Genomic DNA, 115,343 nt, shown 5'->3' with positions numbered 1-115,343 from the left:
GCAGGCTATCCGCTTTTAATCCTTCCAGAAACAACTCCCCTGACCCGGCAACAGCCAGCAGGCTAAACCAATAGCTGGCTCCCGACCAATCACTTTCCACCGAGAAGGGGGTAGCTTGATATGACTGAGGTTCAATCTGGATTCGATTGCCTTCAAACGAGTAATCTACCCCAAAGGCCTTCATCAACTCCAACGTCATGGTGATGTAAGTCACTGATCCCACTTTCCCTGTCAGGTTCAGGATCAACCCTTGGGGAAGCAAGGGGGCGTTCATTAGCACAGCCGATATATACTGGCTGCTCACATCTCCCCGAATACTGATTTCAGTAGCTTTTTGCCCTTCAAAACCCTTTATTCGTAAAGGTGGATATCCTTCCTTCCCAAGGTATTCGATTTCAGCCCCGATTTCCCGCAAAGCATCCACCAGAATTCCAATGGGTCGCTCACACATTCTAGGGGTGCCTGTCAGGGTCTTTATCTTGCCGTTCAGCGCTGCATAGGCAGTTAAAAAGCGCATGGTGGTACCAGCATCCAACACATCGTATACTTCGGGATCCTCCTTTAGCAGGCGAATCATGGTCTGGGTATCCCTGGCCTCGGCCAGATTGGAAAGGCTGTTTTTCCCCTTTGTCAGGGCATCAATGATCAATACCCGGTTGCTTTCACTTTTGGATGACGGCAGGGGGATTCGGATTTTTCCGAAAGTGTTTTTTAAGGGGAGTTCTATCGTGTTCATTTATGAAATGCGGTCTGGTAGGAACAATTAAATAACCGGATACGAAATAGTTAATTGTCCAAACTATTGTAATACTCCAATGCTTCTATTACGGCTTCCTTTCCTACCACTATATTGAAGTCACAGGTACCGATTCGTTTTAATAAGGAAAAGTTTAATGATTCACCATCATTCTTTTTATCCTGAAAACAGCGCTTGATGATCGCATCAAAGTCTGCGTCTGCAATCGAAATTTTCCCATAAATTGCTAACAACTTCTGCTCTATGCTTTCCAGATCCGCCTGGGGCATGCGTAAAAATTTGTGAGAAAGAAATGCTTCTGTCAGCATGCCTATGGCGATGGCTTCGCCATGCAGCAGATGATAGGGCGAGTCCAGGTAATGGGATTCAACGGCATGACCAATGGTATGCCCAAAATTGAGAATTTTCCTGAGCCCATCCTCCTTGGGGTCCTTGTCCACTACCTCCCGTTTGATCCCAACGGACACGGAAATAATGTCTTTCCACTGCTGATTTTGCCAATTTTCAGTTTTCAGGCTTTGAAAGTAGTTTTCATTTCGAACCAGTCCGTGCTTGATCACTTCTGCATACCCCGAGCGCAATTCCGCCTCGGGCAGGGTTTCTAAAAACTGATCACTAATCAATACTCCTTCCGGTTGATTGAAAATACCGATGTGGTTTTTAAACCCGTTGAAATCTATGCCGAGTTTTCCTCCAACGCTGGCATCTACCTGCGAAAGAAGGGTGGTGGGGATATTGACAAATCGAATCCCTCTTTTATAGGTGCTGGCGCAGAAGCCACCCATATCACCGGCCACCCCTCCGCCAATATTGACTATTAGGGATTTACGGTCCAGATTCGTATCCGTCATCCATTGCCAGATACCCTGACAGCTGTCCAGATTTTTATGCTTCTCTCCCGCCTCAAACGCATACATGGAATGCGCGGGGAGTTCATCGGATAGAATAGGGTAACAGTGATTGATGGTATGGCTGTCCATGATCAACCCTAATTTGGAATATTTTTTGGTGCTTAGATAGCGCTGTAAATCCTGCGCAATGTTGGAAGAAAATATAATTGTTTCCAAGGCTGGTTTTTTTGGTAAAGATAAAAAATTAAACCCGTTTTATTTTTCAGAAATTTGTACATCAAGCTTGCAGGCTGATACGATTACTCCTATCGTGTTGCCTAGCTACTCTAAAAAAGCCGAATGCACCATTTTTCCTAAAATAAAACGGGTTTAATCACTAAACAGACTTTCCGGAAGGTTGTTGTTCCCTGAGTTTTTTCTCTTGCCGCTTTACCGATTCTTCGTGAATGCAATAAAGTAACTCCTTCATAAACTTCTCGCTCAGATTTTTGACCATTCCCTTCTGAGTCCTGGAATCCATCACTTGCTTCCAGCGATCTGACTGAAATACGGTCAGGTTATGCTCCCGTTTGTGAGCTCCTATCTGATCAATAATGGAAAAGCGTTCTGCCAACAAATCCAATAGCTGATCATCTAAATGATCAACCGCATTTCTCAGGTCCTGAAGCTTTTCGGAAGGATGTTCCATTTCAAGAGTATGCTTGAAATCAATCTGATCAAGAATTTCCCGCAGTTGACGAGGAGTGACCTGCTGCTTGGCATCACTCCAGGCATTGTCCGGATCGTGATGCGTTTCGATCATTAGCCCATCCAGGCCAAAGTTAATCGCTCGTTGTGAGGTTTCCAGGATTCCGGTTCTGTTTCCTACAATATGACTCGGGTCGTTGATTACCTGCATCCCTTTCCATAACCTTTTCAGGTGAATGGGCATCGACCAGTTGGGCTTATTACGAAACTTTTTGTCGTAAGCATCACTGAACCCCCGGTGGATCGCTGCCAGTTTGTTGACTCCCACAGCTTGTAGCCTTTCCAAGGCTCCTCTCCAAAGCTCCAGATCGGGATTCATGGGGTTTTTAACCATTACCGGAATGTCTACGCCTTTCAAGGCATCGGCGATTTCCTGTACGGCAAAGGGGTTAACGGTTGTTCTCGCACCAATCCAAAGGATATCAACACCATGTTTCAACGCAGACTCTACATGAGCGGCATTTCCTACTTCGGTGGTGATAGGAATATTGAGCTGATGACGAACAATTTCCATCCATTTCAACCCGTCTTCCCCGATACCTTCAAAACTTCCCGGTCTGGTTCTGGGTTTCCAAATCCCAGCCCGGAATACATCCGGAACAACGTTGGCTTCTTTCATGTCTACACAAACCTTTTCGATTTGTTCGGGAGTTTCTGCACTGCAGGGTCCGGCGATGATCAGGTGCTCCTTGTCCAGGCCCAGGCCCCAATCTTTCGTTTGTAAGTGATTTTCCATTTTTGATTTTTGGTTAATAAAAAAGCCCGACTCTCTCGAATCGGGCTTTAAGTTTGTTTATCTTTAGTTATATTTTTTCAAGACAATACGCAGCTCCGATTCGGCCTTGGGGTCGAAAGTAAAAGTAAAAAAAGCTAAAATAGGTAGCTGCAAATTTTTTCATGCGTCAAATGTAATCTTTCCCAATTTAAAAATCAAACAGTTATTCTTTTTTTTAACGCCAATAATTGAATTATACGCCACTATTTTCTTATCCCAAACTTTTGCCATCTTTTTTTCTGCGAAAGTTAGGATTGCGAACCAAAAACCTCCACCTCCCCGGCTCCCCTTATCAGCTGCCCTGCAAACCGGATCTAACATCCAACCATCAAAATCCTGTCCTGCTGGCAAACCCAGAAAACAAATCAACGCCCTATTTTTCATCTCGCATTATCTTGAGAAAAACCGCCAGCGGACTGGCTACCGAGGTAAGGTATACGGGGTTTTGTGAATAACCATCGGGGTTAAAACATTCGTAAGGGGCTCCAAAAGCAGCTCCCTTTCGGAAATCATTTTCCTTCAACTCAGCTATGTATTCAGTCAGCAGCTTCCTGGCAGCTTCCGGATTTACTTGATTAATGGCATGGGCCACCCAACCGACAGGAGTCCCCCAGTAAGCTCCGTTTTGGTACTGATTTTTGGGAGCCATCGATTTTTCCCATACCCTATCAGCATCAAAATCATGGCTGGTAAGGACATGCCGAATATTTCCCCGATAACTCAAGGTACCGTTTTCATAAGCCTTCGCCAAAGCACGGCAGGCAGTATCCCTGGCTTTCCCCTGTAAGAGTCCTTCATATACGGCAAGTGCGGTGCCCCAGACATCGGGCTGATTACTGCTCTCCGAAGAAGCTCTTAACAAGCCACTGGGATCCTGAAAAACCGCTGGAGCGGCCTCTTGAATGCTTTGTGCTATTTGGAGATAGTTGCCGCTCATTGCTTTATTCCCAATTCGGTCGAAAATATCCGCTAATTGCTTTGCAGCCCTGAATTTTAAAACAGAAGGATACAACAAATCTCCTGTAATTTGGATGGCATCTCTGAATCCAAAATCCACCCCTCGCAATGCCTCAGTACAGAAAACCAGGTGATTTTCCTCCCGGGCAGGAGATACATGAAAAGCCATAAGCAGGCGATCCATCAGGCTCTTGCCTTTAACTATTTCCTCAATTACGCCTACCTCGTTTTCGGTCTGGATCAGGTAATGAGCCATGTGAATGAAAAAGAAAGCATCTCCTAAAGGTGGCAGGATTCCCCATTCTTTGCTACCCTGCAATTCATAGCTGTAGGTACCCGGAAAATAGATCGGTAAACCGTCATCGATTCGGATATGGTCGGGTATGGAACCTAATGGGATCAAACTCCCCCCACTCGTTATCCAGCTCTGATCTGCCTGCGCTGCGGCGGTAAGGAAAAGCATGTGTCTTTGTTCCTCCGGGGAAATCATTCCCGTCTCCAAAGCCATGGCATAATCCCGGATCCAAAAAGAGGGATAGGCATCTCTACCTCCAGGGCGGATCAAGGTGCCTCCAGTTCCATTTGCCCCAAAATTATCTGACACTACCTGGTTGGGGTAAATTCTGGATTGTTCCAGCACATCCCTGGTCATTGCTGTTAAAAAATTCAGATCGGCTGCCGAAATAAGCGAACGATCTGGAGCGGACTGTGCCATTGTACCGACTGAAAATGATGGATACAGCAATACTATATGAATGAAAATCGTAGCCCAAATAAAACCCGAGGCAAACCATCGTTCCGCTTTCGTCTTGCTGCGGAAAAGTGTCGTATGATTTTCCTGCAAGCCCTTGGGCGTTTGTTCCAGATAGGTCGGGAGCAATCCGCAGGGTATTATTTGAAATGGATGTGTTGTCATCTTGATTCAGATCGCTTTATCAATATTTTTCAGTAGTAGGATTCCTTGTTCCACAAGTACTCCCTTTCTTCGGTCCATCTCTGACTAAATTTACGATGTCTTTGTCCGGGCTAAAGGATCCTTACAAATTAGGTCAATTATCTGATGAAAATAAAGCGGAAGTCTGAAAGGATTCGATGAATTTGAAAACACAAATCCCTGTTCCTAGCTGTTTTTTTGGTATCTTTGCCGCCTATTATGGAAAAAAAACCGGCCTTTTCTTTTGACAATCTGGAGACTGCCTTTGCGCACCTTTCAGACAAAGCACTGAAAAAAACGCGGAACTTGTTTCGATTGATGCATTATCCTGTTTTGGTGAAAACGGGTCTTTGGCTGAGCAAACTGGCCTTTACACTGGGCATGCCGGTGAAAGGGTTTATCAAAAAAATCGTATTTCATCAGTTTTGCGGTGGAGAGACCATTGCTTCCTGCCGACCGGTCATGGCATCGCTGGATAGGTTTGGAGTGAAGTCCGTACTGGACTACTCGATAGAAGGAAAAAAGGAGGAAGCAAAACTAATGGCAGTTGCTGAAGAAATCGAACGCACTATAGCGGAAGCCGAAAAAAACGCCCACCTTGCTTTTGCCGTTTTCAAGGTTTCGGGAATCGCCGATACGGAACTATTGCAAAAGGTACAGGAGCAAAAACAACTATCGGAAGCTGAGAAGCAATCCTTCCTTAGGGCCAGAGACAGGTTTATGAGCCTGTGCGATCAAGCTGCTCAACGAAAGGTAAGGCTATTGGTAGACGGGGAAGAAAGCTGGTTTCAGGAAATAATCGACCAGTGGGTACAGGATGCCATGAGAACCCACAACAAGGAAGGGGCCATCGTATTCAATACCTTCCAGATGTACCGTAAGGACATGTTGCGCAGGCTTAAAGACGCGCGACATGACGCGGTGGCCCAAGGATATTTCCTGGGTGTCAAACTGGTAAGGGGTGCCTACATGGAAAAAGAAAGGGCGAATGCCGAACACAGAGGGGAGGAGGATCCCATCCACCCGACCAAACAGGCCACGGACGAAGCGTACAATGAGGCACTTAAGTTTTGCATCGATAATAAACAACGAGTCTCCTTGGTCAGCGGTTCGCATAATGAATGGAGCAATGCTTTGCTGGCGGAATTGGTCGATTTACACGGACTTTCCCGATCCGATGAACGAATCTACTTCTCCCAACTGTACGGCATGAGCGATCCCATTTCCTTTAATTTGGCTAAAGCGGGCTTTAATGTGGTTAAATACCTGCCTTACGGCCCAATAAAAGAAGTGCTTCCCTACCTGTCCCGAAGAGTAGATGAAAATTCAGGAATCTCTGGGCAAGCCAGCAAGGAACTACAACGAATAAATCAAGAATTGCGCAGGCGAAAAAGCCTGCCCAAACTTCCAACAATAGCATAACCACCTTTACACACATGCAATTACTGAACGAACAGGAGATAGAACGAAGAAAAGACAGGGAGGCGTTATTACAGCTGGGCATCGACCCCTACCCTGCCCTTTCCTACCCCATCAATGCCAGCTCGGCTGATATTCATAAAAACTACGAAAACCGTAAAAACGACTATAAGAATATCAGCATCGCCGGAAGGCTCATGAGCAGGCGCATCATGGGATCGGCAAGTTTTGCAGAGATTCAGGATAGTTTCGGCAGGCTGCAGATTTATGTGCGAAGAGACGATATTTGTCCCGAGGAGGACAAAACCCTTTACAATACCGTGTTTAAAAAGCTATTAGGTATTGGAGATTTTATAGGCCTCAAAGGATTTATTTTCACCACGCAAACGGGGGAAATTTCCCTCCACGTTCAGGAATTTACCTTGTTGTCCAAATCCGTAAAACCGCTACCGGTAGTAAAAAGGGATGATGAAGGCAATGTGTACGATGGCTTCACCGATCCGGAACTCCGGTACCGGCAGCGCTATGTAGACCTGATCGTCAATCCGGAGGTAAAAGCTACGTTTTTCACACGGTCCAGGGTAATATCTTCTATGCGCAGGTTTTTTGATGACCATGGCTGGCTGGAAGTAGAAACGCCTATTCTTCAGCAAGTTCATGGTGGGGCGGCTGCCAAACCTTTTGACACCCACCATAATGCATTGGATATTCCCTTATTTCTGAGGATCGCCAACGAGCTTTACCTGAAGCGATTGATCGTAGGGGGCTTCGAAGGGGTATACGAAATAGGGAAAATGTTCCGGAACGAGGGCATGGACCGGACCCACAACCCGGAGTTTACGTCCATGGAAATCTACGTGGCCTACAAGGATTACGTATGGATGATGGAAATGGTGGAAGAACTCCTCGGGCAGATTGCTAAAAGTGTATTGGGCACCACGCAGGCAAAAGTCGGAGATCATGTCATTGAATTCGCCGGTCCCTACAAACGGCTTTCCATGTTCGAAGCCATCCAGGAATATACAGGCATAGATGTCAGTAGCATGGATGAGACCGGTTTACGAAAAGTCTGCGCTGACCTGGACGTTGAAGTGGATGACAGCATGGGGAAAGGAAAACTCATCGATGAGATTTTTGGGGGAAAAGTGGAAGATCACCTGATCCAGCCCACCTACATCACAGACTATCCGATAGAAATGACCCCATTGGCTAAAAAGCATCGGGATAAACCAGAGTTGGTGGAGCGTTTTGAGCTTTTTGTAAATGGAAAGGAAATCGCCAATGCCTATACCGAGCTGAATGACCCGATCGATCAGCGGGAGCGATTCGAAGAACAACTCAAACTGGCTGAAAGAGGTGATGACGAAGCCATGGCCATGGATGAAGATTTTCTCCGGTCATTGGAATACGGCATGCCTCCAACTTCAGGATTGGGGATAGGAATAGATAGGCTTTGCATGCTCCTGACGAATAAAAGCACCATACAGGAGGTTTTGTTTTTCCCTCAAATGAAACCTGAAAAGAAAGTGAAAGTCGCTACCGATGAGGACTTCATGAGGGTAGGAATTCCTGGGGAGCTGATTCCGGTCATTCGCGAATTGAACATTCATACCATGGAACAGCTCAGGGCACAAAACCCAAACAAGTTTTTTAACGATGTTTGCGGCAAACGAAAAAAACTAAAACTAAACGTATCAAACCCCACGAAAGAAGAAGTGGAAAACTGGATTAATGCAGAATAAGAAAAAGCCCGAAGTTTTGAAAACTCCGGGCTTTTTTTTATCTAAAAATCGACTTGCTGATTCAGTGAAACCCAAATTACCGTTCCCAAAAATTGGGAGGAACGATACCTAGCGACCGCAGGTACACATAGCCCTGACCCCGGTGATGGATTTCATTGTCTATAAAATAAAATAAGGTGCAATAGGCTTTGTCTTCGTATTGATCGAAAGCGATCACCTTTTCCTGAACTTCAGAACCCAAACTAAATCCTACGAAATGAAAGCCACCCTTTCAACACTAGCCCTTACCTTTCTTTTAACGCATTTTTCCCTCTCACAGGATTTATCGGTGCTGGTACTGACGGGTGGACATGGTTTTAATAGACCTGCCTTTTTCGAAATGATGGATGACCTGTCGGGGATTCGCTATACTGAAATGGCCCATCCTGAAGCCCGTGAATACTTTTTAGAGAGGCACCATGGGGAATTCGACGTGCTGGTGTTTTATGACATGATCCAGGACATTTCTCCAGAAGAGAAAAAAGGCTTTGAAAAATTGGTTAAAAAGGGTATTGGACTCGTTTTTCTTCACCACGCTATCGTCTCGTACCAGGATTGGGACTTCTATCGGGATATCCTGGGCGGACGCTATGTTGAAAATGACGGCGATCCAGCCATTCAATCCAATTACAAGCATGAGGTTGACTTTAAAGCCCGTATTGTAAACAGAAGGAACAACATCCTAAATGGGGTCAAGGATTTTGACATATATGACGAAATCTATGGTAATGTTTGGATTTCGGAAACCATTAACCCCTTGCTTTCCACCGAGCAACCGGGCAGCATGCCTATTTTAGCCTGGACCCAACAACCCTATCGTCACACCCGCTCCGTTTATATTCAGCCGGGGCACGGGCCGGAAGTCTTTTTCCATCCCATGTACCGAAAACTACTGGCACAAAGCATTTACTGGGCCTCCGGCAAATGAATGCCGAAAATAGAATGATCGGTTATTATCAAAAAAGGTGACCCAAGGGTAGGCTGCCATTATCCCTGGGTAGCCTACACCAATAATTTGCGACAATGTTCCAGGCAATTTTGCACTTCTTTCACTGCATCGGAACCTTCCGGAACCTGATACTCCAATTCAATGGTTGCGGGAAAACGAAACTTCTCATCCCTAATCAAATGTAACATTTCCCGAAGCGGAGTGTCCCCTTCTCCCCAGGGCAGGTTTCCCTTTCCATTAGCTGGCGTCTGCCGGTCTTTGGTATGCATGCTCAGGATTCGCTTGTGCTGTTTTTTGAGCAATTCCATGATATCCGTATGACCGGCGGCAATGTAGTGGCCGGCATCAAAATTCAATCCGTTCGCCGGGCTTTGGGCAAGCGCAGTATCCCAAAAATCAAAGGTTTGCTGTTCGTGCCCATGATATCCTACGGACATTCGGTGTGTTTCTCCCATCTTTCCTAACTTCTGGGTATGCGCATCATCGGAGGGATGTTCCAGCGTCACATGCGAAGCTCCCAGCGCTTTCGCAGCGTTCATTCCATAAGCGATTTCAGCGTCGGAATTCCCTTTTCCGAAGGCAGCAGGCTTAAACGCATAAATGCTGACACCAGCATCTTTATACATTTTCCTAAATTGCTCGAAGGCCTTAAAATCAGTCTTGGACCGCCAATCGGACACCAGTTTCCCATAAGCCTCCGATTCCTTTTGCAGTTCCGCCAATTCCTTGGTTTCATCCGTGCTTAACGTTTCGCCCCTGCGTTGCTTGCCCATAAGCTGGTAAAACTTCCTTCTGTCAATCGTGGACTCCGGCATGCCCGCAAAGCTCTCGGCGGGTCCACCCATGAGCTCAATGGCGTTGATCCCACTTTCGGTAACATAGTTAAGCGTAGCTTCTGCACTTTGATCAGCCATCGAACGAAACGAATAGGTAATACAACCAACCTGTACCCCGTTAATTTTTGAATTCGGCTTATTGTAATTCCTGATGATCGCCGGCGCACCCTGAAGCCAGGCTGGTGAAACACCTACTCCTACGATTCCTAGAGCAGTTTTGATTAAAAAGGATCTTCTGTTATTCATGGGTCTTTGTTTTTGAATTGATAAGATAGTTTCCCATAAGCAAAAAAGGAATTTTTTTTTGATTATTCTGAGCAATAGAAACGCCGGATCAATTAGACCTCAACTCCTTGCTCATTTGAAGAACGGACTCATTCAACTCCTGCAATTCACATTGTAAACTGGTAGGTTTTTGCAAGCAGCTGAGTATAGTTATCCATGGAAGCTTCTAGCGAAAATTTTCATTTTTTTTGCTTTTTGCGGACCTCGGCGAAAATCCCTTGCAAGGTTTCCCTGTTTGCTTCCAGATCCAGCCCAACCTGGGCTGCAAGGGCTTCCAAATCCGGTTCCTTCCCAGAGTTAAGGTCCGGCATGGCCAAGGCTAAAAATTGATTGATTTTATCCAATTCTTCCTCCGTTTGCGGATCTACCTCTTTTTCGAAAAGTAGTTCCAACGGTAGGAGCTCAATAGGCCTGTTCAGGATCTCTCTGGCTGCCGTCAGCATGGATGGACGTACGTAGATATCTGCGAAGTCCGCTACCTGTATACCCTGTTTTTGAAAAGCAGCGACCAATTTGGCATACCCCTTTTGAGTCATGGCTGTTACTTGCAGAAACTGCTCCTTGCTATCATAATAAGCAACGGCAAAATGGGGTTTATTTTCCCAATTTTTCAAACGCAACTGATAAACAGACTGGGCTCGATCCATTTCAAAATCATCATCGAGCTTATCCAGAACCAAATCCAATTCTTCGATCTCGGTAATTATTAATTCAAGTACTTCTCCGTCGTGTACCGTCAAGGGATAATTTGACCGGCAATATAACATCATGTAGGGGACCGGGTTTTTAGAAACATCGGCCATCAGTTCCTCATCGGAGGAAATGCGGCTATTTAATTCTGTAGCAAAGAAAAAAATATCATCCGTGGAAAAACTCCTATAAGCGGAGAGGGGACCAAAAGCCTGCCAACAGTACCCATTGTACCCGATCAGGTTAAACCAAGACACAACCTCTCCTTGTTTCAAAATGCGGGAAACACCGGTCGAATAAAGCAAATACTGCTCCCCGGTAAAAAGATCTTCCATGGTATAAAAATCGGTCTCCGGGCTTTCAATTATTCTAGAAAAACTAAATTTCCAGGGAGCGGCTGCTTGTTCTTCGAGCCACTTTCGGCCCTGCTCAGGTAGGCGGGCAAGGGCGGCATGTTTTAGATATTTATGGACCAGGCCTCCTTTTTTGAATACCCGGTGCATGATATACTGGGACTTAATCAAATTAACCCAGGCTTTGTCCATACCTTGAATGACATGACGGTACGTTCTCAATCTTTGATCTACTTCTTTCCCCAGTTTATCTTTATCTGCTGCATAATGCAGTAAGAAATCATCCAGTATTTCGGAAGTGAAATCAGAATTTGACTGACAGGCAGCTTTAATTGCGGCATCGTTTTTCATAGTCAGAAAGATAACAGATTCGAAAGATTTGGCCAAGGAATTTTTTAGGTGTAGCCGTTTTCGAATTGCCTACCTTCCCTATTACCAGGATTTAGCGGCAACCGAAAAAATAGAAAACACCTTCATTGAATGGGGTTTAGCCAAATAAATCTGAACTTAGGTATCTGTCTCCCCTGTCGCAGGTAATGCAAACAATCACTCCTTCCTCCAGTGTTCGAGATAACTTTATGGCGGCGTGTAGCGCTCCCCCACTACTCATCCCGGCAAGGATTCCTTCTTCCCGAGCCATTCGTCTGGTCATCTCAGTGGCTTGATCCTGACTCACATCGATCACCTGATCTACGCGGTCCGGTTCAAAAATTTTCGGTAAAAATTCAGGTGACCATCTCCGTATTCCAGGAATACTGGACCCATCTGTGGGTTGGGTACCCACGATCTGAATTTCCGGATTTTTTTCCTTAAGATACCTTGAGACTCCCATAATGGTGCCGGTAGTACCCATTGCGGAGACAAAATGGGTAATTTTCCCGTTCGTATCCTGATAGATTTCCGGACCGGTGGTTTGATAATGTGCCCGGTAATTGTCAGGGTTTGAAAATTGATTCAACATAAAAAACCCCTCCTTGGCTGCCATTTCTTCCGCTAAGGTCCGGGCATATTCAATGGTTTTCTCAGCAGGGGTAAGTATCAGTTCTGCCCCATAGGCCTTCATAGAAAGTATTCGCTCTTTTGTGGAATTATCCGGCATCACCAAGGTCATGTTTACCCCCAACAGGTTAGCTACCATGGCCAGAGCAATGCCTGTATTACCAGATGTGGCTTCGATGAGTTTGGAGCCGCTGCTGATTTCTCCCCGGTCCAGAGCGGCACGGATCATATAATAGGCAGCACGGTCCTTAACAGAACCGCCGGGGTTTTGCCCTTCAAGTTTACAGTAAATCGTTACCCCTGGATTTACCGGGATGTTTTCTAATTTTATTAATGGTGTGTTCCCGATTAACTCAAATAACTTCATAAATAGGATGTTCAGGCATCACTTTTTAATACATAAAAATCTGTAAGATTGGAAGCTCCGTCGTATATCTTAGTTTGGTAATAAATTTTACTTTTTGCGGGAATGCTTTTGGTAAGCCACACATTGCCCCCGACCACACTTCCTTTTCCGATGACCGTATCTCCCCCAAGGATAGTGGCCCCTGCATAAATAACCACATCGTCTTCGATGGTTGGGTGGCGCTTTTTGTCTGCGTCTTCCTTATTTACACTTAATGCGCCCAGGGTTACCCCCTGGTAGATCTTGACCCGATCGCCCACTAAGGTGGTTTCCCCAATGACAATACCAGTCGCATGGTCTATACAGAAAAACCTGCCAATTTTGGCTCCGGGATGTATGTCGACTCCGGTTTTGCCATGCGCATATTCGGTAATCATTCTTGGAATCAAAGCGATACCTAACCGATGTAGCAAGTGAGCAACTCGATAGGCAGCAATCGCATAAAAGCCAGGATAGCAGCGGATAATTTCTGTTTTGGACTTGGCTGCAGGGTCGCCCTCAAACATTGCTTGAAGGTCTTCATGTACCCTTTCAAACACTTCTCCCTCTAATCGATCAAAAAATAAGTCGGCAAGTTTTTCACCATCTCCACGGTGGAGTTCCACATTATTTTTCAGGATTTTTCGAAGTTGTACCTTCAAATCAAAAAATTTCGATTCCAGATTTCCCCTCTCCCGATAGACTTCATGAGCATGCTCTGGAAAAAGCATTCCCAGGATTTCATCAAAAAACCGGTTGATTACTTTGGGGGAGGGGCATTCCGGACAGTGGTTATGGGCTTGGTGTAAGCGGTCTATAAATGAATCCATGCTTCAGATAGCTTTAGAATACAAAACCCACTCTTATAACATATGGTTCATTATAAGGCGATCTTCTGTTGTCGTAGGTAAAATTATACAATAACATAAAGTTCATTCCTCCTCTATCTCCAAAAGGCGTAAAATAGCCTGCTCCTCCCATCAAACCGGGCACCCAGTCGCGGGTAATAAAAACTTCGTTAGTGTTGGGATTTACATTTTCGACTTCCACATTGAGTGCCTCGTATTCGGCATGCAGGAAAAATTTTGGGAGTACATTAAACCTGTTGAATATTCTACCTCCGTAAATATGGGCCTGCCCATTCTGATAAAACCGATTATTCAAATACTGATAGGTCACTCCCAGGCCCGCCGAATACCTGTCTGTTATCATCACGCCTGCCAGGGGAGAAACTTCAACGAAAGTAACGGTACCAAACTGTAGGCTTCCATTGCCCCCAAAATACATTCGTTCTTCCAAGGGTGGGTTGTCTTCAGGGTAGATAACGCGTTGTGCGAGAACGGTTCCTATCGTAGTTGGAGAAAAATAAGTCAGGCAAAAAATGACACCCAGTAATAACAAGCGTTTACTCTTCCACAATAACATAGAGGTCTTCTGTTTTCCGTTTCATCAAATAGCGCTCCCGAGCAAACTTTTCCAGCAGTTCGTAATTGCTCAGCAACGCTTCTCTTTCTGCCTGAATTTTTTCTTTCCGCTCCTGGTAATAGGCTTTTTGATCTTTCAAATCGCTAAGCTTGGAGCGTAACTTGAAATGGCTGATGATGTCATTGCTGTCAATCAAAACCATCCAGACAATGAATAAAACGGTAAAAACGAAGTAGAAGTTTTTGGTGTACTTAAGGTATTTCGCCATTGTCTCCCTGTATGTTTCCTCAAATATAGGAAAACTAATACCAACCTTCCAAAAACGGCTATTCGGTTAATCTTATTATTTGATAAATTCATAATCAATGGGTAACGCATCACCCATTTTCTGCCAGCTCCAATACCCTTCCAGATACAGGGAAAGTGGATTGGACTCCAGGCCGGTAGGATAGATCAAAACTGGGGCTGTTTGGCTCATTATTGAAATTGGATAAGGGGACTTCGGTGCTTGTCCCGGTACAAACGAATTGATGTATTCCCTGCTTACCTTCCCCTTGGTATAGGTGATTTCCAAAAAATCCTCAAACGCTAAGCTAACCTCTCCATCAATGACCTGGCTGTAATCGTTTTCCTTTAAAAGTACTGTATCTACTTTAGGGATTATTTTCGGGAGTGACTCTTTTTTTGCTATCAGCGAAAGAGAGTCTCGGAAAATGCTGAATGCTAAATCTTTGGTGATTTCCAATTGCTGTTTTGCCTCGAGTAGTACCCTTTCCGAAGGCCGATCCGGGTTGGGTACCTGTTTCATTTTTCTGACTTCAAAACCAGCCTCACTAGTAGTGCCGTCTCTGATACTTCGCTTAAAATGCAACCAGGAACCCTGGTAGACCGAAGCCCTGTTTCTTTCCCACCTCCGTTTTTTCATTCTTCCGCCTTCCATTTCCGTGTACCTGGGATAGCCAAGGTAATGGAATCTTTTCTTGTCGGTGTCCAATTCAAAGGAAGTCAACAGGTAATCGATGCGGTATCCCAGTTGGTGGTTTTCTATGGTTAGAAAATCAGTACTGTGAACTTTTAATACAGACTCGTCAAAGTCAATCACCAAAACCTCCGGATTGATGATTTTGCAGCTCAAGGCATACCTGCTATTCCCTAAAAAATGGTATTCAAAGATTCTTAAATTTTCATACCATTCGCTGCTTCTTTCGCCATCCACCTGTAACTCATTCAGGTCGATTGGCTTTTGGTCCATCTGAAAAACAAACCGGGGAAGATTGCCGGAGAAATTATCCGCAAAAACCAGGTTTTCATATCCTACTAAGGAAAGAACCAGTTCATGCTGTCCGGCAGCCATGCTGAGTTCAAATTGTCCCTCTTCATTGGCCACCGTACCTTCTGCCGTATTATTAACAAATACCGTAACAAAGGGCAGAGGTAACTTTGATTCCCTATCCACCACCCTTCCTTTTACGGTAATTTCTTGGGCCATTAAGGGCAAGGCCATCGGTAGTCCTGCCATAAATAACCCTAAAAAAAAGGTAGCAACCCGTTTCTTTATTCCCATACTGTAATAAACCTAAGTATTTGGGAATTAAAAACCAATAACTTTTTCAAAAACCCAAAAAGAAGCAATTCCACGGCAGGGAGGGTGAAGAAAAACAAATGCCTCTTTCGTAAAATAAAAAACCCTTTCAAAGCCAGGGCCTCAAAAGGGTTTTTTCTACGAATGGTATCTTAGACGATACCAACAAAAGGTCTTGCCTTAAAATTTCAACCCTGGATAATAGGCTGAATCACCAAGTTGTTCTTCAATTCTAAGCAACTGATTGTACTTCGCCATCCTGTCGGAACGGGAAGCCGAACCGGTCTTGATCTGTCCGGTATTCAATGCTACTGCCAGATCCGCAATGGTGGAGTCTTCCGTCTCTCCGGAACGGTGAGACATGACCGACTTGTACTTATTTCGGTGACACAAATCCACTGCATTGATCGTTTCGGTAAGCGATCCAATCTGGTTTACTTTTACAAGCAAGGCATTGGCAATATTCTCATCAATTCCTTTTTGCAGTCGTTCTACGTTGGTCACGAATAAATCATCTCCTACAATCTGAATTTTATCTCCTACGGCCTCGGTCATCATTTTCCAACCCTTCCAGTCATCCTCCTGCATGCCATCTTCTATGGATTTGATCGGATATTTATTTACCCATTCGGTCCAGTAGTTGGCCATTTGTTCGGAAGTCAGTTCATCACCGGTAGATTTTTTAAATACATACAATCCTTTTTCCTCGTCATAAAATTCAGAAGAGGCTGGGTCCATGGCTATGAACACATCTTCACCCGGACGGAAACCGGCTTTTTCGATGGCTTGCAATACCACTTCAATGGCCTCTACGTTATTCTTAAGATCCGGAGCAAAGCCCCCTTCATCACCCACATTGGTAGAGAGTCCTTTACTCTTCAGGACAGCCTTCAATTCATGAAAGATCTGTGCTCCCATCCTAAGAGACTCAGAGAACGTAGGAGCGCCGGCGGGCATCACCATAAATTCCTGAAAATCGATGCCATTATCTGCATGCGATCCACCGTTCAGAATGTTCATCATGGGTACGGGCAGCGTATTGGCATTAACGCCTCCGATATAGCGGTATAAAGGTTGTCCTGACTCCATGGCAGCCGCCTTTGCCACCGCAAGGGAAACCCCAAGAATGGCATTTGCTCCCAGTTTGGACTTATTTTTGGTGCCATCCAAGCTAAGCATGATCTGGTCAATTTGGTTTTGTTCAAAGACATCAAAACCAATTAATTCGGGAGCGATTACGTCGTTCACATTGGCAACGGCCTTAAGCACTCCTTTGCCCATGTATACACTTTTGTCCCCGTCTCTGAGCTCTACTGCTTCGTGTACTCCGGTAGATGCTCCACTGGGAACAGCCGCCCTACCAAAAGCACCGTTGTCAGTAAAAACATCTACTTCTACCGTGGGATTGCCCCGGGAATCTAAAATTTGTCTTGCGTGAATGGATTGTATCAATGTCATAACAAAATAAGGTTAATGATTTAGTTCTGAATTAGGGAAATAAATTGTTCAAATAAATACCGGGAATCGTGCGGTCCGGGAGCACTCTCCGGATGGTATTGTACAGAAAAAGCCCGTTTATTTTTCAACTTAATGCCGGCTACCGTTCCGTCATTTAGGTGCAAGTGGGTAATTTCAAGTTGATCGTTTTTGTCTATATCTTCCCGAGTCACCACAAAACCATGGTTCTGGGAGGTGATTTCACTCTTTCCGGTCAGCAGGTTTTTGATGGGATGGTTAAGCCCCCTATGCCCGTGATGCATTTTATAGGTGGAAATATCACAGGCTCTGGCCAAAATTTGGTGTCCCAGGCAAATTCCAAATAGGGGCTTATCCTGTTTCAGGATTTCCTTGGTGGTAGTGACCGCATACTCCATTACTGCCGGGTCTCCGGGCCCATTGGAAAGAAAATAAGCGTCCGGGTTCCAGGTTTCCATTTCGGAAAAAGTAGTCTTTGCTGGAAATACCTTGCAGTAAACCCCCCGATCGGCCAGGCATCGTAGAATGTTCCTTTTGATGCCATAATCCACACAAGCTACTCTAATAGGGGCGTTTTCATCTCCGTAAAAATAGGGTTCACTAGTGGAAACGGTCGAGGATAATTCCAACCCGTTCATATCAGGTACTTTGTCCAGTTCGGTCTTTAACTGATCCAGATCGTCAAATTCAGAACTAATAATGGCATTCATAGCTCCTTTGGATCGGATATGCCGCACTAGTTTCCGGGTATCCACATCTGCTATCCCGGTAATGCCATGCCTTTCCAGGTACTCCTGAAGGGACTCCGAGGCATCTAACCGGCTATAAATTTCGGAAAAATCATTGACGACAATCCCGGAAATCAAGGGACGCACCGACTGCTGATCCTCCTCCACCACCCCGTAATTTCCGATATGAGGCGTGGTATTGACGATGATTTGTCCGGTATAGGAAGGATCCGTATATATCTCCTGATACCCGGTCATTCCGGTATTGAAGCAGATCTCCCCCCCGTTGGTGCCATGGCTACCTACCAGGCTCCCCGTGAAGGCCGTTCCATCTGCTAAAAGAAGGGTGGCTTTTTTTCTGTTCATAGTTATTTTTGATAGGCAAATTTAAGAATTTTCTAAGTAGTAGAAAGCATTCAAAGAAAAGGATATAAAAAAAGGGATTGAACCTAACGGCCAATCCCTGATTTTATCTTTACAAAAGCGACATATCTTATTCAGACTTTTTATCGCCATCCTTTTTGTCGTCCTCTTTTTCTGCTGCGTCCTCTTGCTCAGTGGAGGCCTTCGGCTCTTCTGCGGAGTTCTCAGCAGTGGCATCGGAAGAATCGGATTCTTCATCTGCTGCTGTCTTGGGGCTTTCCTTCTTTTCTGCTTTATCGCTCTCCGCTTTTTCGGATGCCGGCACGTTACCAGTGGATTCTTCGGATTCAGTGCCTTTTCCAGAACCTCTTCTGCTTCTCCGTCTACCGGATTTTTTAGCAGGTTTATCGTCTTTCAACAACAATTCGTTGTAGTCTACCAGTTCGATGATACACATTTCCGCATTATCCCCCAGTCGATAACCGGTTTTGATAATTCGTGTGTATCCTCCAGGACGATTTCCTACTTTTTCTACCACCTCTCCAAAAAGAAGTTTAATCGCTTCTTTGTTTTTCAGGTAACCAAAAGCAACCCTGCGGTTGTGAGTGGTATCCATTTTGGCTTTGGTGATCAGGGGTTCTATGTATTTCCGCAGCTCCTTGGCTTTGGCAAGTGTGGTACTGATCCGCTTGTGTTCCAAGAGAGACTGCGCCATATTCGAAAGCATGGCCTTCCTATGCGAGGCGGTTCTACCTAGATGGTTAAATTTCTTACCGTGTCTCATTATTAATTATTCTTCATCAAGTTTATACTTAGACAGGTCCATGCCAAATGTCAGACCTTTTTCCTGAATCAATTGCTCCAATTCAGCCAGGGATTTTTTACCAAAATTGCGGAACTTCATCATATCTGAAATTTCCAGTTTCGCCAGGTCGCCAAGAGTTTTGACATCTGCTGCTTTCAGGCAATTAAAAGCCCGTACAGACAGGTCCAAATCACTCAGTGAAGTCTTCAGCAACTTCCGCATGTGAAGGTATTCTTCATCAATTGGCTCAATAGCACCACTTCCAGGGGCATCAATAACCATGGTTTGATCGGAAAACAACATGAAATGCTGAATCAAAATCTTAGCCGACTCCTGAAGTGCTTTCTCCGGGTGAATGGATCCATCCGTGGACACTTCCATTATGAGTTGCTCATAATCGGTCTTTTGTTCCACCCGGGTATTTTCAATCCGGTATTTTACATTTTTGATAGGCGTGAAAATCGCGTCTACTGAAATGGTGCCGTAAATTTGCTCCTTGGGCTTGGACTCTTCTGCGGGCAGGTATCCCCTACCTTTATCGACACTAAGCTCAATTTCAAGACTCTTGGAATCATCGAGGTGACAAATGACCAATTCAGGGTTCAACACCTCAAAAGAAGTGGTGAATTTAGCAATATCGCCAGCCGTAAAAACATCCTGATTTTTAACCTCTACCGTGATTTTATTATCAATGGCATCGTGGATCTTTTTAAACCTGACCTGCTTTAGATTAAGTATGATGTCAGTAACATCTTCTACCACTCCCTCTATGCTGGAAAACTCATGAACTACCCCTGGTAATTTGACAGCAGTAATGGCATACCCTTCCAGCGAAGACAAAAGAATCCTTCTTAGGGCATTGCCAATGGTTACCCCGTATCCTTTTTCAAGCGGTTTGAAGGTAAACAGACCATGAAAATCATCTGCTTTTTCCATTACCACTTTCTCTGGCATTTGAAATGCTAATATGGACATATCTTTAATTCTTTTTTTGGAATGTTAATGATTACTTAGAGTACAATTCAACGATCAGCTGCTCCTTGATGTTCTCCGGAATATCTTCCCTTAGTGGAATACTGACAAATTTCCCGCTGAGGGATCCATTATCCCATTCCAACCAGCTATACCTGGTCGTTCCTCTTCCTCTAAGGCTTTCGGTAATCGCTTCCAACGATTTAGATTTCTCCCTGACAGACACCACGTCTCCGGGTTTCAATAAAAATGATGGAATATTTACCAAGTTACCATTAACAAGGATGTGCTTATGGGATACCAATTGACGAGCACCTCTTCTGGTGGGAGCTATTCCCAAACGGTAAACGGTATTATCCAATCGGGCTTCCAAAAGTTGGAGGAGATTTTCACCGGTTACTCCTTTTTTTCTGGAGGCAATATTAAACATGCGTGCAAATTGCCTCTCCAATATACCATAAATGTATTTGGCTTTTTGCTTCTCCATCAACTGAATGGCAAATTCGGACTGCTTCTTTCTTCTTCCTCTTCCGTGCATTCCGGGAGGATAGTTTTTCTTCTGAAGCACTTTGCTTTGTCCTTCAATGGGCTCGCCAAATTTTCTGGCAATTTTTGCTTTTGGACCTCTATATCTAGCCATGCGTATTTTTTCTTTAAATTAAACTCTTCTGCGTTTTGGAGGACGACAACCATTGTGTGGCAATGGAGTCACATCGGTAATGGTAGTCACATCCAACCCCACGTTTTGCAAGGTTCTAATGGCAGATTCCCTGCCCGCTCCCGGACCCTTTACAAATACCTCAATCTTTCTCAAACCAAGATCGTAGGCGACCTGTCCGCAGTTTTGAGCAGCCATTTGAGCCGCATAAGGCGTATTCTTCTTAGAACCTCTGAATCCCATTTTACCAGCAGATGCCCAGGAAATCACCTGTCCTGAATTATTGGTAATGGAAATGATAATATTATTAAACGAAGCTTTGATATGGGCCTGACCCACTGCTTCTACTTTAACAACCCGCTTTTTAGCTTTGGTCTTTTCGTTTCTTTTCTGAGCCATAATCTATGTCAGGATTTATTTAGTCGCTTTCTTCTTGTTGGCAACAGTTTTTCTCTTACCTTTTCTGGTCCTGGCGTTGTTCTTGGTTTTTTGTCCACGGACGGGTAATCCTTTCCGGTGACGCAAGCCCCTGTAACAACCAATGTCCATCAACCGCTTAATACTTAACTGCACTTCAGATTTAAGTACACCTTCTGTCTTGTACTCCTCAGCAATAATATTCCTGATGGCAGTAGATTCGTCATCATCCCACTCCCCTGCTTTCTTATCTAAAGAAATGCCAGCTTTGATAAGGATGGCCCTTGCTGTACTCCTGCCGATACCAAATATATAGGTAAGGCCTATTTCGCCACGTTTATTGTCGGGTATATCGACACCTGCAATTCTAGCCATAGTAATTAACCTTGTCTTTGTTTAAACTTTGGATTCTTCTTGTTGATCACATAAAGCTTCCCGTTTCTGCGGATTACTTTACAGTCAACGCTCCTTTTTTTAATCGATGCTTTAACTTTCATATCACTAATTATTTTCTTTAAATTCTACTCCCAACGGAAACCATTCCGCTACCTTACTTATAACGGTAAACAATCCGTCCTTTAGAAAGATCATAAGGCGACATCTCCAATTTCACTTTGTCCCCGGGTAAAATTTTGATGTAATTCATTCGCATTTTACCGGAAATATGTGCAATTAATTGATGTCCATTTTCAAGCTCCACCTTAAACATCGCATTGGACAATGCTTCAACGATGGTGCCGTCCTGTTCTATTGATGCCTGCTTAGCCATAGTTAACTTTTAAAATTTTCTTTTATGTACCTATGTGTGGTCAATATCTCTGTTTTATCCTCAAAAATGGCTACCGTATGCTCATAATGAGCCGATGGTTTCCGATCCGCTGTCCGGATGGTCCAGCCATCCCTTTCTTGAACTACATTGCGCGTACCCAGATTTACCATGGGCTCAATTGCAATCACCATTCCTTCTCGCAGCTTGGGCCCGCTGCCCCGTTTTCCCCAGTTCGGTACTTCGGGAGCCTCGTGTAGTTGTCGACCCAATCCATGACCTACCAACTCTCTTACTACGGTATACCCTTTGGCTTCGACAAATTTTTGAATGGAATTGCCTATATCACCTACACGCTTACCAAAAACAGCGTTTTCTATCCCCTGATAGAGGGATTCTTCAGTAGCTTTTAAAAGGGCTTGAATTTTTGGGGAGACTTCACCAACAGGGTAAGTATAAGCGGAATCGCTATGAAAACCTTGGTGAAAGACTCCACAATCTATCGAGATTATATCGCCATCTTTCAATTGATACTGACTAGGAAATCCATGAACTACTACTTCATTCACAGAAATACACAGGGAAGAAGGAAATCCATTGTATCCTTTAAAGGAAGGAACTCCATCATGATCCCGTATAAACTCCTCAGCAATTTTATCTAAAAAAGAGGTCTTTACCCCTTCTTTTACATGTCTGGCAACTTCGCCGTGGGCTTTTCCCAGGATCTGTGCACTTTCTTTGATAATTTCAATTTCTTCTTCAGACTTGTACTGTATCATCGTTAAGCCACAGCGAAACTGGAAGGGTCATTTTTCATATTTCCACTTTTCATCATCCCCTCGTAATGCCTCATCAACAAATAACTCTCAATCTGACGAAGTGTATCCAAAATAACCCCTACCATGATCAACAAGGATGTTCCCCCATAAAACTGAGCAAACTCTCCACTTACACCGGCAATAATCGCGAAGGCAGGCATGATCGCTACCAACGCTAATAATATGGAGCCGGGAAGCGTAATCCTTGAAATGATATTATCTATAAATTCAGAAGTAGGCGCACCAGGCTTGATACCGGGTACAAATCCACCGTTCCTTTTCATATCTTCAGCTATCTGTTCCGGATTGACGGTGATGGCTGTGTAGAAAAAGGTGAACAAAATGATCATCAAGGCAAACACCAGGTTATACTGCCAGGAAGTGAAATCACTAAAAGTGGTTCCAATATAAGCAGCGATATCACTGTTTTCAGCCCAAATCTGAGCGATCAATGCAGGCAAAAACATCAGGGATTGTGCAAAGATTATCGGCATCACTCCGGAGGCGTTTACCTTAATCGGAATGTACTGCCGTTGTCCGCCGTACACCTTTCCTCCGACTACCTGCTTGGCGTATTGCACGGGTATTCTCCTAACAGCTTCTGTCAGGGCAACTACCCCTACTACCACAAAGAATAAGATCACGGCCTCCAAGATCAGCAATAGAATACCGCCACCGCCTTTGGATAAACTCTCAGAAATAATGGCTCCTGGTAAGGCTGAAATAATACCAATCATAATCAACATGGAGATACCATTTCCAATACCCTTTTCGGTAATTTTTTCACCGATCCACATACAAAACATGGTGCCGGATGTCAACAGAATCAATCCGGAAGTCATGAAAAGCGTCTTATTGATAACAATGGCCTCATCAGGAATAGTGGCTGTAATATAACCGATACCTTGGGCAAAGGTGATTACAATGGTCAACACCCGGGTAATTTGATTAATTCGTTTGCGACCAGATTCCCCTTCTTTCTGTAGTTTCTGAAAATAAGGTACACCAACAGTCAACAATTGTAGTACAATTGAGGCAGATATATAGGGCATTATACCCAAGCCAAATATGGAAGCCCTACTGAAAGAACCACCCAAAAAGGTATCAATCAATCCGAAAATACCCGTGGCCGCTTCTCCAAGAAGGCTCGGATCCACGCCAGGAAGGACTACAAAGGACCCAATCCTGAACACAATAAGCAAGCCTACGGTATTCAGGATTCTGATTCTTAAATCCTCTATCGAAAAGATGTTCTTTACTGTTGTAATAAACTTTTTCATGAATTAAATCTTATTAACAGATCCTCCGGCCTTTTCAATCGCAGCAATTGCCGAGGCAGAGAAACTGTGGGCACTTACGTTAATTTTGGAAGTAAGTTCGCCCCTTCCGAGGACTTTTACAAGATCTTTTTTAGAAACCAGTCCATTTTGGTGCAGCAAATCAAAATCAATGCTGTCCACATTTAGATTGGTCACCAGTTCCTGTAGGGTATCCAGGTTGATCGCCTGGTACTCCACCCGGTTATGACTCGTAAAACCGAATTTAGGAACCCTTCGTTGCAGGGGCATTTGACCGCCTTCAAAACCCAATTTGGATTTGTAGCCAGACCTGGACTTGGCACCTTTATGCCCTCTTGTAGACGTACCGCCTCTACCGGATCCCTGACCTCGGCCAATCCTTTTCCGGGACTTAATGGAACCCTCAGCTGGTTTTAATGTATGTAATTTCATTTTGAATTTATTTTCGAATGGTCTAACAAACGGAAAGCCGCAACCACCATTGATTAAACGTCCTGTACCTTTACTAAATGGCTTACTTTACTTATCATCCCCTGAAGCTGCGGGGTATTTTCCTTTTCCACAGTCTTGTTGATTTTTCCTAATCCAAGGGCCGTAATGGTGGCCTTTTGGTTTTTAGGTCGCTTGATGATACTTCTGATCTGGGTAATTTTGATCTTAGCCATGTGATTATCCATTAAATACTTTCGATAATTTTACTCTTCTCTGCTGAGACACAGCTATGGCATCTCTCAAGTGGACCAATGCGTCAATGGTGGCTTTAACCACATTATGCGGATTTGAAGAACCTTTCGATTTCGCCAGAATATCCGTATATCCTGCGCTTTCCAAAACGGCACGCATGGCTCCCCCTGCTAACACACCGGTACCAGGAGCTGCTGGCTTTACCAACACCAAACCGCCACCATATTTCCCTAACTGCTCGTGCGGAATCGTTCCCTTGAGCATGGGAACCTTAATCAGGTTTTTCTTAGCATCTTCGATTCCTTTAGTAATGGCATCTGTTACTTCGTTTGCCTTTCCTAATCCAAATCCAACAACACCTTTACCGTCACCAACAACCACGATTGCTGAGAAAGAAAATCTACGACCTCCTTTAACTACTTTCGCGACCCGGTTAATAGCAACGACTTTTTCGCTTAACTCTGTATCTGTAGCCCGAATGGGTTTTTTACTAATTTGGGACATAATGATTAAAATTTAAGGCCTCCTTCTCTGGCTCCTTCGGCCAAAGCTTTTACATTTCCATGGTAAAGGTATCCGCTTCTGTCGAAAACTACTTCATTATGGCCATTACCTACGGCTTTTTCAGCGAGCTTTTTTCCTACTTCTTTCGAAACAGACACGTTTACATTTTTGCTGGAACCCAGTTCTTTAGAGGAAGCTGCTGCAAGGGTTTGACCTTTTAAATCGTCAATCAATTGTGCATAAATCCCTGTATTACTTTTGAACACAGAAAGTCTGGGTCGGGCATCGGTACCGGAAATCTTCCTTCGAATACCTTTTTTTATTCTTAGTCTTCTGATTTTTTTCTTGAAAGCCATCGTTTAATTATTTTTTAGCAGCAGTTTTACCAGCTTTACGTCTAACATACTCGCCTACAAATCGTACCCCTTTGCCTTTAAATGGCTCTACTCTACGTAAAGATTTGATTTTTGCAGCAACCTGACCAATCAACTCCTTATCTATACCTTCCAGTGAGATTGAGGGGTTTTTTCCTTTGGGGGTTTCTGTTTTGATAGCTATTTCCTGTGGGACCATTAAAAAGATATTATGGGAGTAGCCCAGGGAAAGTTCAAGAACCTGACCTTGGTTAGTGGCCTTATAACCCACACCTACCAGCTCTAACTCTTTCTTATATCCTTCATTTACACCAATGACCATATTGTTCACCAGCGAACGGAAAAGTCCGTGCAATGATTTGTGCCGTTTCGAATCGGTAGGTCTTTCCAGAACCACCTGATTGTCGGCTACTTTTACTGAAATATCAGGATTAACTTCCTGAACCAGTGTACCTTTGGGACCTTTAACAGTTACCTGATTGTGATCAGAAACGTCTACAGTCACACCCGCGGGTATATTTATCGGTTTTTTACCTATTCTAGACATATCTATGCATTAATAAACGTAACAAAGCACTTCTCCACCCACTCCTTCGACGCGGGCTTCTTTGTCAGTCATTACTCCTCTGGAGGTGGATAAAATGGCAATTCCCAATCCATTAATTACTCTTGGAAGGGAATCTTTACTTACATATTTTCTTAAACCAGGCTTGCTAATTCGAGAAAGGTTAACGATCGCATTTTCTTTGGTTTGAGGATTGTATTTCAAGGCAATCTTGATGGTACCCTGAGGACCCTCCTCCACAAACTTATAATTCTGGATGTAACCCTTATCAAAAAGAACTTTTGTCAGTTCTTTCTTCATATTAGAAGCAGGCATTTCTACTATCCGGTGAGAGGCCTTGATGGCATTTCTCAACCTGGTGAGATAATCAGCTATTGGATCAGTCATATTTGTATTAGTCTAACTGCAAAACCCGAACGGGCCTGCAAAGTTACACAATGAAATTTAGAATAAAAACTATTATATAATTTTTACCAGCTAGACTTGGTCACTCCCGGGATTTTACCTGCTGAAGCCATTTCTCTGAAAGTCACCCGATTAATACCGAATTTCCTCATGTACCCTTTAGGGCGGCCTGTAAGCTTGCACCGGTTATGAAGTCGAACTGGAGAAGCATTTTTTGGAAGCTTATCCAATGCTTCATAATCGCCGGCAGCTTTAAGTTCAGCGCGCTTTTTGGCATATTTTGCCACCAAGCGCTCTCTTTTTCGTTCGCGGGCTTTGATCGATTCTCTTGCCATGTTTATTCTTCTTTATTTTTATTAACGAAAGGCATCCCAAGGGATTTCAACAAAGCGTACGCTTCTTCATCGCTGTTCGTACTGGTAACCAACGTGATATCCATTCCGGAAATCCGATTTACCTTTTCTATACTGATCTCAGGAAAGATTATTTGCTCGGTTACGCCCAGGGTGTAATTACCACGGCCATCAAATCCCTTGTCAGAGATTCCTTTAAAATCCCGAACCCTAGGAAGCGCAATACTTACCAGACGATCCAGAAATTCAAACATGCGGTCACCTCTCAAGGTCACTTTTGCTCCAATAGGCATCCCATCCCTTAACTTAAAGTTGGAAATTGAAACCTTCGCCTTTGTCGCTACTGCACGTTGACCGGTGATTAACGAAAGCTCTTCCACTCCCTGATCAACCAGTTTCTTATCAGCCACAGCGGCACCGATTCCTTTGTTCAAAACAATTTTGACCAATTTAGGAACCTGCATCACACTTGAAAACTGAAACTTATCCTTAAGATCCGATGTGATTTCACTATCGAATTTTTCTTTTAATCTAGGTTTAGCCATTGATCACCTCCCCGGTTTTCTTAGAGTACCTTACTAATTTTCCGTCTTCATTTCTCTTTCTCCCAATTCGGGTAGCATCTCCCGATTTGGGATCCACTAGTTGCAAATTGCTAATGTGGATAGGTGCTTCTTTCTTTTCAATACCGCCCTGAGGAGTGTTTGCGGTTGGCTTGATATGTTTGGTTACCATATTCAATCCTTCCACTATAGCTCTTCTTTTGGTCTGATCGACAGAAAGGATTTTACCTTTTTTGCCCTTTTCATCTCCGGAGAGTACCAATACGGTATCCCCTGATTTGATGTGCAATTTGGGTTGTTTATTGAATTTTCTTTCCATTTTTACAATACTTCGGGGGCCAAAGATACAATTTTCATAAACTGCTTTTCCCTGAGTTCCCGGGCTACAGGGCCGAAAATACGGGTCCCCCTGGGTTCATCATTGTTATTGAGAAGCACGGCAGCATTATCTTCAAATCGGATATAAGACCCGTCTTTTCTTCGGACTTCTTTTCGTGTCCTTACAATTACCGCTCTGGAAACGGTGCCTTTTTTCATGTTACTGGACGATAGGGCTGATTTTACAGTCACCACAACCTTGTCTCCAATAGAGGCGTACCTTCTTTTGGTTCCTCCCAATACGCGAATGACAAGCACTTCTTTAGCACCTGAATTATCCGCTACACTTAATCTGGATTCCTGTTGTATCATGATTTATAAAGCCCTTTCAATTATTTCGACCAATCTCCATCGTTTATTTTTACTCAGCGGACGCGTTTCGCTGATTTTAACCAGGTCTCCCGGATTGCAATCATTGTTTTCGTCATGAGCTGTGAATTTGGTGGTTTTACCAACAAATTTACCGTACATAGGATGTTTTACTCTCCTCTCCACAGCTACAGTGATGGATTTATCCATTTTGTTGCTAACCACCTTACCTATTCTTTCCTTGCGTAGGTTTCTTTCTATAGTAGCCATTTTGTTTCTTATTTAGCTAGTTGTTTGGCTCGTAAAAAAGTATTCAATCTTGCGACCAAACGCCTAGATTCTCTGATTCTATTAGGATTCTCTATCGGAGAAATGGCATGAGCAAAACGTAGTTTTGTCAGGTTCTCCTTTTCTGCGGTAATCCGCTCCGTGATTTCGCTCTCTGTAAGAGCATTGATTTCAGAATTTTTCATCGTCTTATGATCCAGCGTAATCTCTTCTTACCACAAATTTCGTGCTTACCGGTAGCTTTTGTTGGGCTAATCTTAAGGCCTCCTCGGCCACCGCCATCGGAACTCCGGTTGCTTCAAAAAGGATCGTCCCGGGACGGATTACTGCCACCCAGTATTCGGGAGCTCCTTTACCTTTACCCATCCGCACCTCTGCAGGCTTCTTGGTGATGGGCTTATCTGGAAAAATTCGAATCCAAACCTGTCCTTCCCGCTTCATAGCACGTGTCATCGCTATACGGGCAGCTTCTATTTGTCTCGAAGTGATCCATCCAGGCTCAAGGGATTTGATGCCGAAATTGCCAAAAGCCAACGTATGACCTCTCTGGGCAATCCCTTTGATCCTCCCTTTATGCATTTTTCTAAATTTCGTTCTTCTTGGCTGTAACATGATTGCTCAGTTAAAGATGTTTAGTTATTTCTTTTTCTTCTCTTCGGGCCACCCTCTCTTCTTCTCCTGTTTCCTGCAGGCGCATTGCCTTTAGGATCGTTGCCCGTGCTTAGGTTAGGGGAAAGATCTCTCTTTCCATACACTTCACCTTTGAAGATCCATACTTTAATTCCGATTTTACCATATACGGTTTGTGCCTCTGAAATAGCATAATCTACATCTGCCCGAATGGTGTGAAGGGGAATTCTACCTTCTTTATACATCTCTGACCTGGCCATCTCAGCACCACCCAATCTTCCGGAAAGCTTTACTTTAATCCCTTCTGCACCTACCCTCATGGTAGCGGCTATGGATTGTTTCATTGCCCTACGGAACGAAATTCTGGCTTCCAACTGCTGGGCAATGGACTCTCCCACCAATTTAGCATCCAGTTCCGGTCGCTTGATCTCAAAAATATTGATCTGAACATCCTTGTTGGTAAGCTTCTTAAGCTCCTCTCGCAACTTGTCTACTTCAGATCCGCCTTTACCAATAACCACCCCAGGTCGGGCAGTCTGTATCGTCAGCGTAATTCTCTTAAGGGTGCGCTCGATAATTACCTTTGAAATTCCTCCTTTTGGAATTCTCGCAAAAACGTAATTCCTGATACTCTGGTCTTCGAAAAGCTTATCGGCGAAATCACGTCCACCATACCAGTTAGAGTCCCACCCCTTAATGATACCAAGCCTTAAACCAATTGGGTTAACTTTTTGTCCCATATTTTAGTCTTCATTTTCATTTGATTCAACAATATCAGCGGTAACGTCTCCTTCGTAGGAGTCTACTATTAGCGTTACATGATTTGATCTTTTACGGATTCTATGGGCCCTACCCTGAGGAGCAGGTCGTAGCCTTTTCAGCATTCTGCCGCTATCTACTGCGATGGTTTTTACGTACAGCTCTGCGTCTTCCAGTTTCTCATCCGGGTTTTTTGCCTGCCAGTTCGCAATCGCTGACAATAAGAGCTTTTCCAATCGTATGGCACCGTGGTTAGGTGTAAACTTGAGGATACTCAATGCCTGACCTACTTTTTTTCCCCGGACCAAATCCGCTACCAAACGCATTTTTCTGGGAGAGGTAGGAACATTATTTAATTTTGCTATTGCTTCCATGATTATCTCTTTCCTTTATCTTTTTTGGCAATGTGTCCACGGAAATTTCTGGTAGGTGCAAACTCTCCCAGTTTGTGCCCAACCATATTGTCAGTCACGAACACGGGGATAAACTTGTTTCCATTATGCACGGCAAAGGTATGCCCTACAAAATCCGGAGATATCATGGAACGCCTTGACCAGGTTTTGATCACTGACTTCTTCCCGGAATCGTTCATGACATCCACCTTTTTTGCCAAATGATGCTCTATATATGGGCCTTTTTTTAATGAACGTGCCATGTTTATTTAGATCTTCTGCTAATGATAAATTTATTAGAATATTTTTTGTCCGAACGGGTCTTTTTACCCTTCGCCAATAAGCCGGTTCTCGAACGAGGGTGCCCTCCTGAAGATCGGCCTTCACCACCACCCATAGGGTGATCAACGGGGTTCATCGCCACACCTCTGGTTCGGGGTCTTCTGCCCAACCATCGCTTTCGACCTGCTTTTCCAAGCACCACGTTCATGTGATCTCCATTAGAAACAGTGCCAATGGTAGCCTTGCAGCTCGCGAGCACCATTCTCATTTCACCAGAAGGAAGTTTTACTGTGACGTATTTTCCTTCTCTGGCCAATAACTGCGCATAACCACCCGCACTTCGGGCCATAGCACCACCTCTACCAGGCTTCAATTCAATATTATGAATAATCGTACCCAATGGAATATCCTTCATAAATAAAGTATTACCCACTTCCGGGCTGGCCTTCTCGCCACATAAAACAGTCTGTCCTACCTCAAGGCCTTCGGGTGCCAGCATGTATGCTTTCGCTCCGTCAGCGTAGAATAACAAAGCAATCCTTGCGGTTCTGTTTGGGTCGTACTCAATACTCTTGACCACTGCAGGGATGTCTTCCTTCGTTCTCTTGAAGTCTACAACTCTTAGTTTTCTTTTATGTCCACCTCCCAGGTATCTGGAAGTCATTTTACCAGTATGATTTCTCCCACCGGACTTCTTTAAAGGAGCCAAAAGACTCTTTTCCGGTGTGGATTTGGTAATCTCATCAAAAGAAGGAGCTACTCTAAATCGGGTACCGGGGGTTACAGGTTTTAATTTCTTAACTGCCATTGCTTTGATTCAATTAAATTTCTCCGTAAAAATCAATGATTTCACCTTCTGCCACCTGCACGATTGCCTTCTTGAATGTATTGGTATATCCGGAAACAATCTTAGCTTTTGTATACCGGGTCTTTTTCTTGGCAGCATAGCGCATTGTCCGCACATCCACTACCTTGACCCCGTATATTTTTTCAACAGCAGCCTTGATCTGTGGCTTCTTTGCAGTTTTTTCTACAACAAAACCATAGACACCACGCTCGTTCATGGCCGAGATCTTTTCTGTAATCAAAGGTCTTTTTAATATATCCATGATTTTACTTCGATAAAAGGGTTTCTAATTTACTCACTGCACCTTCACAAAGAACCAGACTATCAGCGTCCAGCAACTCATACGTGTTCAATTCATTCACCATCCGGACTTTGGTTTTTTGCAAATTCCGAGCAGACAAATAAAGGTTTTTGTTATTTTCCGCTACGACCAGAAGTGTTTTCTTATCCGATAAGGATAGGTTGGCAAGCAGCTTAATATATTCCTTGGTTCTCGGTGCATCAAAAACCAGGTCTTCGCAAATTACCAGTCCGTTTTCTTTCGCTTTATAGGAAAGGGCAGACTTTCTGGCTACTTGCTTCAGTTTTTTATTCAGCTTAAAAGAGTAATCTCTGGGTCTCGGTCCGAATACCCTACCCCCTCCCCTGAAAATGGGAGATTTGATAGATCCGGCACGGGCACCGCCTGTACCTTTTTGCTTCTTGATTTTCTTAGTAGAACCAGTGATTTCAGCTCGTTCCTTTGATTTATGCGTTCCCTGTCTCTTATTGGCCAAGTATTGCTTGACATCCAGGTATATGGCATGATCGTTAGGCTCCAGAGCGAAAACATCCTCCGAAAGCGTTATTTTCCTTCCGGTATCTTCACCGGTTTGTTTTAATATTGTTAATTCCATCTTCTTACTTCTCTAGAATCACAAAAGAATTTTTGGCTCCCGGTATGGACCCACTTACTAACAGCAGGTTTTTTTCAGGATAAATTTTAAGTACTTTCAAATTGAGTACTTTGACCCTGTTTCCTCCGGTTCTTCCGGCCATTCGCATGCCCTTAAAAACCCTGGAGGGCCAGGAACAGGCACCTATGGAGCCGGGGTGTCTTTGCCGGTTATGCTGTCCGTGAGTAGCTCCACCCACACCGCCAAAGCCGTGTCGCTTTACCACCCCCTGAAAACCTTTTCCTTTGGAAGTTCCGATGGCATCCACAAAGTCTCCTTCTATAAAAACCTGATCGGATATCACGGTTTTACCCATGTCCACCTGGCCTTCGAATTCCACTCTGAAATCCCTGAATTCAACAACTTTCTGTTTTGGCGTGGTGCCAGCCTTCTTAAAGTGGCCAATCAATGGTTTGGGCGTATTCTTCTCTTTACGCTCCCCATATGCCAATTGTACAGCGTTGTACCCGTCTGATTCAACATTTTTTACTTGCGTTACTACGCAAGGACCAGCTTCTATTAACGTGCATGCGACATTACGTCCATCGGCACTAAAAATACTAGTCATTCCGATTTTCTTACCTATTATTCCAGACATCTTTGGATATATAATATACGATGATACACAAGCATTTACACACCTGTGCCCTTTTAAAGGATTGCAAAGTTAGTAATTTAATTTCAGCTTGCAAACCGCAACCTGAATATTTTCAAACAATTAGCTACTACTAGCCCTGTTTACAAGAGAATATTTTCCGTCGATCAACATCATAGCAAATCTAACGAACCGAAAAAAGCCCGTACCATCTTTGGTACGGGCTTTCATATCGTATGCTCCGAGAAGGTCAAACCTTGATCTCTACATCCACTCCACTAGGAAGTTCAATTTTCATCAAGGCATCAACGGTTTTAGAACTATTGGAATAAATATCCACAAGTCTCTTATACGTGCAAAGCTGAAATTGCTCTCTGGCCTTTTTATTCACGTGCGGAGATTTCAATACGGTGAATTTCTCTTTCTTGGTAGGAAGGGGAATGGGCCCTACCACCACGGCACCCGTAGATTTGACAGCTTTGACGATTTTCTCCGATGACTTATCCACCAGACTGTGATCGTATGACTTTAACTTTATTCTGATTTTCTGATTCATTTTAGATAAATTTATGCCTTCTCTCCTTTTACTTTAGCAATAATGCCCTCAGCAATGTTATTTGGAACGGGATCATAATGTGAAAAGGTAAGCGAAGCAGAAGCCCTTCCTGAGGAGATGGTCCTTAGATCAGTAACATATCCAAATAATTCGGATAATGGAACAGAAGCCTTAATTACCGTGGCTGCACCTTTGGTATCCATTCCTTTCATAAGCCCCCTTCTACGGTTAAGATCACCGGTAACAGGTCCTGTGTATTCATCAGGGGATACTACTTCCACTGCCATAATGGGCTCCAATAATTGAGGCTTACATTTTTTGGCAGCTTCCTTGAAACCAATTCTGGCAGCCATTTCAAAAGAAATAGCATCCGAATCCACATCGTGGAAAGAACCGTGGAACAAGCGTACTTTCATAGCCTCTATCGGATAACCAGCTAACGGACCGTTTTTCATCGCATCCGCAAATCCTTTTTGAATAGCAGGAATAAATTCTTTCGGAATCACCCCACCAACGATGCCATTGACAAAATCCAAACCAGGTTTAATTTCATTGGTCTCTGGTTCCGGCTCTCTTGGCCCCATTTCAAAGACGATATCGGCAAATTTACCTTTACCACCTGTCTGCTTTTTATAAACTTCCTTATGCTCTACGCTAGTAAACAAGGCTTCCTTATAGGCTACCTGAGGAGCACCCTGATTGATCTCTACTTTGAATTCCCGCTTCAAGCGGTCAATGATGATCTCCAGGTGAAGTTCTCCCATTCCACGAAGAATTACCTGACCCGTTTCGTGGTCGGTATTTACATGCAAGGTGGGGTCCTCTTCTACCAATTTGGAAATGGCCATACCCAATTTATCCACATCGGCTTGTGTTTTGGCTTCAATGGCGTATCCGATTACCGGCTCAGGGAATGTCATCTCCTCCAGGACCACCTTATGCTTCTCGTCACATAGGGTATCTCCGGTCTTAATGTCTTTAAAACCCACACCGGCACAGATGTCTCCTGCTTCAACCCTATCAATCGGATTTTGCTTATTGGAGTGCATTTGTAGCAGTCTGGATATCCGTTCCTTTTTATCTGTTCTGGTGTTGAACACATAGGATCCGGCTTCCAGTTTGCCCGAATACACCCTCATAAAAGCCAACCGGCCTACGAAAGGATCTGTGGCAATCTTAAATGCCAACGCAGCAAAATGATCATCACTGTCAGGATGCCTCAGTACGGCTTCTTCAGTATCAGGATCCGTTCCTTTTACCGCTGGCAAGTCCAACGGACAAGGCAAGTAAGCAATGACCGCATCCAACAAGGCCTGTACTCCTTTATTTTTAAAAGCAGAACCACAAAGTACAGGGGAGAAATCCATATTGATCACCGCTTTTCGAATGGCAGCCATCATTTCTTCCTTGGTGATGGAGTTTTCATCCTCAAAGAATTTTTCCATCAATGCCTCATCATAGGAAGCCACTTGCTCTACCAGACTCTGTCTGTATTCCGCAACGGTTTCCTTTAGATCTTCCGGAACATCGATCACTTTATAAGTCATGCCCTGGTCTTCCTCATTCCAAACAACAGCCTGGTTCGTAATCAGATCGACCACACCTTTAAAGGTATCTTCAGCTCCTATAGGGATTTGAAGTGGAACCGGATTGGCACCTAGTTTTTCTTTTATTTCAGCAACCGCATTAAAAAAATCTGCTCCTGCCCGGTCCATTTTATTGACAAAGCAAATTCTTGGAACATGGTACTTGTCAGCTTGTCTCCAAACGGTCTCCGATTGGGGTTCTACACCCGATACGGCACAGAACAAGGCCACCGCCCCATCCAATACGCGAAGCGAACGTTCTACTTCTACCGTGAAATCCACGTGACCGGGCGTGTCAATCAGGTTGATCTGATAATCTTTGGTATCATCATTGGCCAATCCCTGGATCGTGGGGTACTTCCACTTGGTAGTGGTAGCCGCAGAGGTAATGGTAATGCCTCTCTCTTGCTCTTGCTCCATCCAGTCCATGGTAGCCGCTCCATCATGTACTTCACCGATCTTATGAGATAGCCCGGTGTAATACAAAATACGCTCGGAAGTGGTCGTCTTTCCGGCGTCAATGTGAGCCATGATACCAATGTTTCTTAAATATTTTAAGTCTTTTTTAGCCATTATCTATTAAAATCTAAAATGCGAGAATGCTTTATTGGCCTCTGCCATCCTGTGCGTATCGTCTTTTTTCTTGACTGCGGCTCCTTCACCTTTAGATGCTGAAATGACTTCTCCAGCCAATCGATCCATCATCGTCTTTTCTCCTCTTTTTCTTGCAAAGGTGATCATCCACTTGATTCCCAGGGATATTTTTCGCTCTGGTCTTACTTCCAAAGGTACCTGGAAAGTAGCTCCACCAACCCTACGACTCTTCACTTCTACAGCTGGAGTAATATTGTTAAGCGCCTTTTTCCAAACCTCAAGACCATTCTCACCTACTTTCTCTTCTACTTTTTCTATGGCATCGTAGAAGATCCTGTAAGCAATACTTTTCTTACCGTCTACCATCAAACAATTGACAAACCTGGTGACCAAAGTGTCATTGAATTTGGGATCAGGAAGAATATACCTCTTTTTTGGTTTCGCTTTTCTCATTTTATGCTATCATTTTTTAATTACTTTTTGGCGGCCTTTGGTCGCTTCGCTCCGTATTTGGAACGCCCTTGTTTACGGTCTTTCACTCCTGCAGTATCCAAAGCACCACGGATGATGTGATATCGCACCCCTGGCAGATCTTTAACCCTTCCTCCTCTGATCAGTACAATGGAGTGTTCTTGAAGGTTATGTCCTTCTCCGGGGATGTAGGCATTGACTTCCTTACCGTTGGTCAATCTAACCCTGGCCACTTTTCTCATGGCAGAATTAGGCTTCTTTGGCGTGGTGGTGTACACCCTTGTGCACACGCCCCTCCGTTGAGGGCAGGCATCCAAAGCTCTTGACTTGGATTTGCTCTCAAGAGTGGTTCTACCTTTTCTAACTAGCTGTTGTATAGTAGGCATTAATAGATAAATTAATTATTCTGCTTTTAAACTTATAAATTTCGGATTGCAAAGGTAACCAAATCAATAAAACAAACAAAATTAAGGAGTTATATTTTAACCCACTCCGACCAGCCCTTTTTCGGACGACTCCCAGGGGATAAACCAGAACCCGCTTCTAAGCTTCTCCTGCTGTACCACCAAAATTCAGTGGGAATTTAGGAGCCTCGTTTCCCCCTTGAATTTTACCAAAGGCTTTTTCGTACTTTTCAATGTTATCCTTCAAAGCCAATAGCAGGCGTTTGGCATGATCCGGGGTCATGATGATCCTGGATTTAACCTTGGCCTTCGGAATACCCGGCATCAGCCGGATAAAATCCACTACAAACTCCGAATTAGAATGGGCAATCATCGCCAGATTGGAGTAAATCCCCTCTGCTACTTCATCACTCAACTCCACATTGATCTGCTGTTGCTCTTTATCAGGTGTCTTATCGTCTTCCATAGGTGTTTGGTACCCGGTTTAGAAATAAAAAAAGGCCTGCCGTCTGGTGCAGGCCTTTTTACGCTGTACTTTCTATTTTACTTAATGGTCTCCCGAACCTTCTTGCTGCTGCTCTCTTTTTCAGCCACTAGCATTTCGTATTCTTCCTTGGATCCCACGATCAAATTATTAAATTTCCGCTGTCCGGTACCTGCTGGTATCAAGTGACCAACGATCACGTTTTCTTTTAAGCCCAACAGCTCGTCTCGCTTTCCTCGGATTGCTGCTTCACTCAAGACTTTGGTAGTCTCCTGGAAGGAAGCGGCGGAAATAAAGCTTTCCGTACCCAAAGAAGAGGCCGTAATACCTTGCAGGGTAGGCTGCGAAACGGCCGTTTGCGCATCCCGAACCTGAACCAGCTTCATATCCTTCCGCTTCAGACTTGAGTTTTCATCCCGTAGCCTTCTGGCAGTGATGATCATTCCCGGTTTCAACGTGGCAGAATCACCCGATTCCATGACCACCTTCTTATCAAGGATCATGTCGTTTTCCTCACGGAACGCCCACTTGTCGACAATCTGGTTTTGCAAAAACCCGGTGTCCCCCGCATCCAGAATTTCTACTTTTTGCATCATCTGGCTCACGATCACTTCAATGTGCTTATCATTGATCTTCACGCCCTGCAATCGGTATACTTCCTGGATTTCATTTACCAGGTATTCCTGAACAGCCGTAGGGCCTTTGATTGAAAGGATATCGTTTGGCGTAATGGCACCATCTGACAAGGGCTCTCCGGCACGGATAAAGTCATTTTCCTGAACCAAAATATGCTTGGAAAGCGAAACCATGTATCGCTTTCTAACGCCGTCTTTGGATTCAATGAAGATCTCCCGGTTTCCTCTTTTAATACCGCCGTAAATTACCACGCCATCTATTTCGGATACTACCGCAGGATTGGAAGGATTTCTCGCTTCAAATAACTCGGTTACTCGAGGCAAACCTCCGGTGATATCCCGGGTCTTACCCACCGATCGAGGTATTTTTACCAGAATCTGACCAGCCTTAACCTCTTCTCCCTTTTCTACCGACAGGTGCGCTCCCACCGGGATGTTATACGATTTGGATTCCTCACCATGATCCACCACTACTGCAGGGTTCTTGGTTTTATCCTTGGTGTCAATAATTACCTTCTCCCGGTATCCGGTTTGATCATCCGCTACTTCTTTGTAGGTAACCCCTTCAATAATCGCCTCAAAATCAACTTTTCCGTCAAATTCGGAAAGGATCACCGCATTATAAGGATCCCAGGTACACAATGATTCACCTTTGCCGATTTTCTGCCCATCCGTTACATTCAGGATCGCACCATAAGGGACATGGTTAGAAACAAGCGTCTTACCTGATTTTACATCATTTACCTTTATTTCACCAGATCTTCCCATTACGATGGAAACCTCTTCTCCATCTTTGTTGGTTGTCTTTATCCATCTTAATTCTTCTTCAAACTCAATGATCCCATCGAATTTAGAATTAATGCTGGCTTCTACGGAAATATTCGAAGCGGTACCACCTACGTGGAAGGTTCGTAAGGTTAGCTGAGTTCCCGGTTCCCCGATCGATTGAGCAGCAATTACCCCTACGGACTCGCCCACCTGCACTTTTTTGCCAGTGGCAAGGTTACGTCCGTAACATTTTGAACATACTCCTCGGCGCGTTTCACAGGTGAGTACCGAACGGATTTCCACTTCCTCAACAGCCGATTCATCAATGGCTTTTGCCACTACATCCGTGATTTCCTCATCTGATTCGATGATTACCTCATCGGTAATCGGATCAATCACATCGTGAACAGCGATCCTTCCTACTACACGCTCAGATAGCGGCTCAACGATTTCATCGTTGTCTTTCAATGCCTGAACGACCAACCCTCTAAGGGTTCCGCAGTCTTCTTCGGAAATAATCATGTCCTGCGCCACATCCACCAATCTTCGGGTCAGGTACCCTGCATCGGCAGTTTTTAGTGCCGTATCCGCAAGACCTTTTCGGGCTCCGTGTGTAGAGATAAAATACTCCAATACGTCCAACCCTTCTTTAAAGTTAGACAAAATGGGGTTTTCGATGATTTCTCCCACAGAACCTTGTAGGTTTTTCTGTGGCTTGGCCATCAGCCCTCTCATTCCTCCCAACTGTCGAATCTGCTCTCGCGAACCCCTGGCTCCCGAGTGCATCATCATATAGATGGCATTAAAACCCTGATTATCTTCCTCCATCTGACGCATTAATATATTCGTCAGGTTAGAATTAGTTCGGGTCCAGATATCAATTACCTGATTGTACCGCTCATTGTCTGTAATCAGGCCCATGAGGTAATTGTTCCATACCTGGTCTACCTCACTTTTGGCTTTTTCTATCAGTGGCTCTTTGTCTTCGGGGATAATCACATCGTCCAATCCCATGGACAAACCGCCCTGATATGCCATCTGGAATCCCAAATGCTTGATATCATCCAGAAACTGAGCGGAACGGGCAATGCCACAAATTTTCACAACCTCTGCAATGATCTGCTGCAATTTCTTTTTGGTCAGCAATTCATTCACATAACCTACCTGCTCCGGCACAAATTGATTAAAAATCAATCTGCCAGCCACAGTATCTTCAATTTTTTCAGAAAGCGTTCCATCCTCGTTCCGTACCTTCACTTTACACTTTATGTGCGCATGCTTGGATATGGCTCCCTCATTTAAGGCGATCAACACCTCTTCCTGACCGTAGAAGGTCATGCCTTCTCCTGCTACCGGAAACTCCTCGGTAGATTTCATTCCCTTGGTCACATAGTACAATCCAAGCACCATATCCTGAGAAGGAACGGTGATAGGAGCCCCATTCGCGGGATTAAGAATATTATGGGAAGAGAGCATCAGCGTGGATGCCTCCAATATGGCTTCGTGTCCCAACGGAACGTGTACCGCCATTTGATCTCCGTCAAAATCAGCATTAAAGGCAGTACATACCAATGGGTGCAACTGTATGGCTTTACCCTCAATCAACTTGGGCTGGAATGCCTGTATTCCCAACCGGTGTAGCGTTGGTGCCCGGTTAAGCAAAACGGGGTGTCCTTTCAATACATTTTCCAGGATATCCCAAACCACCGGATCTTTCCTATCTACTATCTTCTTAGCAGACTTTACCGTCTTTACGATTCCTCTTTCGATGAGTTTTCGGATGATAAAAGGCTTAAACAATTCCGCAGCCATATTTTTGGGAAGCCCACATTCGTGCAACTTCAATTCAGGACCTACGACAATGACAGATCGACCGGAATAATCCACCCGTTTACCCAAAAGGTTCTGGCGGAACCGGCCTTGCTTTCCTTTCAACATATCAGAAAGGGATTTTAAAGCCCTGTTTCCATCGGATCTTACGGCATTTACTTTTCTGGAGTTATCGAATAAGGAATCTACCGCCTCCTGAAGCATTCTTTTTTCATTACGAAGAATCACTTCAGGAGCTTTGATGTCTATGAGTCGCTTCAGTCGGTTGTTTCGAATAATTACCCTACGGTACAAATCATTCAAATCGGAAGTGGCAAACCTTCCTCCATCCAAGGGAACCAAAGGACGAAGTTCTGGCGGAATCACTGGAACCATTCGAACGACCATCCATTCCGGACGGTTTTCGATTCGGGTCCTGGCATCTCGAAATGCTTCCACTACCTTCAATCGCTTCAACGCCTCTGCTTTTCGCTGCTGGGAAGTGTCGGTCGCTGCCTGATGTCGCAAACTGTAAGACAAATCATCCAAATCCAATCTAGCCAAAAGCATTTCCAACGCCTCTGCTCCCATCTTGGCAATAAATTTATTGGGATCATCATCGTCCATCATCTGGTTTTCCTTGGGAAGCTTATCCATGATGTCCAGGTATTCATCTTCGGTAAGGAAATCCAGGTACTGTAAGCCATCATCCGCTTTAATACCGGCCTGAATGACTACATACCGTTCGTAGTAAACGATCTGATCGAGCTTCTTGGTAGGCAAACCCAACAGGTAACCAATCTTATTGGGCAGGGATTTAAAATACCATATGTGCGCCACCGGAACCACCAATTCGATGTGTCCCATTCGCTCTCTTCTTACCTTTTTCTCCGTGACTTCCACGCCGCAGCGGTCACAAATAATCCCTTTATATCGTATGCGCTTGTATTTCCCACAATGACACTCCCAATCCTTAACCGGTCCAAATATTCGCTCACAGAACAATCCGCCCATTTCGGGCTTGTAGGTCCTGTAATTGATGGTTTCTGGCTGTGTAACTTCCCCATGCGAACTGTCCAGGATGGACTCTGGTGAAGCCAAACTAATGGTGACTCTGGAAAAGTCGTTGTTTAGTTTCTTATTTTTTCTGAACGCCATAGTTTTTTTGTGTATTTGATGGCCCCGAAAGGCCTATTGGTTTCTAAGTTAGTCAAGCGTAATTTCCAATGCAAGTCCCCTGAGTTCATGTACCAATACATTGAAAGACTCTGGTATGTTTGCTTTTGGTAAATTTTCACCCTTAACAATGGATTCATAGGCTTTGGCCCTGCCAATGACATCATCGGATTTCACGGTTAGGATTTCTCTCAACACGTGCGACGCGCCGAAAGCCTCCAGTGCCCAAACTTCCATTTCTCCGAAACGCTGACCTCCAAATTGGGCTTTTCCACCCAAAGGCTGCTGGGTTATCAACGAATAGGGTCCGATGGATCGGGCGTGCATCTTATCGTCCACCAGGTGACCGAGTTTCAACATGTAGGAAACGCCCACGGTGACGGGTTGATCAAATTTCTTACCGGTCAGTCCGTCAAACAGATAGGTCCTTCCAAAAGAAGGAAGCCCTGCTTTATCCAATTCGGCAGCTACCTCATCGGTAGTCGCTCCGTCAAATATTGGAGTGGCATAGGTCTTTCCTAATTCCTTGCCTGCCCAGGCCAAAACCGTTTCGAATATCTGACCAATATTCATCCGCGACGGTACACCAAGCGGGTTAAGTACAATGTCCATAGGAGAACCGTCCTCCAGGAAGGGCATGTCCTCATCCCGAACGATACGGGCCACGATCCCTTTGTTTCCGTGCCTACCGGCCATTTTATCGCCAACTTTTAGCTTTCGCTTCTTAGCTACGTAAACTTTCGCCAATTGAACAATCCCGGCTGGTAATTCATCTCCTACTTCAAGGGTAAACTTATCACGCTTGAAAATTCCTGAAATTTCGTTACGGGTATTGGTATAATTCTTAACCAACTTTTGCACAAGCGCGTTAGCATGGGCATCGTCGGTCCAATCATCCAAAATAATATCGGATATCAGATTTACCTCCTCAGCCACATTGTAATTACTCTCGTCCCTGTATGGGTTTTTCGCCGGGAATAAGTTGTTCTCAATGTTTTGGTAATTGAACTTCATTCCCTTGCTGATGATCTCATCTCCAAACTTATGACGAACGCCATTGGAAACTTTCCCTTCAAGAATCTGCACCAGTTTTTCGATCATTCGAGCCCGAACAACGAGTAAATCCTTGCTGTAAGATTGCTTTAACCTTTCTACTTCCGCTTTCGCTTTCGCCCGAAGGTCCTTGTCCTTTTTCGGCCGTGAAAACAGCTTGGTCTCAATCACCACTCCATTTAAGGAAGGAGAGGCTTTCAAAGAGGCATCTTTTACGTCACCTGCCTTGTCACCGAATATGGCCCGTAGCAGTTTCTCTTCCGGAGTAGGATCTGTTTCACCCTTGGGAGTAATTTTCCCAATGATAATGTCTCCTTCTTTTAGTTCCGATCCGACTCTGATAATGCCGTTTTCGTCCAGGTTTTTAACGGCATCTTCCGATACATTAGGGATTTCTGAAGTGAGCTCTTCTTCTCCGCGCTTCGTGTCCCTGACCTCTAACTGAAATTCCTCAATATGGATGGAAGTGAAGACATCTTCACGCACCACCCGCTCGGATATTACAATCGCATCCTCAAAATTATAACCCTGCCAAGGCATGTAGGCGACCAACAGGTTTTTGCCTAAAGCAAGTTCTCCTTTATTGGTAGAATACCCTTCCACGAGCACCTGTCCTTTTTTGACCTTTTGTCCTTTTAAGACTATTGGGGTAAGGTTTATTGTAGTGTCCTGATTGGTTCTTCTGAATTTAATCAGGTCATAGGTTTTATACTCATCACTGAAATTCACCAGCAATTCATCGCTGGAAAGTTCATACTTGGTGATGATCTTTTCGGCATCAACGTAGTCTACGACTCCGTCTGCTTCTGCAAGAATCAGCGAACGTGAATCGATTGCCGCCTTTCCTTCCAGTCCGGTACCGACGATCGGTGCCTCTGCCTTTAACAATGGAACGGCTTGCCGCTGCATGTTGGACCCCATCAGGGCCCGGTTAGCATCATCATGCTCCAGGAACGGAATCAGGGAAGCGGCCACCGAAACAATCTGGTTGGGTGCCACGTCCATATAGGATATTTCTTTCGGTTCCAAGACCGGGAAATCACCTTCAAACCTGGCTTTCACCTTATCATTCACAAAGTTTCCTTTTCCATCCAAGGGCGCATTGGCCTGCGCAATATTATTGTCGTCCTCTTCTTCAGCCGTAAGGAATACGATGTCTTCAGCATTCATACTTACTTTACCCTCACTAACCTTTCGGTAGGGAGTTTCCAGAAAGCCCATGCTATTAACCTTTGCGTGTACACAAAGAGAAGAAATCAATCCAATATTGGGTCCTTCCGGGGTTTCGATGGTACACAAACGACCGTAGTGCGTGTAGTGCACGTCTCGCACCTCAAATCCGGCCCGTTCCCGGGAAAGTCCACCAGGACCCAGGGCAGATAACCTTCTTTTGTGCGTCAACTCGGCCAAGGGATTGGTCTGGTCCATAAACTGACTCAACTGGTTGGTACCAAAGAAGGAGTTTATCACGGAAGAAAGCGTTCTGGCATTAATCAGATCAACCGGTTTGAAATCTTCGTTATCCCGAACATTCATCCGCTCGCGGATTGTTCGGGCCATTCGTGCCAACCCGACACCAAACTGACTGTAAAGCTGCTCGCCTACCGTTCTTACACGACGATTGCTCAAGTGGTCAATATCATCGACCACCGCTTTGGAGTTGATAAGCCCGATCAGGTATTTTACAATGGATATAATATCCTCGGTAGTCAACACAATTTTCTCAGAATCAATATCCAGTCCGAGTTTTTTGTTTATCCTGTACCTGCCTACTTCTCCCAGGTCGTACCGCTTATCAGAGAAAAACAACCCATGAATTACCTCCCTTGCGGTCGCTTCATCCGGAGCTTCGGTATTCCGTAATTGCCGGTAGATTACTTCTACTGCCTCTTTCTCAGAGTTGGAGTTATCTTTCTGTAGGGTATTATAAATGATGGAATAATCGGCAATATTAACGTCCTCTCTGTGGAGAATAACGCTTTTGGTGCCCGATTCCAAAATCAACTCGATATCTTCATCCGTAAGGATACTATCTCTTTCCAATAAGACTTCGTTCCTATCGATAGAAACCACCTCTCCGGTATCTTCATCGACAAAGTCTTCTACCCAGGTCCGTAAAACACGCGCAGCTAATTTTCTGCCTATGATTTTCTTAAGGTTAGACTTATTGGATTCCACTTCTTCGGAAAGACCAAACAAATCCAGAATCTGCTTATCAGATCCATATCCGATGGCTCGTAAAAGGGTGGTAACCGGGAATTTCTTTTTCCGGTCGATGTACGCATACATGACATTATTGATATCCGTAGCAAATTCTATCCAGGAACCTTTAAAAGGAATGATCCGGGCAGAATAAAGCTTGGTACCGTTGGTGTGTTTACTTTGAGCAAAGAAAACACCTGGTGACCGGTGGAGCTGAGATACAATAACGCGCTCTGCACCATTGATTACAAAAGATCCCTTCTCGGTCATGTAGGGAAGGTTTCCTAGAAACACTTCCTGCTCGATGGTTTCGAAATCTTCGTTGTCTTCATCAGAGCAGAGCAATCGCAATTTTGCTTTTAAGGGAACTGAATAAGTCAGACCACGGTCAATACTTTCGGAAACATTGTATTTGGGAGGATCTACGGTATAGTCGATAAATTCAAGGGTGAAATTTTCCCGGGAATCACTGATGGGAAAATTTTCAGAGAACACCTTGAAAAGACCATCCTGCCTTCTTTTCTCTGCAGGAGTATCCAGCTGGAAGAAATCTTTAAAAGATTGCAGCTGAATATCTAAGAAATCCGGATAGTCTTTGACTACCTTTATGGATGAGAAACTTTTCCTTTCGGTTTGATTCTGGATAGCCAAGGCAGTATATAATTTTAGTGAAAGTTTTTATAAATATAGGACAATTTACACTTAAAAAAGTGCAATTTATTTACCGTCCATAAACAGGAAAAGACCTGACTGATAAGTCAGGTCTAATGCTGATTAACCAAATCCAATCGGAGTTGGCTATTCAATTCTATTTAAGCTCAACTTCAGCTCCAGCTTCTTCAAGTTGCTTTTTAAGAGCTTCCGCTTCTTCTTTACTTACTCCTTCTTTAACTGCTTTAGGAGCACTGTCTACGACTTCTTTGGCTTCTTTTAGTCCCAAACCTGTCAATTCCTTAACAAGTTTAACTACCGCCAATTTTTGTCCACCTGCAGCTTTTAAGACAACATCAAAAGAAGACTTCTCTTCTTCAGCAGCACCTTCGCCAGCGGCTCCACCTCCAGCTACTACAGTAGCGGCAGCAGCGGCAGGTTCGATACCATATTCATCTTTTAAAATTGCGGCTAACTCATTTACCTCTTTTACAGTTAAATTAACTAACTGCTCAGCGAATGCTTTAAGATCTGCCATTGTATTAACTATTTAAATTGATTGTTTTTACTAATTTGAATGATTTTTTTAAGCTTCTTTTTCGGCCAGCGTTTTCACGAGACCTGCAAGCGTATGTTTTCCGCTCTGAAGTGCTGATAGCACATTGGTGGCAGGAGATTGCAGTAAACTGATAACCTCTCCGACCAGTTCTTCTTTTGACTTCAGATTGGAAAGCACTTCCAGGTTGTTTTCACCTAGAAATTGATCTCCATCAACGGACGCTCCTTTGAACAAGGGACGCTTGTTTTTAGGCCCCAGTTTCTTTCTGAAATCTAGAATTACCTTCGCAGGAAGGTTACCAATCTCCTGTGAAAACAGGATACCGGAAAAGCCTTTCAGCGTTTGTTCGGCGAAGTCAGCATAATCTGCCTCCATATTTTCAAGGGCTTTCTTGATCAGGGTATTTTTATAAACCCTGTATTCAAGCCCTTTATCGAAACACATCTTCCTGAAACTGTTTACCTGCGCAACACTGAATCCCGAAGCATCGGCAATATAAAAATGCGGAGTAGTCTTCAGTTTGTCGGTAAGTTCTTCAATTATGGTTTTTTTGTCTTCTCTCGTCATAATTATATACCTTGAATACTACTTTTATCGATCACGATACCCGGAGACATGGTGCTGGATAAATGAATGCTTCTGAAATAAGTGCCTTTTGAGGCAGATGGTTTCAACTTTGAGATCGTTAAAATCAGCTCGCGTGCATTTTCCTGAATTTTTTCAGGACTGAAAGAAACCTTTCCTACGCTTGCATGAATAATACCGAACTTATCTACCTTAAAGTCAATTTTACCAGCTTTTACTTCTTTAACCGCTTTCCCTACATCGAGGGTCACCGTACCGGATTTGGGATTTGGCATCAATCCTCTCGGACCCAAAACCCTACCCAATCTACCTACTTTAGCCATCACATTCGGAGTGGTAATGATGACATCCATGTCAGTCCATCCCCCTTCGATTTTAGCAATGTACTCGTCTAAACCAACATAATCGGCTCCAGCCTCTTTGGCTTCCTCTTCTTTGTCAGGGCTGCAAAGCACCAATACCTTCAATTCCTTGCCTGTTCCATGAGGAAGGGCCACTACACCTCTGACCATCTGATCAGCTTTTCGTGGATCCACTCCCAGACGAATATCCAGGTCTACTGAGGAATCAAATTTGGTCTTTGAAATTTCCTTAACAATTGAAGAAGCCTCTGCCAGGGAATAGTGTTGGCTAGGGTCGTATTTAGAAAGAGCTTCTTTTTTACTTTTTGTTAACTTAGCCATTTTTTACGTATTATTCCTCCCAAGGAGCTTTTCCTGAAACTGTGAGGCCCATACTTCTGGCAGTTCCCGCGATCATTTTCATGGCGGAATCTACCTTAAAAGCATTTAAATCAGGCATTTTCACTTCTGCAATTTCTTTTACCTGATCCCAGGACACTGAGCCAACCTTTTTCCTGTTGGGTTCCGAAGAACCGCTTTTCAATTTTGCCGCCTCCAGCAACATGACAGCTGCCGGTGGTGTTTTTACAACAAAATCAAATGACTTGTCCGAATAAATCGTCACAAGTACAGGAAGAACCTGGCCCATTTTATCCTGAGTTCTGGCATTGTACTGCTTACAGAACTCCATGATGTTCAACCCTTTTGAACCAAGGGCCGGACCAACTGGAGGAGATGGGTTTGCCTGGCCACCTTTAACCTGTAGTTTTAGATAACCAGAGATTTCTTTAGCCATTTCCTAATCTTGTTTTTCTACTTGTATAAAGTTTAACTCAACGGGAGTGTTTCGGCCGAAAATCTTAACCATAACATTAAGCTTTTTCTTGTCTTCAAACACTTCCTCAATCACACCCGAGAAACCACTAAAGGGACCGTCCATTACTTTTACGGTCTCTCCAACTATAAATGGTGTATCTAGTTTTTCTGCAAACTCATCAATCTCTTCAACCCGACCTAAAATCCGATTGATCTCTGACTGACGTAATGGCTCAGGGGTTTTGGAAGCCCCCCCTTGGTTTGACCCTAAAAAACCGATAACTCCCGGTATGCTCGTAATAACGTGATTGGCTTCTCCATGACTAAGATCCGCATTAACCAGAACGTAACCAGGGAAAAAGTTTCTTTCCCTAACACGCTTCTTGCCGTTTCGCATCTCATATACTTTCTCAGAGGGTATCAAAACCTCGGGAATAAATTCCTCCAGCTTTTGACGGGCAATTTCATTGTCCAGATAAGTCTTCGCTTTTTTCTCCTGACCTGCCACTACTCTGAGCACGTACCATTTGTGATCTGCCATCCCGTTTTTTAAAATTCTTTAGAATAAATCATAAAACCATGTCATGATATTTTCGAATGTCAGGTCTATTAAACCGATGACTAATGCGAAAATCAAGGAAGCCACCAGCACTAGCACCGCGCTGTTTTGTAGAGACGAATACTTAGGCCAAGTGACCTTGTTTTTCATCTCATCGATGGATTCGACTACAAAATTTTTAACATTCATCCTTGTAAAATTGGTTAACAAAGAACCCCTTCCCGTACCCTCAGGCCATGAAGATGGGTCCGTACTTTTAACTTGCTTCCAAAAACATTGATTCCAACGCTTCTGACATGGTTTTACCCTTAGTTGATTGCACGGGCGGAGAGATTCGAACTCCCATCAACGGTTTTGGAGACCGCTATTCTGCCATTGAACTACGCCCGTATTTTACGACCCTCAATTAAGGAACGCAAAAGTAGTGATAAAAGGCCAAAGAAACAAATGCGATCCCAATTAATATCAGGATCGCATTCGTACTATGATCAGTAAATCAAGATTAGTCCAAAATTTCAGTTACCTGTCCGGCTCCTACCGTTCTGCCACCTTCTCGGATTGCAAATCGAAGTCCTTTTTCCAAGGCCACCGGATTGATAAGTGATACTTCAATAGTCACGTTATCACCTGGCATCACCATCTCAACGTTTTCAGGAAGTTTTATCTCTCCTGTCACGTCAGTAGTTCTTAGATAGAATTGAGGACGGTACTTATTGAAGAAAGGTGTATGTCTACCTCCCTCTTCTTTGGAAAGTACATAAACTTCCGCTTTGAAATGAGCATGAGGCGTAACAGATCCGGGCTTACAAATAATCATCCCTCTCTTGATCTGCGCTTTTTCAATACCTCTCAACAACAATCCTACGTTGTCACCTGCTTCACCGCGATCAAGAATTTTACGGAACATCTCAACACCAGTAACGGTAGACTTTAGTCCTTCCGCTCCCATACCGATGATGTCAACTGCTTCTCCTGAGTTAACAACTCCTCTTTCAATTCTTCCGGTAGCAACGGTACCTCTACCAGTGATAGAAAATACGTCCTCTACAGGCATCAGGAAATCTTTGTCGATGGCTCGCTCAGGAAGTGGGATGTGCTCATCCACTGCTGTCATTAATTCCATTACCGCATCTTCCCATTTGGCTTCCCCGTTAAGGGCTCCCAGGGCTGATCCTGCAATCACAGGAATGTTGTCTCCATCAAACTCATAGAAAGAAAGTAATTCCCTTACTTCCATTTCCACCAATTCAAGCAGTTCGGGATCATCTACCAAATCTACTTTGTTCATGAATACCACCAAAGCGGGTACTCCTACCTGTCGAGCAAGCAGGATGTGTTCTCTGGTTTGTGGCATTGGACCATCCGTGGCTGCAACTACAAGAATTGCACCGTCCATCTGGGCAGCACCAGTAACCATGTTTTTTACGTAGTCAGCGTGACCTGGACAGTCAACGTGGGCATAGTGCCTTAACTCCGTTTGATACTCTACGTGTGAGGTATTGATCGTAATACCTCTTTCCTTTTCTTCCGGCGCGTTGTCGATGGAAGCAAAGTCTCTTAATTCAGAAAGACCCTTTCTGGCCAATACAGTGGTAATGGCAGCAGTCAAAGTAGTCTTACCATGATCGACGTGACCAATCGTACCTATATTAACGTGGGGTTTGGAACGGTCAAAGGTTGCTTTTGCCATGCGTGAAAATCCTCTGTTTAGTTAAAGATTAAATTTCATTAAATGTTTGAAATGTTCAGAGCCAACGACGGGATTTGAACCCGTGACCTCTTCCTTACCAAGGAAGCACTCTACCACTGAGCTACGTCGGCTTTTTACATCCAGTTTTATGCCCTATTTAAAGCATAGAGCGGGAGACGAGGCTCGAACCCGCGACCTGCAGCTTGGAAGGCTGCCGCTCTACCAACTGAGCTACTCCCGCTTATTATCAATGCACTAATCGAATTAGATTTCTCCTATCTTTAGCGGCATCCAAATTCCTTATTTTATTTTTAGAATCCAAAAATATCAAGCTATTATTAATAAAACAATAACTCTTCTCCTTCGTATTCCGGTTCTACCCTTTAAGAAGAACCCCTGCTTTAATTCGTGGGGGAAACAGGATTCGAACCTGTGAAGACATAAGTCAACGGATTTACAGTCCGTCCCAGTTGGCCGCTTTGGTATTCCCCCAAATAACAACAATCCGTCTTACTCAAAACATCATAAGATTTCCGTTGTTGTCGTAACGGATGGCAAAATTATACCCTTTTACCAAACATTCAAAATATTATAAAAAAAAATCTTCTGTTTTTTACGAATTCAAAAGCATCTCATTCACCATCAGGAATTTACTCCTCATTTAGGTAGGGCTCCAGGTAATATTCCTGATACCGCTTTACCATCTCATCTTTTTCAGAGTCAAACAGCGATTCGGCAAGTTCTACCACTCCTTCCTGATCGATAAAGCCAAACAAAGATTGAAAAGCTGCTAGCCGTACATAACTTAGCGGGTGCTCCCTGCCAAGCGCTGCCAGCCGATGGATGGCCTCCGAATCGGGGACTCCTTCCACACTCGCATAGTAATCTCCGTAATACCCAATAAAGTAATACAATGACTCCCCCGAAAGAAGCTCCAATTTTTCATCCATCCAGGAAGCGTTCTCCACCTGGCCTGTTTGCGTCAGATAATCTGCCAAAGGTGCTATTATACGGATATTATCCTCAGCCCTAAATTGCTCAAACAGTTCTTTTTTCTTGTCAGCTTCCCCATCCAACTCCATGATCGCTACCAATGCCGCTCCAGATACCTGATAGGAGGAGTCGTTTACCATGCGGTAAAGCAACGGTCGATATTTTCCAGCATCAAATCCGGCCAATACCTCCAGCGCTACCGATCTCACGGCATTATTTGGATCATTTTCAACGATATCCGAAATGCTGGTTTCCCACTGAGAAATAAATTTTCGCTTGTCTTCCATGCGAAGCATCCGTTGAAGTGCCAGTTCGCGCACCACCGCAAAAGAATCATTCAGTGCTTTCTGAAAAGTCTCTTCCTTTACTCCCTCTCCTTCGTAAAGAGAAGTAAGGCTGTCCAGGGCCTCTACGCGTGCCAGACCAGAACGCGAGGTAAAAAACTGCTTTTCCAAAAATTCCTTGCCCCGCTGATGCACTTTTTCAGCCAGCAAGGTGTGGTGCTCGTCGAAAACAACCCATTCCGTACCACTGCCATTCTCCAAGGCAAATTGTTGGGAGGCCCGATTCAGCGTGAATTGCTTTTCAGTTCGTTCGCCATCTTTATACACACTGACGGTGAAAGGAATCTTATAAAGCGGATTTCCTGACAGGTCTTGCCGCTGCTCCACGGTCAATTGAATGTTGTCTTTTTGAGAAAAGTCCCAGCTTATGGCTAGCTCAGGATGTCCGGGGTTAAGAAACCATTGGTTGAAAAACCAATTCAGGTCCATGCCGGAAGCCTTTTCAAATGCCAGTCGAAGCTGGTGAATTTCTACGCTTCCGAAGGCATTTTCTTCCAGGTAATCATGTAATGCCTGAAAAAACACTTCGTCTCCCAGATACCTCCGCAGCATGTGCAACACCCGTCCCCCTTTGGCATAGGTATGACTGTCAAACAGGTCTTCGCTATCTTCATAAAAATACCGAATCAGGGGTTCTTGCTTTTCTTCGGCCTCATCCAGATATTGTTCCAGTGCATTGAAATGGTGCATGTCGGCCTGGTCTCTGCCTTCTTTGTGTTCCATCCACAGGTATTCGGAATAGTCCGCAAACCCTTCGTTTAAGGTTAAGTTTGCCCAGGACTCCGTGGTGACGAGATTCCCAAACCACTGGTGGAACAGTTCGTGCGCAATGATATAATCCCATTCGCTGTCCAGGGCTTCCCTTTCATTCAATTGCAGGCCTTCCATAAAAATCGACAGGGTCGTATTTTCCATGGCTCCGGAAACAAAATCCCTGACCACTACCTGATCGTATTTTTGCCAGGGGAAGGGGGTATCCAGGATTTCTGAAAAAAAGCGCATCATTTCAGGTGTATGGGCAAATACTTTTTTGGCTCCTGCTTCATATTTCGGCTCTACAAAATACCGAATAGGAACCCCTGCCACTGTATCTGCCTCTATGACCGCAAATTCACCAATCACCAGGGCTGATAAGTAAGGCGCGTGGGGTTGATCCATTCGCCAATGGTCCGTCCGGTACCCATCTTCGTGTTTTTCACGGCTCAGTAACTTACCGTTGCTAAGGCTGCTATACCCCTCCGGAACCCGCAGGTAAAAGTCATGCGTTTGCCGCTCATTGGGATGATCGATGGTAGGGTACCACTTAGAAGAATACTCCGTTTCTCCCTGTGTCCAGATTTGTACGGGCTTTGCTGAATCGGAACTGTCGGGGTTAATGAAATAAAGCCCCTTGGAGTCCGCAATGGCAGCGGATGTTTCGGAGGTCCCTTTTTCGGGATAGGCCGTGTACTTGATTCCAATGTGCAAGGTATCCTCTCTGGTAAATTCCCGGGGAAGCGACAGCCGGATGGTTTCCTGATCGTAAGTGAAGGGCAACGGCATGGGTTGTCCCCCTTCTTCCAGCATTGTTTCGTGTATTTCAAAATCTTTGGCATCCAAAACCAATTCACGCTGCGGATAATTATAGGGTGTCAAGGTAAGCAGGGCTTCCCCGAGAACCGCTTGCCGGGCATAATCGAAGGACAATCTGAGTTCGGTATGTAACAAGTCAAAGGCTCGGGTTGCGCTGGGATGGTATTGGTGAAGTGCTATTTCCTTCTCCCTGATCAAGTCAGCAGACAGGCTGTTTTGGGTTGGTACAACCGTATCGGTTGGGGTAAGCTCCTGGGGTGCCCTCTCAACCAGGGTCTGGGCAGCAGGTTTACAGGAAAAAAAGCAAAGAAGTACTCCCAGCAAGGTAAACAGGCGATCAGTCTTGAAATTCACAGGTACTTTATTTTATAATTTATAAAAGTGACAAACCGGAACATGTCGAAGGGAGGTTTACCCTATCTCCTACCGTCCAGCCCTATCGATGGATTAAAATTAGGGAAATGCCGGCACAAAACTAAACAAACAAATGATAATCCGTACCAAGAGCAAAGGAACCGGTACAAACAAGATTGATTTCGAAAGATGAAGCCCGGTATTTGATAGCAATTCGGATGGAGCAGGGCGATTTGCCAGCGAGTGCTGCGATTAAAGAACCTGGAAAAAAACCATTCATCCTTTCAATTTTAGGAATAAGATTTAGTATTCTAAAAACAAGGATTTATATTTGTCGGGCTATAAATTAAAAAAAAGTAATCTAAGCATGCAATTTAAGCCTTGATCGGTCATCAACTGAAAAACTATTCCAAGATGAAATACAAACGAATTCTCCTGAAATTAAGTGGAGAAGCGCTAATGGGCGATAACAGTTATGGTATAGATTCCAAACGCCTGCAAGAATACGCAACAGAAATAAAAAATGTGCATGACCTGGGTGTGGAAATAGCCATCGTCATCGGAGGGGGGAATATCTTCAGAGGCGTGCAGGCGGGCAAGGTAGGCATCGATCGTGTACAGGGAGATTACATGGGCATGTTGGCCACCTTGATAAACGCCATGGCCCTTCAAAGTTCCCTGGAGCAGAATGGCATGTACACACGCTTAATGTCGGGGATAAAGGTAGAAAGTGTCTGCGAACCCTTTATCCGAAGAAGAGCGATCCGGCATTTGGAAAAAGGAAGAATTGTCATTTTTGGGGCAGGAATTGGCAATCCTTATTTTACGACCGATTCGACGGCCAGTCTGCGTGCGATTGAAATCGAAGCGGAGGTGGTCCTAAAAGGAACCCGCGTAGACGGAGTCTACACGGCTGATCCGGAAAAAGACAAAAATGCAACCCGGTATGCTAACATAACTTTTCAGGAGGTATACGAAAAAAACCTGAATGTCATGGACATGACGGCCTTTACGCTCTGTCAGGAAAACAACCTGCCAATTATCGTTTTTGATATGAACAAAACCGATAATCTGCTGCACCTGATACAGGGAAATGAAGTAGGAACATTGATTACATCAAACTAAAAAGTCCAATGGAAGAGATTCAGTTACAATTAGAGGAAGCGAAATCATTGATGGAAAAGGCGGTTCAGCACACCTCAGCGGAGCTGCTCAAGATCCGGGCAGGAAAAGCCATGCCTAATTTTGTGGATGGAATCATGGTGATGTATTACGGAAACCCTACCCCGATTCAGCAGGTAGCTTCCATCACCACACCGGATGCCAGAACACTTGCTATCAAACCCTGGGAAAAGAACCTGATCCAGGAAATAGAGAAAGCCATTATCAACTCCGATCTGGGGCTGAATCCGCAGAATAATGGCGAAATGGTTTTGCTAACCGTTCCTCCACTCACGGAAGAACGACGAAAGAACCTTGTCAAACAGGTTAAAAATGAGTGCGAGAATGGAAAAATCAGTATTCGAACGATTCGCAAAGACACCAATGATGAACTCAAAAAGCTGTTGAAGGATGGCGTATCCGAGGATGAAGTAAAGCGTGGAGAGGACACCGTCCAAAAATACACAGATGCCTACTCCTCTAAAATTGACGACCTTTTTGAAAAGAAGGAAGCCGAAATCATGAAAGTCTAATGCCTGGCTAACTTATACCTGCGTGCAGAAAAAAATAAAGAACAGACAGCTAGAAGCTGACTATTCTTTCCTGTATTAAACCTTACCTGCCAAAGTTAAGGAATTTGAGGAATAAAAAAAATCAGATTTTTCCTGTGTTACGGGTTTAACGAAAGCCCCTTGATTGTTTTGTGTTAACCTTACACTTTCGTCTAAGACCCTGGGCAATTGGTTCTAAACCATCGATTTTTCAAACGAGCTATAAGAGAGTTATCGAAGAGCTGTTGCTTATATTTTAGTAGAGAAATAGGCTAAATCTAGCTTGAATTACTGCATTTTATTGAGATTCTTATTTTTTTTTTGTGGGAAATGAAGATTTATTGACTTCAATTTCTATTAATCAACTCGCTCTTTTTTTGATGAGTAGATAGCTAAAATAGCTGTTCATTGAAAAATTAATTATATTTTTCGCTTTTTTTAAAATTACCCTTTCATCCGAAATTAACGTCTTTTAACAGCCTATTGCATATACCAAAAAATACCTTCACTTTTAAAGTGTTATTTTAACAATAACTTTATCTATTATTAACCTAATTAATTAAAGAATGCAAAATTATTTACCCAAAACAAAACTGTTTTTGTTGGGTTTGGCCTTGCTTTTAGCGAGCAGCCTGACAGTACATGCGCAGTCCAGAGAGGTGACCGGAACGGTCATTTCGTCCGAGGACGACCTGTCCCTACCGGGGGTTTCGGTATTGGTGAAAGGCACCACTCGTGGTGCGGTGACCGATATTGACGGAAACTACCGGATAGCCTTACAACCCGGGGATGAAACGCTGGTTTTTTCCTTTGTGGGTTTTATTAAGCAGGAAGTTGCGATTGGAAACCAGAGTACCATTGACGTTACCCTTGCGCCGGACATGCAGTCCCTGAATGAGGTGGTGGTAGTCGGCTACGGAGAGCAAAAAAAGGAAACCATCACGGGGTCCGTAGCGACCGTAGAAGGTGCTGATTTGGTGAAATCACCTGCCATGAACCTTACCAACTCCATTGCTGGTCGAATGGCCGGAGTAATTGCCGTAAACCGAAGCGGGGAGCCAGGCTATGATGGTGCTGGAATTCGTATTCGGGGTTCAAATACCCTTGGTAATAACGATGCCCTAATCGTAATTGACGGTATCCCTGCCCGAGCAGGTGGTATTGACAGACTTAATCCAAATGACATCGAGACCATCTCCGTATTGAAAGATGCTTCTGCCGCTATTTATGGAGCCAGAGCAGCAAACGGGGTAATTCTCGTTACTACCAAAAGAGGAAAAGAAGGCAAACCTGAATTAACCTATCAGTTCAACCAGGGCTTTGCCCAGCCTACCGTTATCCCCGAACTGGCAGATGCGGCTCAGTATGGAGAAATGTTGAATGACCTGAGTGTGTACGAACTACCTGTCAGTGAATGGCGATCAGCTACCGATGCCTTTCGTTCTACAGGTACCTACACCCGGCCAGACGGTCAAGAAAGAACAGCTCCTTTCAGTCCTGAGGCGTTAGCTTTGCACAGAGCGGGAACAGATCCCTGGAATTATCCCAACACGGACTGGTACGGAGAAACCTTGAAAACATGGTCGCCGCAGGTACGGCATAACTTACAATTGAATGGTGGATCGGAAAATCTACGATACATGGCCTCTCTGGGATATCAAAACCAGGATGCTTATTACAAAAATTCCGCCACCGGTTACAAGCAGTACGACATGCGGATCAACCTGGATGCAAAAATCAATGAATACATCGATTTGCAATTAGGGGTTTTAGCGCGTCAGGAATATCGGTTCTTCCCTACCCGGGGTGCCGGAGCCATCTTTAGAATGCAGATGCGAGGAAAGCCCCATGAGCCAGCCTTCTGGCCTGATGGCCGACCCGGACCGGACATTGAAAACGGAGAAAATCCGGTAGTCATCACTACCAACGCCACCGGCTACGACCGGGATACCCGAAATTATTTCCAAACCAACGGTGCACTGAATATCAAAATTCCTGGGGTGGAAGGTTTGAAATTTCAGGGAACTGCGGCCGTGGATAACCTGAGCAGGTTTCAAAAAAGATGGGAAACTCCCTGGATTTTGTATCAGCGAGGTAATGGGTTTGAAGAGGATGGCGTTACTCCTGTCCTGGTGCCCAGCGAAAGAGGGCCTGCAGAGCCCCGGTTAAGACAAACCAATATCAACCAATTGAACATCCTCCTGGGAGGTGTGTTTAGTTACGAGAAGCAAATCGGGGACCATGTAATAAATGCCTTGGCCGGTGTAAACCAGGAAACCGTGGAGGGAGACGATTTCTTTGCCTATAGAAGGTACTTTATTTCTCCTGCCATTGATCAGATGTTTGCCGGTGGCGATGCTGAAAAAGACAATGGTGGTGGTGCCTTTGAGCGTGCTCGTCTCAATTACTTTGGTCGGGTAGCCTATAATTACCAGGAAAAATACCTGTTTGAATTCCTTTGGAGATACGATGGTTCCTATATTTTCCCGGAGCCTACCCGATTCGGTTTCTTTCCGGGTGTGATGGCAGGATGGGTGATTTCGGAAGAAAATTTCTGGAAAAACAACGTCCCTGTGATGGACTTCTTGAAGTTGAGAGGTTCCTGGGGTCAAATGGGTAACGACCAGATTTTCTTCGGTGGTTCCTTACAAGAGTATCAGTTTTTATCTACCTATGGATTCAGAAGTCAAATTCTGGAAAACACCGAGGCAAAGACCTTGTTTGAAACAAGAGTACCTAACACGGCCATTACCTGGGAAGTGGCCAACAACTCCAACATTGGATTGGAAGGGCAGCTGCTTCAGGGACAAATATTCTTCGAGTTAGATTACTTCTATAATAAACGAACCAATATCCTTTGGAGAAAAAATGCTTCTGTTCCCCAATCAAGTGGGCTTTCAGCACTACTTCCGGCAGAAAACATTGGAGAAGTTGAAAACAAAGGTTTTGATTTCAACCTCGGATACCGCGGTCAAGCTGGAGACCTGTCCTACAGCATCAGTGCTAATGGGGGTTATGCAAAAAACAAAATCCTTTTCTGGGACGAGCCTCCGGGAGCACCGGATTGGCAACGATCCACTGGCAAGCCTATGAATACTCCTGCCCCGGTTTACCTTTACGACGGTGTTTTCGCTAATGAAGATGCCATTGAAGCCGAAACACTGGATTACACGGACATTACCAACCAACTACGTCCGGGAGATATGCGGTTTAAAGATTACGATGGTGACGGTGCCATTACGCCTTTGGATCGGGTACGGTTAGACCGAAACAGTATTCCCCGTCTTCAGGGAGGTGTCAATATGAATGCCACCTTTAGGAATTGGGACATGTCTGTACTTTTCCAGGGAGCGGCTGGTGCCATTGCACTGGTTAGTCTGGGAGAATCCGGTAACATCGGTAACTACCTGTTGGAGTTTTATGAAAACAGATGGACCATTGATAACGAAAGCACGGAGTATCCAAGAATTGCTAACCGAAGCGACCAGTATTACTCCGGAGGAAACGATTTCTGGTACAGAAGTTCCGACTACATTCGTTTGAAAAACCTGGAAGTTGGGTATACCGTACCTCAGCAGGTTGGAGAAAGGTTTGGTATCAGCAACCTGAGATTTTATGCCAACGGGCTAAACCTGCTCACTTGGGATAAGTTAAAGGTATACGATCCGGAATCTGATAATGCAACCGGTCAGTACTATCCACAGGCCAGGGTAATCAATGCAGGTTTGTCTGTTACATTCTAAATCCAAAAACGTTGAATATGATGAAAAATATAAAATATTTAGGGTTGGGTCTCGCCATTTCTTTTCTCAATTTCTCTTGTGATGAGGAGTTTTTGAATACCCAGCCATTAGGAGAAGTATCTGAATCTGCCGTATGGACAGATGCAGGGCTTGCAGAAGCCTTTGTAACCGACCTCTACACCGGTTTGGGACAAGGCGGATTCAATGAACAGGCCTTGGCATCCCTGACGGATGAGGCCATCTTTACTCATCCGGGCAGAAATATCACCACCGTCACGGAAGCACGTTCCAACCCTCAAAATCCCGGTTGGATCGACGGAACCCGAAATTGGCCAAACATGTACAATAGCCTTCGGGCTACGAACATTGCGATCGAAAACCTTACCGACCCGGACTTCTCTAATGACGGAGGTATAGCCGATCGCTTATTGGGAGAGGCTACCTTTATGCGTGCTTATTTCCACCATCAGTTATTGAGGAATTTCGGAGCTGTTCCAATTGCAGATCGTACCTTTACTCTGGATGAGGAGACCTATGCGCTTCCCCGTAATACGTTTGAGGAGGTAGTAAATTTCATCGTTTCCGACCTGGACATGGCTGCGGATTTGTTGAGTGATCACAATCCCATCCGCGGAAGGGCCAATGAGATCGCAGCGTTAGCCTTGAAGTCAAGGGTATTGATTTACGCCGCATCCGATTTACATGACATGCCTACCGCCTCTGCTAACTCGGATGTAATTAGCGGGTATCAATACAAGGAACTGATCGGATATACCTCTGGTAACCAAGATCAAAGATACCAAAATGCACTGGATGCAGCGAAGGAAGTGCTGGACAAGGCAAGTGGAAACATGCTTGACCTGACCGAGCCCTTATCTCCGGAGGAAGCCACCCAAACCTACATCAACAATTCCCTTTCCAGAAATGGAGGAGAACAAGAGATGATTTTTGGAAGGTACTTCCTTTCACAGAAACCAGAATGGGGTGGTCGTCACGGCTTGCACAACGGTCCTAACGGTTACAACAACTGGGCGGGAAATACCCCTGTTCAATTATTGATCGATGACTACCAAATGATGGATGGCAGCGATTTTGACTGGGATAATGAAGAACACGCCGGTGCACCCTATGAAGGTCGTGAGCCTCGGTTTTATGCTACTTTCCTTTACGAAGGAGCGCCATGGAAGCCACGTTCTTCTGCCAACCAGGCAAGAGATCCACTGGGACAAATACAGACCGGCACCTATGAGGTGGTAAATAGTCAAGGTGAAAAAGTAACGCATTTTGGATTAGATACCCGAAATAGCCCCATTGAAGATTGGAACGGTAGTTATACCGGCTATTACCTACGGAAATTCATTGAGCCGGATCCAAATTTTGTAGACCAGAATACCTGGCAGGAAATCCCATGGCCCCACATCCGATTCACAGAAGTGATCTTTAATTACGTGGAAGCCAATATTGCCCTGGGTAACGATGAAGAAGCCAGAAATTGGCTGAACAAAATCCGATTCAGAGCCGGATTGCCAGCAGTAACCGCCTCAGGTGAAGAATTGTGGAACATTTTCATCAACGAAAAACGTAAGGAAATGGTCCACGAGGAACAGCGTTATTACGATGCCAGACGTTGGATGATCGCTCCTGAAACACAGGGACGACAGCCCAATGGCATCAGTATCGTGGGTACCCTCAAGCCGGGCAGGGAGCTTTCCATTTACCGTTACGATCCTGAATTTTACGATTACTCCTATGAGGTGATCGAGATTGATCCGGGTAAGGAAAACAGGTTATGGTTGGATAAGATGTACTGGATGCCCATCAGTTTTGATGAATCCCAGCGAAACGAAAACCTTATTCAAAATCCGGGTTACGAGGATTAATACATTTCGATAGACTCATTTATTTTAAAAGGCGATCCATGGATCGCCTTTTTTTTGCGCTAATAGCTGCCATCTGCTACCCTTTCTACTATTAACCCCGGAACATGCTGCATCCCAGGCACAAAATCCCAGGAAGCTCCCCAATTATTTCTATATTTGCATGATCATCTAGTCATCCCTATGTACAATAAAGTCCTTTATAAAATACAGCTTTTTGGATTCCTTATTATCTCTTTTTCCTGCCAGGAGGAAGTAGAAAAAACACCTGAAATAAAGCAATTTACGCTCTTATCGACGGATGCCACCGGTGTGGATTTTGAAAATACCCTTACCGAAGGATTGAACACGAACATACTGGTGTATGAATATTTTTATAATGGCGGAGGTGTGGCTATCGGCGACCTGAATGGAGATGGGTTTGATGACGTGTATTTCTCGGGAAACATGGTGGAAAACCGGCTCTACCTGAATCGGGGAAATATGAAATTCGAAGATGTTACCCATACTGCCGGCGTGCAAACGCGACCGGGACCCTGGAAAACAGGCGTGACTTTTGCCGATGTAGACGGAGACGGCCTACTGGATATTTATGTCTGCTATTCCGGGAGCTTACCTCCTGAAAAACGGAAAAATGAATTGTATATCAATCAAGGTCCAAATGAACAGGGAATTCCTATTTTCAAAGAAATGGCAGCCCAATTTGGTATCGATAGTGAGGCTACCAGCACACAAGCCAGCTTTTTTGATTTTGACAATGATGGGGATATGGATTTGTTTTTACTCAACCATAATCCAAAATCCCTACCGGTACTGGACGAATCCAGCACGGCCGAAATCCTGAAAAACACCGATCCGGCAGGACCACAACTTTTTCGAAACGACGGTAACAGTTTTACAGAAATCACCCGGGAAGCGGGTATTCAGCAGGTGGCTCTTTCCTATGGATTAGGTGCCGGAATCTCCGATGTTAATGGTGATGGGTGGATGGATATCTACGTCAGTAATGATTATACGGCACCGGATTACCTCTACCTGAATAACGGCGATGGAACCTTTACCGACGTGATTGGCGATGCCATGGGCCATACCTCTCATTTTTCCATGGGCAATGATATCGCTGACATTAACAATGACGGGTATCCGGATATTTTCACACTTGACATGCTGCCGGAAGGTAACAAACGGCAAAAATTATTGATGGCTCCGGATAATTACGAAAAATTTGAATACAAGCTAAATGTTGGTTTTCACCATCAGTACATGCGGAACATGCTCCATATCAACCATGGAAATGGCTTGTATAGTGAAGTAGGACAGGTAGCCGGGGTTTCCAACACCGATTGGAGCTGGGCTGCCTTACTGGCAGATTTCGACAATGACGGGCATAAAGACTTATATGTTACAAACGGATATTTCCGGGACTACACCAATCAGGATTTCTTAAAATACATGGCCGACTACCTAAAGAACAATCAAAATGGGTTACGGAGAGAGAACATTCTGGAATTGGTGCAAAGCATGCCTTCTTCGGATTTAGCGAATTATATTTTCAAGAATAAAGACGGATTGCAATTCGAAAAAAAATCGGAAGAATGGGGGGTCGACCAAAATGCCAATAGCAATGGTGCAGCCTACGCCGACCTGGATAATGATGGTGACCTGGACCTAATCATCAATAACATCAACCAGCCCGCTTTTATCTACCAAAACAATTCGGATTCGTTGGCCAAAAATAACCGTTATTTAAAGGTTAAGTTAAATGGAACTGCTGGAAATAGTCAGGGTGTAGGTGCAAAGGTATGGCTCTATCATGGAGATCAGCTGCAAACGCTTGAACAAATGCCAACCAGAGGGTACCAGTCGAGCGTATCTCCTACGCTGCATTTTGGTTTGGGAGAAGTGGCGCGGATTGATTCACTGGTGGTTACCTGGCCTGGGGGATTGTCTGAAAAAATATTCGATATTCAAAGCAACCAAACCCTAAGCCTGATGCAGGAAAATGCCGTGGACAGGTTGCCGGGTACTGAAGAGCCCCCTGCACTTTTTGTAGAAATCCCCTCTCCAATCGAACATCAGTCACCTGCTAACACCATCAATGATTTTAAGCGGCAGCCGCTCCTGGTCAATCCCATTTCTTTCTCAGGTCCGGTGATGAAACGAGCCGACCTAAATGGAGACGGTCTGGACGATCTTTTTGTAGGAGGAGAAATGGGACAGGCAGGGAAAATCTACCTTCAACAAATCGATGGAAGCTTCCGGATAAAAAGCAATCCCGATTTGGATAATGATCGGGATTACCAGGATACAGACGCACTTTTGGACGATTTTACAGGCGACGGCCATGCCGACCTGTACGTGGGCAGTGGTGGATACGGTTCCCTGTTACCGGAAGACCCTTTATTACAAGACAGGCTCTATGTAAACGACGGGCAGGGAAATTTCTCCCGGTCAACCGATCTGCTACCGGAAATGCTGACAAGCACCGGTGCCCTCGCCGCACATGATATCAACAATGACGGGCTTCAAGACATTTTTGTCGGCGGCAGGGTGATCCCGGGAAGGTACCCGGAAATTCCTCAAAGCTACCTGCTCCTTAACGAAGGACTTGGAAAAATGGCAGACAAAACAACCGATTGGTGCCCGGAACTTTCCAGTCTTGGGCTAGTCACCGATGCCGCTTGGGTGGACCTCCACAACGACGGAACTACCGAGCTGGTCGTGGTGGGAGAATGGATGCCTATTTCCGTATTTGAAAACCAAGGGGGTAGACTTCTTCGTTCTTCTGAAAAGTATTTTGCGGAACCCCAGCACGGTTGGTGGAACAGGTTGCATGTAGGAGATGTGAATGCCGATGGCAAACCGGATTTGGTGCTGGGAAACCATGGGCTAAACAGCCAGGTAAAGGCCAGTAAAGCCGAGCCAGCGGAAATGTATTATAAGGATTTTGATAATAATGGTGCAATCGATCCGATTCTGAGCTTTTACATCGACGGGGAGCCCTATCCATACCTTACCCGGGACGAACTTCTGGACCAGATTTCAATGATGAGAACCAGGTTTACGGATTATGAAAGCTTTTCCGAGGCAAAGCTGGAAAATATTTTTTCTGAAAAAGAACTTGAAAATGCTGGATACCTAAAGGCTACAACATTAGAAACCTGTTTGTTTGTCAGCACCGGGAATCAATTGCTGGAAAAAAAATCGTTGCCAGTAGAAGCCCAATTTTCACCGGTTTTTTCGATAGAAAGTGGGGATCTGAATAAGGATGGTCATATGGATTTAATTCTGGGAGGGAACATTGATAGGGCCCGATTACGTTTTGGTAAATACGATGCCAATTACGGCACCGTTCTGATGGGAGACGGCAACGGTAACTTTCGGTATTTACCTCAAAAAAGATCCGGTCTTACCACCAAGGGAGATGTGCGAAGTATGGAAATAATCAACGGGAACCTATTGGTCGGAATCAATCAGGGGTCCGTGGTTGCCTATCGCCTACAGAACCAGTAAATTAAACCATAAATGAATCTAAAAGGCAAGTCACTCATAAAACGAAATTTGGCCACCCGGCTCGTGATGGGCATCATGGTGGTTTCGTTATTTTTTTCTTGTCAGCCGACGGGAGAAAAAAAACCTTTGCCGGCCGAAAGCATTGGATGGGTCACCGAAAAAATGACGGATTTAATGGTGCATGATATCACCAATCCTCCACTTGCCGGTCGATTCTACGCCTATGCTTGCCTGTCAGGCTACGAGGTATTGGCCACCAATAGTGAGGGAAACCCCTCTTTTTCGGGATTCTTAAACGGACTGGATTCCATCACTCAACCCGACTGGGAAAGCCCTTCGCTTCCTATGAGTGCTATCTTTGCGATGACCCACACCGCAGGAGCCATGCAGCCCTCCGGTTCGGAAATGGAGGCCTTTGAGCTGTCCTTTGCAGACTCTTGCAGCAGCTGGGGCTACGACGAACAGGAAATCTCGCGGGCAAAAACGTACGGGAAATTTATAAGCAGTCAAATACTGGAATACGCAAATGCGGATCGGTATCGGGAGATCAGTAACTACCCACGCTACCAGCCCTCTCCCGGAGAAGGCAAATGGTACCCCACTCCTCCCGGGTATTTTGCGCCTGTCGAACCCTACTTTAACACGGTAAGGCCCTTTTTGCTTAGTAGTTCGGATCAGTTTAAGCCCAAACCGCCGGTTCCTTTTTCATCTAACCCTGATTCGGAGTTTTATAAATTAATGCAAGAAGTGTATGAATTGGAAATGAATAAGGAGCAACGTGAAATAGCTGCATTCTGGGATTGCAATCCGTTTGCACTAGAGGAGACCGGTCATTTGATGGTAGGAGTCAAGCAAATTTCTCCAGGAGGACACTGGATGGGCATCACGGATATTGCTTGTCAAAAAGCCGGTTTGGAATTTGAAGAAGCGATGAAAGTCAACAGTATCGTTGCTATGGGATTAATGGATGGTTTCATTAGTTGTTGGGATGAAAAATACAGGAGCGATCGCATCCGACCCGAAACGGCCATCCGTAAATACCTGGACCCGTCATATAAGCCCATGCTACAGACACCACCATTTCCGGAATACCTTAGCGGACATTCCACTATTTCCACCACTTCTGCCGTCATACTTAGCCATTTCTTTGGCGAGAAATTTTCCTACACAGACACGGTGGAAGAGAAATATGGCCTGGGAACCAGAGATTACGAATCCTTTCTTCATGCCTCTGAGGAAGCCAGTATTTCCAGGCTTTATGGTGGTATTCACTATATGGATGCCATTACCCGTGGCCAGGATCAGGGAAAAAAAGTGGGGGAATGGATCCTGGCAAAACACCAGGCACACCTGGACAAACGAAATGCACTATTGGTAAATGACTGATTCACTTGCTATCTTTAGGTTAATTTCAAATGAAATGACACTAGTGACAAAAAACTTTCGAATACACCTGGTTACGGCCATTTTTAGTTGGGTATTGCTATTTTCTGCCTGTGCTCCCAATGAGGAATACAAAGCGTTGCTGCAGGAGAATCAATTGCTGATTAATGCCAATGGACAACTGACTGATGTCATCGTTCACGACATTTTTTCTCCTCCGGTTGCCAGCCGGATTTACGCCTACCCGGCCATAGCCGCCTATGAAGCTGCGGTATTGGCAGCACCGGAAACCTATATTTCCTTATTGGGGCAGTTGAATGGATCCAATCCCCTTTTGGTTCAGATGGACGGCGATCCCGAAGCGATCAATTTCCATCTGGCAGCCTTGGCGGCCTATTATAAGGTCGCCTCTCAATTGGTTTTTTCTGAGGATGACATGATGGCATACCGAGATGCTGCTTTTGAGAAAATTCAGGAAGCAGGCATGCCCAATGCCGACTTTGAAGCCGCCGTTGATTTGGGTGAGTCCATTGGTGAACAGATCCTGGTTTATGCATCTCAGGACAACTACCACCAAAGCCGGTCATTTGAAAAATACACCATTCGAAATGACCCGGGAAGCTGGCGGCCCACGCCCCCGGCCTATATGGAAGGGATCGAACCCCATTGGAATAAAATTAGAACCTTCTTTTTAGATTCCGCAGACCAATTCATTCCTCCCCCTCCCCCTCCATATGACACTGTTCCGGATAGTCGTTTTTATCAGGACGCTTATGAAGTAATGGAAGCAGGGAATCAGATGGATGACCATCAGGAAGAAATCGCCTTTTTTTGGGACTGCAATCCCTATAAAATGAATGTCAAAGGACATGTGATGTACGCGGAGAAGAAAATTACGCCGGGTGGCCATTGGATGGGCATTGCAGGGATTGCCTCGAAAGCCAAGAATCTCAATTGGAAACAAACAGCAGAAACCATGGCCGTCACTTCCATTTACCTGTTTGATGCCTTTATTTCCTGTTGGGACGAAAAATACCGAAGTGTGCTGATAAGGCCTGAAACCTACATCAATCAATACATGGATGAGAGCTGGACTCCTTTGTTGCAAACGCCCCCCTTTCCGGAGTATACCAGTGGACACAGTGTGATTTCCACGGCAGCCTCGCTGGCCCTAACAGACCTACTGGGAGAACCCTTCACTTTCCTGGATTCTACGGAGGTAAAGTATGGACTGGGTACGCGCGAATTTAACTCCTTTCGGGAAGCTGCTGAAGAAGCTGCCATCAGCCGGTTTTATGGAGGCATCCATTATTTACCGGCAATCGAGCACGGGGTAGATCAGGGAAAAGCGGTGGCATCCTGGATAGACCGGCACATTCAGACCAGAAAAATTTCTCTGGCTGAAAATACCCCACAGGACAAGTGATCAGATAAAAAAATTCTTATCCCGAATGTAATCCAGTACGTGCGGATGAAGTAGGTACCTCACCGATCCTCCCCGCTGTAACGTTTTACGAATAAATGTGGCGGAAATATCTAATAAAGGGGCTTCGACGTAGCGAATGTTTTCGTGTTCCAGCGTCTTATTTTTTCCGGGCCTGGGGTACACATACATCCCGTACTGCTTTAGGATTTCTTCGCTGTTTTTCCACTTATGAAAGTGGGTTAGGTTATCTCCCCCTAAAATCAACGAAAACTCATGGTTGGGAAATTTTTCAGAAAGGTAGGTCAGTGTGTCGATGGTATAGCTTGGCCTGGGCATTTGAAACTCCACATCCACTACCTTGAAGCTAAAATGATCAGCGGTGGCAAGTTCTACCATTCGTAAGCGATCAAACTCATGCAGCAGGGAGCGTCTAGATTTGTGAGGGTTTTGTGGGGAAACCACAAACCACACCTCTTCTAAATCGGTCTGGTCCTGAAGGGTATCGGCAATGATCAGATGACCGATATGGATGGGGTTGAATGAGCCGAAAAACAGTCCTACTTTCAAACCGACTGATCATCAATAAATTCCCTAACAAGCTTTTCGGCCTCCTGAAATGAAACTTGCAAATCCTCGTTGATTAAGGTAATATCAAATCGATCTTCAAACCCCATTTCAAATTTGGCTTTGTAAATCCTTCTGGAGAGGCTTTCTTCCGACTCGGTGCCCCTTTCTCGCAGCCGCTCTGCCAGGTCTTCCATGGAAGGCACTTTCACGAATACCGCCAGTGCCTTACTTCCGAAGTAGTTTTTTAAATTTAGTCCACCTTTGACATCCACATCAAAAATGACGTGTTTGCCTGCATCCCAAATGCGTTGGATTTCTTCTTTCAAGGTCCCGTAAAAATTGCCCTCGTACACTTCTTCCCATTCAATGAATGCATTTTGATCAATTTTGGCACGAAACTCCTCTGGTGTAAGAAAATAATAATCCTTTCCGTTCTCTTCGGCTCGCCCTCTCCTATCGCGGGTACAAGCAGAGATGGAAAAACCAAGTTGCGGTATTTGTTGAAGGAGGTGTTTGACGATGGTTGTCTTCCCTGATCCGGAGGGGGCTGAAAAAATAATCGCTTTTCCCTGAGCCATAAAAGTTTACTTGATTTCTTGTATTTTTTGCCGAATGGTATCTGCTAATTCCGCAGGGACCATGTGCTTGGTACATTTGTTTTTCAACACTTCCCGAATTACTTTTTCCAGATGATAATGCTCAAAACAAGGTTGACATTTCGCCAATTTTTCATCCAAAATTTCTTTTGATGCCGTGGTCTCTTCCCCATCCAGAATGCTTTCCAATAGCTCGAAGCATTTGCTTTCATCACTACAGTTCAATTTTCTCTCGCTGGATGTGTTTAGATTTTTGTCCATTTCAACTAGTTTTTCGATTATTCTTCATCCGTATCATAGCCCATGTTTTCAGCATAGGAACGGAGTTTATCCTTCAAAAGGTTCCTGGCACGGTGAAGCCTTGACCGTACCGTACCGATGGGGATATCCAGGATCTTTGCCATTTCTTCATACGTAAACCCTTCCAGATCACAAAGAATTATCACCGTCCTGAAATCCACGGCCAAGCTGTTGAGTGCATTGGAAATTTCGTCTCCCAACATGTCCTTGACCGCATCGACCCTCAAATCTGAGGTCATACTATAGTCAACATTATCGGAGTTGTAATAAGTTTCAACTTCTTGATAATCTACTTTTGACGGTTGCTTGCTTTTCTTCCGGTACTCGTTGATAAAGCTGTTTTTCAAAATTCTGAAAAGCCAGGCTTTGGCATTGGTTCCTTGCTCAAAAGAGTTGATAAACCGATATGCTTTTAGGTAAGTATCCTGGACCAGGTCTTTCGCATCGTCCTCATCAAATGTCAACCTGTACGCAAAATTATACATGGAATCAATATGAGGCATGAACTCATGATCAAAGATGCTGTTTTTTTCTTTATCGGAATATTTTTTTCGCTGCACTTCGGACATAGATTATAAAATTACAAATTGACTTTATTTATAACTAATTTAAACCAAGAAAGTCGACAATTTTTCATTATTTTGAACTTCTTTAACGCCTGAAAAACCCAGCATTTAATCGCATGATCTTTATTCGCCTCCTTTCTAAGTTGCCATTGAGGGTTTTATTTGTGCTGTCGGATTTAATTTACTTCCTGGCCTATTACCTCATGGGCTACCGAAAAAATATCGTCCGGAATAACCTGAAACAAGCCTTTCCAGAAAAACCAAGCAAAGAAAGACGGCAAATCGAAAAAAAATTCTATCGGAATTTCACTGATTCACTAGTCGAAACGATCAAATTGCTTACCATCGGCAAAAAAGAACTGAACAAACGGTTTCTTGTAAAAAACCCCGCTCTGATTTTTGATAAAGTGGATCAGGGAGAGATTATCATAGGGATGTGTGGACATCTTTTCAATTGGGAAGGCCATCTGCTTACAGTGTCTTCGGAAGTACATGAGAAATGCGAGACCATTTATACCCGTGTTAACCAGCCATTTTTCGAAGATCTCATGCACAAAATCAGGGGAAGAATGGGAGCTGACCTGACCGAGCGAAAATCATTTCAGCGAGCATTTTTAAAAAAAAGACATACGCCGAGACTGATCGTTCTGGCAGCCGACCAAAGACCCAATAGGGTAGACATCCGCTATCGAAGGCCTTTTTTGAATCGCGAAACCACTTTTTTTGAGGGAGGAGAAAAATTATCCAAAAAATTCAACCTGACGGTTATCTACGCCTACATTACCAAACCCAGACGTGGATATTACGAATATGAATACCGTATTTTAGCCAAACCACCGTATGATAGCGAGCAGCCTCATAGCATAACGAACACCTTCGTCAAATTTTTAGAGGAGAATATCCGTGATCAACCCGCTCTTTATTTATGGTCTCATAACCGGTGGAAGGAAAACTGGTCCCAACGCTGATTATTGGAGAAAAATGGTTCAATCGCTTGTTGCCTTTGGAAAAGGCTTTTCCGCTTCATATACAACGGCAGGTTTAACCGCTCAGGTAAATCCGGGGATGGCATGACATTTCAAATCTCAAAAAGGATAACCTAAAAAAGAATTGGTAACTTTGATCTGGCTAATTACCATCCTCTGAATAAAGAAAATCGAACAAGCCCTATGGATTACTTATCAAGCCTCAATCCCCCCCAACGAGAAGCAGTAGAGAGAACGGAGGGGCCGGTGATGATCATTGCCGGTGCCGGATCCGGTAAGACCAGGGTATTGACCTACCGAATTGCGCATCTGATCCATGCCCGGAAAGTAGATCCCTTTCAGATATTATCCCTGACCTTTACTAACAAAGCTGCCAGTGAAATGAAGCAGCGCATAGAAAAACTGATTGGACTGGAAGCCAGAAATACCTGGATGGGCACCTTCCACTCTGTTTTTGCCAAAATCCTTCGGGTAGAAGCCCAGAAGCTTGGCTACCCCTCAAATTTCACCATTTACGATACCGATGACAGTAAATCGCTGATTCGTTCGATTGTCCGGGAGATGAAACTGGACGATAAGGTGTATAAGGCCAATACGGTTTTATCTCGCATTTCGGGTGCCAAAAACCGGCTTATTTCCTGGGAGACCTATCTGAATGATCCCTACATTACCGCTGATGATGAAGCGGCTATGAAGCCTAAAGTCGGCGAAATTTACAAAAACTATCAAAAACGGTTGTTTCGCTCCGGAGCTATGGATTTTGACGATTTACTGTTTAATACCAACGTTCTTTTCAGGGACCATCCGGATGTATTGAATAAATACCAGCAACGTTTCCGATACGTGATGGTGGACGAGTTTCAGGACACCAACCTTTCCCAATACCTGATCACCAAAAAACTGGCTGCGGTCCACCAGAATATTTGCGTGGTAGGCGATGATGCGCAAAGCATTTATGCCTTCAGAGGGGCCGATATTCAGAACATCCTCAATTATGAGAAAGACTACCCGGACCTGTTTATCGTCAAACTGGAACAGAATTACCGATCTACCAAAAATATTGTAGAAACGGCTAACTCCATCATCGCCAAAAATAAATCCCAGCTTCAAAAAAACGTGTGGACGCAAAATGATCAAGGGGATTTGATTGAATTGATGAAAGCCTCCTCTGATAACGAGGAAGGGAGAATGGTGGCAACGACCATCTTTGAGGAAAAAAACAATAAAAAATTGCGAAACAGTGACTTCGCCATTCTCTACCGCACCAATTCCCAGTCTCGATCCATGGAGGAAGCCCTGCGGAAATTGGGTATTTCATACCGGATCGTAGGGGGACTTTCCTTTTACCAGAGAAGGGAAATAAAAGACCTGATGGGTTATTTCAGGTATGTGGTCAACCAGGAAGATGAAGAAGCCTTCAAGCGGGTCATCAATTATCCCAAAAGAGGAATTGGGGCCAGTAGTGTGGAAAAAATGATGGTGGCCGCTTACGAGCATGACATTGGTCTGTGGGAAGTGATTTCCAACAGCAGCAGTTTCTTATCCGGTCGCGCAGCAAATGCCGTAGGAGATTTTGGCACCATGATCCGCAGTTTTAAAATTGAAGCTGAGCGAAAAGATGCTTTCGAAGCAGCCACGAGCATTGCGAAACAATCCGGTTTGTTGCGGGAATTGTACGAGGACAAGACCATTGAAGGGCTGAATCGCTATGAAAACGTGCAGGAATTGCTGAATGCCATGAAGGAGTACGTGGACAATCCCGAAAATGAGGACAAATCCCTGGGTGCATTTTTACAGGAAATTGCGCTATTAACGGATGAAGATCAAAATAAAGAAAACCAGGATACGGTCACATTGATGACCATTCATGCCTCCAAGGGACTGGAATTCAAGTACGTATTTGTCGTAGGCATGGAGGAGGACCTCTTTCCCTCCCAAATGATGATGCAAAGCCGGGAAGATCTGGAGGAAGAGCGTCGGCTTTTTTATGTGGCCTCCACCCGGGCAATGGAAAGATTATACCTGAGCTATGCCCTGACCCGGTATCGGTACGGAAGGTTGCTCAACTGTGAGCCCAGCCGGTTTTTAGAAGAAATTGACCCAACTTTTGTAAAAGTAAATAAAAAAATCAGCAGTACCCTTTCCAGCAGTTTTAGGGATTCCGAAGGCAGTCAGGGATTTGTCGGATTAAAAAAACCGGCCATGCGAAACGCCACAGCGAAGATACATACCCCCAGCCCGGATTTCAAACCCTCCAACACCCATAATTTGACAGAAGGAATGAAAGTAGAACATCCCAAGTTTGGGTTTGGCTTGGTGAAAGCAATTGAAACGGAAGGTGTGAATCGAAAGGCTCATATTCACTTCGACCATTTTGGAGATAAAACTTTATTACTTAGCTTTGCAAAACTTCGCATCGTAGATTAAGACCGAAGGCGGATACCGAAAACAAAGCGTACTGACAAATGCCTATTTTTTAGTATATTGACAAAAGTTCAGGAAACTTAAATGCAGGTATCATGACCAATAATGAAAAGCCTAAAAACAAAGTTATTTTGAAAGAATACGGAAAAAACATCCAAAAATTAGTGGATTACATCAAGACGGTTCCAGAGGATGAAAAAAGGACGGAATACGCCTACGCCCTGGTGGAGTTGATGAAACAGCTTAATCCATTATTGAAAACCGAAAGCGACCAGAAGCTTTGGGACGACATGTACATCATGTCTGATTTTGAACTGGAGGTGAACGGACCCTTTCCCATGCCTCCCAAGGAGCTTTTGGGTAAAAAACCACAGCCCATCGGCTACCCGGAAGGCGAAGTGAGGTTCAAGCATTATGGAAGAAACATCGAAAAACTAATCGAAAAAGCCATCGAGATAGAAGATGACGATGAGCAGGAAACCGCTTTGATTTATATTGGCCAATTAATGAGAAGTTTTCACTCCACCTGGAACAGGGAAAACTTTGATGATGCCATTATCATTGATGATATCAAAACACTTTCCAAGGGAAAACTACATATAGACCTGGATAAAGTGAAGGAGAACGGACTTTTTGAAACCAGTATGCGAAGGGATTTTAAAACCAACGTAGCCACTCCGCAAAACAGCTCATCGAACAGTGGTGGACGAAGGAATTACGGCGGAGGTAAGCGACGAAACAACAGTTCCAATAGCAAAAAAAGAAGAAATTAATGGCATCATTCCGGGTAAAGGGTGGAACGCAGCTCAAAGGAGAAATCGTTCCCCAGGGTGCAAAAAACGAGGCACTGCAGATTCTTTGTGCCGTTTTGCTAACCTCCGAAGAGGTAATCGTCGAAAAAATCCCCAACATTCGCGATGTCAATAAACTAATGGACCTGCTTTCGGATATGGGGGTCCTGATTGAAAAAAAAGGCCCGGAAAGTTACTCCTTTACAGCAAAAAATATCAAACTTTCCTATTTGGACTCGGAGGAATACCTTCAAAAAGCTTCCGGACTCCGTGGGTCCGTAATGCTACTTGGCCCCTTGCTTGCCCGGTTTGGGAAAGGGAGAATTTCCAAACCCGGAGGCGATAAGATCGGCAGGAGAAGGATGGACACCCATTTCACTGGTTTTCAAAAACTCGGAGCCAAATTTCATTACGACGGAAAAAAAGGGATCTATAAAATAGACGGAAGCAAGCTCACCGGTACCTACATGCTCCTGGACGAAGCTTCCGTTACCGGCACGGCTAATATCATTATGGCCGCATGCATGGCCAGTGGAAAAACCACCATCTACAATGCCGCCTGCGAACCCTACCTTCAGCAACTGTGCCTGATGATCAATCGCATGGGGGGTAAAATAACCGGCATCGGTTCCAATCTCCTGCACATTGAAGGCGTAGACAAGCTGAAAGGCACCAGCCATACCTTGCTACCAGACATGATTGAAATTGGTTCATTCATCGGCCTGGCCGCCATGACCCAATCCGAAATCACCATCAAAAACGCCCGGGTCGATAAACTTGGCCTGATTCCGGAAACGTTTCAGCGATTGGGAATAAAAATGGAAATCAGAGACGATGATATTTTCATCCCTTCCCAAAAGCTGTACGAAATTGAAACCTTTATCGATGGTTCCATTCTTACGGTCTCTGATGCCATCTGGCCCGGATTTACTCCCGACCTGTTGAGCATTGTATTGGTTATCGCCACGCAAGCCAAAGGCACCGTTCTTGTCCATCAGAAAATGTTTGAAAGCCGCTTGTTTTTTGTGGATAAATTGATAGACATGGGTGCGCAAATTATTTTATGCGACCCACACCGGGCTACCGTTATCGGACTGGCACGCAAATACCCCCTAAAGGCGATCCGAATGACATCACCGGACATACGGGCAGGTGTGGCATTATTAATTGCCGCCATGTCTTCAGATGGCACTTCTGTAATCGATAATGTGGAGCAAATTGACCGGGGCTATCAATACATCGACCAACGTCTCAACGCCCTGGGAGCGGATATCGTGCGATTTGATTAAAACCGGAAGCAGGGAATGATCGTGCTTCTTTTATTCCGGTCTTTCGGATCCCCGTATAAAAAAGAATACCGGATAGAAATTTCATGAGCTCCCGCAGAACTCCCCAGGCTTAGCTTGGAAGCGGTAAAGTCAAAACTATACCCAATATCTATCCCATTGTTCAGTACCACTCCCAGCAAGCCTACAATAGACTCGTTATTGGGTAAATCGTATTTGACGGGAAAACCTCTGTACCAGACCCCCAGGATCAGTGGTTCTATAAACAACTGGGCACCCAGATCCAGTTGATTAAATGGATCCTGGTGCTTATAATTAAAAGCAAAAAATGCAGAGCGTTCCTGACGCGTATTGCTATAGTAATTATTAATCATTCCCTCACCCAGATTAAATTTGATCCCTCCATGGGCTGAAAGTCTCATGGGCAACTCACTGATATTGCCATCCACAAAAGAAGTGTTGGGTTCGGAAAGGTGATGACCCGATACGCCTACCCACATCATCTGCGTATGAAACACCATACCGAAATTATAATCCACAAAGCTATGCTTATAGTCAGCAGCCATCAACTCGCCGCTAAAATCATCAATATACCCACGTTCGATATCCAACTGAGATCCGAATACCAAATCACCAAAATAGGCATCCCTGGTTACAAAACTGGCCTGTCCACCAAATCTGAGGTAGGAGTCCAGTCCTAAATGCACTTTATAGGAATAGACCAGACCTACCTCATTGGTGCTGAGTTGTGATTGGCTTTCCCGCGTGGAATTGATGATGAGACCTGCTCCCGAATTGATGTCAAACATGTAATGATCTATATATGCAGAATAGGAGACAAAAGAATGGTCCAGTCCTGGCCATTGGTTTCTGTAGTTGGCCCCGATCCGGGTCAGTTCCGTTGCCCCCGCAAATGCCGGATTCAAATACAATGGTGCTGCATAAAACTGAGAATACTGCATGTCCTGCGCCTGTACATAATTCCAGGTTAACATAAAAATAAGTAGGGTATATATCGTTTTCATCACTCCATCGGTTTATTCATCCTATCCTTTTGTTCTCTTTGGTATCGCTCCCATCAAAATATCAGGGTAAAAACCCCCGTTTGCGTCCCGGATTCCCCTGCTACCGAAGTATAATTGATCTTGTACACGTAATTTCCATTGGGGCTCAATTGCCCGTTGAGGGTTCCATCCCAGCCTGAATCTTCCTGACTAAAGGAGGAGTAAACCAATTCTCCCCATTTGTTAAAAATGTGCATCTCAAAATCTTCAATACCCCGCAACTTGGGCAGAAACTTGTCGTTCAAGCCGTCTCCATTCGGGGAAAAGGCATTGGGTATTAAAATCCGGTAAGAGGAAACTACCTCTACTACCCTTTCGGTCTCAGAAACACAACCCAGTACATCGAAAGTAGTCAGGCGAATGGAGTAGGTTCCGGGCTTGCTATAACTGTGCATGGGGTGTTGTTCATTGCTTTTGGTTCCATCTCCAAAATCCCATTCCCAGGTAAAGACATTTCCCAAGGTCTCATCGTGAAATTGCACCGGATCGTTCACCAGAATTTCGCCTTCTACTCCGGTGGAAATGACCGTATACAGAAACGCGGCATCCGTAAAGGCCAACGGAAGGGTCACCACCCTTGATACTTCTACAGCGCAACCGTTTTGATCGGTAACTAGTACTTCCACGACACCGTCTTCAAAAAATTGAGTCTCCAAAACATCCCGGTCACCTGTGTTCCAGGCGATTTCATATTCCCCGGTTCCGCCCTGTATCTCGATCCAGGCTTCGCCAGTCAATAGCTGTTGTTCACAGTCCGCATCAAAACGGGTAAACAATTCCACTTCCAAGGGTTCCGGTTGGGCAATAACCAGGGTATTTACCTGCGTGCAATTGTTGGCATCCGTTACCAGAACCGTGTAGCTACCCGCTTCCAGGCCGCTCCTGTTTTGGGTACCCAATTCGGGTGCATCCGACCAGGTAATCCGGTAGGGTTGTACCCCGCCGGTAATGTCCAAATTGATAAATCCATTCGCGTCTCCATAACAGGCCAGGGTATCGGTTTGATCAATCTCCACGGTCAAAAGTTCGGGCTCAGCCACAGTGTAGGAAGCTCCGGTGGAGCAGCCCATTCGGTCGGTAACGATCACCGAATAGGTGCCCGGACCCAGGCTTCGAAGGTCCTTACTTTTGGCACCGTTGGACCACTCGTAAGCATAAGGGGCCGTTCCACCCCGTACCTCGAGCAACAGACTTCCGTTTTCGTTACCAAAGCAATCCACATCGTTTATCGTTTCATATACCGCCAATATCTCCGGCTCCCGGATCTGATAAGCCACCGTAGTGACGCAACCCGCTTCATCGGTGATCTCGGCCGTGTATATGCCAGGTTCCAGCCCTGTGATAGACAATTGATCGCTCACCCCGTTGCTCCAGAGCACCTGAAAAGGACCGCTGTTTTGGTCTACCTGAATGGTGATTGCTCCATCATTCGCCCCAAAACAAGACACACTATGAATGTCTTCCAGACTCACATGTAGGTCCCGGGATCGTATGATCTCCACCTGCTCCCGGACGGAACATCCTTTGGCATCTGTCACTTCCACCGAATACTGACCAGGGCCGAGATTGGTTACAGTCGCAGTGGTTGCCCCATTGGACCACAAATAGGTGTAGGGTGCCAAGCCTCCACTCACTGATACGGAAGCCTCCCCACGCTCATCATTGGTACAAATACCTAAATTTCCGCTGATGGATACATCCATCGGTAGGGACGGCTCAGGTACTTCAAAGGATTCGACCACCGAACATCCTTTTGCATCGCTGACGACCACTTCATACAGACCCGGTTCGAGATCGTAGATATCTTTATTGGTGGACCCGTTAGACCATGAGTAGGTATAGGGAGCTGTTCCGCCGCTAACTTCCAACTCAATGCTCATGACATCCTCCACGAAACAAAGCTCAAATGATCCCGATCCCTCCACGGTAAGGGCTGCTTCGGGCTCAGTTACCTGAAAGGTATAGCTATCAAAGCAGGATTGGGCATCCAAGATAAAGGCGGTGTAGGTCCCAGCTCTTACGCCCGAGATCGAGGTACCTGTCATCCCGTTGCTCCATTGTACCCGGGGTTCGCCACTGCCTCCGGTAATGGTAAGGTCTATGGTGCCGTCTGTCCCCATCTTACAGGAAACATCCGTGATGGTGGCCACTACCTCAACCGGGTCTGGCTCTTCGATGGTAATGTCCTCCACCCACAGGCATCCATTAGAATCGGAAACCTGTACCTGATAAATTCCGGCAGGTTTATTGGAAACCACACTACTGGTTTCTCCCGAAGACCAATTAAATGAATAAGGAGCAGTACCTCCGGAGACCACCAGGCTGATGCTGCCGCTATCCTCTCCAAAACAGCGGATATCCGAAACCAAGGGTTGCACCGACAAAGGAGAACCCGGCTCCCTTACCTCGTATTCCCTGCTAAGGGCACAGCCATTTTCATCTTGAATCAATGCCCGGTACCTGCCAGCTGCAAGTCCGGTCACTACTGTTCCGGCCCCCACATTTGTACCGGTCACCGCTTCCTCCCACTGCACGGAAAAAGGGCCATTTCCGCCCGAGATATCCAGCCTGATCTCCCCGTCACTGCCTGCATGGCAACTTACAGGAATCACATCAGCCGCTACCAGGATAGATTCCGGTTGCTGGATCAATACACGATCCCGGATAGAACAACCGTTAGCATCAGTGACCACGATTTCGTAATTTCCGGGAGCCATTCCGGTCCTTGTGGAAAGGGAATTACCATCCGACCAACGGAAACTGTAAGGAGCGGTTCCTCCCTGGACGTCTATTGAAACGGAGCCATCATTAGCTGCATAGCAACTCACATCCAAGGCATCTACCTCCATTTGCAGGGGAAGAGGTTCCTCCACGATTATCTCCTGAGGAGGCGAGGCACAGCCAACCGCATCTACCACCATTACCTGGTAGGCATTGGCGGACAAACCCGTGGCCTGCATTCCAGGAAGGTGAATTCCGTTAACCACCAGGTGGTAATCGGGTCTTCCTCCTGAACCCTGGGCAGTGATTTGACCATTTTGGGAACCCGCACAGGTTACATTTTGCACCGAAAAAGTAAAATTCACCGGTGTTGGCTCTTCAATCTCATATTCCCGGATCAGACTACATCCGTTTTCATCAAGAACTTCAACCAGGTAAAGACCAGCTTGTAAGCCGGAAATGTAGCGACCGGTTCCGATATCCACGCCATCAGCGTCTTGCCAGCTGTAGGTGAAGGCACCCGTTCCGCCCGAAGCCAACACCCTAATCGAACCGTCGGCTCCGCCAAAACAGCTTACGTCGGCGAGGTTTTCCAAAACCAGTTCCACCGGATCCGGCTCGGCAATCTCGATGGTATCCGTCCAGGAGCAACCTGCTGCATCTACTACCTCCAAGGTATAGGAGCCCGCAGCAATTCCGGCAAAGGAAAGTTCTCCCGGTACCGCTGCAATCTGGGTCTCAGAATTAAAAGTTGCCGAATAAGGTGCCGTTCCGCCGGCCACTTCTAACGCCACCACCGCTTCATCACCAGCACAGGCCAACAAATCAGGAAAATCGACAGCTACCGATACCGGAGTAGCAGGCTGTGACACCGTAATGGCCACATCTTCTGACCGGCAGGTTCCATTCATTGCAAAAGCGGTATAGGTGCCGGCACTGAGCCCTTCGATACTGGTACCTGTTATTTCCACCCCATTAAAAAACAGCCGATAATCAGCCCCTGTTCCTCCTGAAGGCATTAATTCCACCCTGCCGTCAGTACCTCCATAGCAGGAAACAGGCGTAACCGTGTTTTGGAGTTCCACAGCAGCTGGCGCTTCGACAAGCAAGGTATCGGTGAGATCTGAACAAGCACCGTCTGCTATGGCGTACCGATAATACCCGGGACCGATGTTCACCAGCAGGCTCTCATCTTCCCAGGTTGGCATGGAAGTGTATACATTTCCATCGGGAGAAAATTCCCAGGTAATGGCATAAGGCTGCCTTCCGCCAGTAATCTGAAGGTCAATGGAGGTACTTCCTCCAAAACAATTAATGGCCGGAACGGTAGTCGCTGCCTGTAGGGGTAAAGGTTGTTGAAGGGTTCTTTGAGGGAGATCAATCGTACAGCCATTGGCATCTCTCACCTGGGGCTGGTAGGATATATCGGCACTAAGTCCGTCAAATAATAGGACTTCATTTTCTACTGCCGTATAGGTATTTCCGTTAAAATCAATTGTATAAGGTGCCGTACCCCCTTCCAGGGTTAGGGAAAGACTGCCGTCCGCAGATTCGTGACAACTCAAATCCTCCCAGGAATAGTCCACCACCGATAGGGGTGCCAGGGGCTGCCCGATCGTAATAAATTGTTCTTCTGATACGCAGCCATTGATATTATCAAGGGCATAAACGGCATAGGTACCTGCCTGGGCCATAAACGTATTGCCAAAAATTTGAGCTCCATTGACAAAAAAAGTAAAGCTGTCCTTTCCAGGCGCACTTGCGGTAAGGTCCACCGGCACAGCTTCCCCGTAACAGGCGATCGCCCCGGCAGCATAGCTAAGCGTAATCTCCGCAGCATCCGATATAGTAATTTCATCAGTCAACTCCACACAGGATTCCGCATCTGTAACCGTATACCGGTACTCCCCGGGGAAAATCCCTGTGATTCGGTTTTGCGTTTCTGGAAGCAGCTCCCAGGTACCTCCTCCCGGATTAAATTTTTCCCAGGAAACAGTGTAAGGTAAGGTGCCTCCCGCCACGGTTACCTCCAGCCAGGTAGTCTCTCCGGCGCAAAGAATGGTTCCAGCCTCTACATCCGCGGTTAGGGGATCGGGTTCGGCTACGGTATAGTCCGCTGCCAGGAAACAATTATCATTCTGATCCCAAACTTCAAGGGTGTAGGTTCCGGCAGCCAGCCCGGAAAATTCGTAGGCTGTTTCTGCCAGTAATCCGGTCATGGGTAAGGAGGGGCCAGCCTCGGGCACCAGCATTACCCGGTATTCAGGAGTTCCTCCCGAAAGTTCAAATAGCAAAGAACCTGAAGATTCTCCATAACAAATCGCAGGGGTCATTTCTGCTCTATCAATGGCCAGGGGTCTATCCGGTTCGGTCAGCTCGATAACCTGTACTTCCGACTGGCAACCCAGGTTATCCTGGAGCCAAACCTGATAAACACCGGGAAGTAAATTAAAAAATGTGGTTTGGTTCCCCTGATTGGCCCCATTGATCCATACAGAATAAACCCTGCCGGATTGAACGATCGGAGCTTCAATTTCCAATAGGCCATCGGCAGCACCAAAACAGGAAATGTTCTGAGAGGAAGTGGAGAAAGATGGCCGGACCACTGCATTTACGGTAAAGTTTCCTTCAATTACCGGACAGGAAGCATCTTCCAGGCGCCAGGAATAGGTGCCCGGAGAAAGATTTTCAAAGGTATACGTTCCGGAAACCTCATTATCATATTGTTGCAAATACCCATCGGTCGATGACACGGTCAGTTCTTTACCCGGATTACCTCCGGAAAAGGTAATGGAAAAAATTCCTGTATCATCTGCACATTGAGGTTGATCCAGGTCCACTGAGTGAAGAATGGGTTCAGGGCTGGTAATTTCAAAATCCGGCGAGGTGATGGTGCAACCGCCCGCATAAACCAGTTCTACAAAATAGGTTCCGGCAATCAGGTTTGTCAAACTGCCTGTAGCAATGGGACTCTTTCCTCCCAAAGCAGTTTTCCGGTACCATTGCAAGGTATAACCTCCACTACCGCCGGAAATACCGAACGAGATTTCGCCATCGTTTGCCCCAAAACAAGAAACCTGATGGGTGACTTCGGCATCAATTACAGGCGGATTCGGTTCATCAATGGTGATAACCGAAAAATCCTGGCATCCTGAAGCATCATCAACCCGCACGTCATAGTCACCAGCTGGCAAACCGGCCAGGATAGCACTACTAGCGGCTTCCCATACACCACTATTCCGAACGTAATAGGTGTATCCAGGAACCCCTCCTGTCGCAGAGAGAAAAATAATACCGCTTTCTCCGGGACAGGCAGCGTCCTGCGAATTAGTTACCAATTGCAACGGGCTGGATGGACCAGGCACAAGTACGGTTTCGGTAACGACGCAACTTGCCCCGCTACTGTATTCTATCCGGTAATACCCCGGACTTAAGCCACTTACCTGATTTACATCTTCGGCGACTAGGGTTTCGCTGGATAATTCCACCCACCTATTACCGGCAGTGAGTGAATTACCCCCGCTGAACGCCACTTCTATTTCCCCGTCGTTTAATCCGCAAGTAGGTGGGGTTACCTGCACCAGGTCAATCTCTAGTTCATCAGGTTGTTCAACCAGCAGATTATCCAGACGAAAACTACACCCGTTGGCATCAGTAACCGTCACTCCATAGGTCCCCTCTCCCAGATTGGTCGGGTTTTGATTGATAAATCCGTGATCCCAGTCGAAAAAATAAACTCCCGTTCCTCCGGTAACTTCAATGGTGATCCGCCCATCGTTTCTCCCGAAACAGGACACATCAACTTTTTCGGTCAACTGCACCTGTAAAGGATCCGGCGCATCCAGGTTCACGTCCAGGGTGCTAATGCAGGAGTTCCCGTCCTCAACCAAGGCCCTGTAGGTTCCTGCACCAATACCGGAAAGGGTTAGTGAGGACCCGGGAAAAGGAACAAAAACGCCGGGAGAAACTTCTTCTTCCCAGGAGATGAGGTAAGAGGGCTTTCCTCCTCCTACTTGAATTTCTATGCGCCCGTTTTCTGAATCGTGACAGGTAGGAGAAACTTTGTTTAATAAACTTACTCCCAATGCAGCGTCCGGCTGTCTGATCAAAATATCACTTAATTGCTCCCAACAACCATTCTCATCGGTCACGGTTACCTGATACAGGCCTGAAGCCAGCCCACTTGGATTCTGTTGATCCGAGGTAAATCCACCCGGCCCCGTCCATGAAAACGAGTAAGCGCCGGTTCCGCCCTGCACCGTCACCGCAATGGCTCCGGTACTTTCCCCGAAACAAGAAACATCCACCGGATCGCCATCCAATGCAAGTTGCAGTGCCGGAGTTTCCGGAATGGTAAACGTTTCCAATACTTCACAAGAAGGATTGGCGGGGTCAGTCACTTTCAGCAAGTACTCCCCAGGTCCGCGATTGGTTAAATCTTCAGTGGTTGCGATAACGGTGGTTGGCGCGGTGGCACGGAACCATTCGAAGGTAAAACTACCCGAGCCTCCGCTGACATCTATCGAAATGGATCCATTTCCCTGGCCAAAACAGGTTTCTGGCAAAAGTTGCACGTTAGAAACCTGTATAGCAGGAGACGATTCGATTTCAAAATTTATATTGGGTACGGTACAGCCCCGGGCATCCACCAGGCTAATGAAATTATTCAATCCGGCTGGCAAACCGGAAAATTCGATCTGGGAGCCGGAAGTCGTTTGAGGCGTTCCTCCGTTTAAAGAATAGGTATATGGGGCCGTTCCACCACTTACTGAAAAAGAGATACTTCCGTCACTAATCCCAAAACAAGTAACATCCTCAATAACTGGGGTATCGGTCTGTAAAGGAGCCGGCTCATTCAACTCATAATCCTGGTAAACCGCACAGGAATTCTCATCGGTAACCTGCAAGCGATACCTACCACCCGAAAGATTAATCAGGGAAAGCCCGGTTTCCCCCGGCAAGTCCTCGAAAACCCCACTGATTTCCTGTTGCCACTGATACTGGTACAATCCGGTGCCTCCCGAAACCGAAAGTCCCGAAATGGCTCCGTCCCCCGACCCCGCGCAACTTATTGGAGTTATCTCCAGATCGTTTTCATCAATAACAACCTGGTCCGGCTCATCCAGTGTAAGAAATTCAGCGATCGAACAGCTACCCGAATAAGCAATTTGTACCTGGTACTGGTCCGCTGATAATCCGTCAAAGATCAGGTCATTTCCGGTTTGGATTTCACCATCAACTGTAACGGTAAAGGTAGTAGAAGCATCGTGAATTTGCACCCGAATACGACCATCCGAAGCTCCAAAACAACTTGGCTCTGTGAGGGAATAAGTAACATCCGGTGCATCGGGAACCGGAACATCCATGTACAATACATGCTCACAGCCTTCGTCATCCCGAATAGTCACCGAATTCGTACCAGCCGGAAGTTGATTCGCTTCGTTCCCGGTTTCTCCATTGCTCCACGCTAACGTATAATTACCCCAGCCCCCCTGAAGGCCTGTGACTCTTGCAGCTCCATCGTTGGCACCCACACAGGTCAGGCCAGAGAGTAAATCGATCGACCCGCTTATCGCCTCAGGTGGTCCGTCCACCGTGACCGACAGATCTAAAAAACATCCTCCCCCATCGGAAACCCGGACCGAATAATCTCCCGGGGCGAGCCCTGTTGCCGTCCTACCAGTTTGTCCATCACTCCACAAATAGGTGTACCCTCCCCAGCCACCGGAACGCGCAACAGTCGCGGTACCATTTTCTTCACCAAAACAAATTTCAGGAGTACTGCTGACCGTGGCCGTTAGGGCAGCAACCGGAGAATCGATACTGATAGTATAGGTAAGGGTACATTCCGGATAATCAGCTCCGCCATGCCGCACAATGACGGTATAGTCTCCCGCAGGCAATCCCGTAAAATCAGCTTCTCCTGATAACGCGCCGATCGACACCACCTGATCGCTGAAAACCGGCGAATTGCTGGAATCCAAAATGTCGACCCTAATTTCATCAGGGGGAAAAGCAAATCCCATAAACAAGCGCTCCGATTCCAAGTGGATGGTACCATCCGAAGCACCAAAACAACTAATCGCAGAACTGCTCAAGGCAATATCCAAAAGCTGCTCGTCTGCAATATTGAAAACCAGTTCCTCAGGACAATCCTCCAGCCGGTAATCGTCGGTTATTTCCAGCACATAATCGCCTGCTTCCAGTTGGTCATACCGAATTTCTCCGGAAGCAGCCGGTAGCCAGGAAGTAGCATAGCTCCCGTTTGCCCTCCTTATTCGGAAAGCCACGTCCCCAGCATAGTCCGAGACATCAAATCGTATTCCACCATTCCCTTCACAGGTTTCTGCCAGCGTCCCAGGTCCTCCATTTGGGGCCACTACCAATGGATCCACTTCCTCGATGGTGATGCTGGTTAATTCTTTACAACCGGAAGCATCAATCACCTCTACCAGGTAATCTCCGGCCGGAACCCCATTGAGATCCAGGTTTCTCCCGGCCAGGACGGTCGTCAAAACCACCGCTCCCCCCTCATCAAAAAAATTAACCGTAAAAGGGGCTATCCCATTTTCAATGGTACCGTAAACCTGTCCAAACGTTTCCCCTTCACATTCCTGATTCTCTTCGTAAAGAATATTTAAAATAAAATTGGTGCTACCCGAAAAATTGATGGTCTCCGAGTAGGTATTTCCATCGCTATCGGTTACCGTCAGGTTATAATCCCCTCCTTGCGCCTGCTCAATGGTACTCATTTCATCTTCCCCTAAATCCACGTCCGTCTGGATCACGTTACCTTCATAACTCCAAACGTAGGTGTAGGGTGCAACTCCATTTCGCACCCGGATGGATGCCATTTTTTCGCACTCCGAAAACTGGAAAACATCGCGGATAATAGGAGCCGCACCCGCCTCTGTTATACCCGAAAGCAAAAGCAGCCCTATCCAAATACAAAGTACGCTATATGGGACCCGGATGATCATTGAATTTCCATTTGTTTTGTCAGGCAAATTCCAGCTGAATTACCTCACTTCTGAATCAGTAATTAGTAATTATTCGGCCGCACTCCCTGCCTTCTTTTTATTCTAGGTTTTCTGCATTTTATTTCACCTAAAAAGTATTTTGCTTTTTGATATTAAGTAATATTCATTTTACATATATTAAAATATACATGATAAAATATAATTACTTTAAGTAATTAATTGAATAATTTGATAGTAACAAAGGAGTTGCAAAAAAAATATACCGCCTGATAATCAGTCGGATTACCAGCGGAAATAGCGAAAAACAGACAGCCGCATTTATGGATATAAAAGCTGCATAAAAATACCTGAGAAAGTCAAAAAAGTAATTTCAGGAAAAAGGTTTCCTAATCAAAAGTTTTACATTTCAGCCGCTGCGATTCGATCTAAAAGTTCTTCATACCAGGCAGCTCCGTACTTTCGGATCAGGGCTTCTTTGAGAAATTGATAAATGGGTACCCCAAGGGATTTTCCCAATCGGCAAGCTGGATCGCAAATGTGCCACCGGTCGTAGTTCAACGCTTCGTAAGCATCGTATCGGGTAATGCGTATTGGGTACAAGTGGCAGCTAATGGGTTTCTTGAAACCGGTCTTACCTTCGTTATAAGCTTGTTCGATACCACATTTTAAGATTCCTTTTTCGTCCCGGATAGCATAGGCACAGGCGCCGTCTTTTTCTATGGTGGTCGTACCTTTTTCGTTTTCCTGATCGATGACCCAGGTACCGTTTCGCTCGATTGATTTTCGTCCTTCTTCTGTGAGAAACGGAGCAATGGAAGGGTATTCCTTTTCCAGTATTTCCGTCTCTTCGTCTGATAGCGGTGCTCCGGCATCACCTTCTACGCAACAGGCACCTTTACACGCCTCTAAATCGCAAACAAAAAAGTGATCCTTTATATCATCACTGATCACCGCATTTCCAACTACAATCATGTTGCTGTTTTTTTACAAAGGTACCGAATTCATATAGGGAAAAAAACGAAAAATAAGACTTGTCTTCCCATCGCCTATCTTCTCAAATACCGATCCGCCCAGCGAAAGCCGTTTGGGTTGCTATTGCTGGAGGTTGTAGAAGAAAAATGCCGCCCCCAAAGGAGGCGGCATAACCCAGCACTATGAAGAAAAGCTCGTTAAAGCCTTACAGGTTATTAACTTAAGCAACTCAAAAATGTTTGAAGGATCGTAAATAAAATGTAAAGGAAAAACCCAGTTTAAGCCATACTGGCAAATCTACTTGTTTCTCTTAAATTCTTTTGTCGCCCATTCGCTGGTTTCGGAAGGTAAACTAGTTAATAAAAGGATGGACAATTGGCATAAATGCCGTTATTTCATTTATTTTTGCAGGGTGCAGGCTGGTTTGTCGCTGTTCCCTGCTGGTCAGGGAAGAGAGGAAAGTCCGGGCAACGTAGAGCGCCATACTTCCTAACGGGAAGGTGCCTGGCCAGAAATGGCTGGGCAACAGAAAGTGCCACAGAAAATATACCGTCCTGGTTCCGATTTTCGGTGCCGGGATAAGGGTGAAATGGTGGGGTAAGAGCCCACCGGGTTCCGGGTGACCGGCACCGCATGGCAAACCTTATGGGTTGAAAGACCAAATAGGCTTCGGTCCAAGGGCTGCTCGTCCAATCCCTGTCAAAGGGAAACCGAAGTGGGTAGGTCGTTTGATCTTTTCTGCGAAGAAAAGACTAGATAAATGGCAAACACTTTGAAAAAAGAACAGAACCCGGCTTATAGGCCTGCACATTTTTATAATTAACAAATAAGAAAACCTTCGAAGATGCCCAAAATTTTAATTATCGACGATGAAAAAGTCATCCGCTCTACTCTAAAAGAAATCCTGGAATACGAAAAATACGAAATCTTTGAAGCCCAAGATGGCGAAAAGGGGCTTGAAATGATACAAAACGAAGAGTTTGACCTGGTACTCTGCGATATTAAAATGCCAAAAATGGACGGAATTGAGGTCCTTACCAAGGTAGGAGCGTTGCAGAAACAACCCCAATTTATCATGATATCTGCCCACGGCACCATCGAAACAGCCGTAGAGGCCACCAAAAAAGGGGCTTTTGACTTTATCCCGAAACCCCCTGATCTAAACAGGTTGTTGCTGACGGTGCGGAATGCATTGGATAAAGAAAACCTGGTACAAGAAACCAAGGTTCTAAAGAAAAAACTCTCCAAAAAACTGGATATGGTAGGAGAGTCTGAAGCCATCAATCAGGTCAAAGAAACCATAGAAAAAGTTGCTCCGACAGATGCACGAGTATTAATAACCGGACCCAATGGCACCGGAAAGGAGCTTGTGGCTCACTGGATTCATCAAAAGAGTAATAGGGAAGCAGCGCCATTCATTGCGGTAAATTGTGCCGCTATTCCCTCCGAACTTATAGAAAGTGAATTGTTTGGGCATGAAAAAGGTGCCTTTACTTCTGCCATGAAACAAAGGCAGGGAAAATTTGAACAGGCCCATGGTGGCACGCTCTTTTTAGATGAAATCGGCGATATGAGCCTCTCTGCTCAAGCCAAAGTCCTTCGGGCCTTGCAGGAGCATAAAGTGAGCAGGGTAGGTGGTGACAAAGAAATCAAAGTGGACGTAAGGGTACTGGCAGCTACGAATAAAGACCTGAAAAAAGAAATCGCCGAAGGAAATTTCCGAGAAGATTTATACCATAGAGTAAGTGTGATTCTGATTCCGGTCCCCCCTTTGAAGGAAAGAGCAGAAGACATCCCCCTTTTGGTAGATAAATTTCTCGGAGAAATAGCAATAGAATATGGGACGGCTAAGAAAGAAATCGAAGCCGCTGCCATAAAGAAATTACAGGAATTTCCCTGGACAGGGAACATCCGCGAACTCCGCAACGTAATAGAAAGGCTCGTAATTCTGGGTGGAAAAAACATATCCACCGATGACATAAAAAAATATGCGAATTACTAACTAATTCGGAGGATATGATTTACCCTCTTGACTCCACATCAGCTGTTCGGGCATATGCCGGACAGGGCTTACTGGAAGCACAGGAAGACATCACCAATACCACTCCTACCATTAAAATAATCAATGCTGTTTTCATTTTCTAAGCTAGTTAATGGCCAAATATGTGTAATAAGTCCTTAAATACAAAATTAATTGATCAATAAATTACATCCCCTGACCTCGCTATTATCCATTCTTCCTAAAACGGTGAAGCTACCATCCTCGTTTTTCCTTCCCAAATCCTGGGTTTCCAAAAAGGCACAGGAATGAAAATTTGCCAGGTCAATGACATTGATAGCTCCGGAACTGCCCTTCACCCAATGAAAAGGGTCGTAGGTATCACGAATAAAAATACGCATGGAAAATGACTCCCGAAAAATTCCGTCACTAGGAGCGTACGCTTGAGATAGCAATTCGGTCATTCCATATTCTGAATGAATTTGACTGAGGCCAAACGCTTTCTTAAGTTTTTCATGAACTTCCTCGCGAATCATCTCCTTTCTGCGCCCCTTCATTCCTCCGGTTTCCATTACAAGTAAGTTATCAAAACCGCTAAAGGTATACCGCTCTGCCAAATCCAATAAGGCGAAGGTTACTCCCAAAAGGAGTGTTTTTTTGGAGCTCTTTTTAAGGTGAAGTATTTTTTTATGAAGGTCTTCCTGCTGGTATAAATAAAACCCCGAATGCTCGGAGCCGCTTTCTTGAATGAAATAAGCGGCCATATCCACCAATGAACTCCCTTCCCGTTCTAGATAGGAAGGCAAGAGTGCCAGTACATGAAAGTCCTGAATGGAGCCATATACGGATTCAAATAACCGAAGGCTATGTTTGAGGTAAAACTCCCTGGACCAGATAAAATGACGACTCGTCTGCATGCCAGTGGTACCGCTGCTGCTATACGAGAAGTTGCATTCATTTTCTGGTTGGGAGATCACTTTTTCAGTTTTAAAAAAGGAAATCGGTAAAAAAGGTATCTGCTCCAGGCTACTTACCTCAGCACTTCGAACACCCCGGGCTTGAAGGTAACGTTGGTAAATTTGATTGTTTTGTGACTGAAAATGAAATAATTCCAAAGCCAATGCATCAAAATCATGGATTTTTCCCGAAATTATTTTTTCGCTAAAACTTTTAAAATAATTCATCGTTATTTTATGGTAAAACCCAAAATTTAATCATTTTTACACCCAGCATCCGGAAATGTAAATTTAAGGATTACCCATGAAGTTAAAAAATTACATCCTCTTCGTTATTCCAGTCCTCTTCACCTGGACTGGTTGCATTTCACCACCGGAAAATTTCCCCACTGTACCTGAAATCGAATTCAATAATATGGAATTTGTTCAAACTACAAGTGCGGATTCGCTAATCCTGACCATCACCTTCAGAGATTCGGAGGGTGATTTGGGCCTGAATGCCCGGGATATTTTTCCGCCATTCAATGAATTAAACTATCTGACGGATGATAATGGGGATTTCATCACCTACAGTGAGCGACCTGAAGACGCTCCTGATTTCAACAACCGGGATTGGGTGATTTTCCCACTTATAAACAATGTGGAAATACCCGATACGCTCTGGGTATCCGAAAACCCGGATCACTACAATATTTTCGTAGATTTTTTTATTAAAAGAGGGGGTACCTACACCGAATTTGACTGGTCGGACCCACCCTATTTCACCACTTTTGACGGTAGATTTCCTCGCATGCTGGAAGAAGAAAGATCCCGCTCCATAGAGGGGCAGATTCGGTATTCCATGTTATCCTTGGGATGGAATAGTATCTTCCGTACCGACACGGTCCGTCTTGAAATTCAAATACAAGACAGGGCTTTGAACAGAAGCAATGTAGTTACCAGTCCTGACTTCACCCTTTCTCAGATCGAAAGGTAAGTGAGTGAGTTTTTTTTGGCGAATTAGTAGATAGGGGGGAACCGTTTCGGTTCTGCTTCGTGCATTAGTTGATACACTTTGTCAATCACGTCGTCAGCACTGGGTTTGGAAAAATAATCCCCATCGGAAGAATATGCAGGCCGATGTTCTTTAGCGGAAAGCGTGACTGGCTTGGAATCCAGAAAATAGTAGGCATTTTGCCCTTCTACCACCTGCTGCATCATATAAGCAGATGCTCCTCCTGGCACATCCTCATCCGCAAAGATTACCCGATTGGTTTTTTGAATTGATTTGGCGATCACTTGATCCAGATCAAACGGGACCAGGGTTTGCACATCGATAACTTCAACCGAAATCCCAATTTCTTCCAGTTGTTTTGCAGCATTCATTACGATGCGGCACATGGCACCATAGGTTACGATGGTGACATCCTCTCCTTCCCGTAAAATATCAGGTTTACCAAGAGCAACCTTGAATTTACCGATATTTGCGGGCATTTTCTCCTTCAACCGGTAGCCACTCAATACTTCAATCAAAAGGGCAGGTTCATCTGCTTCTAGTAATGTATTGTACATGCCTGCCGCCTGGGTCATATTCCTGGGCACACATATCAAAATTCCCCGGAGACTACTTAAAATCATTCCAATGGGAGAACCTGAATGCCAAACTCCTTCCAGTCGATGACCTCTGGTGCGAATGATCAGCGGGGCTTTTTGCCCTCCTTTGGTCCGATAATGCAGGCAGGCCAAATCATCTGACAAGGTCATCAGCGCATAGATCAGGTAATCCAGGTATTGAATCTCTGTAATGGGGCGGAGTCCCCTCAGGGCCGAGCCAATTCCCTGACCGATAATGCTTACTTCCCGTATCCCGGTATCAGTCACCCGCAATTCGCCATGCTTTGCCTGCAATCCGGCAAACGCCTGGTTCACATCTCCTATCAAACCAACATCTTCTCCAATGGCAAAGACCCTGGGATCCCTGCTAAGCATTTTATCAAAACAGGCTTTCAAAATCTCCCTTCCGTCTACCAAAGGGGCCTGCTCGTCATAGATAGCCGGTTCCGAAGCTATAGACCGGACATTTTCTGCAGATTCACTGTATTGATGACTGGAATACCGTTCCAGATTGAGCCGTTGTTGCGCTTTGTACCAGTCCTGAAGCTCTGCTTTCAATTCCTGTGGCTCATTTCTGGCCAACAACAAGCACTTCCTAACCGTGCCAATTACGTCCATGCGAACCGGATTGAGCGTTTGTGTTAATTCATCGGCCAATTGTAGGAGTTCTTCTTGCTTATTGCAGTGGCTGGCGAGTGCTCTGATCAGGTGAACGGCCTCATTCAATTCTTTTTTGATACTGCCAGTAAACGCTTTCCAGGCTCGATCCTTATTTTCTTTCACCAACTGCCTGGCTTCGGCATCTATCTTGTCCAGCTCTTCCTCGCTGGCAATATTATTGGCCAGAATATACGCTTTGAATTTTACAACGCAATCGAATGCCGCCTCCCAGGCCAACCGTTCCTTGCTTTTATAGCGCTCGTGAGAACCCGATGTGGAATGCCCCTGGGGTTGTGTCATTTCTACCACATGTACCAGTACCGGAATATGCTCCTCCCTGGCCAGCCGGGCAGCTTTGCCATAGGTTCTGACCAACTCCTCATAATCCCAGCCTTTTACGACAAAAATTTCGTACCCTTTTTCCTTTTGGTTTCTCTTAAATCCGGACAATGCTTTTGAAATGCTAGCCTTGGTAACCTGCAGCTCATTCGTTACCGATATTCCATAATCATCATCCCATACCGAAATCACCATCGGCACCTGCAGCACGCCCCCTGCGTTAAATGTTTCGAAAAACATACCTTCCGCGGTAGAAGCGTTGCCGATCGTTCCCCAGGCCACTTCCCGTCCCTTATTGGAAAAAGTGGTCATGGAATGAAGTTTCGGATTTTCCTTATATAATTTGGAAGCATAGGCTAAGCCCAGCAATTTGGGCATTTGGGCGGCCGTAGGAGAAATGTCTGCCGTGGAATTTTTGGAGGCCATCAAATTTTTCCAGCTACCATCCTCATTCAGGGACCGGGTTGCAAAATGACCATTCATCAACCTGCCTCCACTAGCAGGTTCTGCCTGAACCTCCGTGTGGGCATAAAGCTGTGCAAAATACTCTTGCAGCCCCAACCCCTCCGTGGCAAACATAATGGTCTGATCCCGGTAATACCCCGACCTGAAATCACCATGCTCAAAAAACCTTGCCATGGCTACCTGAGCCAACTCTTTTCCGTCTCCGTAAATGCCAAATTTGGCTTTACCCATGAAAACCTCTTTTCTCACGGTCAAGGAGGCATGCCTGCTGATCATCACTATTTTATAATCTGCCAGAATGCGCTGCTTGTCCAAAGTTGCTGTTTTTTCCTCAGTCAATGTGGATAGGGTTTCCATATGCATCAATCAAACTGTTTTCGGTACAAGGGTATGCCATCAATTTCAAAAATACACAAATTTTAGAGTTATCCCAATCTATAAGGGGATATTAAATCAATTAAAAAAAATTAAATTTGGTTTAATCTTTATTTTATTATTTATATGAAATAATATTCTGAATGATAATTAAAAATAGCCTGGAACTCACGTAGCCACGGGCAAATATTATTTTCAACCTTGCATGCCTGGAATCAGGTGAAAGATTCAAAATAAACGGGCTATCCGTTCCTTTTCAAATTTTACCGGGAATTTTTTCGCTTGTTTTTACACAAGGGCAAATCGGGTGGTTATATTTGTTACAGACTTTAACCTAACATCTTCGATTATGCATGTAGCCGTTCCCAAGGAAATCAAAAATAATGAAAACAGGGTAGCCCTTACACCAGCAGGCGCCAAAGAACTGGTAAAAATGGGCCATTCTGTTTTTGTACAGCAGGCTGCCGGTGAAGGTAGCGGATTCAGCGATGAAACGTACCAGGCAGCTGGCGCGGAAATTCTACCTACCATCGAATCCATTTACGAAATAGGAGAAATGATCCTGAAGGTCAAAGAACCGATCGACCAGGAGTACCACCTGGTCAGGGAAGACCAATTGCTGTTTACGTATTTCCACTTTGCCTCCAATGAACCGCTTACCCAGGCCATGGTCCAAAGCAAAGCTGTCTGTATGGCTTATGAAACCGTGGAAAAACCAGACAAAAGCCTTCCCCTCCTGGTTCCCATGTCCGAAGTCGCCGGTAGGATGGCGGTTCAGAAAGGGGCAAATTACCTTGAAAAACCACTGGGAGGACGGGGGATTCTGCTCGGAGGCGTACCCGGAACCCTGCCCGCCAAAGTGCTGATCCTTGGAGGCGGAATCGTGGGGACCCAGGCGGCCTGGATGGCGGCAGGTTTAGGTGCTGACGTAATCATCATGGATGTCTCCCTTCCCAGAATGCGCTACCTCTCGGATGTCATGCCTAAGAATGTCAAAACAATGATGTCCAATGAATACAATATCCGAAATCTGATCCCTTCAACCGATCTGATTATCGGAGCGGTACTGGTCCCCGGAGCCAAAGCCCCGCACCTTATCACCCGGGACATGCTACAATACATGCTTCCCGGCACGGTATTGGTCGACGTGGCAGTAGATCAGGGAGGCTGCATTGAGACTTGCCAACCTACCACCCACGAAAAGCCTACTTATACCATCGATGGAGTCCTCCATTATTGTGTGGCTAACATGCCCGGGGCGGTCCCGTATACTTCTACCCTGGCGCTGACAAACGCTACCTTACCTTATGTGCTCGAACTGGCGGATAACGGATGGGAGCATTCCTGCATTCGCTTCCCCGAACTCAAATCCGGCCTCAACATCATCAAAGGTGATGTGGTGTATCAGGCGGTTGCGGAAACCTTTGACCTGCCATATGTACCCGTAAGCTACTACACCAACCACCATTAAAGTCATTCAGACCTGGTTCGGTTCATTTCCTATTTCAGTAAACCTGATTTTTATCAGGCTTGCTACTTTCGATGCTCATGTTTTTTTGAAACCAGGAAGCCGTTATTTGTTTCTTGAAACAAGCTAGTAGGAATATGGACCAAAATTCTCTGATACGAAAGTACAACGTTCCAGCACCCCGGTATACTTCCTATCCGGCAGTTCCACACTGGAACAATGCCACCGACCCTCAGAAGTGGAAGCTGCAATTTCAGCGGGCATACAATGAATTTGGCTCTCAAGACGGTATCAGTTTGTATATTCACCTTCCTTATTGCGAAAGCCTGTGCACCTATTGCGGCTGTAACAAACGAATTACCAAAAATCACCAGGTGGAGCTGCCTTATATTTCCACGCTGATGAAAGAATGGAACATGTACCTGGAGTTGCTGGAAGAAAAGCCCAAGCTGGCCGGTATTCATCTGGGGGGAGGCACGCCCACCTTTTTTTCGCCTAACTCCCTGGAAATTTTACTGAAGCACATCAGCCATACCTCCACAGGCCTAAAAAATGCTACCTTCAGCTTTGAAGGCCACCCCAACAACACCACACAAGCACATTTGGAAGTGATGGCCAGGCATGGTTTTGACCGGGTTAGTTTTGGCATTCAGGATTTTGACCCCAAGGTGCAGGAAAGCATCCACCGGATTCAGCCCTTTGAAAAAGTGAAGGAAGTAACGCATACCAGCCGAAAGCTTGGCTATACCTCCATTAATTTCGACTTGATTTATGGGTTGCCGCATCAGAACCTGCATACCCTGAAAGCAACCTTTGAAAAGGTGCGGGAGCTGATGCCAGAAAGGATCGCATTTTACAGTTACGCTCACTTACCTACGGCCTTTCCCTCCCAGAAATCCTTCGAAGCGTTCCTGCCAAATGAGGAACAGAAGCGGGCACTTTATGAGCAAGGCAAAGGCTGGCTGGAAGAAATGGGCTACGAAGAAATTGGGATGGATCATTTTGCTCTGCCCGGCGATCCCTTGCTACAGGCAAAAGCAGATAAAACCCTTCATCGCAATTTTATGGGGTATACCACTTCCCCTTCCAAAATCCTTTTGGGCCTGGGCTGTAGTGCGATCAGTGACCTCTATTATGCTTACGGGCAAAACGAAAAATCTGTGGAGCTGTATAAGAAAAACATCCTGAACGGTGACCTGCCACTAGTAAAAGGGCATGTTCAAAATGATGAACATCTTGTATCCAAGTCCATTATCCTTAAGTTGATTTGTAACCTGGAGGCCTCCTGGACAAATTTGAAAAACCTACCGGATGAACTGCTGGAAAAACTGTTGGCTTTTGAAAAGGATGGGTTGATTACCTTCAATCAGAAGGGAATGATCATCACGGCAACAGGTAAGCCGTTTGTCAGAAATATTTGCATGGCCTTTGACCCGTTCATGTATTCAGATAAAAAGTCCACTACCCTCTTTAGTAAAGCCATTTGATTTCCCTATCTTCGCTTTTTAAAAAAACCTTTTTTGATGAAGATAAAAGCGATTTGCACGGACATTGACGGCACGCTGCTGGATAAAAACCGGGAACTATCCCGGAGAACACGACAGGCTTTTGCCGCCTTACCTTCAGATTTTCCCGTCATTTTGGCTTCTTCCCGGATGCCTTCTGCCATGACCCATTTGTTAAGGGATTTAAAACGCGAGAACAATCCCCTGGTCTGTTACAACGGTGGTTATGTACTGCCAGGCACGCTGGAAAAAAATGCCCTGAGCTCGGTTTGGATAGCACCGGAAGTTTGCCAAAAAGTCATTGAGCAGACGGTGAATACTTCCATACATGTCAGCCTGTATTCAGAAGACAAATGGTATGCTCCGAAAATGGATCCCTGGACAGAAAAAGAGGAAAAAGCAACCAAGGTTAAGGCCCGCTTGCGTGAAAACGATCAGGTAATCGCTGCCTGGAAAAAAAGTCAAAGCGGCGCGCATAAAGTCATGTGCATGGGTACTGCAAGCGAGATTCGGGAACTCTATCAGCATTTGCAAGGCGAATTGTCTGCCGTACTTCATCTCTACCGGTCCAAGGACACCTACCTGGAGATCGCTCCCAAAGCCATCTCCAAAGCCACCGGGCTCCGGGAAATCATCGCTGGCTTCGGAATCTCCATGGACGAGGTCATGGCATTTGGGGATAACTATAATGACATTGACTTACTCGCTTCCGTAGGCCTGGGTATTGCGGTCGAAAATGCAAGAGATGAAGTAAAAGAAGTGGCAAATGAAATTACGGCTGGAAACAAAGCGGATGGGGTGGCACTGTCCATCGAAAAATACTTACTTTAAATAATAAACCCTTCGTCTTCAGGGCTGGCAATTGCTTTGTCCAGAAATCCCATAAACGGCCGCATCGCGTCAAAAGCCTCCAATGCCAATCCTATATGGTGGCCCCTGACCACATCAGCATCAGTAAGATTTTTGGACACTATAAAACTTTTGTACCGAAGTAACGCAATATGAGGATGCTCATTGGAGTAGTCCTTTGGGGAGGTTTTCAACTGCTCCCCTTCCATCTCGCCAAAATAATCGTGAAAGGTGGGGGATTGCAAAATTCCCGCAAGTTCATTGCCAGCATAATCGATTTCTTGCCGTATTTTTTTCAAAATATCCGAACCAGGCATCCAGATACCTCCGGCCAAAAAACTGCCTCCGGGTTCCAAATGCAGGTAATAACCCGGCCCCGTTGATTTCTTACCTCCCACGGCAAAATAGGCTGCCATATTCGTTTTGTAGGGGAGTTTGTTAGCACTAAATCGAATATCCCTGTTTTGGCGAAAGAGGCAGTCCTTGGGCCTTAAGGAAGAAAAAGCCGGTTGATTTGCACTCAAACCGGACAAAATCTTCGCTGCATCTTCCAGTAGGCTTTCTTTCACCTGTAAGTACCAGCTTCGGTTGGCATCCATCCATTCTTTGGAGTTATTAGCTGCCAATTCCTTCAGAAAATCCAATATTCCATTCGTTTTCATAGGCATTAAACCTGGTAATCCGGAGATTGTTCTTGTAATTCGGCCTTCTCTAACCAATTACCTTTCAAACGTAAATATGATCGTTACCCGTTCAGTGAGGGTTTGCTCTCCGGGCTGTAAGGTGGGAGGAGCTTGCTGGTCAGCTGCTTTCATATTAAAACGCTCGTTTCCGTAAACCACCGGCTGAAAAGAATCGCCCCCCTGGTAATTTACACGATGTACAAAAACCTCATCGATATCCAGATTAGCCGCAATGACGCTGGCCTTTCTTCGTGCATCTGCGATTGCCATTTCCAGCAACTTCTCAAGGTAACTTTTTTTCGTTTCGTCCGACAGCCTGTAGGAAAGCTGAAAACCCATGTCTGTAGATCCGTGTAGGGCCTGCATTACTTTCAGAAGATCCTCGCCCGTGTCCCGGACCAGGATTTCCATGGTCTGACTGGCAACGTAGCCACTGTCTTTGCTGCTTCCTTTCGCGTAGACCCTATTGACATTCACGTAATAATTTTCGGCGGTCAATTCATAGTCTTCTACACCGGAATTCTCAAGAACCGTTTTCACTTGCCTGGCCTTTTTATTCAATTCAGCCGTTGCGGTTGCCGTTTCCATGGCCTTGGCATTCAGTGAAACCGTCAGCAGGGCCTCATCGGGCATTACTTCTAGCTGACTTTGGCCTACCACGGAAATTTGTGGGATTTCCTGTGAAAACGCCCGTAAAAAAGGGCTCCACAAAAGAACGATAAAAAAGAGTAATTTGGTTTTCATACGAGATCGCTTTCTTAAAATAATACCCCGTCTAACGACAGGGTGAATAAAAATGTTTCTTCAAATCCCGGGCCAAAAAAATCAGGAGGTTTTTTTAAAGATAAAATCATTGGCTGCGGCAATCTCCTCCTCCCGAATCGTGTGCATACTGTCCGGAAAACCAAGCGTTTTCACCGCTGCCTGCATGCCGGTCAATAGCTTAGCAGATTCCTGAATGCGGGACATGGGTACGTGAAAATCGTTTTCGCTGGCACCGATAAATACCGGTGTTCCATTTAAATCGCCCGGGTATTTTTCTGCTGATACCGTTTTTCCGATCAGTCCCCCTGTAAAGGCACAAACCCCTCCATACCGGGCGGGAAATCGGGCACTGTATTCCAGGGCAAGGCAAGCTCCCTGAGAAAACCCAATAAAATAAAGATCTGATACCTTTTTCCCATCTTCCTTTAAACCCTGGACCAGGGAATGAATCCGCTCCAATGATTGACTTAGATAGGGTTCGTTTTCCGATTCTTCCACCATAAACCCAAACGGATACCAGGTATTTCCTGGGGCCTGAGGAATCAAAACTGCAAAATCCGGAACGTGCAACACCTCTATTAATCCTTTCATTCCGGAAGCATTCCCTCCTCTTCCGTGTAAAATGATGGCAACTTTATCCGCTTGATTTAAGTCTTTACCTGCTTTCATTAATTGTTCCATGGTTCCTGATAATTTACCTGTATGGGTACCAAATTCCGCTCAATCTGTTCCCTTTGAGAAGCAACCCATTCGGGTAACTTCAACGCCGTACCTAATGATTCCAGTGATTCGTCCACCAAAAAACCGGGCGAATCCGTTGCTACTTCAAAAAGCACCCCACCGGGTTCCCGAAAATAGATGGATTTGAAATAATTTCGGTCTTTGACGTCGGTCACTGCTACACCATACCGCTGAAGTAATCGCTGAACTTGCAGTTGTTCCGCCTCTCCTGCCGTGCGGAAAGCAATGTGATGAACGGAACCGGCGCTTTGGATGGATCGATTCGAAGGGTCCATTTGGACCAGGTCTATTACTTCTCCCGGGTTACCAGCAATTTCATATCGGTACCTTTTGCCGGGAAGCTCTTCCTTAAGCTTGTAATTCAGCACCTCTGTCATTAAAGCAGCAGTGGGTTCCAGTTCCCGTAAATTCAGGGTGGCACCTGCTAATCCCCGGATAGCGTGCTTTTGGGGTACGTTTCCACCTGCCCAGGCCTCCCGCTGATCCTCCCTAATCCCGACCAATTCAATCCCCATTCCGTCCGGATCGGTAAACCGAATCACCTCTTCATCAAATCGTTGGAGGGTATCCGAGACCGTAATCCCCAAACCGGATAACCTATTTTTCCAATAATCGATTGAGCTTTCCGGAACGGAAAAAGCGGTGAAGGTCAGTTCTCCCAGTCCTCTTTTTCCTTTTACAGCCCCCTTAAAGGGGAAAAAGGTCAGAATGGAACCCGGGTTTCCGGTTTCGTCACCAAAATAAAAATGGTAGACATCCGGTGCATCAAAATTGATGGTCTTTTTTACCAGCCGCAAACCCAATACCCGGGTGTAGAAATCTACATTTTGTTGGGGATCGGAGGCGATCGCTGTAATGTGATGAATGCCTGAAATTAAATCACTCATGAGATTATAAGGTTAAGACCGGGCTCCTTGCTGATCAGAGCCCGGCTTAAAGGTACCTGATTATTGCTTTACTAATTGGATACTGGCGAAGAGTTTCACCTCATCACCAACCACAACACTGCCTGTCTCCGTTACCGCAGACCAGGTTAAACCAAAGGCTTTTCTGGAAATTTTACCTTCCAGCTCAAAACCAGCTTTCGTTTGCCCATAACCATCCTGGGCAATACCACCCAACTCGGCTTTTAACGTAACAGGCTGGGTAGTTCCCCGGATCGTCAGATCTCCTGCCACCTCTAATCCATCTCCATTGGCAACAAGTTTTCCATTGCTAAAAACCAACTGAGCGTGATTTTCTTCATCAAAAAAATCGGCTGATTTCAAATGTGCATCGCGGTCCTTTTGGTTCGTGTCAATGCTGTCAATAGCCGCCGAAAATCGGACGGAAGCATTGGAAAAATCATCCGATGCCGTTTCGACTTCTCCTTCAAATTCACGGAAATATCCCGTGACGGTGGAAATTACCAGGTGTTTTACCTTAAACGATACTTCGGAATGCGTGGGATCAATGATCCATTTTGTTGTACTCATCTTCTTAATAGTTATTAGTTATACGTGTTTAATTAAATATTTATACATTAATTGTATATACATTGAAATAGATAAATTTTTTTATCCTCTCAGTTTATCTAGCAAATCATTTAGCTGCTCTACCTCAGATTTCGTTAAGTTCAAGATACTTTTATTAAATTTATTCACTTCTTCTTCCAGTTGCTCCAGAATTTCAAGCCCTTTCCCGGTGATCGTAATGTCCACCTGACGACGATCCACTGCACATTCTTTACGCTCTACCATTTTCTTGATTTTTAATTTTTCAACTAGCCGGGAAGCGTTACTCATCTTATTTAGCATTCTATCTTGAATAGAAGACACGGTTATGGGTTCCGGATGCTGTCCCCTGAGTATTCGGAGTACATTGTACTGTTCGGGAGATAAATCATGAGGCTTGAAAATTTTGCTCTGCTCGGTCACCAGGTAACTGTGGGTATAAAGCAAGTTTACCACCGCCTTGCTATACGCATCCTTGAATGGCTTTTGCCTGATTTCGTCTTCAATTTTCATTTATTTCCTATTGTATTTAATGTATATACATTTAAATTAGACAAAAGGTTTCATTTTCTGAAAGATTATTTATTTTTTTTCAGGGATGCTACCTTTATTTAGTCGGCCATTTACGATCTCAGGATATCCATGGTTTTGGCTTTCAAGATACTGAGGCTGTTTATCCATCCCAAGATCACCGTAAGCAGGGTAATCAGTACAAACACGATGAGTAGTGGACCCCATTCCATCCGGAACGATATTTCAAACACATATCTGCTGAGCAGAAAAGCCGCCAGCACGGAAAGCAGGATCCCTCCTCCTGCGGCGAGACTTCCCAAAAACAAGTATTCCAGGGCGTTGATTTTCAGCAGCACCCTTCTGCCCGCCCCTATCGTGCGAAGCAGAATATTTTCCCGGATTCGTTGAAACTTACTGATCAAAAGTGAGCTTATCAACACCAAAACCCCTGTAAGAATGCTGAACAAGGCCATAAACTGAATAACGAAACTGATTTTTCCTAAAATGTCTTCCAGTGTTTCCACGATCATGCTGAGGTTCACCACCGAAACATTAGGGAACTGGCGCACCATCTTATTTTGTATATCGGCAGATTCCTGGTCATTCTTTGTCCGGGTGATCAACACATGAAACTTAGGGGCATTATCCAATACCTTATCCGGAAAAACAACCAAAAAGTTGGTAGAAACCTTTCTGAAATTCACTTTTCTGAAACTTCCCACGTACGTAGTGAGCGGCCTTCCTTGTACATTAAAGACAACCTCATCCCCTAATTCCACCCGGTTTCTTTCTGCGTATCCTTCTTCCATAGAAACAAAAATACTGTCCCCTTCTGCTTCGAAGGGAATTAAGCTGCCCGCAGTCAATTCTTCGGTGGCAATGAGGGTATCCCGGTAGGTCACTCTGAATTCCCGCCTATACATGGAATTTGACCGCTGTTCTTCGTCTTCGAGTTCCTCGTTATCATTTCTGGTCAAGCCATTCACTTCTGCCAACCCCATGGTAACGATGGGAACGTGCTGCAATATAGGCAATCCGTCCTCTGCCAATACGGTCTTCATGCTGTCTACCTGATCCGATTGGATATCAAAAAACAACATGTTCGGCTGATCTTCTTTGTCAGCGAACCGCACCTCATCCAACAACTGGTTTTGTATAAAAAACAAGGTACCTATCATCGCCGTTCCCAAGCCAATGGTAGCCAACAGGGATACCGTTTGATTATTGGGCCGGTACAAATTGGACAAGGCTTGTCTGGCAGGGTAGTTCAAGCTAATGGGAAGGAATTTTCGAATGGCTTTCATTATCCCCAGGGCCAGCAGCCACAAGGATCCAAAAGCGAATATCACAAAACCGGTAAACCAAAAGGTCTGGTCCCACTCTTCCAACAGGTAAAAGCTAAACCCCAGAATAAACAGGACTATTGCTCCCAAGACCATCCAGCGCAAGGGATCCTTGCCCAAGCCTGCAGAAGGATCGTCCGGCCTGAGGGTCATCATCGGCGATACTTTTCTGATTTTCAGCAAGGGAATCAGGGCAAATAATACGGATATCAATACCCCGGTGAAGGTCCCCATGATCACTGCTCTCCAGGAAATTTGGACAGACACTTCCACGGGAAGGAAATCACTAAATACCATCGGCAAAAGAAATTGTAGGAAAGCCCCGGCAGCCGCACCCAGTAGGGAACCAAATAGTCCCATGATGACGATCTGAACCAGATAGACGGCTACAATTTCTTTTGATCGTACCCCCAGACATCTTAACACCGCCACGGAGGGTAATTTCTCCTTCACAAAAACATTGATGGCACTTCCCACCCCCACACAACCGAGCAGCACAGCAATAAAGGCCACCAAAACCAGGAAGTTAGACAGGTTTTCAAATGACCTTCCTGTGTCTTCCTTTTGCGATTGCACGGTCTCGTGCCTGACCTTGTCTTCGTCCCACTGATCTTTCTTCTCAGCAATCAGGGCCTCCAGGTCAAACTCCTCCGGAAACTGAAAATAGTGAATGTAATTGACCCTACTGCCGTACTGAACCAGGCCTGAAGCTTCCAATTGATCGTTAGGGATGTATACGGCAGGAGCTACCGTGGCGGTAATGCCATTTTGCCCGGGAACTTTTTGCAAGGCCCCGACGATTTCCAAGGTCACATTACCCACCTTGATGCTATCGCCTACCACGGCACCAAACTGAGCCATCAGCGTTTTTTCTACCAAGGCTCTTTTAGCCCCCTTTCTGAATTCCGTCTCTCCGGACACCGGTAGGGTTTCGAAGCTTCCGTAAAAGGGAAAGTCACCCTCCAGCGCCCTTACCTGTGTCAGCCTGCTTTCTCCTACTTTAGGAAAATATACCATGGAGGCAAAATTTACTTCCAGGGCACGGCGATCTGCCTGTGTCTCGATTTCAGGAAACTCGATCGGCTGATTTTTTCTCAAAGAGAGATCCGCTCCCAACAGTTCTTTCGCCTGCTCGTCAATATCATTACTCAGGTTATCTCCAAAAGAGGTGACGGCCACCAGGGCAGCAATTCCGGTAACGATGGCTGAAATAAACAAAATAAGCCTTCCACCCGTCTTTCTGAGGTCTCTTTTCGCCATTAGAAGCGACCAGTTCCAATCAACCATTGATCGCCTCCTGTAATTTTCCTCCCTTAATGTGAATGGATTGGTGTGTGCGGGCCGCTAGTTCCAAATCATGCGTCACCAGAATAAGGGTCGTTCCCTCTTCCTCGTTTAATTGAAAGATAAGATTTTCTACCATTTCTCCTGTTTCAGTATCCAGGTTACCGGTAGGTTCATCCGCAAACAAAATTTTTGGTTCGTTGGCAAAGGCACGGGCTATGGAGACCCGTTGTTGCTCACCACCTGAAAGTTGATTGGGGTAATGTGTCAATCTATCCGCAAGGCCTACCTTTTCCAGGAGTTCCATCGCCTTGTCTTTGGCATCCTTTCTTTTTTTGAGTTCTAATGGCACCATGACGTTTTCCAGCGCGGTCAGGGTTTGCAGCAGCTGAAAATTCTGGAATATAAAGCCCACCAGTTGATTTCTCACGGCTGCTCGCTGGTCCTCTGTCATCTTTTCCAATGCACTGCCATCCAGCATTACGGATCCGGAACTGGCCACGTCCAATCCGGCACAAAGCCCCAAAAGGGTGGTTTTACCGCTACCGGAGGGCCCGACGATCGACAAGGTATCTCCAATGGCTACCTCAAAATTTACCTGATCCAAAACCGTAAGTTCCCGGTTACCACTTCGGTAGGTTTTTGTAAGATTATCAACTTTTAATACATTCATAGACTTCAAATAAAAATACTTATCCTTACCTAACAAAAACAATAGTCAATTAAGTTTATTAATTTTAACGATTGACCATTAAATTTCTGCCAAATTACGCATTCATGAAACTACCCTTTAAATACACCCCCTTTGTTCTGGCGGCGCTTACACTGATCTATTCCTGCAATCAAAAGCCTCAGGAAGATAATCGGGAAAAGGAGGAGGAAGCTATTCCCGAGGAAAAAACGGTCAAAAAAACCATTTTGTTTTTCGGTAACAGTTTGACCGCAGGATACGGAATTGAGGAAGAGGAGGCATTCCCTGCATTGATTCAAGAAAAAGTGGACAGCCTTGACCTCGGTTACGAGGTGATCAACGCCGGGTTAAGCGGAGAAACTACTGCTAGCGGGCTAAGCCGTCTGGACTGGTTTCTGGAAGAAAAACCGGAAATTTTCATCTTGGAACTAGGTGGGAATGATGGGTTAAGGGGTATTTCCCTGGAGGAAACTGAAAAAAACCTTCGAAACATCATTTTGACTGTGCAGGAGAAATTTCCGGATACTAAAATTGTATTGGCAGGAATGCAAATTCCTCCGAATATGGGTCCGGAGTATTCTGAAAATTTCCGAACCATGTACGCTGAAATCGCTGAAAACACTTCGGTTTCACTAATCCCCTTTTTGTTGGAAGGGGTGGCTGGAGATCCGGACCTAAACCTGCCTGACGGCATACACCCTACTGAAGAAGGACATCAAATCGTAGCTGAGAATGTCTGGCCCTACCTCAAACCCCTGGTACTTTGATTTTACTAAGGAATAGTCTACTACCAAATATCCCGGTATTCTTTCTACAGAAGAATTATTCGTTTTTAATTTTAAGAAATTTGTCTTACTTTTTGAAAAATTTTAATCAAAGAGAAATAGAATGAGTATTAACATACAATCTGCCGGAGAGGCTTATGATGTGGTTATTGTGGGATCCGGAGCGGGAGGAGGCATGGCTTCAAAAATTCTGGCAGAAGCGGGATTGAAAGTCGCTGTGGTGGAAGCGGGAGCTGATTTTGACCCGGCCATTGAAGAACACCGAACCCAACTTCGTCCTCCCTGGGAGTCTCCGCGTAGAGGGGCGGGAACCGTACGACCTTTTGGAGACTTTGATGCTGCCATTGGCGGATGGGACATTGAAGGAGAGCCCTATACCCGGGGAGCCGGCAGTGAATTTGATTGGTTCCGTTCCAGAATGCTGGGGGGAAGAACCAATCACTGGGGACGCATATCCTTGCGATTCGGCCCCTTGGACTATAAACGAAAAGACCTGGATGGGTTGGGTGATAACTGGCCCATTGGCTACGAGGATGTGGCTCCCTATTATGATAAGGTGGATCAGCTGATCGGTGTATTTGGTTCCAAAGAGGGGATCCGAAACGAGCCGGATGGTTATTTTCTCCCCCCTCCCAAGCCCCGCTTGCATGAATTGCGCATCAAAAAAGGCGCGGATAAGATTGGAGTACCTGTCATCCCGTCTCGTTTGTCGATTTTGACGCGACCTGTGAATAACGACCGGGGTACTTGCTTTTTCTGTAACCAATGCAACCGCGCCTGTCAGATATATGCGGATTTTTCTGCCGGTACCTGCCTGGTAAAACCGGCCATGAAGAAAGGTCAGGTGGACCTTTTTACCATGGCTATGGTAAGGAAAGTGAACACTAACGAGCAGGGAAAAGCTACGGGTATACGGTATATCAGCAAACTTGACATGAAAGAATACACCCTTAATGCCCGTGTGGTCGTATTGGGTGCCTCTGCCTGTGAATCGGCAAGAATCATGTTAAATTCCAAATCCCAAACCCATCCCAACGGGCTGGGCAATAGTTCCGGACAGGTAGGTCATTACCTGCACGATTCTACCGGGGCTGACCGCATGGGTATCCTTCCGGATATGATGGATCGGGAACGGTACAATGAAGATGGTGTAGGAGGCATGCACGTATACACTCCCTGGTGGCTCAATGAAAAGAACCTGGATTTTGCCAGAGGGTATCACATCGAGTACTGGGGAGGAATGACCATGCCTTCCTATGGTTTTGGTGGTGGCATGGATACCATGCGCCAATATGTCAAGGATGAATTTGGCAAGCCACGACCGAACGGCGGCTATGGAGAGGGACTAAAAAAGGATATCCGACGATTTTACGGCAGCACGGTAGGCATGTCTGGCCGGGGAGAGAGTATCCCCCAGTACCGCAACTACTGTGAAATTGACAATCAGGTAGTGGACAAGTATGGCATCCCTGTTTTGAAATTTCATTACAAATGGACCGATCAGGAACTCAAGCAGGCGCAACACATGCACGAGACCTTTGAGGAGATCCTTACCAGTATGGGGGCCATCATTTTGGGAAGCAAACCGGGGGCTGATCAACAATACGGATTACACAAACCCGGCCGGATCATTCATGAAGTGGGAACTACCCGCATGGGAGACAATCCCGAAACTTCCGTACTCAACAAGTTTTCTCAAGCCCATGACTGCGAGAACCTATTTGTAGTGGACGGTGGTCCGTTTGTATCCCAGGCCGATAAAAACCCAACCTGGACCATATTGGCCCTGTCCTGGAGGACTTCTGAATACATTATCGATCAATTATCAAAGAAAAATATTTAAGCCATGAACAGACGAGAAAATCTCAAGCTTTTATTTACAGGATCCCTGGCTTCGGGCTTCCTTTTTACCGGCTGTGGTCCGGAGGCTCCTGAAACAACCGAAATACCCCACAATCCCACGATCGGGGAGTTTGGGAGTTATGGCAGAACACCGGAAGAAATCATTTACAATGAAAAACTCAAGTCGTCCACTTTTTTTACCGATGAGGAACGACAGAAATTAGACATCCTGGTCGATATCATCATTCCTGCTGATGCTACCTCAGGAAGTGCCACCGATGCGGGCGTTCCCGATTTCATCGAATTTATGATGAAAGACATCCCCACGTACCAGACACCCATGCGTGGCGGGCTCTTGTGGTTGGATCACAAGTCAGACGAACTATTTGCTGCCAAATTTCTGGATCTCAATGAAACGCAGCGAATCCAGCTCATTGACGAGATTGCCTATCCCGACAAGGCGAAACCTGAAAATGAAGGCGGTGTCCGCTTCTTTAATATGCTGAGAAACCTGACGGCTACCGGCTTTTTCACTAGTGAGGAAGGGTTTAAAGATCTGGGATATGTAGGTAACCGGCCCAATGCCTGGGACGGCGTGCCTGAAGAGGTCCTGGCCAAACATGGACTACAGAACGATCCGAAATACAAAGACGTGTACCTGGATGTTTCTACCCGGGGCACCATCGCCCAGTGGGATGATGAAGGCAACCTTATAGGATAAATATCCTTTGAGCCCTCCATGACCCAGTCCGGAAATGGGCTATTACCTTACCTGTTTCCGGACTAATCACCTTAACCCAACATGCCATGAAGTTTTTTCCAATTTGCTTACTAATCCAGACCGTACTGGTTTTTTCCTCGTTGAAAGCACAGGAGTTGCCTTTATTTAACGGTAAGGACCTAAAGGGCTGGCATGCAGACGTGCCTGAAAAGGACGACAATCCCGATGCCGGACCGTCCTTTATCGTCCGGGATGGAATGTTGGTAAGTTTGGGAAGGCCGCTGGGTCACCTGATTACCGATAAGGTGCACCAAAACTACCGGATCACGACCGAATATCGGTTTCCCGGAGAGACCGGCAATTGCGGCATATTGGTTCATGCTTCTACTCCTCGCGCCCTATACGACATGTTCCCCAAGTCCATAGAAGTGCAGATGATGCATGAAAACGCAGGAGATTTTTGGTGTATCGTCGAGGATATTAAAGTAGACAATATGGTGGAAAGAAGAGGTCCAAAAGAAGACTGGGGAATAACAGAGGGAGAAAACAGGCGTATACTCAACCTAACCGATGGCTCAGAGAACCCTCCCGGCGAATGGAACCGAATGATTATCGAATGTTTTGAAGACAAAATAAAAGTCTGGGTAAACGGAGACCTGGTCAATGAAGGCTATCAGTCCACTGCTTCCAAGGGCCAAATTGCGGTACAGGCCGAAGGTGCGGAGGTGGAGTTCAGGGAGTTGCGCCTGGAGCAAATCAGTGGCCTATCTGAAAATCCGGAATGATTATCCGTAAAAATCCGAAAGCCGTGCAAGGCCCTTTCTGTCCAGCAAAAGTATCTTTTTACCTTGGAGGTCAATCAACTTGTCCTTCTTGAATTCAGAAAGCAGCCTGATGACTGTTTCCGTTGCCGTGCCCACAATACCGGCTATTTCCTCTCGGGTAAGGGCTATATCCAATCGCTGCTTGTCACCCCCGTCAACGCCATAGCCATCTCCCAACTTAAGTAACGCCAGGGCCAGTCGTTCGCGAATTGATTTCTGGGTGGCATCCGTGAGCTTGTTTTCCATCACCCCCATATCCTGGCAAAGGGCCTGCGTGAGTCTGCGGTGAAAGTTATTATCCTCGGCCAACACTTTTAAAAAAACCTCTTTGGGCACAAAGCAAATGCTGGCATCTTCCACGATCGTCGCAGAGGTGGAGTAAGCTACTTCACCGATTAAAGAGGTATAGCCTACAAAGTCTCCCCTTTTAGCCAAGCGAATGATTTGCTCCTTTCCGTTTGAAGCGGTCTTAAAAATCTTCACCACGCCACTGTTTACACAAAACACGCCCAAAGGTTTGGTGTTTTCGTAATAAAGTATTTGTCCTTTTTTGTGAGAGATGAAATTTTTACTGTCCGAAATGGTACAAAGGTGCTCCTCCGCCAAGTCCGAAAACATCGAAAATTTTCTACTCAAACACAATTCACAAGGCGTACTTTTTACCGGGTTGCTCATAGCAGGGTCTTAAAACTTTATGTAATTTATAGGCTCAATTTACTAAAATACATGACTAAAGTCACTAACTTTTTCATTTAAGGTTAAATCGTACAAATTTAACCCATAAATTCCGGAAAAAAATTGATTTGCGCATAATTACCCGAAGGGATATCCCGCTGCATGCAGATATGGGTAATCCCATTGCTTATCCCCAGATAGGCGGCTTGTATTTTTTGATTGTAAACACTGACCTGTTCGACCGTCCGTTGGGTCAACCTCACCTCAGGAGCCTTACATTCAATCAGGAAGAAAGGCTGGCCTAGCCGGTCTCTTACCAGAATATCATACCGTTTGTTCAGGGAATTGTAGGTAAGGCCTCGTTCCAGAGAAATTAAACTCTTGGGGTATTTAAGGTAGTTTGTTAAATAATGCACGAGGTGTACCCGAACCCATTCTTCGGGAGTCAGCAAAAGAAACTTTTTTCGCAGCGGGTCAAAGATAAAGCACCTCCCATTCGCTTCCTGCCGAATCCGGAAATCAAACGAAGGAAGATTGAGCTTTTCCTTAGCTAGCTGCTGCACCTTTTCATCCATCATGCAAATTTGCGTGAAATTAACCATCTCTAAAAGCCTTCAGAGGAATAAGCGTCAAAAACTAAGATAGGGAGCAATTCGGTCCACCCACTCCTTGGTGAAAATTTTAATTCCGAGTAGGTCATTGGCCACATCATACCTTCCATGTTGGTTTCGGTAGGCAATGATCACCTTTGCCTCACCGGTACCTATGTAGGGATGACTGACCAGATCCTTAAAGGTAGCTTCGTTGATTTTGATCCTGCGATTGATTTGGGCCTGAAATGGAAACAATTCATAGATTTTTGCGGCCAACTCCCCATCGATTCCATACACCTCCAGCAATTGCTCCGCGGAATGAAATCCTCCCAACTTGTCCCGGAACGATTCTATTCTGGCGGACAATACCGGTCCTACACCCGATACCATTTGAAGTTCCACTGCCGTCGCTTCCGGAAAGGGCAGGGAATTTAGTTGGGGGGCCTCAGGCCGACTTAGGAGCTGCGTTTTTTGCCGGTTATCGGTTTTTTTATTTTCTTCTTGCGGCCAAACTGCAATGGATGCCGTATCGGACGTTCGGGTGGCCGCGTTATAAAACTCCGGATTACTTTTTACCTTTTCGAGATAAGCAAGGTAATCTTCTTCATTATAGGATCGAAAATAACCTGATATCCAATGAGGAATCGCATACAGGATGGCTAGCATGGGTATTACAAAAACAAATCCCCGGGACTCTTTTCGCGTGAAGCCGAGGTAAGTTTTCAGGAAGTAAAACAATTTATCCATCATTGTTTTAATCTATTGACTTCATAAATTAATAATATTGGAATTATATTCCAAAAATTCGCATTATTGCAAAGGGATAGGAATTGGTAATTCTTATTTAGAAGAATTATAAATTAATTTCCACTATCTGAATTAATTCCTTTCGTCCATTTTCTGTAATAAATTTGCAGCTGAAAGTAATGTAACATGCAGTCAAAGTTTAAAGCTTTAAGTCTCTCCTATAAAAAAGCCCCTGTTGAAATCAGGGAGCTGGTTTCGTTGGATGAGGGTGCAGTTCATTCACTTTTGGGTAAACTAAAGGATTTTTTTAGCCTTACCGACACCCTGATCCTCTCCACCTGTAATCGGACAGAAATCTATTACAGCCATGAATTGGACCTTTCCACGGAAATCATCAAACTGGTTGGTTTGGAGAAAGGACTGGTGGACACCATCTCTTATTTGGAGTACTTCGATTTGTTTCCTAACGATAAGGCAGCGATCGAACACCTTTTCCGAGTAGCCATGGGTCTGGAGGCCCAGGTTATTGGAGACATGCAGATTTCCAACCAGGTGAAAAGGGCCTACCAGGCCTCCGCTGACATGGAAATGGCAGGCCCCTTTCTGCACCGACTTATGCACACCATCTTTTTTACCAATAAAAAAGTCGTTCAGGAGACGGCTTTCAGGGATGGAGCTGCCTCCGTTTCTTATGCTGCGGTAGAATTAATAGAGGAGCTTACGTCCAACACGCATCAGCCCAGGGTATTGCTGATAGGCCTGGGAGAAATTGGAGAAGATGTGGCCAAAAATCTCGCCTACCTACCGGATGCCCGGGTCAAAATTTCGAACAGAACCTACTCCAAGGCCGTAACGCTGGCCACTGAATACGGTTTTGAGGCCATCCCGTTTGAGGACTGTTTTGAGGCCATGAAGGAGGCAGACGTGATCATTTCCTCTATTATGAAGTCAGAGCCTTTTATTACGAAGGGTCTGGTAAGTAGTTTTGACATCAAAAGTTATAAGCTGTTCGTAGACCTGTCTGTTCCCCGAAGTATCGATACGGCCGTGGAAGATATTGCCGGAGTGCTCCTATACAATGTCGATAACATCCGAAGTAAAGCCAGTGAAACGTTAAGCAAACGAACAGCTGCCATTCCTCAGGTCGAGGAAATCATACAGGAAAATATCAATGAGTTTTACGATTGGAAAAAGGAGATGATGGTATCCCCTACCATCAATAAACTGAAAAACAGTCTGGAACAGATTCGAAAGGAGGAATTGGAGCGCTACTTAAAGAATGCGGATGATAACCAGATTGAGATCATCGAAAAAATTACCAAGAGTATGATGCAAAAAATCCTCAAAGTACCGGTGGTGCAGTTGCGGGCGGCCTGCAAGCGAGACCAGGCCGAAGAAATGATTGGCATCCTCAATGACTTGTTTGACCTGGAAAAACAGGAGGAAAAAAAGCAACATTGACCTTCCATCCATCCCCATTTTTTGGGCTTTCTTCCTTGCCAGATACCTAAAAGAATTGCTGCTTCTTTTTTTATTGCGATTACCCGATAAATTTTTACTTTCACTTTTAAAGTAGTCATTATGCGAAAAATTTACCGTTTATCATTTTTTCTTCCTTTCTACCTGATGCTTCTTTCGGGTACCGATGGATTTTGTCAGACCTGGGAAGTCTTTGACAGGAATTTTAATTTGGAAAAGAAAATTTCCGCCGGTAACATCTACCTTTTGGGAAACTCCCTGAGGATAAACGTGTGGAAAAACGACCTTTCCTTTTTAGACCCGGAGTACCGCCCCTTTATCTCGGTGGACAGTGCCAGCCTGTATCAATACCTGGAACCCTGGATTATTATTGAAAACAATGGGCAATACGGTGCCTTCCATGAGTACGGGGAACAGGTTCTTACCCCTGTCTATGATGAAATAAGCACCTTTTATACACACCTTTTAGCAAAAAAAGGCCAGGAATACTTTATTTACGACAGAGGCAAGAGAACGACTACCTCCATCGGGACGTTTGCGCATGCTCGGTTGGCAAAAAACGGGCAGGTAATCGCCCGATTAGCTGATGGCTCGTACGCATTGCCCCTTTCACCTCACCCAGATACTCGTTTTCAATCCCTGGCTGATCCTGGACCGGATGCGATCATTTCTCAGGAATCCACTGGTTTTGGGCTGATCAACCGGGAAGGGGAGTACATTCTGGATCCTATAATCGATGAAATCGACCATTTGGAAGGCAATTACTATTTTGGCAAAAACGAAAAAGAGTACCTGTTGATTAATGCCCTTTCCACTGATGCAGATATTCGCTATAACAGCTTTCACCGGATTAGCATTGAAGAAGGGGTCATGGTGGAATATATTCATGGGAAACTCCGGCGAATTATGAAGAATGACGGCATTCTTCTGGATATTTTAGGAATGGACTCGGTCAGAAAAATCAACGATCACTACAATGTCCATTTCAAGGATGCCACTACTGGATTGCTGAGTTCACAGGGAAAATGGGAAGTCCGTCCGACGGAGGCTGCCAGCTTGCTATTGCCGGGAAATGAGGGGCTTTATGGCGCGAAGATGGGAGAACGATTTGGCTATGTAGACGCTGCAGGCAACAGGGTCATCGATTCGAAATACGATCAGGTAGAACCCTTCTCAGAAGGACTGGCTGCTGTAAAATCAGGTTCAAAATGGGGGTACATCAATTCCAGCAACGAATGGAGCACTCCTCAGGTCTATGAGCGGGCAGGCCGCTTTACCAGCCATGGCGTAGCCATTGTAAAGGAGGATTCCAGCACCCATCTGATTGATCCCAGCGGCAACAAGCTGCTTCCCGTATCCGCAGATCGCATCAGCCGTACCCAAGATGGGTACTACTTATTGGAAAAAGAGGGCCTGCTAGGCATTGCCAAACCAGGCGGGCAGCTTATCAGCCTTCCACAGTTTGAAGAAATACGACGGGAGGGAATGGATCGGATATTGATTCGTAAAGGCACCAACTATGGTGTGATGCGGGAAAATGGTGATTATGTATTACCCCTGTATTACAGCCGAATTCTCTTTGATGAGGAGAATGATACCATCCTTGCGGAAAGCATGCAGATCGAAATAGAACCTGCAGAAAAGCTAGAAGGTAGAAAGGCAAGGAAGAAGAAAAATAAAGGGGCTTGACGCCCCTTTATTTGTTTTATTTGTTTTTATCATTCCCTTTTGACCGGTCTCCAGATTTATTCTCATCCGAATTAGCAATTGAATCCCGCATGCTGGTGTCAGATTTTACGTTTTCCATTTTGTAATAATCCATTATCCCCAGATTTCCAGACCGGAAGGCTTCTGAAATGGCTTTGGGTATTTCGGCCTCGGCCTCGGTAACCTTGGCTTTCATTTCCACGTTCCTGGCTTTCATCTCTTGCTCCAGTGCTACCGCCATGGCCCTTCTTTCTTCAGCTCTTGCTTCGGCCACTTTCAGATCGGCAGTGGCCTGGTCAATTTGCAGTTTCGCGCCGATATTCGATCCCACATCGATGTCAGCAATATCGATGGATAGGATTTCAAATGCCGTACCGGCATCCAATCCCCTTTCCAACACCAATTTGGATATTTTGTCCGGATTCTCCAGCACACTTTTGTGATTTTTGGCGGAACCAATAGATGTCACAATCCCTTCGCCAACCCTTGCCAGGATGGTTTCTTCGCCAGCCCCACCAACGAGTTGCGCAATATTGGCCCGAACCGTCACCCGGGCTTTAGCGATTAATTGAATCCCGTCAGCCGCCACTGCCGCTACATTGGGCGTATTAATGACCTTCGGATTTACCGATATCTGCACCGCCTCAAATACATCTCTACCAGCCAAATCGATGGCCGTGGCTTGCTTAAACGACAGGGAAATATTGGCCTTGTCCGCAGAGATCAAGGCACGTATCACATTCGGAACGTTACCTCCCGCCAGGAAATGGGTTTCCAAATCATTGGTGGTCAGATTTAACCCTGCTTTGGTCGCTGTGATCAGTGAATTGACGATTACCCCCGGAGGCACCTTCCGGATTCGCATCCCTACTAACTCTAGAAGCCCTACCTTCACATTGGAAAAGATGGCTGTTATCCAGAGATTGACTGGGACGAAATAAAGAAAAACGAAAAGGAGGATCAGCCCGGCAAATGCTGCTACCAATATGAATGCCGAATTAGAAATTTCCATGATTTACGGTTTAATGATAATTTTATTGTCTGCTATTTTTTGTATCGTTACGCTTTTTCCGGCAGGTATAAACCCTCCCTCGGACTTGGCTTCATACATTTTATTTCCTATTTCCACCTTTCCATAAGGTTTGCAATCGGAAATCGTCTTACCTGTTTGCCCGACTTCAAGGCCTGCCAATCGGTCATCGTAGGTTCGGTTTACCAGCGTATCTTTCAGCGCAAACCGATTCCAGACACCGGATTTTAATCCATATACCAAAAAACCCAGATTTACCAGAATGCTTAGACCAAGGACTGCATAAGCCACCGGGGCAGGGAAATGAAGAAAGCCATAAAAGACTCCCATTCCGGTAAACACCAAGCCCAATGCTCCCACCAAAGTGGTTCCGGGTACAAACACCACCTCCATGAGCACCAAAAGGGCACCAAATAAGATCAAACTCAATACGATTAACCAATCCATGAGGCGGTATTTTATTTTTCTCCCCGCTAAATCAGGGTTTTTGTAAATTTACAAGATTTCGAAGCAATTGAAAGCCAGAATCGTAATTCATCCGCTAATTCCTTAGAACAATCGCCTTCTGGAACAAAAACCCTAAAATGAAGCAAGCCAAAACGCCTCAATAAGCACGGGCAAATAGCACCCTTCCCTCGGAGGGATTTCCAGAAAAGATGCATTTTCCCTGCTCCGGAACCTGATCCAATGGAATACAGCGGATCGTCGCTTTGGTTTGCTCTTTTATCCGTTCTTCGGTTTCTGCCGTACCGTCCCAGTGAGCCGATACGAACCCTCCTTTGCTTTCCAATACATTAATAAATTCTTCCCAGGTGTCTGCTTTAGTAGTCTTTTCCAGCGTAAACGTATGCGCTTTGCGATAGATGTTTTCTTGAATATCAGCCAGGGTTTCTCTAATTAATGTAGGCAGGTTTTCCTGCTCCAGGTTTACCACGGATTTGGTTAAGGTATCGCGACGGGCCATCTCTACGGTTTGGTTTTCCAAATCCCTGGGGCCGATCCCCAGTCTTAATGGAACTCCTTTAAGTTCATATTCAGCAAATTTCCATCCCGGTTTGTGAGTGTCCCGATCGTCAAACTTTACCGAAATACCCAGTTCCTCCAGGGATTCCATGATTTCCCCAGCTTTCACCCGGATGGCTTCCAGTTCTTCCTCGCGTTTAAATATGGGAACGATTACGACCTGAATGGGCGCCAACTTTGGCGGCAGCACCAGGCCC

General features: G+C 45.3%; 106 protein-coding genes, 4 tRNA genes, 1 other RNA gene and 1 pseudogene (2 of these 112 cut by a window edge). 27 read left to right on the top strand and 85 right to left on the bottom strand.

Going from position 1 to position 115,343, the window contains the following annotated elements; translation table 11 throughout:
• The 4 genes from GJS45_RS11020 to GJS45_RS11005 all read right to left on the bottom strand — a co-directional run.
• Positions 1-736, bottom strand: the 5' portion of a protein-coding gene (locus tag GJS45_RS11020; protein ID WP_162341852.1) for a 3-phosphoshikimate 1-carboxyvinyltransferase. It extends 491 nt beyond the left edge of the window; only the first 736 of its 1,227 coding nucleotides appear in the window; the start codon lies at positions 734-736; its stop codon lies beyond the left edge, outside the window.
• A 50-nt stretch (positions 737-786) separates the two neighbouring features.
• On the bottom strand, positions 787-1,824 hold the full coding sequence (gene aroB, locus GJS45_RS11015; RefSeq protein WP_162341850.1) for a 3-dehydroquinate synthase: 1,038 nt from the start codon (positions 1,822-1,824) through the stop codon (positions 787-789).
• A gap of 160 nt (positions 1,825-1,984) precedes the next feature.
• Positions 1,985-3,091 (bottom strand): chorismate mutase, encoded by a 1,107-nt coding sequence (locus GJS45_RS11010; protein WP_162341848.1) that lies wholly within the window; start codon positions 3,089-3,091, stop codon positions 1,985-1,987.
• Between the two features lie 412 nt (positions 3,092-3,503).
• Entirely contained in the window at positions 3,504-5,003 is a 1,500-nt protein-coding gene (locus tag GJS45_RS11005; RefSeq protein ID WP_162341846.1) for a hypothetical protein, read from the bottom strand.
• A gap of 237 nt (positions 5,004-5,240) precedes the next feature.
• Here GJS45_RS11005 and GJS45_RS11000 point away from each other — a divergent pair, with 237 nt between their 5' ends.
• Together GJS45_RS11000 and lysS are read left to right on the top strand one after the other, a co-directional pair.
• Positions 5,241-6,443 carry a proline dehydrogenase family protein gene (locus GJS45_RS11000; RefSeq protein ID WP_162341844.1) on the top strand — a complete coding sequence of 401 codons (1,203 nt, stop codon included), beginning with the start codon at positions 5,241-5,243 and terminating at the stop codon, positions 6,441-6,443.
• Positions 6,444-6,457: 14 nt separating this feature from the next.
• Positions 6,458-8,182, top strand: a complete 1,725-nt coding sequence (gene lysS / locus GJS45_RS10995) for a lysine--tRNA ligase (RefSeq protein WP_162341842.1) — start codon at positions 6,458-6,460, stop codon at positions 8,180-8,182.
• Positions 8,183-8,258: 76 nt separating this feature from the next.
• On the opposite strand, the pseudogene GJS45_RS10990 reads toward lysS, so the two are convergent.
• Positions 8,259-8,408: pseudogene (locus GJS45_RS10990) on the bottom strand (DinB family protein); the annotation flags it as partial.
• Positions 8,409-8,438: 30 nt separating this feature from the next.
• Between GJS45_RS10990 and GJS45_RS10985 the strand changes: the two are divergent.
• Positions 8,439-9,149, top strand: coding sequence for a ThuA domain-containing protein (locus GJS45_RS10985; protein ID WP_162341840.1), 711 nt, complete (start codon positions 8,439-8,441; stop codon positions 9,147-9,149).
• 74 nt (positions 9,150-9,223) lie between these two features.
• Here GJS45_RS10985 and GJS45_RS10980 read toward each other — a convergent pair whose 3' ends face one another.
• The 57 genes from GJS45_RS10980 to GJS45_RS10700 all read right to left on the bottom strand — a co-directional run bounded on the left by GJS45_RS10980 (position 9,224) and on the right by GJS45_RS10700 (position 53,091).
• Positions 9,224-10,252, bottom strand: coding sequence for a sugar phosphate isomerase/epimerase family protein (locus GJS45_RS10980; protein WP_162341838.1), 1,029 nt, complete (start codon positions 10,250-10,252; stop codon positions 9,224-9,226).
• A 218-nt stretch (positions 10,253-10,470) separates the two neighbouring features.
• Positions 10,471-11,685, bottom strand: coding sequence for a hypothetical protein (locus tag GJS45_RS10975; RefSeq protein WP_162341836.1), 1,215 nt, complete (start codon positions 11,683-11,685; stop codon positions 10,471-10,473).
• A gap of 136 nt (positions 11,686-11,821) precedes the next feature.
• Positions 11,822-12,700, bottom strand: a complete 879-nt coding sequence (gene cysM / locus GJS45_RS10970; protein ID WP_162341834.1) for a cysteine synthase CysM — start codon at positions 12,698-12,700, stop codon at positions 11,822-11,824.
• Positions 12,701-12,711: 11 nt separating this feature from the next.
• Positions 12,712-13,548 (bottom strand): serine O-acetyltransferase, encoded by an 837-nt coding sequence (locus GJS45_RS10965; RefSeq protein ID WP_162341832.1) that lies wholly within the window; start codon positions 13,546-13,548, stop codon positions 12,712-12,714.
• Between the two features lie 13 nt (positions 13,549-13,561).
• The gene (locus GJS45_RS10960) at positions 13,562-14,143 is read right to left on the bottom strand and encodes a hypothetical protein (RefSeq protein ID WP_162341830.1); all 582 of its coding nucleotides are present in this window, start codon (positions 14,141-14,143) and stop codon (positions 13,562-13,564) included.
• Positions 14,124-14,411, bottom strand: a complete 288-nt coding sequence (locus GJS45_RS10955) for an FtsB family cell division protein (protein WP_162341828.1) — start codon at positions 14,409-14,411, stop codon at positions 14,124-14,126. The genes GJS45_RS10960 and GJS45_RS10955 overlap by 20 nt, the downstream gene beginning before the upstream one ends.
• A gap of 75 nt (positions 14,412-14,486) precedes the next feature.
• Positions 14,487-15,662, bottom strand: a complete 1,176-nt coding sequence (locus GJS45_RS10950; RefSeq protein ID WP_162341826.1) for a carboxypeptidase-like regulatory domain-containing protein — start codon at positions 15,660-15,662, stop codon at positions 14,487-14,489.
• 243 nt (positions 15,663-15,905) lie between these two features.
• Complete coding sequence (gene eno, locus GJS45_RS10945; RefSeq protein ID WP_162341824.1) at positions 15,906-17,183, bottom strand: phosphopyruvate hydratase; 1,278 nt, start codon at positions 17,181-17,183, stop codon at positions 15,906-15,908.
• 20 nt (positions 17,184-17,203) lie between these two features.
• Positions 17,204-18,295: a glutamine-hydrolyzing carbamoyl-phosphate synthase small subunit gene (carA, locus tag GJS45_RS10940; protein ID WP_162341822.1), complete on the bottom strand. Its 1,092-nt coding sequence runs from the start codon at positions 18,293-18,295 to the stop codon at positions 17,204-17,206.
• Between the two features lie 127 nt (positions 18,296-18,422).
• On the bottom strand, positions 18,423-19,076 hold the full coding sequence (gene rplQ, locus GJS45_RS10935; protein ID WP_162341820.1) for a 50S ribosomal protein L17: 654 nt from the start codon (positions 19,074-19,076) through the stop codon (positions 18,423-18,425).
• A 6-nt stretch (positions 19,077-19,082) separates the two neighbouring features.
• On the bottom strand, positions 19,083-20,072 hold the full coding sequence (locus GJS45_RS10930; RefSeq protein WP_162341818.1) for a DNA-directed RNA polymerase subunit alpha: 990 nt from the start codon (positions 20,070-20,072) through the stop codon (positions 19,083-19,085).
• A gap of 31 nt (positions 20,073-20,103) precedes the next feature.
• Positions 20,104-20,709, bottom strand: a complete 606-nt coding sequence (gene rpsD / locus GJS45_RS10925; RefSeq protein WP_162341816.1) for a 30S ribosomal protein S4 — start codon at positions 20,707-20,709, stop codon at positions 20,104-20,106.
• Positions 20,710-20,727: 18 nt separating this feature from the next.
• Positions 20,728-21,126 (bottom strand): 30S ribosomal protein S11, encoded by a 399-nt coding sequence (gene rpsK / locus GJS45_RS10920; RefSeq protein ID WP_014020645.1) that lies wholly within the window; start codon positions 21,124-21,126, stop codon positions 20,728-20,730.
• Positions 21,127-21,141: 15 nt separating this feature from the next.
• Positions 21,142-21,519: a 30S ribosomal protein S13 gene (gene rpsM / locus GJS45_RS10915; RefSeq protein WP_162341814.1), complete on the bottom strand. Its 378-nt coding sequence runs from the start codon at positions 21,517-21,519 to the stop codon at positions 21,142-21,144.
• Between the two features lie 5 nt (positions 21,520-21,524).
• Entirely contained in the window at positions 21,525-21,641 is a 117-nt protein-coding gene (gene rpmJ, locus GJS45_RS10910) for a 50S ribosomal protein L36 (RefSeq protein WP_014772314.1), read from the bottom strand.
• 53 nt (positions 21,642-21,694) lie between these two features.
• Positions 21,695-21,913, bottom strand: a complete 219-nt coding sequence (gene infA, locus GJS45_RS10905; RefSeq protein WP_073095415.1) for a translation initiation factor IF-1 — start codon at positions 21,911-21,913, stop codon at positions 21,695-21,697.
• 2 nt (positions 21,914-21,915) lie between these two features.
• On the bottom strand, positions 21,916-22,689 hold the full coding sequence (gene map / locus GJS45_RS10900; protein WP_162341812.1) for a type I methionyl aminopeptidase: 774 nt from the start codon (positions 22,687-22,689) through the stop codon (positions 21,916-21,918).
• A gap of 2 nt (positions 22,690-22,691) precedes the next feature.
• Positions 22,692-24,008, bottom strand: a complete 1,317-nt coding sequence (gene secY, locus GJS45_RS10895; protein WP_162341810.1) for a preprotein translocase subunit SecY — start codon at positions 24,006-24,008, stop codon at positions 22,692-22,694.
• Between the two features lie 3 nt (positions 24,009-24,011).
• Positions 24,012-24,458 carry a 50S ribosomal protein L15 gene (gene rplO, locus GJS45_RS10890; protein ID WP_162341808.1) on the bottom strand — a complete coding sequence of 149 codons (447 nt, stop codon included), beginning with the start codon at positions 24,456-24,458 and terminating at the stop codon, positions 24,012-24,014.
• Between the two features lie 53 nt (positions 24,459-24,511).
• Complete coding sequence (rpmD, locus tag GJS45_RS10885) at positions 24,512-24,691, bottom strand: 50S ribosomal protein L30 (RefSeq protein WP_235941480.1); 180 nt, start codon at positions 24,689-24,691, stop codon at positions 24,512-24,514.
• Between the two features lie 4 nt (positions 24,692-24,695).
• A complete protein-coding gene (rpsE, locus tag GJS45_RS10880) occupies positions 24,696-25,214 on the bottom strand; it encodes a 30S ribosomal protein S5 (protein ID WP_162341804.1) in 519 nt (172 codons plus the stop codon).
• 5 nt (positions 25,215-25,219) lie between these two features.
• On the bottom strand, positions 25,220-25,570 hold the full coding sequence (rplR, locus tag GJS45_RS10875) for a 50S ribosomal protein L18 (RefSeq protein ID WP_162341802.1): 351 nt from the start codon (positions 25,568-25,570) through the stop codon (positions 25,220-25,222).
• A gap of 7 nt (positions 25,571-25,577) precedes the next feature.
• Positions 25,578-26,135 (bottom strand): 50S ribosomal protein L6, encoded by a 558-nt coding sequence (gene rplF, locus GJS45_RS10870; protein ID WP_162341800.1) that lies wholly within the window; start codon positions 26,133-26,135, stop codon positions 25,578-25,580.
• Positions 26,136-26,144: 9 nt separating this feature from the next.
• Positions 26,145-26,540 (bottom strand): 30S ribosomal protein S8, encoded by a 396-nt coding sequence (gene rpsH / locus GJS45_RS10865; RefSeq protein ID WP_162341798.1) that lies wholly within the window; start codon positions 26,538-26,540, stop codon positions 26,145-26,147.
• An 83-nt stretch (positions 26,541-26,623) separates the two neighbouring features.
• On the bottom strand, positions 26,624-26,893 hold the full coding sequence (gene rpsN, locus GJS45_RS10860; RefSeq protein ID WP_026956459.1) for a 30S ribosomal protein S14: 270 nt from the start codon (positions 26,891-26,893) through the stop codon (positions 26,624-26,626).
• Positions 26,894-26,895: 2 nt separating this feature from the next.
• A complete protein-coding gene (gene rplE, locus GJS45_RS10855) occupies positions 26,896-27,456 on the bottom strand; it encodes a 50S ribosomal protein L5 (protein ID WP_162341796.1) in 561 nt (186 codons plus the stop codon).
• Entirely contained in the window at positions 27,449-27,793 is a 345-nt protein-coding gene (gene rplX, locus GJS45_RS10850) for a 50S ribosomal protein L24 (RefSeq protein WP_162341794.1), read from the bottom strand. The genes rplE and rplX overlap by 8 nt, the downstream gene beginning before the upstream one ends.
• Before the next feature lie 2 nt (positions 27,794-27,795).
• A complete protein-coding gene (gene rplN, locus GJS45_RS10845; RefSeq protein WP_162341792.1) occupies positions 27,796-28,164 on the bottom strand; it encodes a 50S ribosomal protein L14 in 369 nt (122 codons plus the stop codon).
• A 3-nt stretch (positions 28,165-28,167) separates the two neighbouring features.
• A complete protein-coding gene (gene rpsQ / locus GJS45_RS10840; protein ID WP_162341790.1) occupies positions 28,168-28,431 on the bottom strand; it encodes a 30S ribosomal protein S17 in 264 nt (87 codons plus the stop codon).
• Between the two features lie 8 nt (positions 28,432-28,439).
• Positions 28,440-28,634: a 50S ribosomal protein L29 gene (gene rpmC, locus GJS45_RS10835; protein WP_162341788.1), complete on the bottom strand. Its 195-nt coding sequence runs from the start codon at positions 28,632-28,634 to the stop codon at positions 28,440-28,442.
• A gap of 4 nt (positions 28,635-28,638) precedes the next feature.
• Positions 28,639-29,061 (bottom strand): 50S ribosomal protein L16, encoded by a 423-nt coding sequence (gene rplP, locus GJS45_RS10830; RefSeq protein ID WP_162341786.1) that lies wholly within the window; start codon positions 29,059-29,061, stop codon positions 28,639-28,641.
• Between the two features lie 20 nt (positions 29,062-29,081).
• A complete protein-coding gene (gene rpsC / locus GJS45_RS10825) occupies positions 29,082-29,819 on the bottom strand; it encodes a 30S ribosomal protein S3 (RefSeq protein WP_162341784.1) in 738 nt (245 codons plus the stop codon).
• Positions 29,820-29,822: 3 nt separating this feature from the next.
• The gene (gene rplV / locus GJS45_RS10820) at positions 29,823-30,212 is read right to left on the bottom strand and encodes a 50S ribosomal protein L22 (RefSeq protein ID WP_162341782.1); all 390 of its coding nucleotides are present in this window, start codon (positions 30,210-30,212) and stop codon (positions 29,823-29,825) included.
• A gap of 2 nt (positions 30,213-30,214) precedes the next feature.
• The gene (gene rpsS, locus GJS45_RS10815; protein ID WP_073095400.1) at positions 30,215-30,493 is read right to left on the bottom strand and encodes a 30S ribosomal protein S19; all 279 of its coding nucleotides are present in this window, start codon (positions 30,491-30,493) and stop codon (positions 30,215-30,217) included.
• A gap of 2 nt (positions 30,494-30,495) precedes the next feature.
• Positions 30,496-31,320 (bottom strand): 50S ribosomal protein L2, encoded by an 825-nt coding sequence (rplB, locus tag GJS45_RS10810; protein WP_162341780.1) that lies wholly within the window; start codon positions 31,318-31,320, stop codon positions 30,496-30,498.
• 13 nt (positions 31,321-31,333) lie between these two features.
• Entirely contained in the window at positions 31,334-31,621 is a 288-nt protein-coding gene (gene rplW / locus GJS45_RS10805) for a 50S ribosomal protein L23 (RefSeq protein ID WP_162341778.1), read from the bottom strand.
• A 4-nt stretch (positions 31,622-31,625) separates the two neighbouring features.
• On the bottom strand, positions 31,626-32,255 hold the full coding sequence (rplD, locus tag GJS45_RS10800) for a 50S ribosomal protein L4 (protein ID WP_162341776.1): 630 nt from the start codon (positions 32,253-32,255) through the stop codon (positions 31,626-31,628).
• A 4-nt stretch (positions 32,256-32,259) separates the two neighbouring features.
• Complete coding sequence (rplC, locus tag GJS45_RS10795; RefSeq protein WP_162341774.1) at positions 32,260-32,892, bottom strand: 50S ribosomal protein L3; 633 nt, start codon at positions 32,890-32,892, stop codon at positions 32,260-32,262.
• 247 nt (positions 32,893-33,139) lie between these two features.
• Positions 33,140-33,445: a 30S ribosomal protein S10 gene (gene rpsJ, locus GJS45_RS10790; protein WP_014020620.1), complete on the bottom strand. Its 306-nt coding sequence runs from the start codon at positions 33,443-33,445 to the stop codon at positions 33,140-33,142.
• A gap of 11 nt (positions 33,446-33,456) precedes the next feature.
• Positions 33,457-35,562 (bottom strand): elongation factor G, encoded by a 2,106-nt coding sequence (fusA, locus tag GJS45_RS10785; protein WP_394366584.1) that lies wholly within the window; start codon positions 35,560-35,562, stop codon positions 33,457-33,459.
• A 48-nt stretch (positions 35,563-35,610) separates the two neighbouring features.
• A complete protein-coding gene (gene rpsG / locus GJS45_RS10780; RefSeq protein WP_162341770.1) occupies positions 35,611-36,078 on the bottom strand; it encodes a 30S ribosomal protein S7 in 468 nt (155 codons plus the stop codon).
• A gap of 20 nt (positions 36,079-36,098) precedes the next feature.
• Positions 36,099-36,482: a 30S ribosomal protein S12 gene (gene rpsL, locus GJS45_RS10775; protein WP_009053171.1), complete on the bottom strand. Its 384-nt coding sequence runs from the start codon at positions 36,480-36,482 to the stop codon at positions 36,099-36,101.
• Between the two features lie 157 nt (positions 36,483-36,639).
• Positions 36,640-36,966, bottom strand: a complete 327-nt coding sequence (locus GJS45_RS10770; RefSeq protein ID WP_162341768.1) for a DUF3467 domain-containing protein — start codon at positions 36,964-36,966, stop codon at positions 36,640-36,642.
• A 77-nt stretch (positions 36,967-37,043) separates the two neighbouring features.
• Complete coding sequence (rpoC, locus tag GJS45_RS10765; protein WP_162341766.1) at positions 37,044-41,354, bottom strand: DNA-directed RNA polymerase subunit beta'; 4,311 nt, start codon at positions 41,352-41,354, stop codon at positions 37,044-37,046.
• A gap of 48 nt (positions 41,355-41,402) precedes the next feature.
• Positions 41,403-45,278 carry a DNA-directed RNA polymerase subunit beta gene (gene rpoB, locus GJS45_RS10760; protein ID WP_162341764.1) on the bottom strand — a complete coding sequence of 1,292 codons (3,876 nt, stop codon included), beginning with the start codon at positions 45,276-45,278 and terminating at the stop codon, positions 41,403-41,405.
• A 157-nt stretch (positions 45,279-45,435) separates the two neighbouring features.
• Positions 45,436-45,816, bottom strand: coding sequence for a 50S ribosomal protein L7/L12 (gene rplL / locus GJS45_RS10755; RefSeq protein ID WP_162341762.1), 381 nt, complete (start codon positions 45,814-45,816; stop codon positions 45,436-45,438).
• 48 nt (positions 45,817-45,864) lie between these two features.
• A complete protein-coding gene (gene rplJ, locus GJS45_RS10750) occupies positions 45,865-46,404 on the bottom strand; it encodes a 50S ribosomal protein L10 (protein WP_162341760.1) in 540 nt (179 codons plus the stop codon).
• 2 nt (positions 46,405-46,406) lie between these two features.
• Positions 46,407-47,105 carry a 50S ribosomal protein L1 gene (rplA, locus tag GJS45_RS10745; protein WP_162341758.1) on the bottom strand — a complete coding sequence of 233 codons (699 nt, stop codon included), beginning with the start codon at positions 47,103-47,105 and terminating at the stop codon, positions 46,407-46,409.
• Positions 47,106-47,115: 10 nt separating this feature from the next.
• The gene (gene rplK / locus GJS45_RS10740) at positions 47,116-47,559 is read right to left on the bottom strand and encodes a 50S ribosomal protein L11 (RefSeq protein ID WP_162341756.1); all 444 of its coding nucleotides are present in this window, start codon (positions 47,557-47,559) and stop codon (positions 47,116-47,118) included.
• A gap of 3 nt (positions 47,560-47,562) precedes the next feature.
• Positions 47,563-48,120, bottom strand: a complete 558-nt coding sequence (gene nusG, locus GJS45_RS10735) for a transcription termination/antitermination protein NusG (RefSeq protein ID WP_092174265.1) — start codon at positions 48,118-48,120, stop codon at positions 47,563-47,565.
• An 18-nt stretch (positions 48,121-48,138) separates the two neighbouring features.
• Positions 48,139-48,327, bottom strand: coding sequence for a preprotein translocase subunit SecE (secE, locus tag GJS45_RS10730; RefSeq protein ID WP_162341754.1), 189 nt, complete (start codon positions 48,325-48,327; stop codon positions 48,139-48,141).
• A 130-nt stretch (positions 48,328-48,457) separates the two neighbouring features.
• Positions 48,458-48,528: transfer RNA gene (locus GJS45_RS10725), tRNA-Trp, on the bottom strand.
• A gap of 112 nt (positions 48,529-48,640) precedes the next feature.
• A complete protein-coding gene (gene tuf / locus GJS45_RS10720; RefSeq protein ID WP_162341752.1) occupies positions 48,641-49,828 on the bottom strand; it encodes an elongation factor Tu in 1,188 nt (395 codons plus the stop codon).
• A 59-nt stretch (positions 49,829-49,887) separates the two neighbouring features.
• Positions 49,888-49,959, bottom strand: a tRNA-Thr gene (locus GJS45_RS10715).
• A 37-nt stretch (positions 49,960-49,996) separates the two neighbouring features.
• Positions 49,997-50,069, bottom strand: a tRNA-Gly gene (locus tag GJS45_RS10710).
• Between the two features lie 168 nt (positions 50,070-50,237).
• Positions 50,238-50,320, bottom strand: a tRNA-Tyr gene (locus tag GJS45_RS10705).
• A gap of 158 nt (positions 50,321-50,478) precedes the next feature.
• Positions 50,479-53,091: a M1 family metallopeptidase gene (locus GJS45_RS10700; RefSeq protein WP_162341750.1), complete on the bottom strand. Its 2,613-nt coding sequence runs from the start codon at positions 53,089-53,091 to the stop codon at positions 50,479-50,481.
• Positions 53,092-53,505: 414 nt separating this feature from the next.
• Here GJS45_RS10700 and pyrH point away from each other — a divergent pair, with 414 nt between their 5' ends.
• The 7 genes from pyrH (at position 53,506) to GJS45_RS10665 (ending at position 66,745) form a co-directional block, all read left to right on the top strand.
• Positions 53,506-54,216, top strand: a complete 711-nt coding sequence (gene pyrH, locus GJS45_RS10695) for a UMP kinase (protein ID WP_162341748.1) — start codon at positions 53,506-53,508, stop codon at positions 54,214-54,216.
• Positions 54,217-54,224: 8 nt separating this feature from the next.
• Entirely contained in the window at positions 54,225-54,785 is a 561-nt protein-coding gene (gene frr / locus GJS45_RS10690; RefSeq protein WP_162341746.1) for a ribosome recycling factor, read from the top strand.
• 584 nt (positions 54,786-55,369) lie between these two features.
• Entirely contained in the window at positions 55,370-58,546 is a 3,177-nt protein-coding gene (locus GJS45_RS10685; protein ID WP_162341744.1) for a SusC/RagA family TonB-linked outer membrane protein, read from the top strand.
• 20 nt (positions 58,547-58,566) lie between these two features.
• Positions 58,567-60,426: a RagB/SusD family nutrient uptake outer membrane protein gene (locus GJS45_RS10680; RefSeq protein ID WP_162341945.1), complete on the top strand. Its 1,860-nt coding sequence runs from the start codon at positions 58,567-58,569 to the stop codon at positions 60,424-60,426.
• Between the two features lie 180 nt (positions 60,427-60,606).
• A complete protein-coding gene (locus GJS45_RS10675) occupies positions 60,607-63,936 on the top strand; it encodes a VCBS repeat-containing protein (RefSeq protein ID WP_162341742.1) in 3,330 nt (1,109 codons plus the stop codon).
• A 12-nt stretch (positions 63,937-63,948) separates the two neighbouring features.
• Complete coding sequence (locus GJS45_RS10670; protein WP_235954711.1) at positions 63,949-65,322, top strand: vanadium-dependent haloperoxidase; 1,374 nt, start codon at positions 63,949-63,951, stop codon at positions 65,320-65,322.
• 34 nt (positions 65,323-65,356) lie between these two features.
• Positions 65,357-66,745, top strand: a complete 1,389-nt coding sequence (locus tag GJS45_RS10665) for a vanadium-dependent haloperoxidase (protein ID WP_162341740.1) — start codon at positions 65,357-65,359, stop codon at positions 66,743-66,745.
• Here GJS45_RS10665 and nadD read toward each other — a convergent pair whose 3' ends face one another.
• From nadD to GJS45_RS10645, 4 genes are read right to left on the bottom strand one after another with little or no spacing between them, the layout of a single operon-like run.
• Positions 66,746-67,312: a nicotinate (nicotinamide) nucleotide adenylyltransferase gene (gene nadD, locus GJS45_RS10660; protein WP_162341738.1), complete on the bottom strand. Its 567-nt coding sequence runs from the start codon at positions 67,310-67,312 to the stop codon at positions 66,746-66,748.
• Complete coding sequence (gmk, locus tag GJS45_RS10655) at positions 67,309-67,890, bottom strand: guanylate kinase (RefSeq protein WP_162341736.1); 582 nt, start codon at positions 67,888-67,890, stop codon at positions 67,309-67,311. Before gmk ends, nadD begins: the two co-directional genes overlap by 4 nt.
• Positions 67,891-67,896: 6 nt before the next feature.
• Complete coding sequence (locus GJS45_RS10650; protein WP_162341734.1) at positions 67,897-68,169, bottom strand: anti-sigma factor; 273 nt, start codon at positions 68,167-68,169, stop codon at positions 67,897-67,899.
• A 17-nt stretch (positions 68,170-68,186) separates the two neighbouring features.
• Complete coding sequence (locus GJS45_RS10645) at positions 68,187-68,777, bottom strand: sigma-70 family RNA polymerase sigma factor (RefSeq protein ID WP_162341732.1); 591 nt, start codon at positions 68,775-68,777, stop codon at positions 68,187-68,189.
• 113 nt (positions 68,778-68,890) lie between these two features.
• On the opposite strand from GJS45_RS10645, the gene GJS45_RS10640 reads away from it, so the two are divergent.
• From GJS45_RS10640 to murA, 4 genes are all read left to right on the top strand, one after another.
• Positions 68,891-69,742, top strand: coding sequence for a lysophospholipid acyltransferase family protein (locus GJS45_RS10640; RefSeq protein ID WP_162341730.1), 852 nt, complete (start codon positions 68,891-68,893; stop codon positions 69,740-69,742).
• A gap of 201 nt (positions 69,743-69,943) precedes the next feature.
• On the top strand, positions 69,944-72,187 hold the full coding sequence (locus tag GJS45_RS10635) for an ATP-dependent helicase (RefSeq protein ID WP_162341728.1): 2,244 nt from the start codon (positions 69,944-69,946) through the stop codon (positions 72,185-72,187).
• Between the two features lie 92 nt (positions 72,188-72,279).
• Positions 72,280-72,957, top strand: coding sequence for a DUF4290 domain-containing protein (locus GJS45_RS10630; protein ID WP_162341726.1), 678 nt, complete (start codon positions 72,280-72,282; stop codon positions 72,955-72,957).
• Complete coding sequence (gene murA / locus GJS45_RS10625) at positions 72,957-74,264, top strand: UDP-N-acetylglucosamine 1-carboxyvinyltransferase (protein ID WP_162341724.1); 1,308 nt, start codon at positions 72,957-72,959, stop codon at positions 74,262-74,264. Before GJS45_RS10630 ends, murA begins: the two co-directional genes overlap by 1 nt.
• On the opposite strand, the gene GJS45_RS10620 is transcribed toward murA, so the two are convergent.
• From GJS45_RS10620 to GJS45_RS10610, 3 genes are all read right to left on the bottom strand, one after another.
• A complete protein-coding gene (locus tag GJS45_RS10620; RefSeq protein ID WP_162341722.1) occupies positions 74,261-75,286 on the bottom strand; it encodes a PorP/SprF family type IX secretion system membrane protein in 1,026 nt (341 codons plus the stop codon). The two genes, murA and GJS45_RS10620, sit on opposite strands and share 4 nt — an antisense overlap.
• 53 nt (positions 75,287-75,339) lie before the next feature.
• Entirely contained in the window at positions 75,340-85,026 is a 9,687-nt protein-coding gene (locus tag GJS45_RS10615; protein ID WP_162341720.1) for a T9SS type B sorting domain-containing protein, read from the bottom strand.
• Between the two features lie 399 nt (positions 85,027-85,425).
• Positions 85,426-85,998 carry a DUF3109 family protein gene (locus GJS45_RS10610; RefSeq protein ID WP_162341718.1) on the bottom strand — a complete coding sequence of 191 codons (573 nt, stop codon included), beginning with the start codon at positions 85,996-85,998 and terminating at the stop codon, positions 85,426-85,428.
• 411 nt (positions 85,999-86,409) lie between these two features.
• Between GJS45_RS10610 and rnpB the strand changes: the two genes are divergently transcribed.
• From rnpB to GJS45_RS23950, 3 genes are all read left to right on the top strand, one after another.
• An RNA gene (gene rnpB / locus GJS45_RS10605) (RNase P RNA component class A) lies at positions 86,410-86,812 on the top strand.
• 30 nt (positions 86,813-86,842) lie between these two features.
• The gene (locus tag GJS45_RS10600; RefSeq protein WP_162341716.1) at positions 86,843-88,000 is read left to right on the top strand and encodes a sigma-54-dependent transcriptional regulator; all 1,158 of its coding nucleotides are present in this window, start codon (positions 86,843-86,845) and stop codon (positions 87,998-88,000) included.
• Between the two features lie 14 nt (positions 88,001-88,014).
• Positions 88,015-88,143 carry a hypothetical protein gene (locus tag GJS45_RS23950; RefSeq protein WP_262887936.1) on the top strand — a complete coding sequence of 43 codons (129 nt, stop codon included), beginning with the start codon at positions 88,015-88,017 and terminating at the stop codon, positions 88,141-88,143.
• Positions 88,144-88,188: 45 nt separating this feature from the next.
• Here GJS45_RS23950 and GJS45_RS10595 read toward each other — a convergent pair whose 3' ends face one another.
• Entirely contained in the window at positions 88,189-89,181 is a 993-nt protein-coding gene (locus GJS45_RS10595; RefSeq protein ID WP_162341714.1) for a LuxE/PaaK family acyltransferase, read from the bottom strand.
• 76 nt (positions 89,182-89,257) lie between these two features.
• On the opposite strand from GJS45_RS10595, the gene GJS45_RS10590 reads away from it, so the two are divergent.
• Entirely contained in the window at positions 89,258-89,929 is a 672-nt protein-coding gene (locus tag GJS45_RS10590; RefSeq protein ID WP_162341712.1) for a hypothetical protein, read from the top strand.
• Between the two features lie 23 nt (positions 89,930-89,952).
• Here GJS45_RS10590 and GJS45_RS10585 read toward each other — a convergent pair whose 3' ends face one another.
• Entirely contained in the window at positions 89,953-92,367 is a 2,415-nt protein-coding gene (locus GJS45_RS10585; protein ID WP_162341943.1) for an alpha-ketoacid dehydrogenase subunit alpha/beta, read from the bottom strand.
• A 367-nt stretch (positions 92,368-92,734) separates the two neighbouring features.
• Between GJS45_RS10585 and ald the strand changes: the two genes are divergently transcribed.
• The 3 genes from ald (at position 92,735) to GJS45_RS10570 (ending at position 96,189) form a co-directional block, all read left to right on the top strand.
• The gene (gene ald, locus GJS45_RS10580; protein WP_162341710.1) at positions 92,735-93,856 is read left to right on the top strand and encodes an alanine dehydrogenase; all 1,122 of its coding nucleotides are present in this window, start codon (positions 92,735-92,737) and stop codon (positions 93,854-93,856) included.
• A gap of 134 nt (positions 93,857-93,990) precedes the next feature.
• Positions 93,991-95,340 (top strand): oxygen-independent coproporphyrinogen III oxidase, encoded by a 1,350-nt coding sequence (hemN, locus tag GJS45_RS10575; protein WP_162341708.1) that lies wholly within the window; start codon positions 93,991-93,993, stop codon positions 95,338-95,340.
• A gap of 36 nt (positions 95,341-95,376) precedes the next feature.
• Positions 95,377-96,189, top strand: coding sequence for a Cof-type HAD-IIB family hydrolase (locus GJS45_RS10570; RefSeq protein ID WP_162341706.1), 813 nt, complete (start codon positions 95,377-95,379; stop codon positions 96,187-96,189).
• Here GJS45_RS10570 and GJS45_RS10565 read toward each other — a convergent pair.
• The 8 genes from GJS45_RS10565 to GJS45_RS10530 all read right to left on the bottom strand — a co-directional run bounded on the left by GJS45_RS10565 (position 96,186) and on the right by GJS45_RS10530 (position 103,702).
• A complete protein-coding gene (locus GJS45_RS10565; RefSeq protein WP_162341704.1) occupies positions 96,186-96,869 on the bottom strand; it encodes a DUF2461 domain-containing protein in 684 nt (227 codons plus the stop codon). The two genes, GJS45_RS10570 and GJS45_RS10565, sit on opposite strands and share 4 nt — an antisense overlap.
• Before the next feature lie 57 nt (positions 96,870-96,926).
• Complete coding sequence (locus GJS45_RS10560; protein ID WP_162341702.1) at positions 96,927-97,634, bottom strand: SIMPL domain-containing protein; 708 nt, start codon at positions 97,632-97,634, stop codon at positions 96,927-96,929.
• An 81-nt stretch (positions 97,635-97,715) separates the two neighbouring features.
• A complete protein-coding gene (locus tag GJS45_RS10555; RefSeq protein WP_162341700.1) occupies positions 97,716-98,336 on the bottom strand; it encodes an alpha/beta hydrolase in 621 nt (206 codons plus the stop codon).
• Positions 98,324-99,283: a ring-cleaving dioxygenase gene (locus GJS45_RS10550; RefSeq protein ID WP_162341698.1), complete on the bottom strand. Its 960-nt coding sequence runs from the start codon at positions 99,281-99,283 to the stop codon at positions 98,324-98,326. Before GJS45_RS10550 ends, GJS45_RS10555 begins: the two co-directional genes overlap by 13 nt.
• 60 nt (positions 99,284-99,343) lie before the next feature.
• On the bottom strand, positions 99,344-99,871 hold the full coding sequence (locus GJS45_RS10545) for a YceI family protein (RefSeq protein ID WP_162341696.1): 528 nt from the start codon (positions 99,869-99,871) through the stop codon (positions 99,344-99,346).
• Between the two features lie 81 nt (positions 99,872-99,952).
• Positions 99,953-100,402, bottom strand: a complete 450-nt coding sequence (locus GJS45_RS10540; protein ID WP_162341694.1) for a MarR family winged helix-turn-helix transcriptional regulator — start codon at positions 100,400-100,402, stop codon at positions 99,953-99,955.
• Between the two features lie 110 nt (positions 100,403-100,512).
• A complete protein-coding gene (locus GJS45_RS10535; protein WP_162341692.1) occupies positions 100,513-103,032 on the bottom strand; it encodes an ABC transporter permease in 2,520 nt (839 codons plus the stop codon).
• Positions 103,025-103,702 (bottom strand): ABC transporter ATP-binding protein, encoded by a 678-nt coding sequence (locus GJS45_RS10530; protein WP_162341690.1) that lies wholly within the window; start codon positions 103,700-103,702, stop codon positions 103,025-103,027. The genes GJS45_RS10535 and GJS45_RS10530 overlap by 8 nt, the downstream gene beginning before the upstream one ends.
• A gap of 104 nt (positions 103,703-103,806) precedes the next feature.
• Between GJS45_RS10530 and GJS45_RS10525 the strand changes: the two genes are divergently transcribed.
• The 4 genes from GJS45_RS10525 (at position 103,807) to GJS45_RS10510 (ending at position 107,853) form a co-directional block, all read left to right on the top strand.
• On the top strand, positions 103,807-104,487 hold the full coding sequence (locus GJS45_RS10525; RefSeq protein ID WP_162341688.1) for an arylesterase: 681 nt from the start codon (positions 103,807-103,809) through the stop codon (positions 104,485-104,487).
• Positions 104,488-104,608: 121 nt separating this feature from the next.
• On the top strand, positions 104,609-106,348 hold the full coding sequence (locus tag GJS45_RS10520) for a GMC family oxidoreductase (RefSeq protein ID WP_162341686.1): 1,740 nt from the start codon (positions 104,609-104,611) through the stop codon (positions 106,346-106,348).
• A gap of 3 nt (positions 106,349-106,351) precedes the next feature.
• Positions 106,352-107,068 carry a gluconate 2-dehydrogenase subunit 3 family protein gene (locus tag GJS45_RS10515; protein ID WP_162341685.1) on the top strand — a complete coding sequence of 239 codons (717 nt, stop codon included), beginning with the start codon at positions 106,352-106,354 and terminating at the stop codon, positions 107,066-107,068.
• A gap of 86 nt (positions 107,069-107,154) precedes the next feature.
• Positions 107,155-107,853 carry a 3-keto-disaccharide hydrolase gene (locus GJS45_RS10510; RefSeq protein ID WP_162341684.1) on the top strand — a complete coding sequence of 233 codons (699 nt, stop codon included), beginning with the start codon at positions 107,155-107,157 and terminating at the stop codon, positions 107,851-107,853.
• On the opposite strand, the gene GJS45_RS10505 is transcribed toward GJS45_RS10510, so the two are convergent.
• The 3 genes from GJS45_RS10505 to GJS45_RS10495 all read right to left on the bottom strand — a co-directional run bounded on the left by GJS45_RS10505 (position 107,854) and on the right by GJS45_RS10495 (position 109,910).
• Complete coding sequence (locus tag GJS45_RS10505) at positions 107,854-108,510, bottom strand: Crp/Fnr family transcriptional regulator (protein WP_235954710.1); 657 nt, start codon at positions 108,508-108,510, stop codon at positions 107,854-107,856. It abuts the gene before it with no gap.
• 155 nt (positions 108,511-108,665) lie between these two features.
• A complete protein-coding gene (locus GJS45_RS10500; RefSeq protein ID WP_317165099.1) occupies positions 108,666-109,145 on the bottom strand; it encodes a type I restriction enzyme HsdR N-terminal domain-containing protein in 480 nt (159 codons plus the stop codon).
• A gap of 51 nt (positions 109,146-109,196) precedes the next feature.
• A complete protein-coding gene (locus tag GJS45_RS10495) occupies positions 109,197-109,910 on the bottom strand; it encodes a ComEA family DNA-binding protein (protein ID WP_162341680.1) in 714 nt (237 codons plus the stop codon).
• 183 nt (positions 109,911-110,093) lie between these two features.
• Here GJS45_RS10495 and hemA point away from each other — a divergent pair, with 183 nt between their 5' ends.
• Both hemA and GJS45_RS10485 read left to right on the top strand, forming a co-directional pair.
• Positions 110,094-111,368, top strand: coding sequence for a glutamyl-tRNA reductase (gene hemA, locus GJS45_RS10490; RefSeq protein ID WP_162341678.1), 1,275 nt, complete (start codon positions 110,094-110,096; stop codon positions 111,366-111,368).
• Positions 111,369-111,488: 120 nt separating this feature from the next.
• Positions 111,489-113,075 carry a WG repeat-containing protein gene (locus tag GJS45_RS10485; protein ID WP_162341676.1) on the top strand — a complete coding sequence of 529 codons (1,587 nt, stop codon included), beginning with the start codon at positions 111,489-111,491 and terminating at the stop codon, positions 113,073-113,075.
• Between the two features lie 16 nt (positions 113,076-113,091).
• Here the strand turns inward: GJS45_RS10485 and floA are convergent, their stop codons facing one another.
• The 3 genes from floA to proS form a co-directional block, all read right to left on the bottom strand.
• A complete protein-coding gene (floA, locus tag GJS45_RS10480; RefSeq protein ID WP_162341674.1) occupies positions 113,092-114,105 on the bottom strand; it encodes a flotillin-like protein FloA in 1,014 nt (337 codons plus the stop codon).
• 3 nt (positions 114,106-114,108) lie between these two features.
• Positions 114,109-114,570: an NfeD family protein gene (locus GJS45_RS10475; RefSeq protein WP_162341672.1), complete on the bottom strand. Its 462-nt coding sequence runs from the start codon at positions 114,568-114,570 to the stop codon at positions 114,109-114,111.
• Positions 114,571-114,727: 157 nt separating this feature from the next.
• Positions 114,728-115,343, bottom strand: the 3' end of a protein-coding gene (proS, locus tag GJS45_RS10470; RefSeq protein ID WP_162341670.1) for a proline--tRNA ligase. The gene runs 866 nt beyond the window's last position; 616 of the gene's 1,482 nt are visible here — the last part of the coding sequence; its start codon lies beyond the right edge, outside the window; it ends in the stop codon at positions 114,728-114,730.

Source organism: Cyclobacterium salsum, from assembly GCF_010119245.1.
Classification (GTDB): Bacteria; Bacteroidota; Bacteroidia; order Cytophagales; family Cyclobacteriaceae; genus Cyclobacterium; species Cyclobacterium salsum.
This window is presented reverse-complemented; position numbering and strand designations above follow the sequence as displayed.

What these genes read in the sequence shown, in the direction of transcription:
- rplC (WP_162341774.1), bottom strand. Translation starts at nt 32,892, where the DNA reads ATGTCTGGAATAATAGGTAAGAAAATCGGAATGACTAGTATTTTTAGT.
- GJS45_RS10670 (WP_235954711.1), top strand. Translation starts at nt 63,949, where the DNA reads ATGAATCTAAAAGGCAAGTCACTCATAAAACGAAATTTGGCCACCCGG.
- rplL (WP_162341762.1), bottom strand. Translation starts at nt 45,816, where the DNA reads ATGGCAGATCTTAAAGCATTCGCTGAGCAGTTAGTTAATTTAACTGTA.
- carA (WP_162341822.1), bottom strand. Translation starts at nt 18,295, where the DNA reads ATGAACAGAAAAAAAGCCACCCTTCTTTTAGCAGATGGAACGGCCTTC.
- map (WP_162341812.1), bottom strand. Translation starts at nt 22,689, where the DNA reads ATGATACAGTACAAGTCTGAAGAAGAAATTGAAATTATCAAAGAAAGT.
- rpsE (WP_162341804.1), bottom strand. Translation starts at nt 25,214, where the DNA reads ATGTCCCAAATTAGTAAAAAACCCATTCGGGCTACAGATACAGAGTTA.
- GJS45_RS10595 (WP_162341714.1), bottom strand. Translation starts at nt 89,181, where the DNA reads ATGAATTATTTTAAAAGTTTTAGCGAAAAAATAATTTCGGGAAAAATC.
- GJS45_RS10685 (WP_162341744.1), top strand. Translation starts at nt 55,370, where the DNA reads ATGCAAAATTATTTACCCAAAACAAAACTGTTTTTGTTGGGTTTGGCC.
- ald (WP_162341710.1), top strand. Translation starts at nt 92,735, where the DNA reads ATGCATGTAGCCGTTCCCAAGGAAATCAAAAATAATGAAAACAGGGTA.
- GJS45_RS10540 (WP_162341694.1), bottom strand. Translation starts at nt 100,402, where the DNA reads ATGAAAATTGAAGACGAAATCAGGCAAAAGCCATTCAAGGATGCGTAT.
- GJS45_RS10515 (WP_162341685.1), top strand. Translation starts at nt 106,352, where the DNA reads ATGAACAGACGAGAAAATCTCAAGCTTTTATTTACAGGATCCCTGGCT.
- GJS45_RS10530 (WP_162341690.1), bottom strand. Translation starts at nt 103,702, where the DNA reads ATGAATGTATTAAAAGTTGATAATCTTACAAAAACCTACCGAAGTGGT.
- GJS45_RS10650 (WP_162341734.1), bottom strand. Translation starts at nt 68,169, where the DNA reads ATGGACAAAAATCTAAACACATCCAGCGAGAGAAAATTGAACTGTAGT.
- floA (WP_162341674.1), bottom strand. Translation starts at nt 114,105, where the DNA reads ATGGAAATTTCTAATTCGGCATTCATATTGGTAGCAGCATTTGCCGGG.
- rpsK (WP_014020645.1), bottom strand. Translation starts at nt 21,126, where the DNA reads ATGGCTCAGAAAAGAAACGAAAAGACCAAAGCTAAAAAGCGGGTTGTT.
- GJS45_RS10985 (WP_162341840.1), top strand. Translation starts at nt 8,439, where the DNA reads ATGAAAGCCACCCTTTCAACACTAGCCCTTACCTTTCTTTTAACGCAT.
- GJS45_RS10495 (WP_162341680.1), bottom strand. Translation starts at nt 109,910, where the DNA reads ATGATGGATAAATTGTTTTACTTCCTGAAAACTTACCTCGGCTTCACG.
- secE (WP_162341754.1), bottom strand. Translation starts at nt 48,327, where the DNA reads ATGAATGTTAAAAATTTTGTAGTCGAATCCATCGATGAGATGAAAAAC.
- GJS45_RS11010 (WP_162341848.1), bottom strand. Translation starts at nt 3,091, where the DNA reads ATGGAAAATCACTTACAAACGAAAGATTGGGGCCTGGGCCTGGACAAG.
- rplB (WP_162341780.1), bottom strand. Translation starts at nt 31,320, where the DNA reads ATGGCAGTTAAGAAATTAAAACCTGTAACCCCCGGTACCCGATTTAGA.
- GJS45_RS10585 (WP_162341943.1), bottom strand. Translation starts at nt 92,367, where the DNA reads ATGGAAACCCTATCCACATTGACTGAGGAAAAAACAGCAACTTTGGAC.
- GJS45_RS10770 (WP_162341768.1), bottom strand. Translation starts at nt 36,966, where the DNA reads ATGGAAGACGATAAGACACCTGATAAAGAGCAACAGCAGATCAATGTG.
- rplX (WP_162341794.1), bottom strand. Translation starts at nt 27,793, where the DNA reads ATGGAAAGAAAATTCAATAAACAACCCAAATTGCACATCAAATCAGGG.
- GJS45_RS10680 (WP_162341945.1), top strand. Translation starts at nt 58,567, where the DNA reads ATGAAAAATATAAAATATTTAGGGTTGGGTCTCGCCATTTCTTTTCTC.
- rpsQ (WP_162341790.1), bottom strand. Translation starts at nt 28,431, where the DNA reads ATGGCTACTATAGAAAGAAACCTACGCAAGGAAAGAATAGGTAAGGTG.
- rpsC (WP_162341784.1), bottom strand. Translation starts at nt 29,819, where the DNA reads ATGGGACAAAAAGTTAACCCAATTGGTTTAAGGCTTGGTATCATTAAG.
- GJS45_RS10665 (WP_162341740.1), top strand. Translation starts at nt 65,357, where the DNA reads ATGACACTAGTGACAAAAAACTTTCGAATACACCTGGTTACGGCCATT.
- GJS45_RS10630 (WP_162341726.1), top strand. Translation starts at nt 72,280, where the DNA reads ATGACCAATAATGAAAAGCCTAAAAACAAAGTTATTTTGAAAGAATAC.
- rplK (WP_162341756.1), bottom strand. Translation starts at nt 47,559, where the DNA reads ATGGCTAAAGAAATCTCTGGTTATCTAAAACTACAGGTTAAAGGTGGC.
- tuf (WP_162341752.1), bottom strand. Translation starts at nt 49,828, where the DNA reads ATGGCAAAAGCAACCTTTGACCGTTCCAAACCCCACGTTAATATAGGT.
- GJS45_RS10535 (WP_162341692.1), bottom strand. Translation starts at nt 103,032, where the DNA reads ATGGTTGATTGGAACTGGTCGCTTCTAATGGCGAAAAGAGACCTCAGA.
- GJS45_RS10555 (WP_162341700.1), bottom strand. Translation starts at nt 98,336, where the DNA reads ATGGAACAATTAATGAAAGCAGGTAAAGACTTAAATCAAGCGGATAAA.
- GJS45_RS10570 (WP_162341706.1), top strand. Translation starts at nt 95,377, where the DNA reads ATGAAGATAAAAGCGATTTGCACGGACATTGACGGCACGCTGCTGGAT.
- GJS45_RS10525 (WP_162341688.1), top strand. Translation starts at nt 103,807, where the DNA reads ATGAAACTACCCTTTAAATACACCCCCTTTGTTCTGGCGGCGCTTACA.
- rplF (WP_162341800.1), bottom strand. Translation starts at nt 26,135, where the DNA reads ATGTCTAGAATAGGTAAAAAACCGATAAATATACCCGCGGGTGTGACT.
- rpsM (WP_162341814.1), bottom strand. Translation starts at nt 21,519, where the DNA reads ATGGCTAGAATTGCAGGTGTCGATATACCCGACAATAAACGTGGCGAA.
- fusA (WP_394366584.1), bottom strand. Translation starts at nt 35,562, where the DNA reads ATGGCTCACATTGACGCCGGAAAGACGACCACTTCCGAGCGTATTTTG.
- GJS45_RS10500 (WP_317165099.1), bottom strand. Translation starts at nt 109,145, where the DNA reads ATGATGGATGAAAAGGTGCAGCAGCTAGCTAAGGAAAAGCTCAATCTT.
- frr (WP_162341746.1), top strand. Translation starts at nt 54,225, where the DNA reads ATGGAAGAGATTCAGTTACAATTAGAGGAAGCGAAATCATTGATGGAA.
- secY (WP_162341810.1), bottom strand. Translation starts at nt 24,008, where the DNA reads ATGAAAAAGTTTATTACAACAGTAAAGAACATCTTTTCGATAGAGGAT.
- rplN (WP_162341792.1), bottom strand. Translation starts at nt 28,164, where the DNA reads ATGATACAACAGGAATCCAGATTAAGTGTAGCGGATAATTCAGGTGCT.
- GJS45_RS11005 (WP_162341846.1), bottom strand. Translation starts at nt 5,003, where the DNA reads ATGACAACACATCCATTTCAAATAATACCCTGCGGATTGCTCCCGACC.
- GJS45_RS10615 (WP_162341720.1), bottom strand. Translation starts at nt 85,026, where the DNA reads ATGATCATCCGGGTCCCATATAGCGTACTTTGTATTTGGATAGGGCTG.
- GJS45_RS10565 (WP_162341704.1), bottom strand. Translation starts at nt 96,869, where the DNA reads ATGAAAACGAATGGAATATTGGATTTTCTGAAGGAATTGGCAGCTAAT.
- GJS45_RS10980 (WP_162341838.1), bottom strand. Translation starts at nt 10,252, where the DNA reads ATGAATAACAGAAGATCCTTTTTAATCAAAACTGCTCTAGGAATCGTA.
- rplE (WP_162341796.1), bottom strand. Translation starts at nt 27,456, where the DNA reads ATGGCTAAACCTAGATTAAAAGAAAAATTCGATAGTGAAATCACATCG.
- GJS45_RS10590 (WP_162341712.1), top strand. Translation starts at nt 89,258, where the DNA reads ATGAAGTTAAAAAATTACATCCTCTTCGTTATTCCAGTCCTCTTCACC.
- GJS45_RS10640 (WP_162341730.1), top strand. Translation starts at nt 68,891, where the DNA reads ATGATCTTTATTCGCCTCCTTTCTAAGTTGCCATTGAGGGTTTTATTT.
- rpsL (WP_009053171.1), bottom strand. Translation starts at nt 36,482, where the DNA reads ATGCCTACTATACAACAGCTAGTTAGAAAAGGTAGAACCACTCTTGAG.
- rplR (WP_162341802.1), bottom strand. Translation starts at nt 25,570, where the DNA reads ATGGCTTTCAAGAAAAAAATCAGAAGACTAAGAATAAAAAAAGGTATT.
- rpsG (WP_162341770.1), bottom strand. Translation starts at nt 36,078, where the DNA reads ATGAGAAAAGCGAAACCAAAAAAGAGGTATATTCTTCCTGATCCCAAA.
- eno (WP_162341824.1), bottom strand. Translation starts at nt 17,183, where the DNA reads ATGACATTGATACAATCCATTCACGCAAGACAAATTTTAGATTCCCGG.
- GJS45_RS10635 (WP_162341728.1), top strand. Translation starts at nt 69,944, where the DNA reads ATGGATTACTTATCAAGCCTCAATCCCCCCCAACGAGAAGCAGTAGAG.
- rpsN (WP_026956459.1), bottom strand. Translation starts at nt 26,893, where the DNA reads ATGGCAAGAGAATCGATCAAAGCCCGCGAACGAAAAAGAGAGCGCTTG.
- GJS45_RS10485 (WP_162341676.1), top strand. Translation starts at nt 111,489, where the DNA reads ATGCGAAAAATTTACCGTTTATCATTTTTTCTTCCTTTCTACCTGATG.
- GJS45_RS10675 (WP_162341742.1), top strand. Translation starts at nt 60,607, where the DNA reads ATGTACAATAAAGTCCTTTATAAAATACAGCTTTTTGGATTCCTTATT.
- GJS45_RS10965 (WP_162341832.1), bottom strand. Translation starts at nt 13,548, where the DNA reads ATGGATTCATTTATAGACCGCTTACACCAAGCCCATAACCACTGTCCG.
- rpsD (WP_162341816.1), bottom strand. Translation starts at nt 20,709, where the DNA reads ATGGCTAGATATAGAGGTCCAAAAGCAAAAATTGCCAGAAAATTTGGC.
- GJS45_RS23950 (WP_262887936.1), top strand. Translation starts at nt 88,015, where the DNA reads ATGATTTACCCTCTTGACTCCACATCAGCTGTTCGGGCATATGCCGGA.
- GJS45_RS10975 (WP_162341836.1), bottom strand. Translation starts at nt 11,685, where the DNA reads ATGAAAAACGATGCCGCAATTAAAGCTGCCTGTCAGTCAAATTCTGAT.
- pyrH (WP_162341748.1), top strand. Translation starts at nt 53,506, where the DNA reads ATGAAATACAAACGAATTCTCCTGAAATTAAGTGGAGAAGCGCTAATG.
- rplD (WP_162341776.1), bottom strand. Translation starts at nt 32,255, where the DNA reads ATGGAATTAACAATATTAAAACAAACCGGTGAAGATACCGGAAGGAAA.
- GJS45_RS10560 (WP_162341702.1), bottom strand. Translation starts at nt 97,634, where the DNA reads ATGAAAACCAAATTACTCTTTTTTATCGTTCTTTTGTGGAGCCCTTTT.
- rpmJ (WP_014772314.1), bottom strand. Translation starts at nt 21,641, where the DNA reads ATGAAAGTTAAAGCATCGATTAAAAAAAGGAGCGTTGACTGTAAAGTA.
- nusG (WP_092174265.1), bottom strand. Translation starts at nt 48,120, where the DNA reads ATGGCAGATCACAAATGGTACGTGCTCAGAGTAGTGGCAGGTCAGGAG.
- rplQ (WP_162341820.1), bottom strand. Translation starts at nt 19,076, where the DNA reads ATGAGACACGGTAAGAAATTTAACCATCTAGGTAGAACCGCCTCGCAT.
- rpmD (WP_235941480.1), bottom strand. Translation starts at nt 24,691, where the DNA reads ATGGCTAAGATCAAAATTACCCAGATCAGAAGTATCATCAAGCGACCT.
- GJS45_RS10545 (WP_162341696.1), bottom strand. Translation starts at nt 99,871, where the DNA reads ATGAGTACAACAAAATGGATCATTGATCCCACGCATTCCGAAGTATCG.
- murA (WP_162341724.1), top strand. Translation starts at nt 72,957, where the DNA reads ATGGCATCATTCCGGGTAAAGGGTGGAACGCAGCTCAAAGGAGAAATC.
- GJS45_RS10620 (WP_162341722.1), bottom strand. Translation starts at nt 75,286, where the DNA reads ATGAAAACGATATATACCCTACTTATTTTTATGTTAACCTGGAATTAT.
- rpoC (WP_162341766.1), bottom strand. Translation starts at nt 41,354, where the DNA reads ATGGCGTTCAGAAAAAATAAGAAACTAAACAACGACTTTTCCAGAGTC.
- rpsJ (WP_014020620.1), bottom strand. Translation starts at nt 33,445, where the DNA reads ATGAATCAGAAAATCAGAATAAAGTTAAAGTCATACGATCACAGTCTG.
- rplA (WP_162341758.1), bottom strand. Translation starts at nt 47,105, where the DNA reads ATGGCTAAGTTAACAAAAAGTAAAAAAGAAGCTCTTTCTAAATACGAC.
- GJS45_RS10520 (WP_162341686.1), top strand. Translation starts at nt 104,609, where the DNA reads ATGAGTATTAACATACAATCTGCCGGAGAGGCTTATGATGTGGTTATT.
- rpsH (WP_162341798.1), bottom strand. Translation starts at nt 26,540, where the DNA reads ATGACTGATCCAATAGCTGATTATCTCACCAGGTTGAGAAATGCCATC.
- rplW (WP_162341778.1), bottom strand. Translation starts at nt 31,621, where the DNA reads ATGGATATATTAAAAAGACCTTTGATTACAGAAAAGATCTCGGCCATG.
- hemN (WP_162341708.1), top strand. Translation starts at nt 93,991, where the DNA reads ATGGACCAAAATTCTCTGATACGAAAGTACAACGTTCCAGCACCCCGG.
- GJS45_RS10950 (WP_162341826.1), bottom strand. Translation starts at nt 15,662, where the DNA reads ATGGCAGGACTACCGATGGCCTTGCCCTTAATGGCCCAAGAAATTACC.
- GJS45_RS10505 (WP_235954710.1), bottom strand. Translation starts at nt 108,510, where the DNA reads ATGTTTTCGGACTTGGCGGAGGAGCACCTTTGTACCATTTCGGACAGT.
- GJS45_RS10610 (WP_162341718.1), bottom strand. Translation starts at nt 85,998, where the DNA reads ATGATTGTAGTTGGAAATGCGGTGATCAGTGATGATATAAAGGATCAC.
- GJS45_RS10600 (WP_162341716.1), top strand. Translation starts at nt 86,843, where the DNA reads ATGCCCAAAATTTTAATTATCGACGATGAAAAAGTCATCCGCTCTACT.
- GJS45_RS10510 (WP_162341684.1), top strand. Translation starts at nt 107,155, where the DNA reads ATGAAGTTTTTTCCAATTTGCTTACTAATCCAGACCGTACTGGTTTTT.
- rpsS (WP_073095400.1), bottom strand. Translation starts at nt 30,493, where the DNA reads ATGGCACGTTCATTAAAAAAAGGCCCATATATAGAGCATCATTTGGCA.
- GJS45_RS10930 (WP_162341818.1), bottom strand. Translation starts at nt 20,072, where the DNA reads ATGTCCATATTAGCATTTCAAATGCCAGAGAAAGTGGTAATGGAAAAA.
- hemA (WP_162341678.1), top strand. Translation starts at nt 110,094, where the DNA reads ATGCAGTCAAAGTTTAAAGCTTTAAGTCTCTCCTATAAAAAAGCCCCT.
- GJS45_RS10960 (WP_162341830.1), bottom strand. Translation starts at nt 14,143, where the DNA reads ATGTTATTGTGGAAGAGTAAACGCTTGTTATTACTGGGTGTCATTTTT.
- rplV (WP_162341782.1), bottom strand. Translation starts at nt 30,212, where the DNA reads ATGGAAGCAATAGCAAAATTAAATAATGTTCCTACCTCTCCCAGAAAA.
- GJS45_RS10475 (WP_162341672.1), bottom strand. Translation starts at nt 114,570, where the DNA reads ATGGATTGGTTAATCGTATTGAGTTTGATCTTATTTGGTGCCCTTTTG.
- GJS45_RS10550 (WP_162341698.1), bottom strand. Translation starts at nt 99,283, where the DNA reads ATGAGTGATTTAATTTCAGGCATTCATCACATTACAGCGATCGCCTCC.
- GJS45_RS10645 (WP_162341732.1), bottom strand. Translation starts at nt 68,777, where the DNA reads ATGTCCGAAGTGCAGCGAAAAAAATATTCCGATAAAGAAAAAAACAGC.
- rplO (WP_162341808.1), bottom strand. Translation starts at nt 24,458, where the DNA reads ATGAAATTACATACATTAAAACCAGCTGAGGGTTCCATTAAGTCCCGG.
- GJS45_RS11000 (WP_162341844.1), top strand. Translation starts at nt 5,241, where the DNA reads ATGGAAAAAAAACCGGCCTTTTCTTTTGACAATCTGGAGACTGCCTTT.
- cysM (WP_162341834.1), bottom strand. Translation starts at nt 12,700, where the DNA reads ATGAAGTTATTTGAGTTAATCGGGAACACACCATTAATAAAATTAGAA.
- rplP (WP_162341786.1), bottom strand. Translation starts at nt 29,061, where the DNA reads ATGTTACAGCCAAGAAGAACGAAATTTAGAAAAATGCATAAAGGGAGG.
- GJS45_RS10955 (WP_162341828.1), bottom strand. Translation starts at nt 14,411, where the DNA reads ATGGCGAAATACCTTAAGTACACCAAAAACTTCTACTTCGTTTTTACC.
- infA (WP_073095415.1), bottom strand. Translation starts at nt 21,913, where the DNA reads ATGGCTAAGCAGGCATCAATAGAACAGGACGGCACCATCGTTGAAGCA.
- lysS (WP_162341842.1), top strand. Translation starts at nt 6,458, where the DNA reads ATGCAATTACTGAACGAACAGGAGATAGAACGAAGAAAAGACAGGGAG.
- gmk (WP_162341736.1), bottom strand. Translation starts at nt 67,890, where the DNA reads ATGGCTCAGGGAAAAGCGATTATTTTTTCAGCCCCCTCCGGATCAGGG.
- rpmC (WP_162341788.1), bottom strand. Translation starts at nt 28,634, where the DNA reads ATGAAAAATTCTGAAATCAATGCTCTTACAGAGAGCGAAATCACGGAG.
- rplJ (WP_162341760.1), bottom strand. Translation starts at nt 46,404, where the DNA reads ATGACGAGAGAAGACAAAAAAACCATAATTGAAGAACTTACCGACAAA.